The organism is Rhodococcus sp. ZPP, assembly GCF_017656075.1.
Classification (GTDB): domain Bacteria; phylum Actinomycetota; class Actinomycetes; order Mycobacteriales; family Mycobacteriaceae; genus Rhodococcus_F; species Rhodococcus_F oxybenzonivorans.
Genome location: NZ_CP058639.1, coordinates 1 through 115,343, shown reverse-complemented (window position 1 = coordinate 115,343; position 115,343 = coordinate 1). Strand labels below are relative to the sequence as shown.

Genomic DNA, 115,343 nt, shown 5'->3' with positions numbered 1-115,343 from the left:
CGACGACCGGGTCGAGGTGCCCGAGGGACTCGATGCCACGTTCGACGAGCCTGGCCACGAGATTCTCGGCGGAACCCCGGCGGAATGGCCGATGCTTCTCGGCTACAACCGAGTCATCGCCAAGCCGGATGCCACGGTGGTAACGCGCTTCGGTGACGATCCGCTGCTGGTGGTCGGCACCGCCGGTGTCGGACGCACGGTTGCCTTTGCCTCAGATCTGGCACCGCACTGGGCGCCAACGGAGTTTGTGCAGTGGCAGCACTACCGTGCGCTCTGGACCTCGATTGTGAACTGGGCGGCCGGCGCGAGTACATCCGTCGCGTCACCGGCTCGTGCAACTGCTGCGGTAGATTGAGAAGTTTATGAACAGTAGTCAGCCTCCGACGATGAAAGATGTGGCTCGGCATGCGAACGTTTCAGTCAGCACGGTCAGCTACGTCCTGAACGACAGCGGACCAGTTGCGCCCGCACGTCGCGCACGTGTGCTCGACGCTGTGCGGGTACTTAACTACGCACCCAACGAGGCTGCACGGGGGCTGAAGAGGCGCTCGGCGCCCACGATCGGGCTCGTCGTTCCCGAACTCTCGAACCAGTTCTTCGCGCTCCTGGCGGAAGGGGTGGAGCAGGTTGCCGCTGCATATGGAGTGCTTGTCGTGTTGTGTGCTCCCGAAGCCACCGATGGGGCAGAGTCGCTCAACGGCCGATTGCTCCGCAGCCAGAGACTGAATGGCATCATCTATCTGTCGGGAGCCTCGACGTCGCCGACGTCGCTTCTCGAGCTCACCCGCCTCGGGCCGATCGTGCTGGTGGACGAACAGGTGCCCGGATTTGACGTACCGGCAGTTGTGTCGAACAACCGTCGGGGTGCTCGTGAAGTTGCCCAGCACGTGCTCGAAGCCGGTCATCGGAATATTGCCGTCATAGGAGGTCCCGAGGGGCTGTGGACGGCGCAGCAGAGACTCGCCGGCTACCGGGAAGCGTTGGCAGCGGCCGGAATAGATCCCGACAGCGTTCCGGTCTTCTGCGGAAACTATCGGCAGAACTCAGGCACCGAACTTGCGGCGAAAGCGCTGTCCGGGCCGTCGGAGAAGCGCCCTACAGCGTTGTTGTGCGCGAACGACTTGATGGCGATCGGCGTGCTCGAATACTGCCGAACCGAGGGCATTCAGGTTCCTGAAGAACTCAGTGTGGTCGGCTTCGACGATCTACCACTGGTTTCGCTCCTAACGCCGAGATTGACGACAGTCCGCCAACCGGCCCGGGACATGGGGGAGCGCGCCGCACGTGTCCTATTCGACCTGATCGATGGCAAAGACGACCTAGAAACTCCACAACCCTTCCCAGCGCTGCTACAGATAAGAGACTCCGTGGCCACACCGCGAGGTAGTTCATGAGTACGCCGCCGGACGCGGGTACCGCCAGGAGGCGGGTTTTCGTTGTCGGCGCAATCAACGTCGACCTTGTCGTCGCCGCCGAGAGGTTGCCGGGTCCGGGGGAAACCGTCGTGGGGGCTCGCGTCGAACGGTACGGCGGCGGAAAGGGTGCCAACGCCGCGGTTGCAGCCGCGCGGGCAGGAGCCGAAGTGCATCTCGTCGGGGCGGTGGGTGCGGACGCGAACGGCACGGAGGCGTTGAGTGAGCTCGTCGCCGAGGGGATCAGTGTAAGCGGCGTCACCGTCCTGGAGCAGGAAGCCACCGGGGTCGCGTTGATCGTGGTAGATCCGGCCGGTGAAAACCAGATCGCCGTCGGTGCGGGAGCCAATGCAGCGTTAAGCGCCGAACACGTCACGCTGGCCCTCGAGTCCGAACTCAGACGGACGGATTACGTCTTGGTGAGCACGGAAATACCTGAGGCCGCGGTGGCTGCCGCTGTCGAGACTGCAGCCTTAGCCGGGGTACGTTGTGTCCTCAATCCGGCCCCGCCCGTACCCGGAATCGTCAGGCTGCTCGGCCTTGGGCCGATCCTGACACCTAACTCCGGCGAGTGCATCGACCTCGCCCAGACGCTCCTGGGCGATGATTCGCCGGACTACGAAACAGCTGCGAAAGCGATCATGGCTAGAACCGGCGCCTCGGTCGTCGTAACACTTGGAGGCGACGGTGCCCTGGTAGTAACGCCAGATGGGAACATCAACCGTGTGCCACCACGGCGCACGGTGGCACGAGATACAACCGGCGCGGGCGATACGTTCAACGGCGTTCTGATCAACCGGCTTGCGGCCGGCGACCCACTCGAGGATGCCGTACAGTACGCGAATGCCGCAGGCGCCCTGTCTGTTGCGCACGTCGGTGCTCGGGCAGGGATGCCTCGTGTGACGGAGATCGAAGCCGAACTCAAAACCTGACGCCAGGTGACCCGAAACAGGGCGGCTGGGCCCCTCGGTTCTGAGATTTGACTGATGCTGCGTGGAATGACAACTTCCGGCGCCTCGTCACTCTGTAGGTGCATCACTGAGCAGGTTGCCGGATAGACCTGGGTCCGACGACTATCTCCAGCCGACTGGTATCGTCCTTGTCGCTAGAAGCGCAATTCCCCGAGTTCGCACCAGATTTCGATCTCGATCGTAGGGGATGTCTTTCGGTCTGGGAACCCGTTCCTTGCCGAAGGTCAGAACACCCCGCACGACGGGCACGCCGGCGCGGTGTTCTCGTCGATGATCAACGCGACCAACCGGGCGCCGCCGATTAAGGAAACGCTGCTTACTGGTACTCCTGACAGCCCAAAACAGCACTGTCGTGCTCTCGACCGCGCTCTTCGTCCCTCCGTTGCCTGATGTTTTGCAGCATCCCGATTTCTGAAGACCGAGGGTCTGCCGGACGACCGCGCCGAACACCCTCGAGTCCCTGGTGGCCCGCGCAGATTGGAGAGCCCTGAGATGGTGAATCGATAGTTTATTGATACCGAAATATCGTGGTTCCTGCTTTACCGGCCAGACCCAAATCTCGGGCTGTCATGATTGAAAACACCAGCACTCATCGTTACTCGATAGTATTCTATTTATATGAGTATTGCCGCAATCGCCCGCATTATCGCTTGGGCCTTGACAGAGTCACGGCTGCGGAGTTCTAAAATTACGGGCGCCTCGGTCGGAGAGTAGTCCGACTTACGGCGCGCTCAGGCAGAGGTGATATGTCGGCTAGGGTACATCGGCGAACGGACGACCACGCCGACCAGTACGGGCACGGCAACAACTCCGGGATCACTCCCATTGCTTATCCGCCAATACCTGAACTGGGTCACCCGAACATCGTCCTGTAGAACGCTTTACACCCTTGTCGGACGCCGCCGTGGGCAGACGATCTGGACCCGGCGGCGGATCGCCGGTCACGGTACCTGTGATTGTGTACTCGAACGGATTCTGACCACGGCCGACGCGTCTGGGATGGTCCACTGGGTGGTGTCGGCAAATCGATGATCGCTCGCGCCCAACAGTATGCAACGAGCATCCTCCGCTACAGGGGGCTGGATCGAATAGCACGAATCCGCACCTCGGGTCGACGGGCCACGTGGTAGGCCGCTCTCGCGGTGGCCTGTCGATGGAAGATTCATCAGCCCGTCGACCGTGACGGGCGGTTACTGCTGGTGACGCAAGGGCGCCGGGTGATCTATCAGCTTTGCGATACCTGCTCGCGAACCTTCACCGGGTATGAGGTGTGCGGATAACCGGAGAGTCCCTTACTAGCAGCGCACTGTTGCCGGTCCCCGGGATAGCGGCAAATCTCCTGGCTTTCTGTCGGTATCTTGCTTCCGAGGACCAATTGCGATCAATATTCCTTGCGCGGCTCAGACATAGGCAAAGGCAGGAATTGCCAGGTTCGAGGGGAACCTGGCAATTCCTGATCTTGTGAGCTACCGGTCAGGCGTCATTGTCGCCATAGACCGACTTCAGCTCAAGGAAGTCGTGGAGTCCAAACTTAGCGAACTCTCGGCCGTTGCCTGACTGCTTGTAGCCGCCAAAAGGAACATCTGCAAGAAGGGGCGCGCCATTGATGTGGACCATTCCCGTACGCATGCGGCGGGCGACTCGTCGCGCTCGTTCGTGGGAGCCGGAGGAAACCATGCCGGCAAGCCCATAGCAGCTATCGTTCGCGATTTGAACTGCGTCATCTTCATTCTGGTACGTAATGAGCGTCATCACGGGCCCGAAGATCTCTTCCTGGGCGATGGTCATGTCGTTGGTTACGTCGGCGAAGACCGTTGGTTTCACGTAGTAACCCGTAGTCAGGTGCTCTGGGCGTCCAAGTCCACCGGTCACCAGGGTTGCGCCCTCATCGATTGCCTTCTGGATCAGTCCCTGGATTTTGTCAAATTGGGCCTGAGATACCACCGGGCCGATCGTGGTTCCGTCCGCCGTGGGCGGGCCGACGACGATACCGTCCGCCGCCGCCTTGGCAATGGCAATCGCATCGTCGATCTGTGACTCTGAAACAAGGATGCGAGAACTGGCATTGCAGGACTGGCCCGAGTTGAGAACCATGCCATTCACATCGCGCGTGATGACCTCCTCGAGGTCCGCATCGTCGAGCACGATGTTCGCAGACTTGCCGCCCAACTCTTGAGCGACGCGCTTTACCGTGGGAGCCGCGTTGCGAGCCACGTCGATCCCCGCGCGGGTAGACCCTGTGAAGGAGACCATATCGACGTCGGGGTGCGACGATAGCGCTGAACCGACCGCCGGACCCGCGCCGTTGACGAGGTTGAAGACGCCTGCTGGCACCCCCGCCGCATGGAAGACCTCGGTCAAGATTAGCGCGTTGAGCGGAGCAATCTCAGATGGTTTGAGCACCATCGTGCACCCAGCAGCCAGGGCTGGTGCGGTCTTGGCCGCAATTTGGTTCAAAGGCCAGTTCCACGGGGTGATCAATCCGCACACGCCCACGGGCTCGCGGACGACGGTGGTTGTGCCGACCTTCTCCTCGAACTCAAAGTTCTTGAGGACTTCAAGTGTGGTGATGAAGTGGCCGAGGCCGAAAGGAACCTGCGCGGCCTGAGCAAGACCACTCGGTGCGCCCATCTCATCGCTGAGCACCCCGGCAAGATCGTCGGCGCGCTTCTTGTACTCGGCGATGATATTCTCCAGCAATTCAATCCGCTCGTCACGGGTTGTAATCGAGTAGGAGTCAAACGCAGCTTTGGCCGCAGCTACGGCACGATCAACATCCTCCGCTGTACCCAGTGCGATGGTGGCAAAAGGCTTCTCCGTCGCGGGATTAATGACGTCGAGTGTTTCAGAGCTGGCAGGGTTCATCCATGCCCCATTGATATAGAATTTCTTGGAATTCTCCATGGTGCTTCCTTCGTTCGGTGCGTTGGTTGATGCTTCTTTAACTTGGCTGGCGCTGTTCGAAAAGTGAAGAGGATCCGAATCCCTATTCAACTCGAGATCTCAGGTAAACGGTCTTGCTATTAGTGAAGAAATGGCGCGCGGACTTTCCCAATTCGCGGCTCATGCTGCTGGAGGCCTTCAAACCACCAAAGGGAACATGCGGCTCAATACCGGCCGTTTCCCGGTTGACATGAACCAGACCGGATCTGCTGCGCCGGATAAAATCCATTACCGTACCGATACGGGACGTGAATATCGCAGCCGAAAGCCCGAAGACGGTGTCGTTGGCGGCTGTGAGGGCATCTTCGTAGTCATCGACTGCGGTAACGACCACCACTGGACCGAAAATCTCTTCTCGCATCAACCGGCTGTTTGAAGAGACACCGGTGAGCACGGTGGGAGTGACGAAGCAGTTCCCGTCGCCGTGCCCAACTTCGTCTTGCTCACGACCAGTGAGGAACGTGGCCCCTTCGTCGTAAGCGAGCCTGAGGTATCCGCCGACCGTGCCACATTGGTCGACAGATGCGAGCGGACCTACATCGGTAGTTTCCTGATAGGGGTCGCCCACAGTGAGACGTTCAACCTCTTCGACCAGACGATGACAGAAACTCCGAGCCACGTCCCGTTGAACATAAACCCGGCTTGTTGCGGTACACCGCTGACCAGCAGAAAGCATCGCGCCACGGGATATTTGGGTCGCAGCGTCGTCGACGTCCGCATCGGAAAGAACAATTGCAGGGTTCTTACCGCCTAGTTCGAGCTGGACCTTCACGTTGCGGTCGGCAACCGCTTGCCGTAAGCGGACTCCGACCGCATTGGAGCCAGTGAAGGTCAGGGCACACAGCCTCGGGTCGCCGGTGAGAGCGGGAGACAGGGTTCGTCCGTTTCCGGTAATCATATTCAATACACCGGGAGGGACACCGGCCTCCAGCAATACTTCGGTCAGCAGTACTGCACTGCCGGACGCGGCCTCGGCAGGCTTCCATACTACGGTGTTGCCGAATGCCAGTGCGGGAGAGAGCTTGAATGCGGGAATTGCTAAAGGGAAATTCCAGGGAGTGATTACGCACACGACTCCCGCCGGTTCCTCGACGGTCATCAGGAAGGTATCGGCGCTGGAACCGGGGTAGGTGTCTCCTATGGGTTGGGAAACCTCATTGGCAAAATAGCGAAAGACTGCGACGCTTCGCCGGACTTCACCGCGGGCGTCGCGAATGGCTTTGCCCATATCGGCAGTAAGACGTCGTGCGGCCTCTTCGGTTCGGCCTTCGAGCAAATCAGCAGCGCGAGAGAGTATTGCTCCGCGTTGACCCGCCGGCATCGCCGCCCAACCACAAGCTGCTGCTGCAGCAGCAGCGTAAGCCTCCTGAACATGATGTGCATCTGCCTCGGCGAAGGTTCCCGTCTCCTCGCTGAGGTGGGCAGGATCGAATCGTTTGAATATGGAACTGGAGCTAGTCCACATGCCGTTCACGAGGAGCGTGGCACCGCATGGCGTGGGGTAGTCGCCCGCCAAGTTCGCCATAGAAAGTCCTAACTTATGGAAAGTGGATGTTTGTTCGAGTCGCGATGAAGGTGCCGGCCGGTACGTAGGTTGTGCCTTGGAAAGAGTTCGTACTGCGTGACAGACTCACCACTGTCCATCCCGGGCCCGGCAACGGCAGAATCCGGCTTGGTTTTAGGCATCGTTCGGGGCGCCTGCGAACTTGGTGTCCGTCAACGCCCCCCAGTCGTTCGATCTTGGTACTGGTAAAATCCGAGTCGCGCGGTGAGTCGTGTAGAAACGTTTACATCATCCTAGGTCCGATGTCCGAATGCCGTCAAGTATTCGCAATCCACTGGTAAGTGCCACGCATACGCAAGTTCCGCAGGCGGAGTGCGAGAAACGGAGCCGTTACCAAGCTGCGCGCGTTAGTACTAGGTCACGAAAGAGCGCAACGTCGACATTTGTTGCGAACTGAATCCGTGGGCCCGAGGCCGGGGGATGGCCTGCGTCTATGAACTGGACTAGGGTCTGACCTCGGCGTTCTCCTGGGGCGGTGACGACTTCGATCGTCGCAGGTGTTTTGCTGATCACCGGCGGGTGGACGATGCTCGCCAGGGCCAGCGCGTCGTGCATTGGCCATCCACCTTCGTGAATGTCGCCGTATGCCTCGATCATTCGGGCGAGTAGGGCTCCTCTTCGTGACTTTCGCCGCAAACGTGCGAGATCGTCAGGATCGAGAGTCGCCCGGCGGGTTACATCCAATCCGACCACCACAATTTCTGCGACTGCCGCATTGCTGAACACTTGGGCGGCCGCTTCGGGATCATGCCAGATGTTGAACTCGGCATAGTCGGTGATGTTTCCTGGCCCCGTCCCGCCACCCATCACTGTAATCCGCGCGATTCGGTCCGTGAGATCCGGATACTGAGCGAGGAAGATCGCAATGTTGGTCAGAGGCCCGATGGCGGCGATGTCCACGGATCGAGGTTCGGCATCCCGCAATACGTTGGCGATAAGGTCGGTCGCGCTTTGCGATCGCCGTTGTGGCCCCATGCCTTCGAGCATCACTCCACCTAGCCCATTGTCGCCGTGTGGCGAATCTTTGACCCGCTCGTAGCCGCCGACAAGAGGGTGTGCTGCTCCCGCTGCGATGGGGATGTCGCCGCGGTCAAATGCGGTAAGCAACGCCGCGGCGTTCGTGGTCGCGATGTCCAGGGGGGAGTTGCCCGCCACGCTGGTCAGCGCGACCACTCTGACTTCACTGCTGGCGATCGCCAATGCTATTGCCAATGCATCGTCTATTCCCGGGTCTGTATCGATGATGATCGGTCTCGGGCTGGGCATCGATTGCCTTCTTTCGCGGAGCTTGTAGAGCTGGCCACGGCAGCGCCCGCAGTCTTGCGCGACGCAGAGTAGAAACGATACCATTCGGTTGCTGGGAGATTGTCTGCTGCGGTAACCGAGCGCAGTTGCCTCTCCGCGCCTTGGCTGGTCGATGTCAGTGCGGGACAGCTGAAAGGTCGAGATCGACAAGGGCGCAGGTCAAGGCGGGTGGTGGGAATTCTTTACTCGGGCCGAGGATGGGGATCAGACGGTCTCAAGACTAAGACCAACTACCGATGTCTGTAGGAGAAGGCTGAAACGAGTTCCGGAAATATAGAAACGGTTCCACTTTGCTCTTGCGAGTGCAAGATCGTGGATTGGGGTTGTCGAAGTCGTGTCTCCGGTACTGGGTGGGGGGTGTAGTACGGGCGGATCCTGACTGACTTATTGGGAGAGACGGCGCTTAGTGGCCGAACTGGTTCGGGTTAGCGTGGAAGGGGCTGCGGCACGGTTTCGATGTTTGTCGAACCACCGCGCTGACTCGGCTGACGGTCGGCCAGCGGAATACTGTGCAAGCTCGAGGTCGAAATGACGCCATCCAGGTAAAGGCTGATTTGTGGCCCAGCCAGCGGACTCAAGATTTACACATACGGAAAACCCCTAGACGAGTACATGACAGTGAGGCATCGAGCTGTGGACGTTCTGACTTCGAGTCCGGCGGGGGGCGCAGACAGCGCTACACCCGTGGGTGCTGCAACAAGCATGCCCATGAACTATGGCAAGCGTTTGAAACTGTTCACCGGTCGAGCGAACCCGGAGATCGCGAAGGCGATCGGTGCCGAGCTGAACGTGGGGCTGAGTCCGGTGGTACTGAAGACGTTCTCGAACGGTGAGGTGTACTGCCGGTTCGAAGAGTCGATCCGCGACGCCGACGTCTTCATCGTCCAGCCGACCTGTACCAACTCCGCTACCGGGGTCACCACCAATGACGCTCTGATGGAGCTGATGGTGATGATTGACGCCGCGGTGGGCGCCAGCGCACACCGTGTCGTCGCAGTGACGCCGTGGTATGGGTACTCGAGGCAGGACAAGCAGAGTGCGCCGCGGGAACCAATATCGGCGCGCATGGTTGCCCGGATGCTCGAATCGGCTGGAGCGGACCGTCTGCTGGCGATGGATCTGCACGCCGGACAGCTCCAGGGAATGTTCAAGATACCGGTGGACCACATGACCGCAATGAGGTTGCTCGCTCAGTACTTCATCGATCTCGAGATGGAGAATCTCGTGGTGGTGGCACCCGACGCCGGCCGGGTAAAACTGAACAAGAGCTTTGCCAAGTGTGTCGGCGCCGATCTCGCGATTCTCGACAAGGAACGCCCGAGACATCAGGTGGCCGAGATAGGTCACGTGATCGGGGATGTTCGGGGCAAGACTGCAATCATCGTCGACGACATGATCGACACCGCCGGCACGCTCCGTGCTGCGGGAGAGATGGTGATGAGGGGAGGAGCGTCGAGGGTCTTCGCCGCAGCCACCCACCCGGTGTTCAGCGGCCAGGCCTACGACAACCTCGCCGCGGCACCGTTCGAAGAGATCGTCGTGACCGACACGATCGCGCTGTCGCCCCAGGCACCGGCCAACGTGCGCGTGCTGTCCTGCGCCGGCGTTCTCGCCGACTCGATCAGCCAGGTCTTCCGCGGCGGATCCGTCAGCGAAGTGTTCGGCAGTGAGTACCAGTTGTTCTGATCGATAGAAGTGGAGCCGTCGAGCCGCGCTCGAGGGTTCTCATTACCGGTAGAGGCGTAGAGAGCATCCCACCATGAGCTTCGATACAGGTACGAAATCAACAATCCACCAGATCGGCACCACAAGGAGCGCCCTCAACGCATTCTCCGTCGATGACGCGAACGTCCTCCTTACCCTTCCGCTCTCGGAGCTGATGGAACGGGCAGCGGAACTGCGTAACGCGCTCTTCGGCACAAGGGTGACGTATTCGCCCAAAGTTTTCATCCCGTTGACCTCACTGTGCCGCGACGGGTGTGGCTACTGCACGTTCTCCCGTTCACCCGCACGCGTCGAAGCGCCTTTCCTTACGCCCGACCAGGTGCTCGCGATCGCGGTGCAGGGGGCGCAGGCCGGGTGTCACGAGGCGCTGTTCACACTGGGGGAACAGCCCGAAGACCGATACGACGTCGCGTCGGAATGGCTGGCCGATCACGGCTACGGCTCGACCGTCGAGTACCTGGCCGCGATGTGCCGCCTCGTGACCGCGGAGACGGGATTGCTGGCGCACTCCAACGCCGGCGCTCTCGCACCGGATGCTCTGTCGCTGCTGCGGACCGTCAGCCCCGGCCAGGGCATGATGATCGAGTCGTTGAACCCGACGCTGATGGCCCACCGCGGTGCGCCCGACAAGACACCGGAACGCCGGCTGGCCACGCTGGAAGCCGCGGGCGACCTCGCGATTCCCTTCACGACCGGGATCCTCGTCGGCATCGGAGAGTCTCCGCAGGACCGTGTGACGGCGCTGCGAGCCATCGCTGGCGTACACAGGCGTTACGGGCATATCCAAGAAGTGATTGTGCAGAACTTTGTGCCGAAACCGGACACTGTGATGCGCAACGAACCCGCCTGCCCGAAGGACGACTTGCTGCGCACGATCGCAATGGCGCGGTTGATCCTGCCGCCGGATGTGCACCTGCAGGCGCCCCCCAACCTGTCGGAAGACCTCGGTCCGCTGCTCGATGCGGGGATCGACGACTTCGGTGGTGTGTCCCCTGTGACGGTTGACCACGTCAACCCGGAACGACCGTGGCCCTCGCTCGACCGGCTCCGTGAGGTGACCGAACGGAACGGCAAGTTCCTCACACCCCGACTCACCGTCTACCCCGAGTTCGCGCGCCGCCCCCACCAATGGATCGACCCCGGACTGCATTTCGCGATCATGGATCGGTCGGACGCCGAGTCGCTCGGCCGCGACGACCCGGGCGCGATGTTCCCTGAGAGCCACGCCGACGCGAAGAACGTCGGCACCGGGGCGGAAGTCGTCCAGATCGGTCGACGCTCGACCGTCTGGAGTGCCGGGTCGGAGTTTGCGCCCACCGAACTTGTACCGAGCCGCCGACGAGGGTTCGGGGGGCCCGTCACGGACGTCCTCGACGGAATCGCCTCGGGGCAGCAACCTGGAGTGGACGAGATCGTCACGTTGTTCGGAGCTCGCGGGGGAGAGGTCGCTGAGGTCGCAGACTTCGCCGATCAGCTCCGCGCCAGAGCGGTCGGTGACGACGTGACATTCGTGCGGAACCGAAATATCAACTACACCAACGTCTGTACCTTCAAGTGCACCTTCTGTGGGTTCTCCAAGGGGCCGTTGTCGCTGAATCTGAGGGGTAAGCCGTACCTTCTGACGCTTCAGGAAGTCGCCGGCCGTGTCCGGGAGGCGTGGGACCTCGGGTGTACCGAGGTCTGCCTGCAAGGCGGCATCCATCCGTCCTTTAACGGCGACTACTACATCGACGTCTGCCGCGCGGCGAAGGAAGCAGCGCCCGACATCCACGTGCACGGATTCACAGCCCTCGAGGTCACGGAAGGAGCCAAGCGACTCGGGGAGCCGCTCGAGAAGTACCTACAGCGATTGGTCGACGCAGGACTGAAGTCACTACCGGGCACCGCTGCCGAGATCCTCGACGACGACGTCCGGGCAATCCTCTGCCCAGACAAGATCGACACCGAGGAGTGGCTCGAATGTCACCGCGTCGCCCACTCAATGGGCCTGACGTCGAACGTGACGATGATGTTCGGAACCGTCGAGGAACCCGTGCACTGGGCGCGGCACTTGCTCCGCACCCGAGAACTCCAGCGTGAGACGGGCGGGTTCACCGAGTTCGTTGGTCTTCCGTTCGTGCACATGGCGGCGCCGATCTACCTCAAGCGTGGTGCGCGCCGTGGTCCGACTTGGCGAGAAGTAGTGTTGATCCACGCGATTGCGCGAATCGTCTACGACGGGCTGATCGACAACGTGCAGGCGTCGTGGGTCAAGCTCGGACTAAAAGGCGTTCGTCAACTGCTCCAAGCCGGAGTGAACGACGTCGGCGGGACGTTGATGGACGAGAACATCAGCCGTGCCGCCGGCGCAGCCCACGGCCAGCAACTCGACGAGACAGACCTGGACGAGGTGGTGCAGGGAATCGGCCGCCGCTTGCGACGGCGAACGACCAACTACCTCACGCCCCCCACACACCAACTCGATCTGCACGGTGCGCCGACACACTCACCAGAGGTGATCCTCAGATGACAACAACAAGAACCGCTTCCGGTCGCTCGAAGCCGATCCCCTACATCTATGACGACGCTGAACAGCTCGCCCGCCACGTTGCGTCAAGGTTGCTTTCGGCACTTGCCCAGGCACAGAAGGAGCGCGCCTACGCGTCGTTGGTGCTCACGGGAGGGCGAACCGGGACCGCGGTGCTCGAGCGACTACCCACCGACCCGAATCGCGACATCGTCAACTGGCAGCGAGTGAACCTTTTCTGGGGCGACGAGCGTTTCGTGCCCCGACATGACCCCGACCGTAACGAAAAGCAGGCGCGTGAGGCCCTTCTGGACCACCTGCCCGTGGACCCGGGCCGTGTGCACGTCATGGCGCCCTCCGACGGCGGCTTCGGCAATGACGCCACCGCAGTGGCGAGCGCCTACCAGGCGCTGCTGTGCGCGTACGGTCGCCCGGACAGGGCGCCTCTGTTCGACATCTGCCTCCTCGGGATGGGCGAGGAAGGTCACGTCGCCTCGATCTTCCCGGATTCACCGGCCGTGCTAGACATGCAACGTGAGGTGGTGGCGGTATACAACTGCCCGAAACCACCGAGCACCCGGATCTCACTGACCCTGTCCGCGATCACGCGCTCCCGCGAAGTGTGGCTGATGACCACCGGCGAAGCCAAGGCGGCTGCCGTCTCGGTACTGATGAAGAAGGAGTTGCCCGCTCAGCAACTCCCAGCAGCCGGCGCGCAGGGATTGAGCGCAACCCGGCTGTTCCTGGACGCGGCCGCGGCCAGCTTGCTGACAAGTGCCGATGAAGTAGCAACTTGATGAGGCGGTTGACGGATGCCGACAGTTGAATCTGTGCAGGTTCACCCTCCAGAGGGTTTGCGGGTCGACATGGTGATCCCGGTAAAAGCGTTGAGTGAAGCCAAGACCCGTCTTCTGGGCGCAGCCGACGGAGGAATGGGCGACGCCACCTGGCACAAAAGCCTTGTTCTTGCCATGGTGACCGACACAGTGACCGCAGTTCTCCAAACCCGCGCAGTTCGCCAAGTCTTGGTTGTTACTCGTGATCCTGAGATAGCCGAGAGCGTTGGGCGCCGAGGCGCAACCGTCTTGCAGAGCGAGCCTGGAGGGGGCCTCAACGCTGCCCTCGATCACGGGGCGAGTGCACTCCACGCCGGCGAGTCAGGCCATATAGTAGGCGCACTGCTTGCCGATCTCCCAGCGTTGCGTCCCCGCGAACTGTCCTCCTTCATTTCAGCCGCCGGGGGGCGACGCGCGATTTGTGCCGATCGGGCGGGAACTGGCACGACGTTGCTGCTCTCCGCTCGGGGTAAGCGCCTGCAGCCTCAGTTCGGCAGTGGGTCGGCACGTGCACACCTTTCCTCCGGAGCGATTCAGTTGGCCGGCCACTGGCCTTCGCTTGAATCGGATGTGGATACGGCGGCAGATCTCCGGACGGCGCGAGATTTGGGAGTCGGTCACTGCACGGCCGCCCGGATCGCGGCGTTCCGATCAAACTACGAGTTGATGATGCTGGATAAACACGAAGTCGCAATGCTGCGCTTCGCGCAGCACTGGACTCCGTTCGGTGGTGGAAGCAACGACGAGATCTTTATCCAGTTCGGTATCACCCCGCGTACATATTTCGAGCGGCTCATCAAGTTGCTCTCACCGGATGTCACCCCCAAACTGAGTTCCATCCAGCGCGAGTCGATGCTCCAACTCGCTTATGGGCGTACTACCGAGGAAGACGAAGGTTGGCACAAGCACTGAGCGTGAGCTTTGACGCGACAATGCGTGACCACTTCGTTCCGACATACTCATGATTCATACGTGCTGAGCTTCGATCGTGAGCCTACCTGTTGGGAGACCAACCATCCCATGCGATGCCGCAGCCCTGTGGCGCCCTCTTGGTGGAGTCAGCCGGCCACAACCTGAGGTATCGGTTCCTCTGCCCACCCGAAGCGAACTCGTACGGACGAATTCGCCGAACAACGCCATCGACATAGGAAGCGCTCACAATGACCGGTGTACAGACGAATGACCACGGGGCGATGAATGGACTGCAAGTAATACCCGTGACCGGCCTACCTGAGTTCCGGCCGGGGGACAACCTTGTGGCACATATCGCTCAACGCGCGTCTTTCCTGGTCGACGACGACATCGTTGTGATCACCAGCAAGATCGTATCGAAGGCGGAGGGTCGGATAGTCGATGTGCCGGGTGACACCGACGAGCGAGAGGCCATCCGGCATCAACTCGTCGAGCAGGAGACGGTACGCGTAGTCGCCCAAAGGGGTCATACCCTCATCACAGAGAATCGGATCGGCATCGTCCAAGCCGCTTCTGGAATAGACGGATCCAATGTCTTCTCCAACGAACTGGCCCTACTTCCGAGTGACCCCGATGCCAGCGCACACTCAATTCGAGAAGGGCTGAAGGAACGGCTCGGAGTCACAGTGGCAGTAGTGATCACCGATACGATGGGCCGGGCTTGGAGAAAGGGGCAAATCGATGCGGCGATCGGCAGCGCCGGAATTGCGGTGCTGCACGGATATGCCGGCACCAAAGACTCTCAGGGCAACGAGTTGCAAGTCACCGAGGTAGCAGTCGCCGATGAAGTTGCCGCCGCGGCAGACCTCGTGAAAGGAAAGCTGTCGGGGAATCCGATCGCTGTCGTGCGCGGACTCACACTGCAGGATGACGGCACCAGCGCGGTTGATCTGCTCCGACGCGGCCCGGAAGACATGTTCTGGCTCGGCACCTCCGAGGCGCTGATCCAGGGGCGCCGAGAGGCACTTCTGCTCCGCCGGTCAATTCGTTCTTTCACCGACAAAGCTGTAGACCCCCGAGCGATCCGAACGGCAGTTGCCGATGCCCTTACGGCTCCTGCGCCGCACCACACTCGCCCCGTTCGATTTGTCTGGCTGCGTTCCAATACTATTCGCGCACGCCTACTTACCGCCATGCGTGAGCAGTGGCGCACAGATCTGGCCGGCGATGGACTACCGCGGGAGTTGGTGGACCGACGCGTTGAACGTGGCAACATCCTATTCAACGCGCCCGAAGTGATCGTTCCGTTCTGCGTACCTGACGGCGCTCACAAGTATCCTGACCTGCGCCGGCGGCAGGCAGAGGCGACGATGTTCAGCGTGTCAGTAGGCGCTGCCGTTCAGGGGCTGCTGGTCTCCTTAGCTGCCCAGGGAATCGGCAGCTGCTGGATCGGCTCAACAATTTTCGCTCCAGACGTAGTGCGCGGCCAGCTCAACCTTCCGACAGAGTGGCGCCCCTTGGGTGCCGTGGCTGTCGGCTACGCGGCTCAGCCGCCGGAGCCCCGCCCAGCAGTTGATCCCGCAGATGCACTAATCGAATTCTGAGATCTCCTCTTCCCCACGCGGCGCCCTCCGTCCAGGACACGTATCCCGCGAAAACAGTCGAGATTCGCAGCACCCATCGAAGGAGGTTCAGCCCTGATATCACCATCACACCGTTGTTCCCCCGAAAAGTATGCCGGTGAACGTACCGAATCAGCGATGCGCCCGACTTCTATCGCATACGCCCCCAGTGGAGTGGCGGTACCCGTTTCGGTTGTTGGTACGCTCCCCGAGGCGCTCGCCTCAGCTGTCACCGCGCGAACTATCAGGGTCGACGCCCATTAGCGCATCGATGAACGTGGACAGCGGGCTACGCAGCAGATCAGGGCTGGCGTCGGTGACGCGATCGGTCAGGACCTGATGCAAGTCAATCTATCGGAGGCGGTGGTGATCGCCTCACGCCGCTCAGATCCGATTCCGATCCGTACACCACATTGCTGGACGCAACCGACCCGCCCGAACTGAGGTCGTTACGGGAGGGTCGCGTGCAGAGCTTGATACGGCGAGATGTTCGCGCGGATATCTCCGCTCTAGCTGGATCGATAGCGCGGGCCACCCTTCGGTTCTTCGCTTGTGGCGATTGACGATCCGAAGGGCGGACCGCGGCGAATGCGAGTCACGGCAGGACCCGCCGAACGCCTCGATATCACGCTGCACATGCAAACTCATGTGAGGGGATACGGTGTCGCGCCGAACGGAGCACTTACCGTCCGAGGTCGGTCTCCGGGAGTAACATGCGAGAAGCAGAAGCCTGCTCGTTCACCTTCGCCACTACGAGTGCTGGCGCGGAGAGGGCTCAATGAAACGGGCGTGTTCGCGTGCGGCTGGAGCCTACCGAGCTTATGACGAATCGTTCGGTCCCATTCGGTGCTTCCTGGTCGTCAAGTAGCGCACCATAGCGCTTGCTACACATCCCGATCAGCTCTCCTGTCTCACCCATCGCTCACGAGCAGGCTGCTCGCATTGGCGACCTTCTCCATCGCTGGTAGTCAAGCTTCCGACGCCGCGGCATAGAAAACTAATCGCGCTACCGCCTTTCGAGTAGCCTGTGTCCGCAGCGCTCGAACTGATCCAGAACTGTCTTAACCTGACCCTGGCCGGAACAGTTGCCACACGGTACCCTTGGCTACCGTGAAGTGAGCGAGGCGAAAATTCTCGGTTAACGGGCAAGCGCCACACCAAGAACCAAACCTCGCAGGATGGGCGCCGATGGGTGAACCGTGGCGGTCGCCTGGATCTCGAAGAAGACTTCGATGTCCCCCTGTGCCAACCGGGTGAACTAGCCGATTTCCAGGGTCGACCTGTCCTTCGAGAGCACCTCGTCGTAGTAGTAGGCGGGAACTTCACGGTTGCTGTTCTCGAGAACTTCGCCCCAGGCCAACGTCCGCAGGATTCTTCCATCTCGGAAAACGGGTGCCAACAAATTCTCTTCGGGCGAGACCTGCCCTCTTGGAACAGTCTTGAAGTCACCGTCGACCTTGCACAGCGCCAACCGCCCAGCCTTGGAATGCTTCATCAGGTTCCCGGTCGGCCTCTTGGCGATGTCCTTCCACTTACCATCGATGCAAATGGCATTTGCCTTTTGGCCGAAATTGAACGTATCGCGATTTATTTGCTGCAGCAGCCCGCCACCCATACCGCACAGTGCATTTTCCGCCGAAAGGCCTCGGCGCTCGAGCTCATCGTAGACCTGTCGCAGACTCTCAATTGTCAAGCCGTCGCCCTGGAGCGCCCGAATATAGGGCGGGAGAACCCTGAACCCCTTGCTATTGACTTCATACCCGAACGCCTCCATCAGCCACTCGACCGTGTCGGAGGTGACCTGCACTACATCGCCCGAATCGATACGTATCCCGACGAGTCCAGGATATTCCTCTACCTGCTCCTTTAGTTTGACGCCAACGATATTCCGGACCGTGTTCTCGTGGTTGAAAGTATCAGTCAGTAAACTGACAATGGGAGATTTCCTGTCGAGCATACGTCGCATCTGCTCCGCCTCCCCGTCGGGACCCCAGGAAGAAATACTTGCATGCTCCATGTGTACACCCGAGAATGCGGGAGTCGCTGCGTCGTAGTACTTCTTTGCGGCAACTGTTGCGGGCACCGTCTCGCTCTGGTCGAAGTTCACCAGATGCGCCATCCCTCCCAATGCTGCCGACTCCAGGGAACTCACACCGCGCGCGCCGAAGTCAGCCAGATAGTGGCCCGCTAGATCGGGATTATCCGAGGTACGTTCCAGGGCGTTCCAGATAATTTTTTTCAACATCCAACTCAAGGAGGCGACTGAAGTCGGATACCATACTGCGCGCAGAAGCGCGGTTTCAAAGAAGCTGGGCACCCAGAAGTACTTGGGATCGGTGTTGATAACCTGCAGCATCACGTTCCTTGTCGGAACTACTGTCCCTTCGGGAACGGCTTCGATCTCGATCGGCAAATAGCCTCCGTGGTCCTCTAGCAGGTCCAGCCAGATTTGCCGATTGAACTCGACATTTGTACCGCGAATAATTGCTTCGGCCTCATCAATGTCTTCAACAGTGAACGGCTTGCTGAGATACTCCCGGAGGAATGCCTGTAGCCCGAAAAAAAGTGTAGCTGGGAAGGCGCCGCCTCGGGACTCGATGTAGCTCGAGACATACTCGGTGCCGGGCGGATACTGGAAAAACTGGGTGTGCTTATAGTTGTCAGTATTGGTCAACAGATTAGTGAAGCCAGTTCTGGTGGTCATGCAATGCTCCTACGGGGATGGGGAGATTGGAACTCGGTCGGATGCTGATAGCGGACTCGGACGCCCGATGAGGTGGACCAAACGTCCTCGGAGGTCACGTAGAACTAGTCCGTTGTTGAGATCCTGCGATCTTTGAGAAAATCCGGAAGTTCATGCACCTCTGTAACCTGCGGGGTTGTCGTCTCCCGTGTGTCCCAGCCGATCATCTTTTCCGGCCTCAGTTCGAAGTAGGTTCTCCCAGCAACTTTGCCGAACAGAAAATACGGCTCTGCAAAGGGATGGCCCGTGTAGAAGTACTTGTCGTACACCAGTTGCTCGAGGTGGGCCACACGCTCGGGATCATCTTCTATGGGAACTGCAGCGCCGAGGATGCGTACGCCGGCGACGGTGGCGTACTCGTCACCACTATCTACCAGCGCGGAAAGGGCGCGGCCGGCTCTCACATTCGCTGCGTGGCGCCCGGCGGCGTCAATGGGAAGGTAGATCTTTTCGTCCTCGACTACGTACCACAACGACGACAAGTAGATCGTCCCGTCGTCGTTAGAGGTAGCCAGCCGGATCATTGGCTGACGAGCTAGATAGGCCCACCTCTTCTGTCCTCGCAGTGGCGCCGCCACACTGGCGGTAACGGCTGGCACATCTTCACTCATTTTTCCATCCCCTGTCCCCGCAGGCTCCGCAACTGCTTGCTGTATGATTTTTGCTCGACAATTCCAGGCCGTGGCGATGGCCCGCTGGTGAACAAAAGGCGACTCTCCTGTCCCGTCGGCTCCATGGTGTAGGTGAATCCTGCTGGCAGGTATAGGACTTCGCCGGGTCCAATCTCCAAAATGACCTCGCGACCGCCGCGGTCCTGTGCCCGAACCCGCATCATTCCCGAGATGCAATACTGGGTTTCGTCGAAGTTCGCTTGGAACCAATGCACTTCGCCATGCTGGGGCTCTACGTACATCATTCCATGCCGGAAGTACCTCGCATCATCGCGTTCTTGCGTGAGAAAGATTTTGGTCCCAATTCCGTTGTTCCAGTTCATCTGGGGAAGGGACTCGATTTCGTCTTCGGCTATCGCTCGAGGATAACGTCGAGCATTCTGAGCCTGAGGATCAAGATCTGACATCAATATGCCTTTCCATGCACTTAAAATGGGACGTGACGTCGATATTTCCTACTTGGGAAGCAGCCTGCGTTCATTGATAGGCGGTTGTGCGAGCAGGCGTGCATCCCAGCCGCTCATTTCGTCGATGTCGATTCGGTACCAACGTCGGTTCTTCACAGCGCCGTCGCTAAAATAGAACTCAAGGTGGGGATGAGTGTGATAAAAATATTTCGCGGCGGAGAGGTCAAGCAGTGTTTCCACAATTTCGCCCTCTATGATATGTGCGGTTCCGCGGAAGTGCACTGACCTGAATTCGGTAATCTCGTCACCTTCATCGACGACGCCGGAAACTACCTTGTTTCGGCTTATATTGCTGATGTGAATATTCGCCGGTGTAGTAGTGGCTCCTGGGTCGCCAATCGCACCGTCAAGAGGAATGTAAAGCGTTTCCTCGTCGGTCACGAACCACTCGGCGCTTACGTGAATAGCACCGGCATCATCGGAGGTAGCTAGCCGAACCTTGCGAGCTCGCTGGAGGTATGCCCATCGTCCGATCCCGTCGAGTGGAACAAATTCGTTTAGTGAAACTGCCATGATCTAGTCTCCTCAAAGTTCTGGGTTGTCGCGCATCGCGATCAGTGCGTCACTGTAGGACGGATCGTCGCCTGTGAATTTCCACCCGGACTGTTGCACCGGCGCCATTGTCCAGAAGTTGATCGAGTCCACACCTGAGGCTTTGAAGGTGTATTTAAAGCCAGCTGGTGCCCAGAAGTGGTCACCTTCGTCGACGACGTAGTCGGCCTCGGCCCCTTCAGCGTCCACAGCGTGCAATCGGAGCTGACCCTTCACGCAGTAGAAGGCCTCATCCCATGCGGTCTCGTCCCAGACAAAGTCTTCCATATCCGAATCGTGGAAGCAGTATCCTTGTGTGTAGTAACGAGAATCCTCGCGTTCGCGAGAGATGAAAACTCCACTCGCACAACCCCTAGAAAAGGGCAGGCGCGGCATACTTTCGATTTCCTTGAATTTGATCACTTTCGGGAAGCGTTGAGGGCGGGACGGAAATGACGCTCGAATTTCCGCGCCCACTGATGTTGGGGTGGACGTATGCGTATTGGGCATGAGTATTCCTCTCTGGGTTGCTACCTTAATTCGCGAAACAGCGTGGCTCCGCTTGAGGCACGTGGTCATACCAGGCCGCTGGACGATTGCTGGCAGTACGTTGATAATCAATGTGGATCAACGAACGTGCAGGTAAATGGAGGGGCGGAGCTATCCGCCACTGCTTCCGGTCAGAGTGCTTGTGGTCCAGCGATGAGACGACGTCCGATGCTGTAGGCGTGTCGGAGGTCGTTGCCGTCATAGAGTTTGGCTGCGAGGCTGCGAATGGGGTCCTTCGCGTTGACGCCAACCGTGTTCGGGAGCCATTCAAAAAGAGAGATATCTGAAGTCGAATCACCGTACGCAACGCACTCGGCTGCAGTCAGTCCCCAGTCGTTAAGCATGCGCTTTGTGATGAGCACTTTATCTTCGAGGGTCAAGGTTGAGTTTTCAGTGACTTCCCCTCCTAGTTCTATTCGCGACCCAAATGTTGCATGTGCCCCCCACCGTTCCAACCTTCGAACGAAAAAATAGGGCGATTGCGAAATCACTATGCACCGCTCATCACGGGCAGCAATGTCAGCGAAGACCTCAGGTATGCCTTCGAGCCAAACGGCCGCCTCAAAGGCCCCATCAATCTGGTCTTCGCTGGCTCCTGCCCATAACTCTAAGGCCTTGTTCCAGAAGGCAACCTCGCTGATTTCCCCACGCAGCCAGGCCTCTTCAAGGGCGAATGCGGTATCAAAGCAGCCTAAGAATCGGGAAAGCTCTACCGTTGCAGCCCCCATCAGCAGCGTCCCGTCCATATCGAACACGTGGAGTCTGCTCCCACCTTTGACTGCCGGAATGCTCTGCTGCTGCATCTGCACGCCCATCCCACCTCAGATCTCGGGGACTATTGAAGTCCGTCGTGTAAAGCGTGTGGTGGGTTCGAACACGTGATGCTCCTCACCCATGTTGTGGGATAACGATAGCCGGAGACCCTCAAGACAGCAACAGTAGTAACGTTTCTATTTTCCTCCTGCCGTTAGTGGTGCTTCGAAGGATGTCGCATCGGAATCGTCGTCGACATCGCAGCAGGTGTCGAGTACTGTTGCGGTGCAGCAGTGTTCGATCTACCCGACCCCTTCGTTGCTGGAATGGATCCGAGCGAAGCCAGTGCGAGCTGACGAGAATGGTTTCTAGTTTCTGGCTTGATTCTGCTTGCGTTGGTACTTGTCCGTTACCTCGTAGTTCCCGTCGGCTCTGACTGCCGTACTCCGCCCGCGATGGCCAACACGGTGTCGTTGACAATCAGCTGGTGCATCAAGGTAGATCCGATGGTCCGTGTGTTTGATGCGCTGATCTTGCCGTGGTGATGGCGCGTTGATCGTGCTGTGCGGGACATGTCACTGCAAGTCACCGGCTGTGCCGGGATTAGACGACGGAGGTGCACATGTTGTTGCCCGGTGCAGCCTCGATTGCGCGGCGCATGCTCGAGGCCTGGGCGCGAGCCGGTGACTGACGCTCTGTCTCAATCGGCACGTTCCGTCATCGACTGCCGCTACTGCGGAAGGAACCGGCTCCCGTCGATACCCAGTGCGCGCATTTTGCGGTAAAGGGTGGAGCGAGCTACCCCCAGGCGTTGCGCAGCCAGTAGTTTGTTGCCGTCGGTCTCGACGAGTGCTTTGAGCAACGCGTCACGCTCCGCCAATTCGAGCGACGTCGACGCATTTCGGCGGCGTAGATCACCGTCGCGGTAACCGTCGGGCAGATGCTGCACCCCGATGTCGGAGCCCATCGACCGCAGGAGCGAGGACGCCAGAACCGATTCGAGTTCTCGGACATTCCCCGGCCAGTCCCGCGCGACCAGCAGTTGCAGAGCAGCGGGTTGCAGTCGCAGGCCGTTTCGGTCGGGGGAGTGCTTACGTAGTAGGGCCACACTGATGTCGGCGATATCTTCGGACCGAAGTCGCAGTGGATCGATCTCGATGCGGCGCATGAAGTGATCGCACAGTCGTCCGGCGGGACCTTGACGGATCGCTTCGCCCGCGGTGGCAATGATCTGCGCGCGATGGTCCACTGCCTCACTGAGGACCGCGCAGACGTTGGGGACCAGTTTCTCCGGCAGGAGATCGAGATGCCGGATGATAAGGGCGCCGTCGACCTTGCTCCAATTGACCAGTCCGGCAATCCACGCGTCGGGATCGACAGAGGCGGTAGCAGCGTCGAACACGGTGAAACGGCCATCGGCATCCTGCATCCGGTGGAGGGCGCTAGCGGCGAAGAACTTGCCGACGCCGGGCTCTCCGGTGACGAGGACAGGCGCGTCGATCGAGGCGAGCCGCTCGAGTTCGGTCTGCAGTCGTTTCGTCGACAAACTGCGGCCGGGAATCCTGACAGTCTCCGCGCGTTTTTCGACGGCGGAGGCTGACGCCAAATGACGGGCGGACGACTTCTTCGTATCGCGGAGATGCTGCCGCATCTCGATGACGATGCCCGCCGGCGATCGAGAGTCTCCGACTCTACGTGCAGTCGCGGATACCGTGACGTTGTCGGCGAGCCTGACTTCCCCGATGAATTCGTCGCGGCCGGCGAGCATTCGGCATGCCCAATCCCAGAGGAGCGCCTGGTCGGACGTGTCGATGATCTGCGCGGCCATCGGAGTGGTCATGATGACATCCTGGTTCAAGGACACCACTGCGGAGGAGCCGCGACGAGAGGCCTGCAGGAAGGACTGGAGAAGCCGTTGCTCGCGATCGGAGGACTCGGCATAGAGGCGCGACTGAATTTCGCGAACGGCTGATTTCGCCAGGGCGCCCATCAGCGCGTTGGAATCCGACAGGTTGGAGGTGATGTCGAGTATCCCCTCCACGGTGCGGGTGATCGGATGGATGATGGGAACACCGACGCACGCCAGGCTCTGCAGCGCCTCACGGTAGTGCTCGCCACCGCTGACCTGGAACGGTCGTCGCTCCTCCAACGCGGTGCCGATCCCGTTGGTGCCGGTGTCCTCCTCGGCATACCGGAATCCGGGTGCCACGTAGGCGCGGTCCAAACGCGCTCGCAACCCAGCGTTGCCAGCCCTGCGGTCGACGATCTGCGCGGCGGAATCTGCCAGCAGGATGGTCGCGGGGGCGTCCAGCAGATGGAGTACGAGGTTGTCGATCACGGGATCGGCGGCTCTTCTCAACCGGCTGTCGCGATCCACGTCCGGCGTGTAGGGAAGGTCGTCATCGCCGGACGAGACGCCGATAACTTCACACCGCCGCCACGACGCTTCGATCTCGGGTCGAAGATTGCTCAACTCTGGGTTCTCTCGCGATGGCGCTGATGTCCAGAATCGTCCACGTTCGTTCCATGGCCCGCGGCGCGCCTTGTCGATACTCATAACCACCTTACACAACTGGTCAGGGGATTTCCGGAGCTGATTTCCTCACGGCAAATGTAACTTGGCTCACATCGATGGCAGTGTCCTATTTTGCTACAGTCCGCAGACGAGAGCGGCCGGAAGATCATGTCCGACTTTGTCGACGGGTGACTCGACGCGAAGCGCGCCAGTGAGGCCGGTGATGCCGATGCCAGCGGGTGATGCTGCTGGCGCCGTGCGCGGATGAGTGTGTCGGAGGGTGTGGTCACGATGGCCACCATGACCGCACCCGAGTCACCAGCGACGAGCCCGCGAGTGGGGCAGGTGCCGCATGCGCTCAGTCCGCGCCAGTGGACGCAGGAGATGCTGCGGCCCGGCCGGGCGATGGTCTGCGATGTCGAATCGACCGACTTCGACGGTGCGATCGTCGAGATCGCCGTGATCGATGCCGCCACCGGGGCGGTGCTCCTCGACACCCTCGTCGATCCGGGCGCCGTGCCGATCCACCCGGCCGTCGCCGCGGTACACGGGATCAGCGCCGACGCTGATCGGCGCCCCCCGCTGGGCGGCGGTCCTTCCCGAGTTGGTGGCGGTGACGGCGGGAAAGGTGGCGCTGGCGTACAACGCCTTCATTAGGCAAGTCAGTTGTCGGACGACTGTTTGTCGGATTGCGAAGGCGGTCTTTGGGCTGATGGGCGCGACTCGGCGGAGGCGCTGAGTTCGGTGTGGTTGCTTCTCGGCCGATAGTCGCTTCAGGTCTCGGGATCGACCGTGCTCGTGGACCGCAGTCTGGCGACGTTGCTGAGGTCGTTGAGTTCCTCGCGTGTTTGTTGCAGTTCCAGGGAAAGTTCGGCGATGGCCTGTCGGAGGATCTTGGTGGTGGCTCTTTCGTTCGCCAGTTGCTGTTTCGTGTTGGTGAGGCTGTTTTTCAGGGCGGCGTGTTGGTCTGAGAGTTGTTGGAACGCTGTGGGTGTGGAGTTTTGGGCTTTGACCCGGACCTGGAAGTCGTCGACGAGATCACGGTGGTCGTAGACGACGTCGCGCCGCAACCCGGATTCGGTGATTAGTTCTGTGGCGGTGAGCTTGCCGGAGGATGAGTGCAGCGGGATTCCTTCCAGTAACCGAAGTGCCGCAGCGCGAATCGCTGACCTTTCTTCGTCACGATCGCGGAACTTGCGGTTCATCATTCGGTTTCCTTCCAGGACTACTGACTTGTTTGTTCATGTCTTTCGATGGTCGCGCTGAGTGTGGCGGCTTGGGCTGCTGCGCGGTCACGTAGCGGCTGCGGCGCGAGCGGGTCGTCGGCATGCAGGGTCAGTATGTGGAGCCGCTCACGGAGGTGCTGGATATCGCGGTCGGTGTAGACGAGGTTGACGCAGGTCGTTCGGCATTCGGTCTCGTCGGGTGCGTCGTTGTCGGGAAGCCCCATCGCCAGCTTTGCCTTTCGGCAGGCCGCGGTTTCCTTGGTCCACACGCAGGTCATGCCGTCGCTGTGGTGGACGTTCGGATTGGCGTGGGCGAGTAGGCGCTCGGAGTTGCGGACGCCGGTGACCACCCGGCCGGCGAATACCGCCGACTGCGCGATCCGTGTCTTGTATTCCTCTGCTGCGGGGCCGCTGACGTGCTCGCCCGCGGCCAGCAGCGTCCGGTCCTGGCCGATCTGTTCGAGCACGAGTTGCAGTCGTTCGATCGCTAGGTCGTCCATCCAGCCGGTGTCCGGGTCTCCGGCATACGAGAGAGTGACCTTGGTTGCGAGATGGCCGTACTGCAGCGCAGCGGCGATCATGCCGCGTGGGCGGCGGACGATGAAGTGGGCCAACGTTCGTCGGAAACGCGCGACGTGCAGGCGCTTCGTCGGATCGGCGGGAATCGGAACGCTGCCGTCGGCGGTGACGAAGTTGTAATTGATCCAGTCGATGAACCCGCCGATGTCTTTCGCGATGTAGTGGGTGGTCCGGGTGTGCGTCTGGGCGGTGCGCCGCGGAGTGCGTCCGTAGGTGGGAGGAAAGATCAGTGGGTGTGGGGTGAGTTGTTCGAGGAGCGCGATCGCATCGTGCACTGGTTGGACGACCACCCAGGGGCGCGCCCACGGGTCGTCCTCGAGGTGGGCGTTCACGAGCGGGGTGCGGCCTTGGCCCTTGCCCCGTCGGCCGACCAACAGGAGTTCGCCGGTGTCCGGGTCGGTGTCGCGGCAGCCGCGGCGCAGGTTCAGGGCTTCGCCCGGACGCAAACCGCTGAGGTAGCAGACAATGACGAAGCAGGCCGCAGTCAGAAACCCCACCAGCTCGGGCAGTTCCTGCGGCGTGATCGGAGGGTCCCGCCACGGTCGACGATCGATGGTGCCCTTGATGGCAGTGCCGTGCGCGTAGCTCTCGGTCAGCGGTAACCCGGACTCGGCCACCATCCGGCGCTGACGGGCGGAACTTAACCGGTGGTAGGAGAGACCCAAGCCCAGCAGCCTGAGCAGGGTGTGCTCATCGAGTGCCAGCACACCGTCTGGCCGGCGTTTACCCGGCAGCGCGGTGCCCTCACGTGCGGCGTCGGCAAGGAACTTCGCGAGTCGCCGTCGGATCGGCAGTCCGACGAACCGGGCTTGGGAGGGGTGGCTGCCCTGGTGGAGCTGCTGGTAGGTCCGCCACGCGTCGGCGATGTCCGGGCCGATATCCTCGAGCATTCGCAGGGACCAGGCCAGCAGCGCCTCCATGGTCTCTGCTGCGATTCGCGGCGTCCTGTTCACTCTCGGTGCCCGCGGTACTTTGACCAGGTTGTCGCCCGAGACCCCACCCCAGGGGGTCGAGGTGGCGAACTGACACGGCTGGGGCAGCAGATCGCGGTAGGCGTGGACGAGGACGACGGTGTTGAGCAGCTGGCGCTTTCGGATCACCGGGCAGTCCAGGTCGAGTACGTGGGTGCGGTAGGCGTTCAGGTGTCGATCGGTCAGCTCGCTGAGCTGAGTCAGGCCTCGGCCGGCCATCCACTCGGCCAACACCCGTAGATGGTGAGTGGTGTGTGAGATGGTCTGCACCGCGAGCAGCTTCGCGCCCGTGCGCACTCCGTGCTGCGCCGGCACAGGATGGTCCAGCAGCGCCAGGCACACCGTCTTGAGCGGCAGAACCAGTGTGTCAGGGAACTTCGTCCAGTGCACAGCCCACACCCCCTGATGGCTGTCCGGCTGGGCCGGCTGTAGAGCCCAGGTTGGGTCACCGAAGCGAGATAGCTGTTTAGCAGGGGTATCAGGCCGGATCACCCGACCCCGCAGGATCGGCACCTCCGGCGCCGGCCACGGCGAGGACGGATCCCCGGTGGGCCGGGCGGAATGGGTCGCCGCGGTCACCGTAAATCCCATTGTCCGTCGAGCATCTGCTCGACGAGGCGGCGCTGCTCACCGGTCACTTCGGTCCGTGCCCGATCCTGCTCGGCCGATGTGTAGTGACCGAGGATGTCGTTGAGTCGGTCCAGCACGGGAGCGTACTTCGCCGCCCACATTTGCGGATCCAGATGTGGCCGCAGCGCCGCGATCTGGTCGGCGGCGGCGATCTGTACCGGCAGATGGTGGGGGAGTGCGCGAGCATTGACGCAGTCAAGGCATTCCAGAAATGAAGCCGGGCAGGGTATCCCCACCTCGGTATGCGGGCTATTGGTGTGGTCGGTGCAGCCGGCAAGCAGTGTGTCGTGGTGCCCGGACACGAGCGCGGACACGGCTGGGATGGGGAGGGCGGCTTGCCGGGCCGCCGCCTGCGGGTCGGCGCGGGCCAGGGAAACGAACTCGGTGGTGAACACCGGGACCGCGTGATGGCGGCGGGCCTTGTCCACCTCCCGCCGCAGGGCCGACGCGACAACGGTGCGAGCGTCGCCGATCACGTGGTCGCTGCGCATCAGATACTGGTCGTTCATCGTCGTCCGAGTGTGTGCGACCGGTCGGCGGGTGCGGGCGATCGCCGTGTTGCGCAGCCAGCGGGTGTTGATCGGCGGGGGACCTTCCGAGGTCGCAGAAGAAGTGACCGGGAAGCCATTCGTCTTCGCCCAGGCACCGACGTGGAACGATTGCGGGCGAGAAGTCCAGTGCTCGCCTTTTCTGCTCGGGGAGACGGTGTATGCACCGAACACTCCCTGGTGACGACCGTGGCGGCGGGACAGTTCCGTCAGCTCGAGCAGCAACTCGTAGACCCGTAGCGGTGACCGGAACAGCCGGCGATCGCCGGTATCGGCGTCGAGCACCACAGCGAGGCTTGGCGGTAGATCTTCCAGTGCGGTCACCATGTGTTCTCGGTCGGGACCGCGGCGGGGTTTCGTTGCCTCCAACAGCACGACTCCCGCGGCGTCCAGTGCTCGTCCATCGGGCCGATACGAGGTGGCGGGCCACCCGCTGACCGTTCCGAAGTTCTCGCCGGTGATCGCCGTCATCAGCAACGCAAACGCGGTCATTTCGTGCGGAGTCAAGCACAGAAGTGCTGCGATGTGCCTTATCCCGCCCAGCCTCGACAGAGCCTCGCTCGGCGTGCCCCGGCGCGTGCGGAGGACCTCGCCGGTCCGGTCGAACAGATCCAGTTGCAGGGCCACGGGATAGCCGTCGTGATTCTCGGCGATCATCGCGTCCCGGTATCGGCTCAGCAAGCTCCGGCCGGCGCGGATGCGGTCCCGCGCCAACCGGATGTCCCTGCGCAGCATGCTCGTGATCTGTTGCCACTGCGCATCGGTGTACTCGGTGGGCCCTGACGGTACCGATCGGTCGCGGTTCTGTGTGGGCCGCGTGGACACCAAGTAGGCTCGAACGTCCGCCGGCAATTCCGGATCGTCGCGCAAAATTCCGCGCAACGCATCGACGTAGTACAACTGCGACCGCAGGCCGGAATATCTGTTGTGAAATGCGATGAGATGTTGCGCGGTCACCGCGGAGGCGTCTCGAACCGGGATGTCGCTGGTGGCCAGCACGGCGGCGAATCTACACACCATTTGGTAGGTCTGGGTGGCGGATCGGATCCGCTTGACCGCGGCAGGCGGCCGGATTCGTCGAGCGAACGCACGCGCCAGCCACTGCTGAACCGCGGGCTCTACAGCCAGTTTGGCGAAGTCGTAGATCTTCTCCGCTCCGCTCTGCTCCTCGATGAACCTGACCGCGGTACCACCCTCCAATACGAGTTCCGGTGCTCTCCAGCCCTTCTCGGGAAGTGACGCCGGCCGGCCGCTATGCCCCCTCATCGCGTCGACTCGATCGCGACCGTGGGGGACAGGACCCGTCCGCTGTCGGCGGCGACTGCTCGGATGAGTGTGTCGACCGCGCTGGTCTCCTCCTCGTTCAGAAGCGACATCATGTAGTCGACCTGCAGAGCGTTGAACGGTTCGAGGTACGTGTCTTTCGTCGTTGCTGGATCCCGGTGACCAAGTAAGGCTGCCATCTGATACCAGATGTCGCCGAATTGGTCCCGGAGGTCGGCGACCTCCGCGTCGGTGAACCCGTCGATGCGGTGCTGCCACACCGCCGACAGGATCGAGAACCATTTCAGCGCAAACGAGTGCCGCAGCATGTGCGGGCGACACCACAACGGACACTCGGTCTTTCGTGAGGTGCGCTGCTCACCACTTAATCCTGGCCAGGTCACTGCGACCCACACCTCAGCGACACGGGCGTTCGCGTCCTGGAAGGTGTCCTCCCACCCGTGCGACTTCTTCGGTAGCCCATCGACCCGCAACCACAACGCCACCGGTTCCAAACCGCCGGGTGAGCGGCGGAACAGCCGTCGGCGTTCGTCCGGCCCGAGTAAGTCGATCGACAGTTGGTATGTGCCATGCTCGCCCTCGATCGACAGCAGTCGGCTGCGCGGGTTGTAGCCGGTCATGATCCGCGCGCCGGGGATCCGGTCGTAGCGCCCTGCTCGCTGCGCCCGTTCGACAATCTCGGCGCGTGAGCCCGCTGCCGGGTCGGTGTAGGAGGCGATCGAACGCAATGCGCTGCGCGGAATCCGATACTCCCGTCCCTCCTTCTTGCCCTTGATGCAGGCCGCAGACAGCCACGCTTTCGGAAACCGTGTCATGTCCGCGGCGGGTAATTCGATGTCCAGCACGCTGGCCCACTCGGTGACCCGCAGCCCCGTGCCGTAGAGCCCGTCGACGAACGCCCCGTCCCGGTCTTCGCTTGCCCCACACCATCCCGGCCGCCGCAACCCGTCGAAACCGTAACCGCGCAGTCCCACGTCGCGCCATTGCTCGAACGCCGGCCGCAGCATCCACTTCACCTGCCGCCGATTGGCGCCAGTAGGGCGCAGCGGATCGCGCCGCCCCCGACCGCTATCAGGCAACGATTCGACACCGAAATTGCGCCGTCGAGCGGCCACCGTGGTGGCCGGCATCGGATTGGCGACGCCGTAGCGCGCCGAAGCCCACGCATAGAAGGACTTCAGCGCGGCCCGGTCGGTATCGAAGCTGGTCGGCGCGACCCGGCCGTCATTGGTGACATCGGTGAGCCTCCAGTGCTTGAAGGCCTCGACATCGCGGAAGGTTGCGCGATCCCACCGCTGATCGCACAGGTGCAGGAAGTTCAGCCACACCACCAACGCGAAGGCGTACCGACGCCACGTGGAGGGAGTTGCATCGGCCATCCTGCCCGTGCGGAAGAACAGATTGATCCGCGGATCAACCTCACCTGACACCGTTACGATGACCGGGGTCCCATGACGGGCACCGTTCCGCGACGCCCGTTCGTGCAGGTCGCCGAATCCAGCCAACTCCTCGACTCCAACGCCAGGTGAACCCGATACGAAGTCGTAGAACTCGACCTCCCAGCGCCCTGCACCACTCGCCACACACCCTCCAGGCTCCAACCTCGACCGACAACTCCGATGAGCCTAGAGAAAACGCCGAGTTCGATATGGGCCGAATCCTGCACGACTGCCACAGGTACGGGCTCGACCCGGCACATCTCGCGAACCCGCAGGTGTGGGGATGCATCATGCTGACCCGCTCCCAAGCGGAAGGGATCGAGAAGAGCATCCGGCTCGGCGCCGCCCACCGGGCCCGCGGCGACGCCGAAGCCGCCCGTCGTGTTTTGCAGGGCATCGCGGACGGCCGAATCAGCCCCGGCCCAGTCGAACCCCAGCCCACGCCCTCCGACCGTCCTGAGGGTGCTGTCGAGCTGGCGCAGCGGGTGGCCCCGTGAGGACGTGGGCAGCACCGGAGTGTGCGCGCCGATCCCACCGAACGCGAGCGCCGACGCCGGAGCATCCTCGCCCACCGGAATTCAGGACGCGCTTACCGCGTGGCTGTCCGCCGAGGAGGGCTTGCGGATGTGGCAGGCCGGTCGACTCGTCCCGGACCGCATCACCGCCGCCCTCGACATGAACGGGCTCGAATGACCGCAGGTCGACATCGACTGCGGAACAACAGAACCCGATGTCGATCACTGGGAGTCGGGCATCAAGTATCCGACGTGGGAGCAGTTCCTGGCGCTGGGCCGGCTCACCGCAACCCCGATCTCCTTCTTCTTCCGCGAGCCCTCGGACTTACGCGCGAGCGAGACGACCCTCGTCTATCACCTGCCCGCGAAGGTGCTGCGTGAACTCTCGCCGCGACCCTGGCCGGCCGCGACTACACCCCACCGTTCCGGTCCAAGACACCCTCTGTCGACCTCGTGTTGGCGGCCGCAACGGTGCTCATGATCCGAACAGCGCTGGGATGCCCCAATACCACCATCCGAATTCGCCTCCATACATCAACATCCACTCTGAGATCTTCATGACTAGCCTTCCGTCGGCTCAAGGCGAAGGTCCTTGAGTTCGATCATCGCTGCGTCTGCAGGGATGTAGAGGTACCCCGTCGCGCCGGCAGTGGGGATCCAGTCGTTCTCGATCATGCCGTCACCAACCGGCCAAAGTAGGGAACAGGACACCCCAGAACGGCCACAGCCAGGGCATATGGAAGGGGGAGAAGCATCCCGGATCGCAGACCATGGCACGTTCCTTCGGCAGGTTGGCCCCGACCCACCATCGAGGCTAATGCGTCCGTCGCCGCGCTCGCGTCGGTCATGGCGTGCTAGATGATTGATTCCTTGAAGGTGTGTCGCTGCGAGGCTGGTAGGCGGAGGGTTTCCAAGATCAAAGCGTGACCAAAGAACTGGAAACCCTCCTGACCGAACTCTATGTGCTCATCGACGATCATGTCGTCGAACCCCGCACCGGGCGGGGCCGGCGCCCGCTGCTCTCCGATGCCGAACTGCTCACCCTGACCGTGGCGCAGATGCTGCTCGGATTCGATTGTGAACGCCGGTGGATCCGGCACGCCCACCACAGCGCCGAGTTGCGGGCTCTGTTCCCCTACATTCCCGGACAGTCGGACTACAATAAACGCGTCAGGGCGGCACGAGGATTGCTGTGCAAGACAATTCGACTCCTCGCGGAGGTGTCCCCATCATGGTGCGACGACCTGTGGATCACCGACGCCACCCCGGTGCCGTGCGGGATGTCTCGGGAAACGGTGAAGCGGTCAGACCTGGCCGGGCACGCCGGCTACGGCTACTGCGCCTCCCATTCGCGCTTCTACTGGGGGGCTGAAGCTGTACCTGGTCTGTGCGGGCGACGGGATGCCGATCATGTGGTGCCTGGCGAATCCGAAACTCGGTGAACGTGAGGTGGTGACCGCACTGCTCGAACACGATCATCACCTGATTCGGTCGGGGCAGATCCTGCTCGCCGACAAAGGCTTCTCCGGCGCACAGTTCGCGGCCACCACCGCCGCGATGGGCCTGCGGCTGCTGCGACCGGACCGCAAGGACGAAACCTACAAGAACGGCAATCTCGGCGGGGTACGGCAGTGGATCGAATCGGTCAACCACACGTTGAAAGGGCAGCTTTGCCTGGAGGAACACGGTGGCCGTACCACGCACGGGGTGTTCGCCCGCGTCGCCCAGCGCGTGCTGGCGATGGCCGCCGGCATCTGGCACAACTGGAACATCGGCACCGCCGCGAAGCGATCATTCATCGCCTACGACCACTGATCCGTTCAAGGAATCAATCATCTAGATCGGGGCAGAAGAAGGGATGAACGTGTGCGGCCGCTACGCCACTACCACCACGGACAAGGAACTGCGCTCGACCTTCCACGCCGACGAGGTCGTCGGTGAAGAGCTGCACCCGTCCTACAACATCGCCCCGACCCAGCAGATCCGGGCGGTCCTAGAACGGGCACCCCGGGACGAGCCGGACGCGACACCGGTCACACAGCTCAAGACGCTGACCTGGGGATTGGTGCCCTCGTGGTCGAAACAAGCCAAGCTCAGCCGCCTGATCAACGCACGCTCGGAGTCGGTGACCGAACGCCCCTCGTTTCGGGCCGCGGCCTCGAAACGGCGGTGCCTATTGCCCGCCGATGGGTACTTCGAGTGGGAGAAACGCGACGGGATGAAGTCCCACATTATTTGCACGGCGACGGGGTGCTCGCGATGGCCGGCCTGTACGAGCTGTGGCGCGACCGTGCGCTGCCCGAGGACGACCCGAACGCCTGGTTGTGGACGGCGACCATCTTGACCCGGCCGGCCACGGATGCGCTCGGACGCATCCGTGACCGCTGCCCGGTGGTGTTGCCGGCCACGTTCCAGGAGCACTGGCTCGACCCGGCCCTCACCGACAAGGACGACGTCCAGGCGCTACTCGCGTCGGTACCCGATCCGGTCCTGCAGACCTACGAGGTCAGTACCGCGGTGAATTCCCCGCGCAACAACGGCCCCACCTGCTCGAACCCGTGGCCTGACTCCACGGCAGGCTCGCGTTACCCCGACCCGCCGGGACCACGCCCCGGGTTGCAACATAACAATGCCACGTTGTAAAGGATGGAGCGTGGCGGAGGGGCGCAGAGCAGCATCGACAACCAGGCCGAGCCCACAGACACCGTGGTGCCGCAGCACACCGAGAACGGCTTCGGCATCTACGAATGGGACCCTGAGCACTGGTCGTGTTCCGCATGGACCTCGACCAGTTCGGCATCATCGGCGGCGTCCCGATCAGCCAGTACACCCCGCCGCCCCCGCCCCCGTACACACCGCTCAACCTCTCCTGAATCGGTCACACGCCAGCGCCCCAGCACCCACCCGGGTGCTGGGGGCACTGCATTTCGCAGCAACCGGCTCGCCGGGGCGCAGTGACCGATTGTGGTGGCGGTGGGTGCCGTGGGGTGCGAATCGAGGTCCCCGGACGTACCGGAACAATGGCCGGTGATGAGCGAGACGAACATGGGCCGGATCAGCCCGGCCCCGCATCCGGCTGAAACACCGCCGCCTGTTGCCGAACGGGAGATGACGATGTCCAAGGACCAACCCGCGGGAGCGTTCGACAGCACGGTGTCGCATGCGGTCCCCGATGGTGATTCAGATTCCCGCATACCGCAGACTCCGGCCGAGTCCGCTACGCCGGCCGCGGGCGCTGCGAAACACCTGCAGTTCTCCGCGCGGGTGGACCCCGAACTGCTGCGGCAGGTGAAAATCGAAGTAGCCACCCGTGGAACGACTATGCAGGCAGCGACGGCCGAAGCGTTCCGGCTGTGGCTGTCCTCGAAGTAGGCCCGTATACGGGCATGGGCCACATCCAAGGTGAGTGCGAGTGTCTCACTTCATTTTGTTCGTCACTTCGCTCACTGCACTCTTGAGCCACCACCGGAGCTCCCGACTTCCGACCAATCGCGCGCCATCTCCGAACCGGCTTCGTTCCTGCGAAATGAACGGAACCGGATCGCCCTCGACCACAGGCTTTTGTGTCCAACGGTGCGGCGACCCATAGATCGCATTGAGGGCGTCGCGGTCATTTCCCAGCTCTACCAGCTCATCTTCGGAGATTTCATGGTGATGTAGCGGATCGGGAGCACCCGCAGTTCCTACTCGACGATTGAGCTCCTCGTAGGGGTAAGTCCCAGGGAGTGGTGGGAATCGGCTGAGGGCGTCCGGCCAGGTCCGGGCGTGTCGCTCCCTCGAAAAGGGTGGGCCATCGCGTAGTGATCAACGAGTTACCTCTCACAGTGACTCGTTACCAGGAGCTACGCGATGACCCACGACCATTCTGCACTGCTCGCCCAACTCGACGCACTCACCGGCGCCGACAGCGCCAGCGTGTTCGCCGAACTGATCCGCGCCGGCCTGCAGGCCTTGATCGAAGCCGAAGCCACCGACAAGCTCGGCGCCGGCCGCTACGAACGCACCGCTACCCGCACCACCCACCGCAACGGCCACCGCACCAAGACCGTCTCCACGACCAGCGGCGATGTCGAGGTCAAGATCCCCAAGCTACGGTCCGGGTCGTTCTTCCCATCCTTGCTGGAACGGCGCCGGCGGATCGACAAAGCCCTGTACGCGGTCGTGATGGAGGCGTATGTGCACGGGGTCTCGACTCGCAGCGTCGATGACCTGGTCGGTGCATTGGGGGTCGAATCCGGAATCTCGAAGTCGGAGGTCTCGCGGATCTGCGCCGGTCTCGATACCGAGATCGCCCGGTTCCGGGAGCGCACCCTGACGCACACGAGCTTTCCGTACGTGTTCCTCGATGCCACTTTTTGTAAGGTCCGGGTCGGTGCGCACGTGGTGTCCCAGGCGTTGGTGGTCGCGACCGGGGTGTCGATCGACGGCACCCGCGAGGTCCTCGGTACCGCGGTCGGCGACAGTGAATCCTACGAGTTCTGGCGTGAGTTCCTCACCAGCCTCAAAGACCGTGGTCTGTCGGGGGTGCATCTGGTGATCTCCGATGCGCACAGCGGTCTCAAAGCTGCTGTGATGCAGCAGTTCGCGGGATCATCGTGGCAGAGGTGTCGGGTTCATTTCATGCGTAACATCCGATCGGCAGTGGCGGCCAAGCATGTGCCGCCGGTGATGGCGGCGGTCAAGACGATCTTCGCGCACACCGATCCGGTCGACGTGGCCGCGCAGTGGGACCAGGTCACCGATACCTTCACCGGTTCGTTCCCGAAGGTTGCGGCGTTGATGGAAGCCGCCAAACACGATGTGCTCGCCTTCACCGCGTTTGAAGAAGGCGCATTGGCAAAAAATCTGGTCCAACAATCCAATTGAGCGGTTGAACAAGGAAATCAAGCGTCGAGCCGATGTCGTGGAGATCTTCCCGAACCCGGCCGCGTTCTTGCGGTTGGCGACCGCGGTGGTGATCGAGCAGCACGACGAATGGCAGGTCACCCGCCGCTACGTCTCCGACGTGAGCATGGACGAGCTCCGTGCGGTGATCGCCGCGAAGGGACACGCTACCGAGCCGGCGTTGTCGTTGACCGGCTCGAGCGGAACAGCATAGTATTCACCGCGACTCGTTGATCGCTATGCGTACCGCGTGCCGATCCGAAGTCCACCACTCCACGGGGCACTATCCCTCGTAGAGCCTGACCAGCTCGCCAGCAGCCTCTCCCACCTCGGAATGTCCGCGCAGACGTTCGATGAGGAAGGGCAGTACAGGGATGAGGGCCCTTCCTTCTGCGCGGTCGATCCAGTCATCTTCCCAACCGAGGGTTCCGTCGGGGCTTGTCTTTGGCTCCCCGAAGAGCTGACGTGCTCCATCGACCGTATATCCCTGGTCGTACAGATCTTGGGCAGCGATCCACGACTGCTCGGGCATTTCACTCCTGTTCACTCTTGTTACGAGCTTCTCAGTCGGACAGTTGCGCGGTGTTTGGCGCGAAGCCAGTGAATCCGCTAGGTGACGGTTTCTCCAAGGACCCCCGCACGCGCTCGGGCGTGTCGCTCAGCCGGACAGTAGTCGCGCCAGCTGGAAATCCGGTCCTCAATGGTCCGATCCGCCGCTGGGTCAGCGGATCCAGGTCAGAGGTTCCAGAGTCGGAGTAGCGCGGCACGCAGGCTGGCGGAGATGATCCGGTGATCTGTGGTCAGCCGGGGATTGGGGTGCCCGAGATTAGCGAGCTGCTGTTCGGCGTCCGCAACCGAGACCGGCTGCAGGTCCGCTCGGACGAGCAGGAGATGGCCGAAGGCTCTGTGGGTGTGCGGGATCGCGATGGCGTCTGAGTTCACGACCGCCGGGGGGTAGATCCATTCGTTGTCGTCGGTGAAGATGAGGACATCGCCACGCTCGAGGCGGGCACGTCGGTCGTCGAGGCGGAACCATTCGAGTTGATATGTCGCTGCCGGCCCGCCGGTGGAGGCTGAGGATCGGCCCGCCTGGGTGGCCCATGTTTGTTGCTCGGTGGCGCTGGGTTCGTACTCGACGATGTGCCGCAGGAACATCCGGGTCACCCGCGCAGGAAGGAAATCCAGTTCGGCGCGCACCCGGCCACCGACTCCGGGGATCGGCACCGACCGACCGATCTGCCATTCGGTGGTGGCGTTGTCGAGAAACACCTGATCGACCTCGGTGATCTCGTCGATACCGTCGATGAACGTGCGGGCGGCGGCGACGACCTCCGGGTCGTCGGTGATGACTACGGCCTCATCGGCGATCGTCGAGCTGTGGGAGGCATTCGCGGAGCCGATGACCGCCCGCCGACTGGTGGCGATCACGTTGGCGTGCAGGTTCGGCGACGACAGGACCCTCACACCGGCCTCGACGTAGTACGCAAGCGCAATCGGAGAGGTCACATGCGCGCGTACCGCCGCCCGGGAGGCGTTCACGACGAGGAGATCACCGGCCCGCAGCGGCAGCAGAGTGGGCGCGTCCTCGCCCAGGTAGGCGATCGCGGCGTGGCGCGGCCCCCTCACGCGAATGGCGCGGGTGATGTGCGGCCAGGGACTCGGCCCGTGAAATGTCGTCCCCATAGGTAGAACGGTAGCGCGGGCGTGATGCGCTGTACCGCTATTGGCTCGGGCCCGGAGCCTATGGTGCAGCCCATGAGGCCAATTGCATCGCCGTGCTCGCGAAAAGTGGTGATGAACTGCGGATATGACACGTCCCCATCTGAGACATCGAACCGGCGCATCGTCGACCTCCCGACCGCGTACTGGTTCAAGGCCACGCCGTAAGGGCACACACAACGAACTCCCCCACTCTCATTCGAGGGTGGGGGCTTTCGTCGTTCTACGGGACGGTTAGGTCATCATCTTCTGCACGAGAGCGGCCAACCCTCCTCCGCTGACGAGAACGATCAGGACGTTCACTCCTACCTCTGGGGCGGGAGAGTAGAGAACCACAGCGGTGATGGCGCACAACACAACTGCGATGCACAGAAGCATCAGGCAGCGGTGCCACAGTGCGGCAGAGTTGACGTGCACCTGAGGGCGCGCGGTGCTGGACTGTCGGGTAGCGCGTATTGTCGGAATGGAGGACCTCCGGATGTCTAAGCCGCGGATGGATGGTTTTCGAGAAGGTGCCCCGCCCTGCAAGGCGGGGCTTTTCTTGTGTCAGGACCGATCTCGGCGGAGCAGGTCTTCGTACGGGGTCGGCACAGTCACGGTGTTTAGTTTAGGTGCTTCGCGCCCGTGCGCCTTTTCGGTAGCTGGAACAACCGGAAGGGTGCACGAGCGATAGCCAGCCCACATGCGTGAATTCTTCGTGATCGGCATCGGTGCGCGCGACCCCGACCAGGTGACGGTCCAGGCGATCAAGGCGGCAACCAGGGACGACTCGGCGAACTACGTCACGTCCGCCACAACGAGGGGTCGAACTTTTTCGTCCTTGGAGTGGACGATGTCGTCAGGGGCGCGATCTCGTAGGGGGTGTTCCTGAGATTCGGTTGTTGCCGAGGAGTAGGCGCCCCCAGCGCGGAGCTTCCCTCTCCGGCCGGGGCGACCACACCGTGTCGCCTTACAGCGGCGGCGGCGGTTCGTCGCCGTGGACGAGCTTCCACCACAGGGTCGCGCGCTGACGAGGGATCGGGTCGACGATGATCACGTCGGCCCGATCGGCGGCGGCGAGCATGTAGGGCCGGCGGCGCTCGCGCCATTGCGCGGCGACATCCTCGAGACCGTCGATGCTCATGGGACTGTCGAGGGTCTCGGACGCCAGTTTCAGCCACGGGACGAGGTGGCGTTCGGCTTCCCGGGTGATTCCGTTGCCCGCTATGGCGTTCTCGACGAGAAGACTTGTCAGATCGCGGCGGATCCGCCACCGGAGTTCAGCTTGATCGACCATGCAGGACCGTTCGATGGCCCGATCGTGGTCGGCGTCGGCCGAGTCGGCGGGGGCGGTGCGAAGCCGTCGGGTGGCACTGCGCGGTATCGCCCCGAACATCTCGGGCCGTTGGTGCTGGTCGAGGGTGCGGGCATGGGTACAGGCGTCACACAGTTCGGTGAGTGCGGGCAACGACGGCCGCCGGTGGGTGGCGAGTTGGGCGAGCATGTCGGCGCCGAGGTCTTCGGCGCGCGCGAAGACCTCCAGCCCGTACCGGTAGCGCATGACCGCCGCGTTCTCCCAGTGACCGGCGAGTGTGCGCTCGCGGCGGGGGAGACTAGCGACAGCTGCTAAGAATCGTTCCTCAGCTACGAGTGCTCTGTCCCTTGCCGCGGTGGCTGCGGCATCGCAGCGGTCGGGGGTGATGCCCTGCAGCGGAATCAGCGCTTCCCGGAACTCGTACGCAGCGTAAGCGAGGTTTGAGGGGTTCGACGGGGTGGGCGCGCGTGCGTCGCATGAGTCCAAGCGCCATGCCGCGACGCTTAACGGGACCGGTAGGACGGCGATTGTGATGCCGGCCGGCCGCGACCGAGCTTGCCGGCCGGGGGAGAACTCGCACCGCCGGCACCGGCTCGACATCAGTGCTGGTGGTGTCGTATCCGCCGCTGGATTGTTCTTTGACCAGCAGAAATGACACGTCCCCTGACCCGGGCTTCGGTGCGCTGGTAGTCTTGTCGCCGCGCTCCCACCCGGGAGATTCCTGAGGTCTGTCGTGGTCGGCCTCAGAAGTGGCAATGAGCTTGTGGCACAAGTGTATCCACGTGCCAAGCCCTCCCCGGGTGGATCAACCGTCTCGATTCCGCCCCAGGGCGCCGTCCTCGATGTGTAGGGCATCGGCGACCAGCTGCCACTGGCAGGGGATCGGATCGAGACGGACGGAGGAACCGAATGAGCAGGCAACAGCGACGTGACTTCAAGGTCGCACCCTTCGGAGGGCGTGCAGATCGGACACCCGAGGAAGCGGCGCTGGCAGACCGTGGTCCGGCAACCGGCCGGCCTGCCGGGTCAGGCCGTCGTGGGAATGGTGATCTCGGCTCTGCCGTCGATGGCCGATAGCAGGTAATGCGGACAGGTGCCCACCTGACGAGGAACGGGAATCGCCTGACGGTCGGTGTCGACGTAGAGGCGGTATGCGAGCTGTCCGCGTCGATGGCCGCCGGTGCCTGGGTCGACGGCGCCGAGGAAGTACCCGTGCGCGGAGTCGACGGTCGAGAAGATCGCCCGCGCCCACTCGGCGGGCTCCGCCGGCGGCAGATACCGTGGCGCGCCCGTCTGCGCGTCGACGGTGTGCACGATGACCGTGACGGCGAACCCGGTCGCCGCGGGGAACCACTCCTCGGCCGCGACGTCGAACGGTGCGATGGACGTGTGAATCTGCAGCTCGATGTCCGTTCCGGTGCGCGCCGCGGCTGTGATGATGTGGGGATCCGCCGAAGCATCCTGTACGGCGAGGTTCGGCAGCGCCTGGTGGCTGTCGGCGCGGATGCTGCCGGGATCAGCGGACATGGGGCAAGGGTACGGGCCGCCGATACACCGCCCTGCGGGGTGACGGCGATTAGTCCGACCGGCGCCCGATCCTGCAGAACGGGGTTTGAACTGCAGTGATGACAGGTCCCCTCTAACGGAAGGACTGGGCCGGTGAATGTGGGTGACCGCGTCAAGGTGCATACCGACGTCACCTCGGAGTTCGTCATCGTGAGCATCGACGGCGGGGACGCGGTGATCGAGTCGGTGCGCGATGACGTCCCCGGCCGTTTTCCCCTTTCCATGCCGCCTCGACCGGGCGGTAATCATCGCCGCCGACGCTGCGTTGGTTGCGGCTCGCCCGCTACCGGAGATGAGGTTTTCCGACGCGGAGTTGCTCGCCCTGCTCGAGCGGTACTCGCACGTCCGGGCTCGGGTCCTGCGGTACTGACCAGACGGCGACGACCTGCGCCAACTATTCGCTCGCCACGACAGACGCGACGGCCGACAGTTGCGGGCGCATCCAGCCTCTACGTGTCGCGGCCGCCACCCCTCCTGTCGACCGATGCTGCACAGATTCTGTGTGGCAGCAGGTTTCACGCGCCAGTTGCGGCGATGTTGAGAGTCACGTCATTGCTGTGACTCAGAACATATCTCGAACGGGGTACAGAGATAACCCTGAGGGGGACTGTCACACGCGTTCAGCAGTGGTTTGCTTCAAGTTCTCCGCAGTCCACCTGATTCTCGAAATGTGAGTGACCATGACTCAAGATGAAGTCGCCATGCTTACCTTTGCCCTGCGCTGGGCGCCCTACGGAGGCGGAGACGAGCACATCCTTCCCGAGTTCGGACTCCTCCCTGCAGTGTTCTACCGGCGTCTCCAGACCATACTGATGGCGCGCGCGCTCGACGGAGTCGAATTCGCAACAAGGCGTGGTCTGCTCGAACTGTGCGCGGTCAAGATTTCGGGGTCGAGTTCATCGGCATCGAGTGCCGGACGGCGAGAGATAACACAGAGCGCTTAGGCGGCTCTCCGGCACAATTCTCTGCGGTCGATCGGTTCGTCGTTTCCTGGCGTTGAGAACGACCTCAGCGGTCGGTGTTGATACACCCTGTCCACGACGCGAACCATTGATGCAGTGAGTATGTCGTTTCGAAGCCGCCGGGATGTGTCAGGGACAAGTCGCGGGACTCGCTGACGATGTCGGCGGTCGGCTCACCGCCGAATCAGGCTCGGGACAGCGAGGTGCATGTGGGGCAGCACGGTCCGGCCGTCGGCCCCGCCGCGGCATGTCCCGTTGCCGGGCTCCGTTCTACGCCGTCGGGGCGGGCCGTGAGGCGCGTAAGGACACGAAACGACGGAGGTCGTCGCGGAAGATGGGATCGAGTTGGTTGGATGTCGGTCCTGCCAGGATGCTGTTCAGTCTCGCAATGTAGCAGGCTGGAGTCATGCCGAACTCGACCAGAAGGTCGCCGGTTGTGCCACCGCCGTAGGGAAGCCATCGGCGCGCGAACTCGATGATCCTCATGTCTTCGATGGCAGAGTCGTCGATCACGGTGCTACCTCCAACCGTCATACCTGGACAAACGTGGAGAGATTCTTCCCGACCGAGGTGTTTCGGGAGGGTGCCCGGAACCGGTCAGACTGTCGCCAGAAAGGGAGTGCTGTGTGAAATTCCTACCGAGTGCGCGAGACCATTCGATCTGTCTAGTGCACCAGCGCGCGGAATGGACTGCAACTCCTTGCAGGAAGGATCCCCCTGTTGGGGAGTGTTTTTCCCCCTCAGGGGGAGTCCGGTCGGGTGACGTGAGCCATATCTTGAGAGATGTCTTGGTACGGCGTTTGGGTCTATGTGCCTCGAATCCCGGCATGTTCATCCCTGGAAGTTTGGAGTTCCGATGTCAGCCGTCAGCTCGGTGGAACAGCCCGGGGAGGGGGTTGGCGTTGTGGGAGGGAACCACTCACGGAGGGTGGGGACCGAATCGGATTTCTTGACACGTTCGAGCTTCTTTCCTGGCAACAGCATTCAGTCAAAGCTCCTGACACACGCGTTGCGTGTGACCGTCAAGCCGGCGCTCGGTGTGTGGGCGCATATTCCGAGCGCACGTTGGGCCGCGCGGGTGGTTGACCAGGCCGCACGTGTGCTACCCGCGCTCGATGGGGTCGGGCATCGTCGTGTGCGTTTGACGGATTGTGACGCGGATTGGATCCAGGCGCACAACGCCGACCTGCACAGTGTGGTCCTCTACCTTCACGGCGGGGGGTTCCTGACCGGTGGCCTCAATACGCATCGTCGTCTCGCTTCTCGGATATCGCAGTCAGCCGATGCCAGCGTGCTCAGTGTCAATTACCGACTGATGCCCACGCATGCAATAGGGGACGCCGTCGCCGACGGGCTCGCCGGCTATCGCTGGTTGCTTGCACGTGGATTCTCCCCGAGCCAGATCGTCATCGCCGGCGATTCCGCTGGCGGATATCTCGCGTTCATGGTGGCACTGGCACTCTCCGACCTGGATCTGCCGAGGCCGGCCGGTCTGGTCGCATTATCACCGCTCACCGACTTGGACCCGACCGTCAAGTTGCAGCATCCCGCGTCTGCACGATGTCCGATCCTTCCCAGTTCTGCGCTGATGGCGCTGACCGCCCTCACCGAGCGCGTGGAGCGCCGTACTCGTGGCGTTTCGGGACTGCCGTTGTCTCCCGTCAATGCAGACCTGCGCGGGCTCCCGCCGGTACTACTTCAGGTCGGATCCAGAGACATGCTGTATCCCGATGCGCGGTTGATGTTCGAGTGCCTCACCGATGCCGGGGTTCCCGTCGCCCTTGAGATCTGGGACGGCCAGTTCCACGTCTTTCATGTGGCTGCGGATCTTCTGCCCGAGGCGCGCAGGGCAATTGAGCACGTAGCGGAGTTCATTCGCGCGGTGACCACCGTTCGAAGCGGCGATTCCGCACCTGACCCTCTCGATTCGGACCGCGAGATCGCTTGACACAAGTCGGTACGGGCGTGCTCTGGGATTGAGTCCTGTAGGGCAGATCGCTAGCGCGATGTGAACAGCAGATCTGTGTGAGCAACATTTTCGGCACGAGTCGCACAGGGCGATTTGCGTGGAAGGGTCGCCAAATCCTCACGACGGATGGGAATCGATTTCAATGGCGTGGCTGTTGCTTGTTATAGCGATTGTTCTCGAGGTTGCGGCTACGAGTATGTTGCCGCTCACGCATGAGTTCACCCGATTTCGGGTATCTGCGGCGGTGCTGGTGCTCTATGGGGGAGCGTTCTTTCTGTTGGCGAATGCGGTCAGGCAGATCGACATCGGCGTTGTGTACGCGCTGTGGTCGGCGCTGGGGACGGCGGCGGTGGTTGCACTCGGCGTCCTTTTCCATGGAGAACGCCTCTCACGGGGCAAGGTTGCCGGTCTGGCTCTTACTATCGTCGGTATCGTCGCGATGAATTTTGGAGGGTAGTTGCCATGGGTTGGTTCTACCTCATGGGTGCGGTTGTCGTGGAAATCTTTGCCACAACCGGTCTTCACTTAACTGACGGGTTCACGCGGCCGCTTCCGACGGTCGGGGTTCTCGCTGGATACCTCCTTTCATTTTTCTGCTTGTCGAAGGCGCTCAGATCGCTCTCTCTCGGTGTCTCGTACGCGTTGTGGTCGGCAATTGGCACCGCCTCTATTGCGGTGGTGGGAGTGCTGCTGTTCGGTGATGCTGTGTCGGTCGCACGAGTGGCTGGATTGATATGCATCATGGCCGGTGTGGTCATTTTGAACATGGAGGCGGATCGTGGTTCCAGGCCTACCGTGTCCGCGGTCGCCCCGCAATCGGTGGAGTGCGACTGAATTCAATCTCGCACGGCGTGGGCCTTGTGATGGTGCGCGAGCGATCCCGCGCGGAGGGAAGCCGATCGTGGGCGGTCTTCTCGCCGATTGTTCCGGTTGGACGATTACGTGTGTGCTGTCAGGTCGAGGCCAGTAGGTTGGCGATGCGTGCGTCCTCGTCCAACAGTATTTGGGTAAGTCCGAGCTCCGTGCATTTCGCCGCGACCGGAGCCAGCGCGGTGCGCGCTTCCGCGAACCGCTCGGCGACCGACAAGCACATCGCCAACAGCAGTTTCGCGCGGATGAGCGCCCGGGGCCTGGCCTGACTTTCGATGCTGAGTACGAGTTCCTTCGCCCGCCCGCAGGCATGCTCGATCTCCTCGGGGGAACCCCCGCGGAGTAGCAGTCTTATCGACGAATCTTCGTCGAGTTCGGATGTGATGGTGGCGATCCCGTCTGCTTGCGGGCGATACGCCTTCAACGCCATCAACCGCGTGCGGATCTCGTCGCCGACGGGAAGCCCTGCGCGGATCCGCTCGTTGACCATCCGTGCGGCCAGACGTGGCAGCCGCAGCGATTCGGCAATTCTGGCGCCCTCGTCGAGCCGATTTTCTGCCTCCGCATGATGACGGAGTGAGGCTTTGACCCGTGATCCGGTGCCGTAGGTGGCGAGCATGAACTCCACCAGGCCGCCGCCCTCGGAACCGAGTTTGTAGCTTTCGTCCAGCAGTTGTTCGGCCTCTGCGATCTTGCCCATCTCGTAGAGGAGCGCTCCGAGCAGGGCCCCGGCGAGTCGAGCCGCATGGGCGTGAACCCCAGATTTCCCGGTCATCGCTACGGCGGAGCGGAAGTAGTTTTCTGCCGCAGGAATGTCGAGTTGTTCGTATGCCGCTGCGCCGGCCAGACAGTATCCGTACATCACACTGAACGGCCCGCTGGTTTGCGCATGATATGCGGCGGCCCAGTCCTGCCAACGGCGCGCTGCATCGAAGTCGAATGTGTAGAGGGCCACGAAGGAAGCGATGCTGCCGGCGCCCGACGCGAGGAAGGGCCGCACCGTCTCAGGGTGGTGCAAGCAATCGGTGACGAGTTCCTGTACCCCTGCAATCTCATCGGCGAAGAGTTTGCCGGATGCTTGGACGACGGCAGCTTCGACGCGAAGGGCGTGGATTGCGGCATCGTCTACGTCGGTGTTCGTGAGTGCGGCATCGAAGAGATCGAGTGCAGCTCTCGTCTGTCGTGGTCGCTGCATCAGTATGTTCGCCCAGGCGATGTTCAGTTGGAGTCGGGCACTTGTCACAGCGAGGTTCGGGGGAAGTTTGGCGACCAGGCCGAGGAGGGTTGTCATCCGCGAGTCCTCGATGAGTGTCATGCCGCCGTCCTCGACCAGTCGAAGGGCGTGGGCGGTGTCGCCGGCGGCAAGCGCGTTGTCGACAGCCTCGCTGAGCATGTTGTGGTCGGCAAACCAGTGCGCGGCGATCCGGTGGAGTTCTTCGCGACGGCCCGGATGGAGGCGTTCGAGGCGGCGATGAAGGAGATCGGCAAAGAGGTGGTGATACCTGAACCACTCCCTGTCGTCATCGATGCTTTGCAGAAACAGGTCTCGACGTTCGACTTCCTCGAGCATCTCTTGGCCGGATGGAACGTGTGTCAGCATGCCGGCGAGGTCACCGCACGTCTTCTCCGTGACGGCGGTGGACAGGAGGAACTCGAGGATCGTCGGTTCGAGCGTGCTCAGGACGTTCTCCACCAAATATTCGTGGATGGCATGGTGGCCTCCGGAAAGATGCGCGATGAAGTCCATGCGATCGCTGCGCCCGCGTAGTGACAGGGACGCCAGTTGCAGCGCCGCGACCCACCCGTCGGTCGAGCTTCGAAGGCTGCTCACTTCCTGGTCGTCGAGTGAGAGTCCGTTGACGTCGACGAGGAATGCCCTGGATTCGGCGGTGTCGAATCGCATTGCTGTCGGCCCGATCTCGACGAGTTCATCGCGTACTCGCATGAGGCTCAGCGGGAGCCCGGATTGGGATCGTGTTGCGACGATCACCTGGACGTGATGGCATCCGTTCTCGAGCAGGAAGTCCATTGCCGCCACAGTGTCGGAAGAGGTCACTCGGTGCCAGTCGTCGATCACAATGGAGATCGCGGTGCCGCCGTCGTGGATGTCGTTGATCAACGTGGGCAGCACATAGCGCGCGGCATCTTCGTAGTGATCTTCGAGGATGCGCTCCAGGTCGGGCGCGATCGTGGGCAGCGCGGTGTGGATCGCCTTCACCAGGTGCGACAGAAACCAGGCGACGTTGTTGTCATCGCGGTCGATGGTGAGCCAGGCGACGGGCATTCCTTCGGCTATGAGAGCGTGCCGCCATTGGGAGGCCAGGGTGCTCTTACCGAAACCTGCGGGCGCGTGGATCACTGTCAGGCGCCGCCCAGCGCCGGCGCGGAGGGTCTCGAGGAGTCGTCGGCGCTCGACCAACGGCCGAGCCGAGGTCGGGGGACGAAATTTTGTGGCGGCGGTGGGCGGGGTGTTCGGGATTGCTGCCGGGGTCGTCTCCGAGTGTGCCCCGCCGGTTCCGGGCGGGGGCGAGGTGGCTCGGAACGGATCGGCGGGCATCGCCATCGCATCCATCTTCAGCCCGTGCAAGAGTTGGACCGTTCGAAGCTCGTTTCCGAATGCGTCGGCCGATGCCGGTCGATCGGCGGGGTCGCCCGCCATGGCGTGTTCGATGGCGGTGCATACGTCGTCGGGAGTACCGTGCTCACGCAGGTCGGGGACCGGTTGGTTGGTGACCCGCACGAACTGGGCAACCACCCCTTCCCGGGTGCGCCGCTCGAAGGCGGCGTGTCCAGTCATCAGGCAGAACAGCGTCGCACCGAGACCGTATACATCGGACGCGGGACTCGGAGGTTGGCCCTTGAGCACCTCAGGGGCGGTGAAGGCGGGGGTACCGACGATGCTGCCCGCGGATGTTTCGAAATCGCCCCCGATCCGGGCGATGCCGAAGTCGGTCAGTTGCGGCTCGCCGTATCCCGTGATCAGGATGTTGGCGGGTTTGATGTCACGGTGGAGGATGCCCTCGCGGTGAGCGGCCGCCAGAGCCCCGGCCAGTTTCACTCCGATCCCGAGCACTGTGGGCAACGGGAAGGGGCCTTTCTGCCGAAGCAGGGTTTGGAGAGAACCGTGTTCGTGGTAGGGCATCACGAGAAAGAGGGAGCCGTTCGTGGTGACGCCGACGTGGAGAATTTGGACGATGTGGGGATGGCTGGAGAGTTTGCCCATGGCGCGTTGTTCTCGTACGAAGCGGGTGCGGTCGTCGGGTCCGACATCGGAGGTCAGCACTTTGACGGCGACCGTTCGATCGAGGGAACGCTCGGTGCAGCGATAGACCACCCCGAATCCTCCGCGTCCGACCTCCTCCGCATTCTCGAGTCCGGCCATCTCCAATTCGGTGGCGATATCGCGGCTCACATCGCGCTGAGTATTCGGCAGGTCGACTTCGTCGAACTCGTCCATCGGTGGCTCGATCCTCTATGTACTTCTACCCTATTGCAGCAGGTCAGAGGATGTTCCGCGACTGTGGGCCTCGGCATTCGGGGCGAAGTCCGCCCGCGAGCGGTTCATGCGCACCTCCAACCAGTGTGATTTAACTCACATGCTAACCCAGTGCGATTCGGTGCTGTTCCCAAATCCGAGTGGACAGCAGGGGGGTGGCGGCAGATCCCATCTTGTCAGCCGCTACCGACGGCGCATTCCCTCGAAGGTCAGGCGTAGGACTGCCTCGGCGAGATCCTCGGCTGATCCTCCAGCTCGCGGCCGGTGCCACTCGATGAGCGAGTTGATCATGCCGAACACAAGGCGGCCGGTGAGCGCGGGATCCATGCCTGGCCGGAGGTCTCCCTCCTCCGCGGCCCCGACGACGAGGTCGCGTACAAAGAGATCGAATTCCCGTCGACGGGCGATGGCGCGGCGTTCCACGGGAGTGTTCCCACGAACGCGCAGCAGGAGGGTGACGTAGGGCAGTTCTGCGACCAGGATCTCGGCGGTGCGCCGGACGAGGTACTCGAGGCGGTCGATGTGTCGGCCGCTGGTGGCCTGCTGTTCGGTGGTGAGGGCGAAGAGCGCGTTGAGTGCTCGCGCCAACGCTCTCTCGAGCAGTTCGGTCTTGCCTGACACGTGATGGTAGATCGACGACTTCGTGATTCCCAGCCGCTCGGCCAAGGCCTCCATGCTGGTGCCCTCGTAACCCCTGTCGTTGAAGACCTTCACGGTGACGGCGAGGAGGGAATCGAGGTCGTAACCGGGTCGGCCGGGGCCCTGAGCGGGACGTACGGTCGTCATGAATCCGCTCCTTCCCGGTGCGACCGTGCGAGGCCGCAGGGATCGTCGAACTCGTCTGCCACACCCGCATTCCCCGAGTCGATGATCGCGCTGTCTCCGCGGTGCGGCAGATGCGTGCTCCGCGGTGTGGTCGAATCCGCGGCGGATGCAGATCCCGGGTGCGGCAATGTCGGTTTTGCTGTACCGGATGAAGTGGCGACTCCGAACAGCAGCGCTGGTCGACGCAGACTCACACCACTCGCCGAGCCTTCATCTCGTCGAACACGGGCGCGATACGAACGACGTCGCCTGTGGTGGGAGCGTGCACCATTTTGCCGTTGCCGAGGTAGATTGCCACGTGCCCGGGGCCGGCCGGGCCCCAGTTGCCGAACAGCAGGTCGCCTGGTCTGGCGTCGGCAACGGGAATCTCGGTGCCGATGTTCCATTGGGTTTCGGAGGTGCGAGGTAGCGATACACCTTCTGAGGTTGCGGCGTGTACGGCGTAGGAGGTGAGTCCGGAACAGTCGAAACCGCCACCGGAGGGCCCGTTCACGTTGCCGCCGCCCCAGACGTAGGGGAGACCGAGATAACGCAGTGCGGCCTCGACGATCCTGCCGCCGACCCCTCCCCAGTCTCCGGACCCGGGAGCGAGGATCGACGCGAACCTGGATTCGGCTGCCCGGATCTTCGCCACGTAGGGCTTTGTCTGATTCTCGTAATCAGGAAGCCCCGAGGGCATTCCGCCCGATCGGCGGACCGCTCCCACGCCGGCGTTGTATCCGGCGAGCGTCAGGTCCAGCACGTCACCTGAGACGATGCCGGCCTGCTTCCAAGAATCGATCTCCTCGTACATGTCGCAGAGCAGATGCCCGGACGCCATGACCGAGTCGCCGACAGCAAGCACGTCCGCCTTTCCGTCGCCGTCGGCGTCCCGCCCGTACTTTGCCCAGGTGCCGGGCATGAACTGGCCGGGACCACGGGCGCCATCCGGAGACACGGGCGCCGAGGCGCCGTATCGGAAGTTGTTTTCCGCCGAGTACAAGGCCGCCAGGACAGGAGCCTTGATGCCGTCGCAGATACTTCCTGCCTTCTGAAACCAGGGGACGAATACTGCAATCGCCCCCAGCTGTGAGGCCGTCCGGGTGGAGGCGTCGGACACGGTGGGGAGGTGGGAGATCTCCGAGACGGCAAGCGGCGTCGAGTCGAATCGTTCAACGGTGTCCCCGTATTCGGGGATTGTCCCATCGGGTTCGGGTTCGGTGACAGGAATCTCGCCGGTGGTGTTGCCGGTGGTCTCCGGTGGGGGAGAGGCGCTCTCGGGTGGTGGCGTGTAGGTTTCTATCGCTTCCTGGACTGCATCCGCGGTATCGGTAATTACTTGTTGTGCTGCGCCTTGCGCCTCGGGCGGTAGCTGCTCGACGGCGTCGTTGACCTGTTGCCCGATCGCGGGTGCGGCATCGGTGATCTGTTGTACTTGTTGGGTGCCATAGTCTTTCAAGGCGGGAGGGGCCTCCGATCCGTGTATCGCGCCGCCGAATGCTGTGGCGACTGCGACGATGATCGCCGAAGGATCAACCGACATCTACTTCCTCCCGTACTGTGACCCAACCGTGTGAAGACCTCTGATGTGATTCAAGTCTCGCCGACCGGGCGATCATGTTCCTCACACCATTTGGGGATAAGGGTCCACCTTTAGGGAGATTCCCACGGTGTCGTACCGGTACTTCGCCTGCAGCCGAGCCGCGCTTGTCGAATCGACCTCGACCGCTCAACGGCCAGGACGCCGAAGAAGTCGCGATGGCCTCGCCGACCTCACCGGCGCGATCGCCACGGACGAGCTCCACCGTCGCGGATCAGGGAGTGGTATGCCGATTGTGCACTCCGGAGACCACAGCGCCCCGTGTCGCCGCGTCGAGGCCGTAGGGGGTGTACAGGGTGAATCGGTCGATGATGTCGCCGAAGCGGCGTGATATCTCGGCCGCGGCCGCCTCGGGCTCGCCGACGACCGCGAAGGTGCGCAGGACGGTGTCGTCGATCAGCCGTGTCATCGACTCCCAGTCGTCGAGCTTGGACAGCCGGTGGAGCTCGGTCTGCAGGTCACCCCAACCGTGGAGGTCGAGGACCGCCCGGTACGCCGGCGTGGACCCGTAGAACGCGATCTGTTTGCGCACCGCGGTTGCCGCTTCCTCGAACTGCCGTTCATCAGATCCGGTGACGACGAGTCCGGGATAGGACAATGTGAAATCCTCGAAGGTCTTTCCGGCCTTGGCGAGCGCCGATTCGATCTGCGGCACGGTCACTTCCCGCAAATATCGTTCCGTGGTGAAGCCGTGCACGAGCATCCCGTCCGCGGCCTCGGCGGCGACGGACGTCATCTGCGGGCCCACCGCGGCGACTATCACCTGGGGAGGGCCGAATTCGTTACGCGGAGGTCGGAACATCGGTGTCATCAGGGTGTGGCTGTAGAAATCGCCTCGGAAGTCGAGGGGTGTGTCGTTCTGCCAGCTGTCCCAGATGGCGCGGAGCGCATTGACGAATTCCCGCATCCGCGGCGCCGGCGCGGACCAGGGCATGCTGAACCGACGCTCGATGTGCGGCTTGATCTGTGAGCCCAGTCCGAGTGTGAATCTCCCCGAGCTGAAGGATTGCATGTCGTTGGCGACCGTGGCCAGCGTCATGGGGCTGCGTGCGAATGCTACTGCGATCGCGGTGCCCACGTGGAGTCGGGGCGCGTTCTCTGCGGCGAGGAGGAGCGGCAGGAAGGGGTCGCGGCTGACCTCCGTCGACCACACCCCGTCGAAGCCGGCCTGCTCGGCCAGTTCCACCTGCTCGCGTATGTCGTCGAGGTTCGCACCTCCCGTCCCGTCGATGGACCCGCCGATATTGCCGTCGATCAGCATTCGAACTCCTACGCTCCAATATCCAGTCAGGGTTGACCGGATGTTGGTTGGACGATACCGTGAGCGAACGGTCGGCGACAGTAGCCGATCGCAGGTTCTTCACTTCCGTCCTCTGTGGCTCCGCGCATCTCAAAAATTGCCTCCCCAGGGGATTCGTTCACGATTCGAGGAGAGTTGCCTTGTCTGAAGAGGCATATGTATACGAGGCGATTCGCACGCCTCGCGGTAAGGGCAAGAACGGGAGTCTGCACTCGGTGAAACCGATCGACCTCGTGGTGGGCCTGATCGACGAACTGCGCGCACGGTTTCCGGACCTGGATTTGGGGTACATCGACGACATTGTGCTCGGTGTGGTCTCCCCGGTCGGCGAGCAGGGCGGCGATATCGCCCGGGCCGCCGCCCTGGTAGCCGGCCTGCCTCTGACCGTGGCCGGCCTGCAGATCAACCGATTCTGCGCATCAGGCCTCGAGGCAACGAATATCGCTGCACAGAAGGTGCGGTCGGGATTCGAAAATCTCGTCATCGCCGGCGGTGTCGAGTCCATGTCGCGGGTACCGCTGGGCAGTGACGGCGGTGCCCTCTTCAACGACCCGACGACCGCATACGATCTCCACTTCGCTCCGCAGGGCATCGGCGCGGATCTGATCGCCACGATCGAGGGATTCAGTCGCGAGGACGTCGACACCTACGCGGCCCGCTCGCAGGCCCGCGCCGAGACCGCCTGGACCGGTGGCTACTTCGCCAAGTCGGTCGTTCCGGTGAAAGACTTCAACGGTGTCCCCCTGCTCGATCACGACGAACACCGCCGCCCCGGTACCACCGCCGAGTCACTGGCCTCACTGAAGCCCTCCTTCGCCGCACTCGGCCAGCAGGGCGGATTCGATGCTGTTGCACTGCAGAAGTATACGTCGGTGGAGCGGATCAACCACGTCCATCACGGCGGCAACAGCTCCGGCATCGTGGACGGCGCCGCCCTGGTGCTGATCGGCAACGAGAAGGCCGGCAAACGGTTCGGCCTCACACCCCGAGCCCGGATCGTCGCGACGGCTGTCACCGGGGCCGACCCCACGATCATGCTCACCGCCCCCACCCCGGCGGCGCTGAAGGCCCTCGATGTCGCCGGACTCACCGTCGACGACATCGACCTGTTCGAATTGAACGAGGCGTTTGCGTCGGTGGTCCTGAAATTCCAGAAGGATCTGGCGATTCCGGACGAGAAGCTCAACGTGAACGGCGGTGCGATCGCCATGGGACACCCGTTGGGGGCGACCGGCGCGATGCTCGTCGGAACTGTTGTCGACGAGTTGGAGCGGCGCGGCGACCGGCGCGCGCTGATCAACCTGTGTGTCGGTGGCGGAATGGGTATCGCAGCCATCATCGAGCGAGTCTGAAAGGCAACGGCAACAACATGAGCGCAACATCAACCATTACCTGGTCGCAGGATTCGGACGGAATCGTGCTGCTGACCCTCGATGACCCGAGCCAGTCCGCGAACACCATGAACTCCCAGTACGTCGAGTCCATGGGCACGATCCTCGACCGCCTCGAGACGGAGCGGGAATCCGTCACCGGCGTCGTGATCACGTCGGCGAAGAAGACCTTCTTCGCCGGCGGCGACCTCAACGACCTGGTCCGGGCCACCGCACAGGACGCGGTCAGGTTCACGGACTTCGCCAACGGGATCAAGGCCCAGTTCCGCCGACTCGAGACCCTGGGCCGTCCGGTCGTGGCAGCAGTCAACGGCGCAGCCCTCGGCGGTGGCCTCGAGATCACGCTGGCCACCCACCACCGCATCGCGGTCGATTCGAAATCGGTGATCTTCGGACTGCCCGAAGTCACGCTCGGTCTGCTACCCGGTGTCGGCGGAATCACCCGGACCGTTCGCATGCTGGGACTCGAGAAGGCACTGACGAGCCTGCTATTGACCGGGAAGACGTTCAGTCCCGCGGCAGCAAAGACGCTCGGCCTCGTCGACGACCTGGTGGCCAGCGCCGACGCACTCATTCCCGCCGCCAAGAAGTGGATCCAGGACAACCCGGATGGCGGTGTACAGCCGTGGGACCGGAAGGGGTTCCGGATCCCCGGCGGTACCGCACTCAACCCGGCGGTGACGGCGAATCTGCGCCGTACCGTGGCCGGAGCACCCCTCGAGGCGCCACGGGCGATCGTCGCCGCCGCCGCCGAGGGCGCACTGGTCGACCTCGACACGGCGGCACAGATCGAGACACGCTACTTCGTCGGCCTCGTCACCGGTCAGGTGTCGACGAACATGATCAAGGCCCAGTTCTTCGACCTGCAGAGGATCAAAGCCGGCGGAAGCCGGCCGGAGGGGCATCCCAAGTTCGCGGCGCGGAAGGTCGGCGTGATCGGCGCCGGGATGATGGGCGCTGCGGTGGCCTACGTCTCGGCGAAGGCAGGAATCGACGTCGTGCTCCAGGACGTCTCGATCGAGTCGGCTCGAAAAGGAAAGGCCTACGCCGAAAAGCTGGAGTCCAAGGCCCTCGCTCGTGGAACAACGACCGAGCAGAAGTCCACCGCGCTGCTCACCCGCATCACCCCGACCGACAATCCGGCCGACTTCGCGAATGTCGACTTCGTCGTCGAAGCGGTCTTCGAGAGCGTGGAAGTCAAACAGGCGGTCTTCAAGTCGATCCAGGACGTCGTCGCCCCCGACGCGGTGCTGGGCTCGAATACGTCGACGCTGCCGATCACCACGCTGGCCGAAGGCGTCGACCGTACGGAAGACTTCATCGGTGTGCACTTCTTCTCCCCGGTCGAACGGATGCCGTTGGTCGAGATCATCGTTGGCGCACACACAGCACCGGCAACGTTGGCGAAGGCTTTCGATTTCGCGCAGCAGATCAAGAAGACCCCGATCGTGGTCAACGACAGCCGCGGCTTCTTCACCAGCCGCGTGATCACCAAGTTCCTCGACGAGGCGGCCGCCGCGGTCGGGGAGGGAATCGAACCGGTGATCATCGAGCAAGCGGGGGCACAGGCCGGCTATCCCGCACCCCCGCTGCAACTGCTCGACGAGCTGACATTGACCCTGCCACGCAAGATTCGGCAGGAAGCCCGTGCGGCGGTCGAGGCGGACGGCGGCGTCTGGGTCGAGCACGGATCGGAGGCCGTCCTCGACCGGCTGGTCGAGGAACTCGATCGTCGCGGTCGGTCGACCGGTGGCGGCTTCTACGAGTACGACGAGTCGGGCAGCCGCGTCGGCCTCTGGCCGGGGCTGCGCGACGCATTCCAGTCGGGGAACACCGAGATCCCGTTCGACGATCTCAAGGAACGGATGCTTTTCGTCGAGTCCCTCGAATCGGTTCGCTGCCTCGACGAAGGGGTACTGACCTCGGTTGCCGACGCCAACGTCGGATCCCTGCTCGGTATCGGGTTCCCGGCGTGGACCGGAGGCGTCCTCCAGTACATCAACGGCTACCCGGGTGGGATCGCGGCGTTCGTCGAGCGAGCACGCGTACTCGCGTCCCGGTACGGCACTCGTTTCGAGCCGCCCGCCTCACTGGTGGCCAAGGCCGAACGTGGAGAGACCTACGAGTAACGGCGTCATTTACGATCGGGGTTGGCACCACTGTGGGCAGTGGTGCCAACCCCGTTGAGGCCCGTTGAGGGCCCTTTTCTCCGAACGGATGGAGCTGATGTCGGTGTCGATCAGTGACGCCTCGGTCAAGCGCACCCAGCAAGAACGGACGGCGATCACGCGCAGGCAGATACTCGACGCCGCCGTGGCGGTGTTGTTCCGGGACGGCTACTCCGCCGCCACCACGTTGCGGATCCAACAGGAGGCCGGAGTCTCCCGTGGCCGACTCCTACACCAATTTCCCTCACGCGAAGCACTGCTCGTGGCCGCCGTCCAACATCTCGCGACGGCGCGGATGGAGGACATGCGGCACCGCGAGGATTGGCCGCAAGATCCCGCGGAGCGCATCGACTGGGCAGTCGAGATCATGTGGCCCACCTTCCACCAGCCGTACTTCTGGGCAGCGACCGAGTTGTGGCTGGCCTCCCGCGCCAACGATAAGTTGCGTGAAGCGCTGCTGCCGCAGGAACGCCGTCTGGGTCATCTTGTGAGAGAGACGACCGACGCGTTCTTCGGACGCGAGTTGTGCGCACGCCCCCGCTACGAGTTGGTGCGCGAACAACTCAACACCTCGATGCGGGGTACCGCGCTGACCTACGCGCTCGATCCACGCGATCCTGCCACCGACCCGCACCTGCAGGAGTGGAAACTGGTGGCGCGAGAACTGCTTACGTGACGGCCCGCACTCCGGAGTCATCCCGCGCCATCGACCTGGCGCGGGACTCGTGGTATTCCCGGGCGGTCTTCTCGATGAGCCTGGCGACCGGAAGGACTGCGTCCACGCCCGAGACGCTGTGCCCACCGCTCCACGCCGTGCGGTTACTGAGGAGCCGGTCTTGGCGGAAGCCGTCCGGTTCGGGAGGCCCGGCCGTGGTGCCCCCGGCCTGCAGATCGACCCAGCACTTGAGCAAGCTCGCCGGAATGCCACCTACCTGCGTCGAGAGCACGATGTCATCGAGGCTCGCCTCGACCAGCGCACGCCGGTAGTCGTTGTCGGCCTGACTTTCTTCGGTGGCGATGAACTTCGTTCCCATGTATCCGAGGTCGGCGCCGAGTACCTGGGCTGCATGCAAGGCCACGCCGTCACTGATACCGCCGGCCAGAACGATGGTGCCGTCGAATCGCGCGCGGACGGCGCGGACGAAGGAGAACGGGTTCGCCCAGCCCGTCTGGCCTCCGGCACCCGCGGTCAGGAGCACCAACCCGTCCACGCCCAAGGCGATGGCCCGCTCCGCATGCTGCAACGTCGCGACGTCGGCGTAGACCTGGCACCCGATCGCGCGCAGCGGGGCAATAACGGGCTCGGGGGACCCGACACTGGTGATGACGAGTTCTACGCCGTGGTCCACCAGGCACGCTAGGTCTTCCCGCAGTCGCCGATTCGATCGGTGCACCACGAGGTTCGGCGCAAAGGGCGCAGCCCTCGGAACCTCGCTCAGGGCCGTCTCGATGCGGGTGAGCCAGTGGTCGAGTTCGCCGGTGGTGGCCGCATTGTGGGCGGGCACGGATCCCACGACGCCTTCGCGGCACGCCGCGATGACCAGGTCGGGGCCGGAGACCTCCGTCATCGGGGCGGCGATCAACGGAACGGTCAATCGATTCGCCAACGCTTCGGAAATGGACACGTCAGTCTCCTTGCGAGAAGCACGAGAGGCAGGATGGGCGCCTAAGTAAATGCGGAGAGAGCGTCGATCGCGCATGCTAGGTTGAAAATCAAGCTACAACCCCCGTAAGTAAATCTCAAGCCACATTAAATGCGTCGAAGGGAGCGGGGAGCATCGACGAACTAATGCGCCCGAGGCGGGCTCGGCTCACGAGCACTCCGCGTCCCCGTAACCGCAGGGCTCAGATCCTGGCCGCCGCGAGCGTCCTGTTCTCCGAACGCGGCTACCACAATGTGGGCACCGAGGACATCGCCTCGTCCGTCGGGATCACCGCCGGGGCCCTGTACCGGCACTTTCGGAGTAAACAGGATTTGCTCGCCTGCACGGTGGCCGAGAGCTTCGATCAGGCGGGTGAGCTGCTGATCTCGCACGGAATCGATGACCTCACGGCACTGCTGCACGGGCTGGCGGAAACGGCCGGCACTCGACGTGACCTCGGAGTTCTGTGGAATCGCGAGATTCGACACCTGCCACCGGAGCAACAGGCGGGCCTGCGCGACCGATTGCATGATGTGGTGTCGCGTCTATCCGCAGTGCTCGGCCATTCCGTGCCGGGGGTGAGCGGCGCTGATGCGGAACTGCTGGCGTGGTGCATTCTTGCGGTTCTGACCAGCCCGGGCTATCACCGCACCGAGATCCTGCCGGGCCGTTTGATCGAACTGCTCGCCACCATGGCCATGGCCGTAGGCGCCGCTCCATTGGACAGTGCAGCTGAACCGGCCGCCGATCTTCCCGGACGGGCCGGCATGGCGCCGGCATCCCGCCGCGAGGCACTCCTGGGCACGGCCACCAGACTGTTCGGCGCGAAGGGATACCAGGCAGTCACGATGGACGAGATCGCAGCCTCGGTGCAGGTCCACAGCGCCAGCGTCTACCGACACTTCGATACGAAGGCCGATCTCCTGGCCGCGGTGATCGACCGGGGCGCGGAACCGCTCCAGTTGGGGCTGTCGCAGGCACTGTTCTCCGCGGACACCTCCCAGGAGGCTCTGGACGCCGCGGTCGATGCGTACATTGCGTTCGCAATGATCCACTACGACCTGCTGGCCGTGCTGACCTCCGAAGTACTCAGCCTTCCACCCGCCCGAAGACACGCTGTGCGCAGCGCGCAGCACGACTACGTCGGGCAGTGGTTCCAACTGCTGGAAGAATCCCGGCCCGAACTCGACGACACCGAGGTGCGATTTCGTGTTCACGCTGCTCTGACAATCGTCAACGACGTATCCAGGACGGTACGGTTGCGCTGCATGCCCAACGTGCAGGAAGGTGTGCGCCTGGCCGCCCGCCGCGCATTGTATGGCTGACCCTCCCGGCTCCATAGTTAAGGGCAATTCACTACCGCCCGCGAGTCAATCCCGCGCGATTCCGGTACTTACCCACTGACAAGGGAGTATTCAAACTCGCCGCGTTGACAATAGTGATGCGGGTCACCACAATGGCAGACGTAAGTAAATCGCGAGCCACGACATGGTGAATTGAAGGCAGGTGCAGTGCCGCAGCATCCCGAGGATGGACGTCGCCGATATGGCGGCAATGGATGCCTCGCACCTCGATATGGAGGAACAGTGAATACTTCCGCCGCCCAGCCTTCCCCCGCCCACCGGCTGAGCGAGATGGCGGTCGCGATGCGAGAAATGGCGGGGGTGGAAACCCAGATCCGGAACATGGGTGACACGATCGATGAGGCCAGCGCACTGGCCTCCATTCTCGAAGAGCTACACCAAGCGCAGGACGTCCTCTACGAGCAGGCCTGCCTGACTCCCCAGCAAGGTCTGGAACGAGTGCTCGGTTCGCTGGCCCGCCTACGCTCGGCGGCCGCCGAGCCCGGCCAGTTCTTCAGCAGCTCGGCCGAAGAACTCTGTACCGCAGGAGGATTCGACCGGGTTCTGGTCTCTCGTATCCAGGGTTCGATGTGGATTCCGCACACCCTGCACCTGGTCTCCGAGGCCATCTCCGCCGCGCTGCGCAACTATCTGAGCGACCTCGAGATCCCCTTGAGTGCGTCGCAGCTCGAAGCCGATGTTGTACGGCGCCGGATCCCGATGCTGGTAAGCGATGCCGGTACAGAAACCCGGACGTATCGTCCGCTCATCAGGTTGTCGAGAACCGCAAGCTATGTCGTTGCGCCAGTAGTGGTCGACGGAACAGTCGTCGCCCTGCTTCATGCCGACACGAATATCTCAGGTCGAGTGCTGACGTCCGCCGACCGTGACATCGTTCGGCTCTTCGCCGACGGACTGGGACCGATCTACGAACGGATGGTGCTCACCGCGCGACTGCGTGAACAGCGTGATCGTCTCGGTATGGTCTTCAGCGCCACGGAAGCGATGATCGACGACGTTCACGGTGGCCCGCTGACCCTCGACGCCCCCATCGGGATGTTGCCTCCGGCAGCTGTCGATCCTTCTCGGCCAGAGCGCGGAGCGTCGGAGGTGCCAGTCGCAGGGCGGCCCGAACGGCAACTGACCGCACGGGAAGTCGATGTGGTGGAACTGTTGTCGAAAGGCGCGTCGAACGCGGAGATCGCTGCCCAGCTCACCGTGTCCGAGAGCACGGTGAAATCCCACGTGAAACACATCTTCCGCAAGCTGGGAGCCACCAACAGGGCCAGCGCCATCGCGCGCTACGGGAAGATGAAACGCTCGATGGGACGGACGCTATGACACAGGCATTGATCGCAACGACGCAGCACCAGACGGCGCGGGGATCCTTGCAGGGATGGCGGCGCAAAGACTTCGAGCTGATCACTCGGCTGGAGGCCATCCGGGACGAGATCTTCGCTGATGTCGGTTCGACCACTCTTCCCTGGATCCGGCACGAGCGTCCCGCCCATTCCGCAGAGGCGATTTCGGTCCTGACGCACCACTGTATCGACGAGCTGCGACGAGCGGCGGGAGCCGACACGGCCAAGGTGGAGCGACTGACCACGACAGTGCTCGACCTGCAGCAGTTGGCGATGGATCTGTACCTGAACGAAATGGGCCGCAGGACCGAGCGTCTGGCCGAGTGTTCGGCGGGACTCCACCGCTTGCGGACGGTCCCGAGTACCTCGGACCTTCTCGACCGCCTCTGTGAGGACGTGGCCGTTCGTTGCGGATTCCGGCGGGTGGTGTTGTCACGAGTCGAGGCGGGAACGTGGAAGCCGTGGAAGGCGTACCTGGGCGAGGGCGATGAATCGGACTCATGGTTCACCGACTGGATCGATCGCGGGATACCGTTCGATGAGCGGGCACCTGAGGCGCGGCTGCTGACCGATCATCGGCCGGCGATCGTCTACGACACCGAAAACGCGCCGGTATACCGGCCGATCATCGTCGAGTCGGGTCGCTCACGGTCGTACGTTGTGTCGGCCCTGGTCCTCGACAACAACGTTGTCGGTCTGCTGCATGCCGACCACTTCCCGGTTCCCAGTCGGATCGACGAGATCGACCGCGACGTTTTGTGGGCCTTCACCGAGGGGGTCGGCTACATCTACGAGCGGACGTCACTGATGGAGCGGTTGCGAAGCCAACGCGACCAGATCAGGGAAATCCTCTCCTCGACGGTGGCCACGATGGACGAGCTATGCGAATCAGGGATGGCCTCGGCCGGCCGGGCCGACTCCGATCCTGCTGGAGTCGACTCGTCGGCGGAATTCGCCTCACGTCCCAGCTTGGTCCCTCTCGCCGAATTCACCTCCCGGGAACAAGAGGTGTTCACATTGATGGCGGCGGGGGCAACCAACAACGACATCGCCGAGTCCCTCGTCATCACCGAGGGGACGGTGAAATCGCATGTCAAGCACATCCTGCGGAAACTCGGTGCGACCAACCGTTCACAGGCCATCGCCTGGTCGATCGGCAACCGCATCGCGTAACCGATTCGGCACCCTCTGATCAGCATCCCGCCGCCCGGCCCTCTGCCGGGCGGCGGTCGTATTCCGATGCCAAACTTAGTTCCCCGGGTACGCCGGTTCGGAACTGACGACCCTCGCCGCCGCGTCGGCATTCCGGACCGGACCTGCCGGCTCGGTGATCGACGCCCCCAATCGCCCGGCGCCGCGTCCTCCGAGTATCCCCCTGTTGAGGGGTGGGTTTCCTCCCCAAGTAAGTCGCCGCCGGTGTGACCCACGCAATACCTTGAAGGTGTTCCTGAAGTGAGCGGAGCACATCGATATTCGAGTATCCGCGGGGACCATGACAACCACCGAGGAGAGCGATATTCATGAGTCATTCCTTTGCTGTCAAGTGGCTGAAGGCCTTCCGTGAGAGCCCCGAAGCGGTCGTCGCGTTGTACGCCGACGACTTCCTCTTCGAGGATCCCATCCTCGGCCAGAAGATCACCGACAGGGACGAGCTCCTCCGTGTCTTCGGGCCGTACGCCAACAAGGACACCGAAAACGGCATCGGCATCAACAACTTTCGGATCGATGAGGTTGTCGGAGACGAGAAGTCGGCGATCTACCGGTGGACCTGGAAGGCGCCCACGGCGACCGCTTTCGTCGGCGTCCCGGCCAACGGGAAGGTGCCCGGAGCGCGGGGACTGACGTTCCACATCTACAACGAAGCCGGCCTCATCACCCGGGAAGCGAGCCTGTGGGACATCGCGACGGCAGCGGCGGACCTGGGACAGCCCATCGACCCGTCCAGCGTGACCAAGTCCGCTGTTCTCGTCTGACACCGAACCCTGCGAAAGGAAACTACGAGCACCATGAGTAAGCACGAAGAGCACGCCCGGCGCTGGATCACCGCGTTGACCACCGACACCGCGGCGACGGTCGCCCTGTACGCCGACGACCTGGTCTACGACGACCACGCCGATTCCGACCACGTCACCGACACCGCCATCACCAAAGATGAGCTGGCGCCGAAGCTCGCCCCGTACGCGAACACCGACACGGCCAACGGTGTCGGCCTGCACTCCTTCGAGATCACCGACTCGTTCCCGGTGGCCGGCGTGGCCGGAAACCCGGCCGTGGTGATCCTGTGGAACTGGACGGGCACCGGTCTCGAGACCTACAAGGGAGTTCCGACCCAGGGCAAGACGCTGTCCACCCGCGGAATCACCTGGCACCAGCTCGACAGCGACGGACAGATCGTCCGCGAAACCACGTACTGGAACGACACCCCGGTGCTGCAGGAACTCGGAATCCCGATCGTGACGCCGGAGTACTGGGTCGAAGGATTCGACCCGTCCGTTCTCGTTGGATCCTGACCATGTGGGGGCCGTTGCCGGACGTGCTCGATCGGGCATGTACCTACTACAAGGACAACGTCGCGATCGTCGATGGTGATCGTCGGGTGACCTATCGCGAGCTTCTCGACTGGCGCAACCAGGTAGCGAACGGACTCGTCTCTCTGGGGCTGCAGAAGGGCGAGCGCGTCGGCCTGCTGATGCCGAACTGCTTGGAATTCATCCCCACGCAGCACGGAATCTGGGCTGCCGGCGGAGTGCTGGTGCAGATGCCTACGCGTAACGCTGCCAACGCATTCCGGTCGAGTCTCTCCCAGACCGATGCCACCACGCTGATCTATCACGCCCAGTTCGACGCAGTCGTCGCCGAGATCAGAGGTGACCTGCCGAAGCTGCAGACGGTGATCCGGATCGGGAGCAGTCCGGCTTCGGCGCCCCCTGAGATCGGCGAAGTGTTCGGCTACGACGGACTCTTCCGCTCGCAGCCGACGGTTCGCCCCGAGGTGGAGATCGACGTCCACGACGAGGCGTACGTCCTGTTCACCTCCGGGAGCACCGGGGACCCCAAGGGTGTGGTCAACTCGCACTTCACCTGGGGCCACTACAGCATCACCGCGGGTCTCGAGATCGGCGACATCGCCTGGGGTGAGGTCTTCGCGCACGGTGCGCCACTGACGCACTACACGCAGATCTTCGTCATGCCGACATTCCTGCGGGGCGGCACCAACGTGATGCTGCCCGGGTTGGACGTGGACAAACTGCTCAGCACCATCGAGCAGGAGAAGGTGACCGCGACCGCCGTCGTTCCCACCATCATCTACCTGCTGCTCGACCATCCGCGCCGCGAAGCGCATGACCTGTCTTCGCTGCGGACGATGGTCTACGCGGGATCTCCCATCGCACCCGACCGGCTGCGTCAGGCGTTGGATGTGTTCGGCCCGATCTTCATCCAGGCCTACGCCGGGACCGAACCCGGGTACGTCTCCTGTCTGCGCAAGAACGAGCACCGGGTGGACAGCGAGGTGTGGATTAAGCGGCTCGCTTCGGCCGGTCGGCCCCTGTTCCACGTCGACGTGACGATCCAGGACGAAACAGATCAGGTGTTGCCGCTGGGCGAACCCGGTGAGATCGTGTCCCGGCAGCTCGGGCAGATGCTCAGCTACGTCGACGTCTCCCGCAACGCCGAGGCGCTGCGGGACGGCTGGGTGCACACCGGCGATATCGGTCGCCTCGACGAGGACGGGTTCCTCTACATCGTCGACCGCAAGAAGGACCTGGTGGTCACCGGCGGATTCAACGTGTTTCCGCGACAGGTTGAGGATGCCCTGGCCGGCCATGCCGCAGTTGCGCAGGCAGCAGTGATCGGAGTCCCCCACGAGAAGTGGGGCGAAGCGGTACACGCGGTCATCGCTCTCAAGAGCGGTGTCACGGCAACCGAGCAGGAACTGATCGATCACGTCAAAAGGGAGATGGGCAGCGTCCATGCTCCCAAAACGGTGGCATTCGTCGATACCCTTCCGGTCAATCCGGCCGGAAAGATCGACAAGAAATCGATCCGTGCCCCGTTCTGGGAAGGGCGGGACCGCCAGATCAGCTGACCATCGAACCTTCGACACAGCACTGCTGTCGCTAGTCACATCAGAGAAAGAGGAGCACGCCGATGAGCGTCCCGCACTACTCGCTCTATATCAACGGCGAATGGGTTGATACCGGCGAGAACTACGAAATCCGTAGCCCTGCAACCGAAGAGCTTGTCGCTACCGTCGCCAAGGGTGGCGTGGCGCAGGTCGACCAGGCCGTCGCCGCGGCCAAGGCGGCGCATGAAGAGGGCACCTGGCGGCGTACCCCGCCCGCGCAACGCGCAGCCCTGCTCAACGATGTCGCCACGCGCCTCGGCGGCCGTATCGACGAGCTCGCCGCGCTCCAGACACGGGAGAACGGCGCCACCATCCGGATCACCGGGGCCCTGCATATCGGGTTGTCGATCGCTCAGATGCAGTATCTGGCTGACCAGGCCGCCACCTACGAGTTCGAGACGGCGGGTCCCGAGATCGGGCCGGTGCCGGCCGAAGGTCTCGTCCGGCGCGAGCCGCTGGGTGTGGTTGCGGCGATCGTGCCGTGGAACATTCCGCTGCTGGTCATCGTGTGGAAGATTGCCCCGGCCCTCGCAGCGGGTAACACGGTCGTCCTCAAGCCTGACGAGCACGCCCCCCTGGTCGCGCTCGAGCTGGCGAAGGAGTTCGAGGCGGTTGGCCTGCCGCCCGGCGTGCTCAACGTGGTGACCGGCGACGGCGAACCCACCGGCGCGCACCTCAGCGGTCACCCCGATGTCCGCAAGGTGGCCTTCACCGGTTCCACCGCGGTCGGCAAGAGCATCCTGCGTCAGTCGGCCGACACCGTGAAGCGAGTGACCCTCGAACTCGGTGGCAAGGGACCGAACATCATTCTCGACAGCGCCGACCTCGACACCGCGATCGACGGTGCGCTGTTCGCGGCCCTGGCCAACAACGGCCAGGCCTGTGAAGCCGGTACCCGACTGCTGATTCCGTCGAGCAACCGCGACGAGATCATCTCGCGTCTGGTCGAGCGTGCCCGCACGCTGAAGGTCGGTGATCCGCTCGACCCCGCGACCGGAGTCGGGCCGATCATCTCCAAGGTCCAGCACCAGCGGATCCTCGACTACTTCGCTATCGCCGAAACCGAGGGCGCCAAGGCCGTGATCGGCGGCGGTGTTCCCACCGGTCCCGGGTTCGACAAGGGCTACTGGATCGAACCGACAATCTTCGTCGGTGTGACCAACGACGCCAGGATCGCACGCGAAGAGGTGTTCGGACCGGTCCTGGTCGTGCTCACCTACGACTCGGTCGAGGAGGCGATCAAGATCGCCAACGACACCGATTACGGACTGTCCGCCGGGGTATGGGGCGACGAGGACCAGGCGATCGAGATCGCCCGCGAACTCGATGCAGGCATGGTGTGGATCAATGACTGGCACGTCATTCATCCCGCCTACCCGTTCGGTGGATTCAAGCAGAGTGGTCTGGGCCGTGAAGGCGGTCCCCACGCTCTCGACGAGTACACCGAGGCGAAGTTCATCTCGTTGAATCGCTCTCCGGGTCCGGAGGCGCGTGCCTTCGCGATCGTCATCGACCCGGCCTGATAAATGTCGTGATCGACCCGATCTGATAGATACGGCCCCTGCACGATTCATCCATCGGAATCGTGCAGGGGCCGATATCTGTTCCGCCTCATTACTGCTGCCGAGCGGATGCGGCATTGCTGCTGTGCCGGATAGTGAACTGCGGAAGCGCTACGCACGTGTTCCGGGCCTCCGCCAACCCGCCCTCGATCGGAGTTCTCGAGGCAGCACAGGTAGTGGTGTCCGCGGTCGGCGCCACCGTGCTCTGCGTCAGCGCATGTCACCCGGCCGGACTGCCCGGCAACTTCGTCCTCTTCCCGTCCACGTTCTTCGGAGTGAAAGTCGGGCGGGTGGGCCGGTGATTGGTGCGCTACAAGACGAACCCGTCGACCTGGCTCGTGGCGACGGGTTCGATTGCCGCTATCGTGGTCTTTTGCGTCCCCGCGGTGCGGCGCGCTTCGTTCCGAAGCGCAGGCGGTAGACGATGTCGAGTCGGAGGCAGCGGCGGCGGTCTGATCGCAAGGAATCCTGCATGGTCATCCCCATGCCCGCCGCAGGGCTCGCTGCGGTGTTAGGTCGTCGTCGAATTCACTCCGAGGACGGCGAGTGCCGAATCGGCAAGGATCTGCCGGAGGCGGTCGATCGGTAGCCCGACACTGTGGAACAAGCTCGATTGAATTGCCCCGATCGCGGCGTGCACGACCGCTCGGGCTTCTCCGTCGTCGAGGTCCGAGCGTAGCTCGTCGACCAGGTGTACCCACTCCTCGATGTAGAGCCGCTGCTTTCGGCGCAGGCGCCGGCGGTCGTCTTCGGGGAGGTTGTGGATTTCGTTGTGGTAGACCTGCGCGACCTCGCGTTTTCCGACGACGAATTCGATTTGTCCTTCGACCAGCTCACGCAGTGCCTGCTCGAGTTCGATGCCGCTGTCGAGGGTGCGCTCCGCGTCTTCGAGGAGGCGGTCTATCGCGCTGTCGAAGAGTTCGACGAGGACGGCGGACTTGCTGTCGAAGTGCCGGTAGATCGCGGAGCCGGTGATCCCGGACGCGGCACCGATGTCGGCCATCGACACGGAATTGAAGCCATTGCGCGCCACCAGGTCAGCCGCGGCGGCCAAGATCCGGTAGCGGCGCGCCGGGTCCCGTGTTCGTACCGGCTCGATTCTGTCGTCGATCATCCCACTACTCTCCACCATCGTCGTCTCACCTTCTTTCATAGTGCTCGGCAAACGTGTCCCGAACCACGTTCTTCTGGATCTTGCCAGTCGTGGTTCGGGGGAGCGCATCGACCACGATGATCGACTTGGGGGTCTTGTACGGATCGATCAACTGTTTGATCTTGCTGATCAGTGTCGCGGGATCGACTGTTGCCCCCGAGGCCGGCACCACGACCGCGGTGATCGCCTCGCTCCATCGGTGGTGGGGGAGCCCGACGACAGTGGCCTCCGCGATGAGCGGATCGGCCTGATAGATCGCTCGCTCCACTTCGAGGGAGGAGACGTTCTCGCCGCCGGTCTTGATGACGTCCTTGAACCGGTCGGTGAACCAGAGGATGCCGTCGTCGTCGAATCGTCCGATGTCGCCGGAATGGAACCATCCGTGGGCGAAGGCCTCGGCGGTGGCCTCGGGGTTGTCCAGGTATTCGGTCATGGTGTGCGGGCTTCGGTAGACGATCTCGCCCTCGCCCCCCGCCGGCAGGAGTCCGCCGTCCTGTCCCATGATGGCCGCTTGCACCCCGATCACCGGCGTTCCGACAGCGCCGGTGTGGGTCAGCTGGTGTTCGGGACGGAACAGCGTGGTCGTCGGACTCATCTCCGTCTGGCCGAACAATAGGTAGAAGTCGCAGGCAAAGACGTCGATGCAGCGTTCGATCAGGTGCCGCGGCATGGGGGCCATGGCGTATAGAGCGCGGCGAAGCGAGGAGAGATCGCGGGCACCGATGTCCGCATGCTCGAGCATTTCGCTGTACATCATCGGGAGGGCGAAGATCTGGGTGATTCGTTCGGATTCGATCAGGGCCAACAGGCGGCCAGCGTCGAAGCGGCGTTCGATGAATATCGTGGCCCCGACCATGATCGCCGCGGTGCAGTGGGTGTTGAGTTGCGCGGTGTGAAACATCGGCATCATTGCGACGAACCGGTCGTCCTCACGGAACTGGGCCTCGAGCGCCATGGTCATCGACTCGAGGTAGATCGCGGCGTGGTTTCCCACCACTCCTTTCGGGAAGGAGGTGGTGCCACTGGTGTACAGGTATGACAGCGGGGCGCGGTCGGCGATGACATGCTCAGGTTCGGAATCCGGCGAACCGCTGGACAGGTCCGCGAAGGCGGTCACGGTGGGATCCCCTGTGGTGCCGTCGCCGTCGATCAGAAAGATGTCAACGAGGCCGAATGGAGCGGCGAGAGCGTCTTGGACTCGCGACAGGGATTCGGTCTCGACGACGACCGCTGTGGCCGCCGAATGGTCGAGGACATAGGAGATTTCGCTTGTGCCCCAACCGAGATTGATCGGCACGCATACCAGCCCCAGTTTCGCGCAGGCGTAGTAGGTGACGAGGAACTCCGCGCAATTGCCGGACGCGAGCGCGAGCGCGTCGCCGCTGCGGAGGCCGTGGCGGTGCAGGCCGTGGGAGACGCGGTTGACCCAGCTGTTGAACTCGCGGTAGGTGAATCGACGGTCCCCGTCGATCAGGGCCAGTGCCTCGGGTCTGCGCCAGGCCGCCCGGGTGAGGCTGTCACCGACGTTGATCCGGTGGATCAGGTTGCGACCGATTTCGGTGGTGGACATCGTGTTCCTCAGTTCGGGGGAGGCGCTTTCAGTAGGACCGGGGCAGTTGCAGGCTGTGTTGGGCTACGTAGTTGAGGATCATCTCGCGGCTCACCGGGGCGATCCGCAGAAGCCGGGCAAGCCCCCACTGCGGGAGGAGTCCGTAGTCGTTGCTCAGTCCGTTGCCGCCGTGCGTCTGGATGGCGGCATCTGCCGCCGCGACCGCGGCCTCGGCGGCGGCGTACTTCGCCACGTTCGATGCCTCGGCCGCGGGTTTACCGTGCTCGTACAACCATGCGGCCTTCGCAGTGGCCAGGGCGGCCAGCTGCACCTCGATCTGCGCCTTTGCCAGCGGGTGGGACAGTCCCTGATGCATGCCGATCGGCTGGCCCCAGACCGTGCGTGTTCGCGCGTACTCGGCCGCGCGGGCCAGGGTGAACCGGCCGACTCCGACACAGATTGCGGCGCCGGTGATTCGCTCGGGGTTGAGTCCGTCGAAGACCTGGGAGAAGCCCTGGTGCTCGACTCCCAGCAGGCTGTCGGCCGGAACCCGTACGTTGTCGAAGTGCAGGGTGAACTGCTTTTCGGGGAGGGCGACCCCGACCGGGAGCGCGTGTTTGACCAACCCCGGGGCATCGGTGGGGATCAGGAACAATGACAGTTGTGCCCGGCCGGTCAACTCGTCGTGTCCGGTACGGGCGACGACCACGAGCGCCTCCGCCTCATCGACACCCGAGATGTAGTATTTCGTGCCATTCAGAAGGTAGTCGTCGCCGTCGCGAACGGCGTGCGTGGACAGTTGGTGCGTGTTCGAACCCGCGTCGGGCTCGGTGATCGCGAAGACCACCTTGGTCTCGCCCGACGCCATGCCCGGGAGCCATCGTTGACGCTGGTCGTCGCTGCCGTACTTGGCAATCAATTCCCCGGAGATGGCGCTGGAGACGAGCAGGAGCAGCAGTGGACAGCCGTGCGCGGCGGTTTCCTCGCAGACCAGGGCGAGCTCCGTCATCCCGGCGCCGCCCCCGCCGTACTCCTCCGGGAGGTTGATCCCGATGAAACCGCTGTGACCCAGCGCCTTCCACAGTTCCGTGGTCGGTTCATGTGCCAACGCGTTGCGGGTGTAGTAGTCGGGACCGAACTTGGTGGTGATGGCGGCGACCGCCTCGCGGATCGCGACGTGCTCGTCGGATTCGGTGAAGTCCATGGTGGTTCCTCCAGTGGGGGGCGGGCGTCGCCGCCGGTGGCGTCAGTTGGTCTCGGGGAGCAATGTCGTCGGGATGTCGGTGTGCCGGGCGCGAAGGTACTCACCGAGACCCTTGGCTTGCGCGTCCGTGCGGGTCGAGGACGCCACTCCGTCGCCCAGGAATCCGACGATGACGAAGTTCAGTGCCCGGAGGTTCGGGAGCTCGTAGCGGTGCACGGGCAGGGACACCGCCTCGGGAACCAGCTCGATGAACTTGTCGACGGTCAGGTGCCGGCGCAGCCAGTCCCACCGTTCCGGGGTGTCGGTCCACACACCGACGTTCGCCTTGCCGCCCTTGTCGCCGGAGCGGGCGGCCACTACGGACCCCAACGCCAGACGCGCGGTCGGTACCGTGTCGGCTGCTTCGTCGTGCGGTGCCGGCGTCAGTGCCGGTGCCGGTGTCTGGGTTCGCGGGCAGTGGTCGATGAGTTCCGTGGTGCCGTCGGCGTGGAAGACCACATGTTCGATTTCGCGTGCCGGGATGAGCGTGGGCCAGTAGACACCGAATTCCGATGCCGAAGACGGCGGGGTGGTGGTGTGGAAACCCGCATAGCCGGCGACGGCGATCTCGGTGACCGCGTTGGAGAAGGCGCGGTCGACCTTGGCGCGATCGGCGTCCTTGACGGTCACCCGCAGGTGCGCTGTCGATTGGGCGGCGGTGGGCGGGTCGGGAATGTCGTAGCGGAGCAGTTGGACGTCGACGTCGTCGAACTTTTCTTTCCCACCGAGTATCTCGAACAGCTCGTCGACCGCCCAGGCGGCCTTTTCTTCGATGTCGAGTCCGGTGAGAACCAGGGTCATCGTGTTGCGGAAGCCGCCGATGTAGTTCATCGCGACCTTCAGGTCGGGCGGCGGGGGGCTGCCCGTGGTTCCGGCCACCCGGACCCGGTCGGGACCCTCTTGGGTGATCTCGATCGTCTCGAAATGCGCGGCCACGTCCGGGTTCAGGTAGAGCGGGCCGTCGATCTCGTACAACAACTGGGCCGTGACGGTTCCCACGGACACCAGGCCTCCGGTTCCGGGGTCCTTGGTGATGACAAAGCTGCCGTCGTGCGCGATTTCGGCGATCGGGGAGCCGGGGTAACGGCGATCGTGCACTTCCCGAATTTGGGAATAGTTGCCGCCGGTCGCTTGCGGGCCGCACTCGATGATGTGTCCGGCGGCCACCGCCCCGGCAAGGGCGTCGAAGTCGGTGCGCGCCCAGGCGTGCCACCAGGCGCTGGTGCCGACGACGAGCGCTGCGTCGGTGACGCGTGGGCAGATCACCACGTCGGCACCCTTCCTCAATGCTGCGGCGATACCCCAGCCACCGAGGTAGGCGTTCGCCGACACGGGGCTCACACCGGCCTCCGCCAACGTGCTGCCTTTGTCGAGGTGGCGGAACTCGTGTCCTTCGGCTTGGAGTGATTTGAGCCGGGGCCGGATGTCGTCGCCCTCGAGATGCGCGACGGTCAGGTCGAGCCCCTGGTCGGCGATGAGTGTGCGGACCTCGTCGGCGAGACCGGCGGGATTGAGACCTCCGGCGTTCACGACGATCTTGATTCCCTTGGCGGCGCAGTCGGCGAGTGATTGACGGGCCTGGGTGAGGAAGGTTTTCGCGTAGCCGGTGGTGGGGTCCTTCTTGCGGGCCTTCCAGAGGATGAGCATGGTCAGTTCGGCCAGGTAGTCGCCGGTGATCACGTCGACCGGGCTGCCGTCGACCATGTCGCGGAAGGCGGAGAGCCGGTCGCCGTAGAACCCCGATGCGTTGCCGATACGGATCGGCCGGCGCGGGGTGTCGGACTCGCTCATCGGGTTCCTCCAGTGGTTGACGGGGCGGCGAGGCTGGGCCGGCCGCTGCCGGGGGCACCGGCGAAGGCCTGGGCTATGCCCATCCAGGTTCGGGCGACGGGGCCGGTGACGACGAGGCGGGTGTCGGCCACGTTGCGCCGTTGAGTGACGACGAGGACGAAGTCCTCGGCCGGACCTACGACGGAGTTCTCGGCGTCAGCGGATCCCCACGTCCACGCATTGGCGTCGGGGTGCGGGGCCTGCAAGACCACTCGGACAGGGTGGTCGGGCACGGGCAGCCCATTGAGCTGATGGGCGAAGGCGAAGGTACTCACCCCCAGGTGCGCGATGCTGCGCAGACCCGGACTGGCCTGGTGTCGTAGGCCGAGGGCATCGTAGATATCCCGGCCGTGCGCCCACGTTTCCATCAACCGTGCGGTGGCCGACGAGGCGACACTCATGTCGGGTCCGTACCAGGGCATCCGTGCCTTGGGGTCGGTCCGTCGCAGCGTCTTGAGCAACTCGCTTCGAGAGTGGACGAACCACTCTTCCAGGTCTCGGTGGGACATCGTCCGTAGGTCACGAGCGATCCGGTCCGGAAAATCCATGCCACCGGCGATCAGGGCAGCGGATTCTTCCCGGAACCGGTCCGGATCCTCGATCGCGGTTCTCGCAGCGTCGTCGAAGAAGGCCAGATGTGAGACCTGATCGCGCACACCCCAGCCGTCGGCTGGGGTGTCGATCTCCCATTGATCCGGGGTGAGATCGCGAAGAACGAGGATCAGGCGCACGGTTTCGACGTCGACGTCGTCGAGGAGCCCCGCATAGTCCAGTGCCATCAGTGCCCCTTCCAGTGCGGGCGCCGCTTCTCGCTGAAGGCGAGCATTCCCTCTTGGGCATCGTCGCTGAGGTACACGGGTTCCCAGATCTTTTCGGCCATCTCGAACGCCCCGGACAGGGGATGCTCGGCGGTCAGTCTGGCGGTCTTCTTGCCGGCACTCACCGACAGCGGCGCATTGGCAGCGATCAACTCGGCGAACCTTTGTGTGGCTTCGGTCAATTCGTCGGGCTCGACGACCTGGTTGACGAAGCCGATCTCGTAGGCACGCTGGGCGGTCAGGGCCGCGCCGGTGAGCACGATTTCCATGGCAATCCGCGGCGGGACCATCAATGGCAGCGGAGCCGCCCAGGGTGAGCCGCGGCCGATCTTCACCTCGGAAATGGCGAAGGTCGCCGTACTCGAGGCGATACAGAGGTCGCAGGTTTGTGCCAGCAGGAAGCCACCGGCGAAGGCGGCACCGTTGACGGCCGCGATGGTCGGCTTGTCGACTTCGATGTTGCGGCCGAACTGGGGAACGAAGTCCACGGGCGGGACGGTGAGTTGTTCCTGACTCATTTCCTTGAGATCACCGCCTGCGCAGAACGCCTTGTCGCCACTGCCGGTGAGAACGAGCACCTTCGCGGACTCGTCGTCGTTGAAGCGCCGGACGCCGGCGAACAGGCCCTCCCGCACCGCGCGGTTGAGGCTGTTGCGGGCATCGGGCCGGTTGATCGTGAGCCATGCGACGGAATTGCGCACCTCGTAGGTGACCGCCGCGGTGGAGGTGTCGTGTGTCATCTATGCGTCCTCCTGCCCGTCGTGCACCACGGCGAGCACAGTTCCGGAGTCGACCTGCTGGCCGACGGTGACGGGAATCTTCGTCACCACTCCATCGATGGGGGCCTTGACCGTGTGCTCCATCTTCATGGCCTCGAGCACGACGACGGCGGCGCCGGCTGTGATTTCGTCTCCCTCGGAGACCTCGATCCGCACGACCGAGCCGGGCATCGGCGCGAGCAGGGAACCGGATTCCTGCACATCGCTCGGGTCGGGGAATCGTTCCACCTCGTGCAATTCGGTGGCACCCAGGGCGCTGTTGACGAAATGCGCGGCACCGTCACGGACGATCGAATAGCGGCGGCGCACACCCTCGATGACCGCATCGACCAGGGTAGGGGAGGTCTCGATGAGCTCGATGCCGTCGATGTCGCGGCCGTCGACGGCCGCGTTGACCCGGTCGCGGAGAAACTCGTATGTGGCCTCGATCTCGTTGTCGCCGTGGCGGAACAGCACTGCCTGGGGTGCACTGCGGACAGTGCGGAAGCCGGAGGGAAGTCCCGGCAGCGTCGCCGTCGTTGCTCGGCGCTCGGACTGAACGGCGACCGCGGCGACGAGCGCGTGAGTCGCGGTGGTGGCGTCGTCGTTGACGCGGCCGGCGGTCAGATCGGCGACCGAGTGCCGGTCGAGGTAGCCGGTGTCGGTCTGCCCGTTGCGGAACTCGGGTTCTCGGAGAATTCCGATCAGCAGATCGCGGTTGGTGGTCACGCCGTGGATGAGTGATTCGTCCAGTGCCCGAGCCACCCGGTCACAGGCCTCTTCCCGGGTACGGCCGAATCCGATCACCTTCGCCAGCATCGGATCGTAGAAGGTACTGACGGTGGACCCCGATGCAAATCCCGCGTCGACGCGGATGCCGGGGAGGTCGGCGATCTCGAAGGTGGTCAGCTTCCCGGATACCGGCACGAATCCGGCCGGCACGTCCTCGGCGTAGAGACGAACCTCGACAGCGTGTCCGTTGAACTCCGGTGATTCGATCTCGGGGGGCAGCTTCTGGCCGGCGGCAACGAGGAGCTGTCCTCGCACCAGGTCTGTTCCGGTGACGAGCTCGGTGACCGGGTGCTCCACCTGAAGTCGGGTGTTGACCTCGAGGAAATAGAAGGCGCCGTCGGGTGCCATCACGAATTCGACGGTGCCGGCACCCTCGTAATTGAGCGCCTTACCCGCCGAGACCGCGGCGGCGCCGAGTTCTTCGCGCAACTCCCGGTCGACTGCCGTCGAAGGGGATTCCTCGACAATCTTCTGGTAGCGACGCTGGATGGAGCACTCTCGTTCGCCCAGATGAACGACGTTGCCGAAGCTGTCACCGAAGATCTGCACCTCGATGTGCCGTGGCGACTGAACGAACTTCTCCAGGAAGACGGTGCCGTTGCCGAACGCCGACTGTGCCTCGCGGCGGGCGCTGCGGACTGCTTCGACGATCTCGTCGCGGTCGTTGACGATCCGCATCCCGCGGCCGCCGCCGCCGAACGCTGCCTTGACCAGGACCGGCAACCCGATGTCGTCTGTAGCCGACCGCAGCCGCTCCGGATCTTCGTCGGATTCGCTCTCGATCACCATCCCCGGCAGCACCGGGACCCCCGCATCCGCCATGATGCGCTTGGCCTCGATCTTCGATCCCATCGCCGCGATCGCCTCGGGCGAGGGACCGACAAAGATGATGCCCTCGTCCTTGCATCGTCGTGCGAAGTCCTCGTTCTCCGAGAGGAACCCGTAGCCGGGGTGGATGGCGTCCGCGCCGGTACGGTGTGCGGCCGCGACAACCAGATCGACCCGAAGGTAGGTGTCGGTGGGGGTGGTGCCGGGAAGGTGGATGGACTCGTCGGCCTCAAGCACGTACGGAGAATCGCGATCGGCGTCGGAATAGAGCGCCACCGTCGAGATGTCCATTTCGCGCGCCGTCCTGATGATGCGCGACGCGATTTCGCCTCGGTTGGCGATCAGCAGCTTGGTGATCGTTGACACTGCGGTACTCACATTCTGAAGACGCCGTAGCCACGCTGGCCGGCAATGTGGTTGGAATGGGCGGCGGACAACGCGATCGCGAGGATCGCGCGGGTGTCACGTGGATCGATGACGCCGTCGTCGTAGAGGCGTCCCGAGATGAAGAAGGGATGTGACTCGGACTCGATCTGTTGCTCGATCGCGGCGGTGCGCGCGGCATCGGCCTCCGCGTCGAATTCACGACCCGCGGCCTCTGCGGCGGTCTTGCCGACAATCGACATCACACCGGCGAGTTGCTGCGCACCCATCACCGCGAGCTTGGCATTTGCCCACGTGAACATGAAGCGGGGATCGTATGCGCGACCGGACATTCCGTAGTTTCCGGCACCGAAGGAACCGCCGACGTTGATCGTGATGTGCGGAACCTTGCTGTTGGTGACCGCATTGATCATCTTGGAACCGTCCTTGATGATGCCACCCTGCTCGTATTCGGTGCCGACCATGTAGCCGGTGGTGTTGTGCAGGAAAATCAGCGGGGTGTCGGTCTGGTTCGCCAACAGAATGAACTCGGTGGCCTTCTTGGCCTCTTCGCTGAAGAGGACCCCGCGGTGGTTGGCGAGGATTCCGACCGGGAATCCGTGGATCGATGCCCAACCGGTCACCAGACTCGACCCGTAGCGTGGTTTGTACTCGGAGAACCTCGAGCCGTCGGCGACACGCGCGATGACATCCCGGGGATCGAACGGGACCCGAGGGTCCCCGGAGGCGATGCCGAGAAGTTCCTCGGCGTCGTACAGCGGGTCGTCGGCGGCCGCCGACGGGGCCGGCCCGAACTTGCGCCAATTGAGGTGGCTGACGATGTCGCGGCCGATTCTGATGCAGTCGTTCTCGTCGACGGCGAACTGGTCGGCCACACCGGAAACACGCGAGTGCATGTCCGCACCCCCGAGGTCCTCGTCATTGGCGTCCTCTCCGGTGGCCATCTTCACCAGCGGGGGGCCACCCAGGAACACCTTGGCCTGTTTGTCGACCAACACCGCGTAGTCACACATGCCAGGGACGTATGCGCCACCGGCGGTGGCGTTGCCGAAGACCAGCGCGATGGTCGGAATCCCCATCGACGACAGTTCGCTCAGATCGTGGAAGATCTTGCCGGCGAACACGAAGAGTTCCGACTGCGTCGGCAGGTCGGCGCCGCCGGACTCCACCAGGTAGACCACCGGCAGCCGGTTCACGCGAGCGATCTCCAACGCACGCAGATTCTTCTTCAACGTGAAGGGGTTCATCGTTCCGCCCCGCACCGTGGGGTCGTGGGCGATGATCATGGTTTCGACACCGGAAACCACGCCGACGCCAGTGACGATGGCCGCCCCGACGTTGAACTGAGTTCCCCACGCCGCCAAGGGTGACAACTCCATGAACGGAGCATCGCGGTCGATGAGGAGTTCGATCCGTTCGCGGACCAGTAGGCGTCCGCGATCGTGGTGGCGTTGGGTGTACCGCTGGCCACCACCCGCGATGACGAGGTCGAGTTGCTCATTCAGCGCGGCGACCGCGGCGAGCTGAACACTGCGGTTCTCCTGATAGGTATCCGATGACGTGTCGATCACCGAGTCGAGTACGGGCATCCGTACGCCTTTCTTTCAGATCTGGGGACTCTCACCGACGAGGGCGAGCATCGAAGCTGTGACCAGAGTAACCCAAAAGTGAATCGCCGTACACTTACATCTTGAGATCGCTCCGACTCGGCGCTATCGTAGGAGGTAACGCAGCGGCAATCTCAGCTCATGTACATCAGGCTTCACTAAATGCCGAGGAAGATCGCCGTCGGCTGCAGAGAACCTTTCCGCTTGAATGGAGAATCCGTTGTCCCAGTCCCTCGACAACTCCGCCCAACGGGCGGGAGCGTCCACCGCTATCGATGCCGATCTCTACCGGACGGCACTTCGTCGTCATCCCGCCGGCGTCACGATCATCACCCTCGACTCCGCGAACGGACCGGTCGGGTTCACCGCGACCTCGTTCTCGTCTCTGTCACTGGACCCGCCACTGGTGTCGTTCAATATCGCACACACCTCGTCGAGCATCAGTGCCCTACACCAGGCGCAATCGTTGATCGTCCATCTGGTCGGAGATCACCAACTCCCACTCGCGCAACGCTTTTCCGCGAGTGCCGATCAGCGTTTCGCTGACGAATCGGCCTGGGTGACATTGTCCACCGGAGAGCCCCTCCTGCGCGACACGCACTGCTGGTTGCGGACCGGCGTGCATCAGCTGATCGAGGCCGGTGATCACACCTTGGTCATCGGGGCGGTCGAGGAGATCCACATCGATGACGCCGACCAAACCTCGGACGCGGCCCCTCTGCTGTATCACGAGGGCCGCTACCACCGGGCCGTACCGTTCGGGTCGTAGACCGCCACGGCCACTGCCTCCCCCGCACCCCAACTGGAGAAATGTGCCATGACAAGCCTGAACGCAACGTCCCGACCCGCCCTGAGGGTCGCCGCGGAACTCAACGGCTACGGCCACCACCCCGCGCTCAGCATCGGCCCTCGGTCCGGGCGTCCAGAGTCTCGCTGGGTGGACCTGCGCGGAGCCGACGACGACGGCGGTCTCCCGCACGATCACGCGACGATCGTGCGGATACAGGCCGCGGACATGGCCCAAGCTCATCGAGAGCGCGCGACGCTGCGATCGGAGATTCAGGCCAAGGGAGGTCATCCCGACGATATCGCGGTGCTCGTCGACATTGCGGTGCTCATCGCGCCGGAGGCCAGGGTCCGCGCGCAAGGAGCTGATGACGCTCGACAGCATGCTGCCGGGCCCACGACCGAGCGAGTCCTTGGAATACATCGGCACACCCATCGGACTCGCCAGCCTGATCGCGGATCTGTACGTCGTCGGTGTCGTCGACGGTGTCACCCTTCTGCCAATGTCGGAACCTGCAGTGCTCGACCACGTTGTGAACGAGTCGCTGCCGTGGTTAACGCTCCGGGGCGTCTACCCGCCCCCCGAAGGGGCGGTCCTGGCACGCCCTCTCCGGTAGATCGTGCTGTACCTCGCTCACGAAGGCCGCGTCGATGACGACGCGGCCTTCCGTGTTTCCACCAGGCGGGCGCTGCCATCCGCCCGACCCGAAGAACGGAAGCGGGGGAGGTGCGCGCCCCCAACCCCGCCCTTCCCCCCCCGCCTGCCGCCCCTCAAAAACGCATTCGGCGCACCGTTCGATCCCGTCCTGCTCGTTCGACGCCGCCGACGATCTCTGCCGTTCCGCTCGAAACTGTTGCGAAATAACCTCTCTCGAGAACTTTCTACCGACGGCGAGCTCGTGGCCGGCGCGCACACGCACCTCCGGGACCCGTGCGGGCATCTGGAATTGCGCCGCCGACTTATCTCCCCAACGTGGGGGGTGAAATCCCTCTTCAGAGGGGTGTGGACACGGAGTGACCGCTGCCACACTTGGTTCATCCAGCACCGGAACCGAAGGGTCGACATGAGTACATTCGCCAACGCCGACGAGGTCTACACCTATATCGGTGGAATTTTCGACAGAGCCACGAAGGAAAAGACTTTCATCGACGCAACCGCGGGGACCGGTCTGGTGATCAAGCTGATCCAGACAGATCCGGACGCGGTGATGATCATCGACTTCCCGGGGCAGAAGGTCACCACGGGCGATGCGACCGAGGGAATGGCATCCACGGTGCAGTTGCGGATGTCGTCGGACAACAGCAACAAGTTCTGGCAGGGCAAGCTCAACTTCACCCTGGCGATGGCACAGCGGAAGGTCAAACTCGACGGCAAACGCTCGGTGGCGCTCAAGCTTCTCCCACTCACCGGCGGCCTGTTCGACGTCTACAAGCAGCTTCTGAAGGAAAACGGCCGCGAAGACCTCTTGATCGGCTGACACCACGCTTGAACAACTCATAAACGACACAGCAATTGGAGTGCACATGCTAGAGCAGGACATGACCGACGAAGAGTTCCAGCCCTACTTCGAGAAGGCGGAAGAGCTTTCCAAGTTCTTCCGCGAGATCGGCCCCAAGTACGACGCGGAAAACACGTTCGCATACCCGTCCATCAAGGCGTTCAAGGAATCCGGACTCGGATCCCTTCCGGTGCCGAAGGCGTTCGGCGGACCCGGCGGCAACCTGCTGCAGGCATCGAAGGTCATCAGCGAGTTGTCCAAAGGCGACTCCGCAATCACGTTGGCCTACAACATGCACTACATCATGGTCGGCATCGCCGGCAACCTGATGAGTGAAGAGCAGAACAAGTACTGGCTCGGACGCGTCGCCGACGGCGAGATCATGTTCGGTCCGTTCTCCGAGCAGCGAGCCGGATTCAGCGGCCTCGCCGACATGAAGGCCATTCCCCAGCCCAACGGCGGATGGAAGCTCTACGGCAAGAAGACCTGGGGAACACTGTGTGAGGCCGCGGATATCATCACCACCAACGCGACGATCACCGACGCCGAGGGGAATCTCCCGGAGGACTTCCAGGAGCGCGTCAACGCGGAGAGCTTCTTCATCGGCGACTTCAACGTCGACGAGAACGGCCAGGGTGACGGCATCCGCATCGAAAAGACCTGGAACGCTCTCGGTATGCATGCCACCGGTACGCAGACCATCCACTTCGAGGGCTACTACGTTCCAGAAGACGGGTTCATCTGTGAGTGGCGCTCCGGCGCATTCGGTGTCCTCGAGTGGGCATCACTGATGTTCGCGAGCATCTACCTGGGTATGCAGTACCGCGTTCTCGAGGAATCTCGCGCCACCCTGTCGAAGAAGACCCTCGGCGCCACCTTCGGTGCCATCGTCGCAGAGGACACCAAGGTCTCCGGCGTCGGCCACATCATCGACGGTATCGGCGACATGGCCTCGCGCGTGGAGATCTCGCGCCGGGTCCTCTACCAGACCTGCCAAGAACTCCTCGACGGCAAGGACGACGAATGGCCCTTGGAGCTCCGCTTCCCGTACATCGGCCTAGCCAAGACCTTCGTCGCCGAGAACGTCATGCACATGACCAGGCACGCCATGAGCATGGCCGGCGGGTCGTCGTTCCGTAAGGGCGCGATCTTCGAGCGTCTGTACCGAGATTCGGCGGCTTCGATGTTCCAGCCGCTCAACTCCGACCAGTCTCGCACGTACATCGGCGAGTATCTTCTGCAGCCCGAGCAGCTCAACGACTGATCGGCTTCCACGAAAGCCCTCCGGTTCCCGCCCCGAGCGGGACGCCGGAGGGCTTTCGCGTAGGCGCCGCGAACCTCCATCCGCGCGCGGCGACAGGGGGGCGACAGGGGCCTGTAGAGGCGTTGCCGGCGGTTGCCTCCTTGCTGTGTGGGCGGGTCGGCCGTTCCATACGCCGCTACGGGAGGTCCCCAAATGGGGGCAAAAGTACATTGCGGATCACTTTCTCCTCCCCTCATCCCCCTCGGGGGGGAACTCCGACGCGGTTTCCTGCCACTTCGGGGTGAGATTGCTCCCCCAAACGGAGGAAGTGAATCGCAATTTACTTGTGTTGTGATCTAGCGTAGCCCTACCATTCAAATGTGATGCGGCGCACAACATATCTGGTTGTGGATGGGCCCGAGTAGCCCGATCAGTCGCTCGACACACTTCATTTTCCATTTGACGAGGAGGAAACCGGTGACCGGTTCCCCACCGCTCGCTGTAGATCCGCGTGCACCGGGCCGCGACGCGCCTGTCCGCAAGCCCGGGAAGGCTCGGAGCTGGGCCGAATCGGCGCTGCGGCCCCTGGGCGCATTCTTCGAGATGTGCGCGGCGACATTCCGGGCGCTGTTCCGCCCCCCGTTCCAATGGCGAGAGTTCGTTCTGCAGTCCTGGTTCATCGTTCGCGTCGCGTTGCTGCCCACCCTGCTTGTCGCGGTGCCGTTCACCGTTCTGGTGGTCTTCACACTCAACATCCTCCTGGTCGAGTTCGGCGCTGCCGACCTGTCCGGTGCCGGGGCGGCGCTCGGCGCGGTCACCCAGATCGGCCCGCTCGTCACCGTTCTGGTCGTGGCCGGCGCCGGAGCCACCGCGATCTGCGCCGACCTCGGAGCCCGGACGATCCGCGAGGAGATCGACGCCATGAAAGTACTGGGCATCGACCCGATCCAGCGTCTGGTGGTCCCGCGCGTGCTCGGCTCCACCCTGGTGGCGCTGCTGCTCAACGGGCTGGTGATCACGATCGGCATCGTCGGAGGCTTCTTCTTCTCCGTCGTGTTCCAGAACGTCACCCCGGGCGCATACGTGTCGTCGCTGACCTTCGTCACCGGGTTGCCGGAGGTCATCATCTCCGAGGTCAAGGCATGCTTGTTCGGCCTCATCGCGGGTCTGGTGGCGTGCCACCGTGGGCTCACGGTGAAGGGCGGCCCCAAGAGCGTCGGTGACGCCGTCAACGAGACGGTCGTATACGCCTTCATGGCCTTGTTCGCAGTGAATGTGATTGTCACCGCCATCGGCGTGAAATACGGAACGGGGCGATGACCGTGACCAACAGTCTGACCGGAAAACGACGAGCATCGAAGGTCGCAGCGGCACCGCTGCGGTTTCTCGAATCCCTCGGTGAACAGGCAGTCTTCTTCTGGCGAACCATCCGGTTCACTCCGCACGCCCTGAAGACATACTCGCGCGAAACCCTCCGGCTGATCGCCGAAATCGGCATGGGATCCGGGGCCTTGGCGGTGATCGGCGGCACCGTGGCGATCGTGGGATTCATGACCTTCGCCGGCGGAACCCTCGCCGCTATCCAAGGGTTCAACTCGCTGGGCAACATCGGCGTGGAGGCGCTGACCGGGTTCTTCGCAGCGTTCTGCAACGTCCGGATCATGGCACCCGTGGTCGCCGGTATCGCGCTGGCAGCGACCATCGGTGCGGGTGCCACCGCCCAGCTGGGGGCGATGCGGATCAGCGAGGAAATCGACGCACTCGAAGTGACCGGCATCCGGTCGATGTCCTACCTGGTGTCGACCAGGGCCATCGCCGGCATCGTCGCCATCATCCCGCTGTATTCCATGGCCGTCATCATGTCGTTCCTCGCGGCCCAGGTGACGACCACCGGGATCTACGGCCAGTCCGCCGGCGTCTACAACCACTACTTCTTCACCTTCTTGCGGACGAGCGACCTGTTCTGGTCCTTCCTGGAGGCCCTACTGATGGCCACCGTGGTCATGCTGATCCACTGCTACTACGGCTACAACGCCGCCGGTGGCCCCGCCGGTGTAGGCGAGGCGGTCGGACGGGCCGTACGCACGTCACTGATCGCGGTGGTGATGGTGGTTCTGTTTGCCTCACTTGCCATTTACGGAACATCCGGCAATTTCAACCTGGCCGGTTAGACGGGGGAACGCGCTGATGGGAACACGCAACAAATCACACTACAAACAGCCACCGCTCCGGGTCGCCGGCGCCGCGATGCTGGTCGGCGTCGTCACGGCCCTGGTGCTGTGCATGCAGACATTCCGCGGGGCCTTCGGGGAAACCGTTCCGTTGACCGTCGTCGCCGAAAGGTCCGGCCTGGTGATGGAACCCGGGGCCAAGGTCCAACTCAATGGTGTCGAGATCGGCAGGGTCAAGGAAGTCCAGCAGGTGGCCGGTACCTCGCGGCTGAGCCTCGATATCGATTCGGCACGCTTCGACCTGCTCTCGGCCGACACCACCGCCGAGATCAAAGCGACGACGGCGTTCGGCGCCAAGTATGTCGCGCTGACCAGCGCCTCACGGCAGGGTCAGCTCGCCGCGGGAAGTGAAGTCCGGTCGGGCAACGTCACGACGGAGATCAACACCGTATTCGAGAACTTGACGTCGGTGATGCACCACGTCGACCCGGCGAAGCTGAACTCGGCACTCGGCGCGGTCGCCGAGGGTCTGCGCGGCCGGGGGGAGCAGCTGGGCGACACCATGGTCAAGGCCGATTCCGTCCTCGTCCGACTCAACCCGGTCCTGCCGCAACTGCAGAGCGATCTCCGTGACACGTCCACCGTCGTCAACACCTACGCCGATGTCGCGCCCACCCTGATGGACTTACTGAAATTCGCTTCCACGACGTCGGATTCGGTCGTCGAGCGCGAGGAACAGCTCGATTCGACGCTGACCGCAGCGGTGAACTTCGGCAACGACGGCGCGGCGCTGACCAATGACCTCGAGCGCGGGCTGGTCGATTCCATGCGGCTACTGCTGCCGACATCAGGCCTTCTGTCCAAGTACAGCCCCGAAATCACCTGTCTACTCCAGCAATCGGTCGACACCCGCGACGTCTTGTCGAACTCGTTCGGTGACAATACCGGCTACTCTCTCGACCTCGATGTCGGGTTCCTTCCCGGCGACGACCCGTATCGCTACCCAGAGAACCTGCCGAAGGTCGAGGCATCCGGCGGTCCGGGCGGGCAACCGGGGTGCTATCCGATGATCACCAAAGACATGTACCCGTCGCCCGTGCTGGTCACCGACACCGGCGCATCGATCGCCGATGCGACCAGCCCCCGTCTGGGTTCTCCATTCTTCGTCGACTATCTGTTCGGGAATATCGTGGGAGGGCCTGCACGCTAATGAAAATCACTGGAACCATTGCACGTTTGGCCCTCTTCGCGGTGATCATGGTGCTCTTCACCGCCGCGGTCGTCGTGGTCTTCTCCCAGGTGCGGTTCGGCAGCGAACGCACCTACAAGGCCGCCTTCGCTGACGCATCCGGTTTGAAGTCGGACGAGTTCGTGCGGGTCGCCGGCGTCGAAGTCGGGAAGGTGAAGTCCGTCGAGATCGTCGACGAGGCCACCGCCCTGGTCGAGTTCTCGCTCACCAAGGCCGTGCCGTTCACCGAATCCACCAAGCTCGCCGTGCGGTACGAGAACCTCATCGGAGCCCACTACCTCGAACTGCTCGACAGCCCCGGGTCCAACACCACACAGCCCGAGGACTCGACCATCCCGGCAGATCGCACGATGGCCGCGCTGGATCTCGATGCCCTGATCAACGGCTTCCGGCCACTGTTCAAAGCACTGGACCCCGATCAGGTCAACAAGCTCTCGACCTCACTGGTGAATGTTCTGCAAGGACAGGGCGGAACGGTATCGGACTTCCTGAAACAATCCGGCGAACTGACCTCCGCACTGGCCGACCGTGATCAGCTGATCGGCTCGGTGATCGACAACCTCAACCGGGTCCTCGGCACGGTCGACGAACACAACAAACAGTTCGACGAAGGTATCGACAAACTGCAGCAAGTCATCAGTGGACTCTCCGAGCAGTCCGACCCGATCGGCGACGCCCTCGTCCGCGTCAACGACGCGTCCGCCTCCGTCGCCGACCTCCTGGTGAACGCCCGCCCGGCGATCAGGAACGACGTCACCGAGATCGGACGAGTCGCCAGCAACATCAATGCAGACAAGGACTACGTCAACTGGGCGCTCAGTACGCTCCCCGATGCGTACGGTCGCCTCGCCCGACTCGGACTCTACGGCGACTTCTTCACGTTCTACCTCTGCGATGTCACATTGAAAGTCAATGGCCCTGACGGTAATCCCGCCCTCATCCCGATCATCGGACAGCGGGCAGGAAGGTGTACAGCACAGTGAGCCGAACACAGAAAACGAACACGGTACGCACCGGTCTGATCGGCGTCCTGGTGGTCGCGGCCCTGGTGCTGATCTCGGTCAACTTCGACCGCATCGCCTCCACGCTGAGCTCGTCGGTGACCTACACCGCATACGTCGGTGACACAGGCGGGCTCGAGACCGGCGACAAGGTGTTCCTCTCCGGCGTCCACGTCGGCGATGTAGAGGACATCGACCTCGACGGCGACAAGGTTCGGATCGCATTCAGTGTGGACGCCCCACGTCTGGGCGTGGACTCCGAGGTATCGATCAAGACACTGACCGTGCTGGGACGAAAGTTCCTGCAGGTCACGCCGAAGGGGGACAAGGCGCTCTCACCCGATCAGCCGATCCCGCTCGAGCACACCTCCACCCCCTATCTCCTGACCGATGCGCTCGGCGACCTGTCCACCACCGTGAGCAACTTGGACACCGACCAGGTCACCAACGCACTGGACACCCTCAGCCAAACCCTTGATCAGACCGCACCGAACCTCAGTGCCGCGCTCGACGGGGTCTCCCGGCTCTCGGACACCGTGGGCACCCGCGATCAGATGGTCAAGGACCTGTTCCACAACGCGGAATCACTGACCAAGGTCCTCGGCGGCCGCAGCGAACAGATCAACAAGCTGCTCCTCGACAGCAACACACTCTTCACCGCGCTCGATCAGCGCCGACAGGCGATCGACACGCTCCTGGTGAACCTGTCCGCCGTCACCGCTCAGGTGGCGTCGCTGGTCGATGACAACGAAGCCCAACTCCGGCCGGTACTCGATCAACTCAACGGTGTGACAGCACTTTTGAACGAACGTAAGGACGATGTGAAGAAGGCGATCCTGCCGGCAAGCCAATACATCACCTCGCTCGGTGAATCGGTGGCCTCCGGCCCGTTCTTCAAGGCGTACATCATGAATCTGCTTCCCGGCCAGTTCCTGCAGCCCTTCATCGACGCCGCATTCCGGGAGCAAGGCGTCAACCCCGGCACGCTCAACGGGCAAAACCAGTTCCCGGTGACATGTGGACACAACGCGGCCCCGGGGCTGACCCCGCCCGGCCACACCTCGCCGCTTCCCGATCCGAGCACCTGCCCCGTCCAACCCGGCGACCCCGCCGCTCCCGCTCCCGCAGCCGCTCCGGCCCAGCCCGGACCACCCGCACTGCCCGGCCTGCCTCAGCTGCCGCCACTACCGCAGCTACCTGGACTTCCGCCGCTACCCGGATTGGGAGGATGACCATGTTCGCGTCTTTGATGACACGCGGATCGACCCGACGGCGAACCATAATCCTGACCGTCGTCGTCCTACTCGTGGCCGGAACACTCGGCCTCGCATGGCGCGCGTATGACCGAGTCACCACGAGGTCCGCGGTCGCGTACTTCGAGAACACCAACGGCCTGTACGTCGGGGACAAGGTCAAGATCCTCGGCGTCGACGTCGGGGTGATCGATTCCATAGATCCCGACGGCGAGCGGATGCGGGTGGGGTTCCACTACGACGCCGACTACAAGGTCCCTCAGCAGGCCAAAGCGGCGGTACTGTCACAGAGTCTGATCTCCTCACGTGCGATCCAACTGACACCCGCGTACACCGGCGGCCCCGAACTGAGTGACGGCGGACAGATCCCGATCGAACGCACCGCTGTGCCAGTGGAATGGGACGACCTTCGGGAACAGCTGCAGCATCTCGCCGAATCGATCGGCCCGACCGAGGCCAACAAGGCCGGCTCTCTCGGCGACTTCGTCGACACGGCAGCCGAGTCGTTGGCCGGCAAGGGTGACGACATCAATTCGACCTTGACCAAGCTCTCCGATGCCATGTCGACGATGTCGGACGGCCGCGACGATCTCTTCGCCACCGTGCGCAACCTGCAGGCATTCATGACCGCACTCGCCGCCAGCGACGATCAAATCGTCGAGCTGAATCAGAACGTCGCCTCGGTGTCGTCGGTGCTCGACAACTCCGATCAGGAACTGGCGACCGCATTGCAGAACATCGATGCGATGACCAGCCGGCTGGGGCAGTTTGTGAAAGACAACCGCGACGGGCTCAGCAAATCGGTGAGCGACCTCGCCACCGTGACAACGTCGTTGAACGAGATTCGGCCCGACATCGAGCAACTTCTGCACGTCGGTCCGACGGCAATCCAGAACTTCTACAACATCTACGAACCCGCACACGGGTCCTTCACCGGCGCGCTGGCTGTCACCCAGCTTCAGAACCCGGTGCAGTTCATCTGTGGCGCAATCCAGGCGGCAAGCCAGCTGGGTGCGGCCGAGGCGGCGAAACTGTGTGTCCAACAGCTCGCACCGGTATTGCAGCTCGTGCAGATGAACTACCCACCGGTCGGAATCAACCCGGTGGCCGGCAAACAGGTCAGACCCGAGCAGATCGACTACAGCGAAGAATGGCTGCGCGGTACGGTGCCTGCTCCCGCAGCTGTCGAGCCCGTCGGCGCACCCGCCGGACTGGCAGGGCTGCTCGGAATCCCGGCACCCGCGAACGCTGGAGGTGGGCGATAATGGCCAACAACAAATTCACCCGAGGTGCCATCGTGGCACTCGTCGGCGGATTCACCCTCACGGTGTCGGGTTGTGACTGGCAAGGCGCCAATTCCCTGCCACTGCCAGGAACCGCCGGTTCCGAAGACGGCTCGTACACCGTCAAGATCGAGATGCCGAACGTGACGTCGATCCAGCGCAACAGTCGGGTACGCGTCGGCGATGTCACGGTAGGCAACGTCGACGACGTGCAGCTCGCCGGATGGCACGCCGTCGTTACGGTCTCACTCGAGTCCGACGTCCACCTCCCTGGCAACGCGACAGCGAAGGTGGGGCAGACCAGTTTGCTCGGTTCGCTGCACATCGAACTGGCACCACCATTGACGGAACCACCCGCGGGCGAACTCCGCGACGGCGACACGATCCCGATCGACAACGCCAGCACCTATCCGACCACGGAACAGACACTCGCGTCGGTGTCGACCGTGCTGAACGGCGGAGGCCTCGCACAGATCCAGGAAATCAGTGGTGAACTCAACGCTGGGCTGTCCGGGCACGAGGGAGAAGTCCGTGACCTTCTCAATCAAGCCGATACGTTCAGCGGCAGTCTCAACGAACAGCGCGATGACATCATCACCGCCGCCGAAGGCCTCGATCGCCTTGCCTCGACCGTCGACCAGCAGAACGCCGTACTGGCCGGCGCGCTCGAACGCATCCCGCCCGCGCTGGCCATCCTTGACGAACAGCAGAGGAAGCTCACCGACACGGTGACCTCCGTCGGAAACTTCGCCGACTCGGCGAACCGGGTTGTCACGGCGAGCTCGGAAGACGTACAGGGCAACGTCCGTGAGCTCGAGCCGGTATTGCGCGAACTCGGCAACTCCGGTTCCGACCTCACCCAGGCACTGGGTCTGCTTCCCACGTATCCGTGGCCGCTGGAGAATATTCCGAAGTTCTTCAAGGGCGACGCCGGTAACCTCTCCGCCACCGTCGATCTCACCATGGGTCGCCTCGACCGAGGACTACTGCAGGGGACACCCCTCGAGGGGTCGCTCACCAATGCCGAAACCGCCCTTGGTCGTACGGAGGGTCGAATTCCGGCGGTCTCGACGAAGAACCCGCTGACGGCGGGACTCGACAACGTTGCGATGAGGGGTACCCGATGATTCTGTCGAAATTCGTCAAGATTCAGCTGATCATCTTCGCCGTCCTCACCGTGATTGCCCTGACCACGATGAGTGTCGTGTACATGCGGTTGCCCGCGCTGGCGGGCATCGGGCGCTACTCGGTCGCTGTCGAACTTCCGACGAGTGGTGGGCTGTACAGCAGCGCGAACGTCACCTATCGCGGGTCGACCATCGGTACCGTCACCGATGTCACCCCCACCGCCGGCGGGGCACGTGCAACGCTGAATCTCGATAGCTCGGTCCGCATTCCGGTCTCAGCCGAAGCCCAGGTGCACAGCAGGTCCGCGATCGGCGAACAGTACCTCGACTTCGTTCCCAGCTCGCTCGAGGGACCGTTCCTCGAGGATGGGGCGGTCGTACCAGCGAGCCAAGCGAGTGTGCCGCAAGACATCGGACCGATGATCGACACCCTCAACGCCAGCCTCACCTCGATCCCGCAGCAACAGCTGAGCGCACTGATCGACGAGACACACACCGCCTTCGAGGGGTCCGGCCCCTCACTGCAACGGATCCTCAACGGATCCGACCGGGTACTGGACCAGGCCTACACCGACGCCGACGCCACCACCACGTTGATCAACGACGCGGCACCATTTCTGGACTCCCAAAAAGTCAGCAGCCCCGCCATCCGCGAGTGGGCGGCGAACCTGGCGGGCACCGTCCAACAGGCCGACGCGAACGACCAGCACGTCCGACACATCCTGGAAACCAGCCCCGCAGCGGCCAGTGAGGCCAGTGCACTCTTCCAGCAACTGCACCCCACCGCCCCACTGCTGGCGGCCAACCTGACCAGTCTCGGTCAGGTCGCGGTCACCTACAATCAATCGCTGGAACAGCTGCTGGTCCTGCTGCCCGCCAGCGTCAGCGCCCTCAAGACGATCAACGTCCCCGACCAGGGAACGTCCAACGGCGCATTCCTCGACTTCAACCTGAATCTGAACGCACCCCCGCCCTGCACAACCGGGTTCCTTCCCGCCTCGGAACGGCGCGACGGCTCTGCCGTCGACGCACCGACGCGCACATCCGACCCGATCTTCTGCGCGGTGCCGCAGGACTCGTCGGTCGCCGTGCGCGGCGCACGGAACCTGCCGTGCATGGACAACCCCGGCAAACGCGCCCCCACCGTCGAGATCTGCAAGAGCGACGAGCCGTACACCTCGTCGGGAACCAACCCCTGGGTAGGGGACCCGACACCGACCACCGGCAACTCCGCCGCCCCCGCGTCCCACACACAAGAACCGGCCGCCCCCCAAATCGGGACGGCAAGCTACAACCCACGGTCCGGCCAGTATCAGGGCAGCGACGGCAGAACATACACGCAAACAGAGCTCAGCCGCACCGGATCTGCGCACGGTGACACATCGCCCGTCCAGGCGATTCTGACAGGAGGCCACTGATGCTCCGACGTAAATCCGACACCGTATCGGATGTCGCCGCCGTCCGCGCCGCACTCGACGCACGGCAGGCTGCCGAGGCGGCCGTCGAGGCAGCCGAGGCAGCAGAAGCCGCGGCCGCCGCACAGGAAGAAGGCGACACCGGCGACGTACCAGCCGTCCGCCACGATCCGCGGCGCCGCAGACCAGGCTCACGCCGATGGAACACCCTCGCGACGGCGCTGTTCGCGGTCGCCCTGGTGGGCTTGTTGGTGGCCGCGGGGGCCCTCGCACACGCGCACCAGGACAGCCAGGACGCGAGCGATCAGGATCTGGCCATGCTCGGCGCTGCCCGGCAGTCAGTCCTCAACCTGATCTCCCCGAGCTCGCAGGATCCCGCGGCCGGCGCGGACCGCATCATCAACGACGCGACCGGATCGTGGCTCACCGAATTCGAAGGCACAAAAGATCAGTTCGTCTCCGCCATCGCCGAGTCGAAGACCGAGTCGAGCGGCGAAATTCTCGGTGCCGGCATCGAGGGCCGAAACGACGACGGCAGCACGACCGTCCTGGTATCGGCGGTGTCGAAGGTAAGCAACGCCGCCGGCGCCAAGGACGAGCCACGAACCTGGCGTCTACGCGTCGGCATCGTCGATGTCGACGGGTCCTACAAACTGTCAAAAGTGGAGGTCGTGCCATGACCTGTGAACTCGAGAACAAACATGCCGCAGCGGAACCGACACAGGAACCGCGCGCCGCGGCCGCACCGAATCCGGCCACCGCCAGGCAAGCCGTATTCCTCAGATGCGGACTCACCGCGGTCGCACTCGGCGCCGTCGTGGCCACCGGCGCAGTTCTCGAGTTCCCCCTCTGGTTCATCGTTGCGGGCACACTCGTTGTCCTCGTCACCGGCGCTCTGACCTACCGCAGTGAGGCCGCGTTCGCCCACTCCCTGACCATCCGAGGGCGGCGCACGCGCACACTGGTTGCGGTGGCGCTCCTGGCCTCTTCGACGGCAACCTTCGCCGCCGTGGCACACCTGCACCTCACCGTCTCCGACGAACACACCGAACGGACACGGGCCGCTGTTGCCGAGAAGGCCGGTGAACTGACCGCAGGGGTGCTGACCTACAAGGCGCCCACCGTCGAGGACGACGTCGCCCAGGCCAAAAGTCATCTGACCGGCGAATTCTTGGAGTCGTACACAAAGCTGACCACCGAGACCATAATCCCGCAGGCGAAGCAAGGTCAGGTCGAGACGCATTGGGAAGCGAGCGGAACGTCGGTGGTTTCAGCAGACTCCGACTCCGCGGTGGTACTCGTCTTCCTCCGCGGCACCACGGCCAGCGCCGCGAAACCGGATCCGACGTACCTCTTCAGCAGTGTACGAGTCCGGCTGGAGGCATCCGGCGATCAGTGGCTCATCTCCCGACTCGAGCCCCTGTGAGATACCCGTGCTGAAACGTCCAAGGAGGCTGGGATGACGAAAACATCCACCAACACGTCACGATCGCGGATCGACGACGACACCACGACCCTGCGCGCCCGCGCAATCGAAGCCCGCGCGGCCGCGGAGGCCGCACTCGCTGCCGCCGAGCGCGCCGCGAAAGCGGCAGAACCACGTCCGCCGGACGATTCCCCAGACCCGGCTGCCGACGAGCAGCCGCAGCGTCCGGCAAGACGGCGTGGTGCATTGCGCGGGCGCCGGGGTACAACGATCTACCGCGCCGCGGTCGCGTTCCTCATTGTGACCTCCCTCGCCGGATCCGCCTCCGGTATCAAGGCATGGTGGGATCACCGCGAGGTCGAACAACGCGATTCGGCGGACCAGGCCCTGATGCATTTCGCCGAAGACGCAGTTGTGCAGCTTATCTCGACGAGCAAAGACGATCCCGACGCCTACGTCCAACGCATCCTCGACAACGCAGCCGGCCAGTGGCACGACGACTTCGACGCCCGCAAACAGACCGTCCTCGACACCATGAAAGCAGCGGGCAACGTCACCGTCGGCCATGCCGTCGAATCCGGCATCGAGCGACGAAATGACGACGGCAGCACCACTGTTCTGGTGGCCGCGTCGGCGGACGGCAACGTACCGCTCGCCGGACCCGGTTCCGCTGACCCCGCCACTGGAGCGGCGGGAGATCAGGCCCAGCCGTCGGGCGGTGATCCCGGTATGACGGCGACGATCGAGCCACAGGAGTACCAGCTGCGCGTGGACGTTGTCGACGTCGACGGGCAACTCAAATTGTCGAAGGTGGGATTCGTCCAATGACGACACTGAACATCGATACCCAGGTGAAAGAAGAGAACGCAGAACCCGAGCGCGACAGCGCGGGGGAGCAGGGAGCATCTCTTGTGCGCCGCGCCCGGGCACTGGCAGTCGACATGTGCCCACCCCTCGCCGCGGCGGCATCTGCAGGGGTGCTGTCCCAAATTCTGGCGGGGCAGGTATGGGCCGTCCTGTGTTGGGGCATCGTGGCCGTGTCCGGGCTCTTCATCGTCGCCAACAGCATCAACTGCCAGGGCCGCACCGGGCGAACCGCCGGCAAGTACCTCGAGGGCCTCCGCACTGTATCCACCACCGCGGGAGCTCCGATCGGCATCGTCCGTGCAACGATCCGGGTAGGGTGCCTGCCCGTCGACGGGATCTTGTTCCTCATCGGGCGGTTCTGGCCCCTCCATCGGGGACAGCGACGCACATACGCCGACAACATCGCCGGATCAGTGGTCAGGACCTCCGATACGGAGGGGCCGACCCATGGTCGGCGCCGACTCGGCATGACCGCCGCAGCGATGATCCCGCTCGGTGCAATCCTCGTCCTCGTCCTCGTCCAATTCTTCGTCCAACGCGCCGGCGACCAGGACGTCGTGGCAGCGCACGGGTCCGTGACGCAGGTCGCTTCCGACGGCGCCGTAGCGCTGTTGTCGTACAAGCCCGACACCGTCGATCAGGATCTGGATGCCGCACGCGGCGTGCTGACCGGCGATTTCCTCGAAACATACACAAAGCTGGCGAAAGATGTGGTCGCGCCGACGGCAAAAGACAAGCAGGTAACGATGCAGGCGTCCGCAGCAGGCTCTGCGGTCGAATCGGTGTCCGCAGACCAAGCATCGGTTCTCGTCTACATCAATCAGAGCACCACGACGGCAAGCAGTCCCGAAACGACGCAGTCACAGAATGCAATTCGGGTCGGACTCACCCGCGTCGACGAGACCTGGTTGATCAGCCGATTCGAGCCGTTGTTCTGACCAATACTGCAGCGGATAGTGGCCACCGCTGCGTAGCACCAACTCCCTAGGCCGTGAGAGTGAGGAAAACAATGGGTGTCGAGGTAGCGGTCACCAATCTGACGAAGTCTTTCGGATCGCAGAAGATTTGGCAGGACGTGTCGCTGACGCTTCCGCCCGGCGAGGTCAGCGCGCTGCTGGGCCCGTCGGGTACCGGTAAGTCGGTGTTCCTGAAGTCGCTGATCGGTCTGCTCCGCCCGGAGCAAGGATCGATCGTGATCGACGGTACCGACATCCTGGAGTGTTCGACCAAGGAGCTCTACGAGATCCGCAAGCTGTTCGGCGTGCTGTTCCAGGACGGTGCCCTGTTCGGGTCGATGAACCTCTACGACAACGTGGCGTTCCCGCTGCGCGAGCACACCAAGAAGAGCGAGTCCGAGATCCGCAAGATCGTCATGGAAAAGCTCGAACTGACCGGACTGATCGGCGCCGAAACGAAACTGCCCGGCGAAATCTCCGGAGGCATGCGCAAGCGCGCCGGCCTGGCACGGGCCCTCGTACTGGACCCGCAGATCATCCTGGTCGACGAGCCGGACTCCGGCCTGGACCCGGTCCGCACCACCTACATCTCGCAGACCTTGATCGACATCAACGCCGAGATCGATGCGACGATCCTGATCGTCTCGCACAACATCAACCTCGCCCGCACAGTGCCGGACAACATCGGTATGCTCTTCCGCCGCCAACTGGTGATGTTCGGGCCCCGTGAGGTGCTGCTCACCAGCGAGGAGCCGGTGGTCAAGCAGTTCCTCAACGGCACCATGATCGGCCCGATCGGCATGTCCGAGGAGAAGGACGACGCGCAGATGGCCGCAGAGCAGGCCATGGTCGACGCCGGTCACCACGCCGGTGGTGTCGACGACGTCGAGGGCATCGTCCCGCAGATGAAGGCCACCCCCGGCATGCCATTCCGCCAAGCCGTCGCCCGCAGGCAAGAAAGGGTGCGCGAGATCATGGACACCTTGCCCTTCAGTGCCCAGCTCGCGATCCAGGAGAGCTTCGAATCAACGGCACTGACCGAAGAATTTCCGGCCGTCATCACGGACGAGATGTACGCGGTCGACTAGCGCGGCCGACCCCGACCAACCCACGAAAGAAGAGAGATCAGATGATCATCGACCTGGTTGACCCGATCCAGAACCTCGTCACCGCGATTGCATGGTTACTCGTTCGAGGTCACCTCCCTCCATTGTAAAAACGGCGACAGCCCAGATCGACGGACGAGCGACACAGGCAGGACCGATGGCTTCACGGCGACGAGTACCGTCAGCAATAGTCGACGAGGCAACAGCGGTACTCGACGAACCGGATTGGCGATATGTGGCGCAACCAGCATTGTCACCCATTCTCCGCGGAGCCCTGGACGCCTTCCACGAAAACGGGTTTCGCGGAACGACGGTGCGAGAGATATCTCAACGCGCAGGCGTGACGATGCCCACGCTGTACTACTATCACGGGAACAAGGAAGGCATCTTCACAGCTCTGCTCGAGTGTGCGACCAAGGACGTCCTCTCCCGCGCGTACGCCGCGCGGGACGAGGGCGGGGACAAGCCGGAGGTCCGACTGCCCTATGTGGTCGAATCGATACTCCTCGGAACCCTCGTCGACCCCCGGATGATGGCGTTGGAGCCGGATATTCGGTTCCTCAGCGCACCGAATCGCGACCGCTTCGAGCGTGTGCGAACGGGGATCGAACATCTGCTCCTCGGGATCGTGCGAGAGGGCGCAGGCGCGGGCTATTCACCGTCGCGGATCCCGTGCTCACCACAAGGGCATTGCTCGACATGTGTGATGCCATTCCCGGCTGGTATGTCGAGTGTCCGCCCAAACCCCATGCCGTCGCGCAGAAATATGGTGCCATTGCATTGAACGCGGTGGGCTATCGGGCGGACACCTAGATCGGGGCTCCTCCAGTACGTCCGAAGCGCCGATCACACTTCAATAGAACGTGATTCATGCCGGGTCGGTGAACGTGGGGGCGCGCCCTGAGACGCCCGCAGCGACAGCGGCGACCTGGTTTGGTGTACCCAACAGTCCCAATTGAAGCCTGGACTCCAGGGCCAGCGCATCCGCTGTGTCCCCGCCACTCCAGGTCTCATCGTAAAGCCGCTTGGCCGCCCGGATCGCGTCCGGCGACTTCGCGGCGATCTCATCAGCCAATTCGAGTGCTGCGCTGAGCGGGTCCTCCGCCGTGCGAGTGACCAACCCCAACGAACTCGCCTCCAAGCCCGAGACGATACGTCCGGTGAAAGTGAGTTCCTTCGCCACGTCGATGCGCATGACACGTGGTAGGGACTGAGTGATAGCCATGTCCGGCACCAGTCCCCACTTGACCTCCATGAGGGACAACCGGGCGTCGGGCGCAGCGATGCGAATGTCGGCGCCGAGCGCGATCTGCATACCGCCACCGAAGCAGCTTCCCGTGATCGCGGCAATCACGGGCACAGGAACTCCCGACCAGTCATACGCCGCGCGCTGGGCGAAATTAGCAAGTCGCCCATCCTCCCGGACGAACAAGGCATCGATACCTCCCGCTGAATCAGCAAGAAAACTCGAAATATCCAAACCCGAACAAAAACTGCGCCCCTCGCCGTGAAGCACAACCGCTCTCACCGTGCGCTCCGTCGCGAGGCGATCCGCGGCCTCGAGCAACCCCTCGAACATAGCCTTGTCCAACGCATTGTGCTTGTCGGCACGGACCATCGTGACAATCGCTACACCGCTGTCGCTCACACTGAGACGAATTCGTTTATCACTCATGGTGGTTGACTCTAACTCCAGGACTGCTCTACCCGAAAGCCGCCGGCGAGTGACGCATTCCTCGATCCTCAATTCTCGTCCCTCCCGATCGCCGGCATTGGGCCTTCCCCCGGTGACCGACGCCTACCCCCAAAGTGTGATTCCCGTACCCCCCTGGGGAGATGTGCGACATCGCCTGGCGGACCTAGCCTCAAAGGACCGTTGGCCAACACCGGCCAGGCGGTGACGGTTCGTACAAAGATGTTGGACTAGGAGCAGCTATGGGGCGCATGCCACCCGAGGTCATGCAGCATGAACTCGACATGATCTGGCAGAGTATCTTCACCTGGCTGAGTTGGGCCATAGTCGCCATTATGCTGGCCATTGCCTTCCGAATGTGCGTCCGGCAGCGGACTCCCTTCTATCTGCTGGCCTGTCTGGCGGCCGGTATCGCGGCCTTCGCCGAACCGCTCTACGATGTAGCTTTTGACCTCTGGTTTTACGATGTCCACAACGGCGAGCCGGGAGCGATGTACTCCCACTTCACTGCATTCGGGGTCGTTCAGCCGAACTGGTCGCATAGCGGCTACATCATCCTGTACGCGAGCGCCTGCCTCTATGCGGGCCGCCGCATGTACGAGGGGAGCCTGCGGCGTAAGCATCTGTTCCTGATCTGGATTGCCGAGATCATCACCTCATGCGTATTCGAGGTCATCGGCACTGGTACGAATGTCTATACCTACTACGGGCCGTACGAATTGCGGATCTGGAACTATCCGTTGGTCATCGGCGTACTCGAGGGAACCCAGGTGGTGCTGTTTACTGTACTGGCGGTGCAGCTCTGGCGGCGGGTGTCCACCGCGTGGGGCCTCATCGGTCTCTTAGCGGTCTTCCCCGTCACAATGTTCGGTGCGAACTTCGGCCTCGGTGCACCAATCATCATCGCGCTACATCTCGACGAGTCCGAATTCTCTAGCGGAATAGTCTGGGCAGCAACCTTACTTACTATGACGCTGTGCACTTTGGCGGTGAACGGCGCGAGCAAGTTTCTTCCTCGGCCGTTTGCTACGCCCGAGCCGGACGGCGCGCCGGCTCCGAAGGCAGACGCGGTCGCGGCCGCCTGAATGCGGGGAAGGGGAACCACATCGACCCAGGACAGCGTCTGCGAAGCCGTCCTCCTCGAACGTCGGCCGTAGCGTCGCCAGGGTCTCCAAGATAGTGCCGGACTGGGAGTGCTCGTCGACCTCGATCTTCTTCCGAGCGGTGCCCCCGTGCCTGATCTCCTCGAAGAACGCGGGCCCGCGGCGCTGGGACTCGTCCTGCTGCTGGCCTCGCGCCGTACTTGCGGGATCGCGGCGCTCGGTCCGCACACCGGGTTGGATTGGCCGGGTTCAACGGGCCCATCCTCTCCTGCGGGGCGATGGGTGCGGGTCCACTCGGTGGCGCGGAGGATTGTGCGCGATGCCGCCGCCCGCCTCGGTCACGTTACCTGCTTGGGTGCGCCGTTATCCGGCGCCGGACTGGCCGGCGACCGCTCAGATTGTCGCCAGTTCGCGGCTCACCGGAGTAGCAGTTTGGCGATACTGTTAGCGGCGTACGTTGTGGCGGAGGCTATTTCATTCACTCGGCTTTCGATGCGTCGGCTGGGCCCGCCGATGGCCAGGCATGCCGCGAGACTGTCACCTACTACGATGCGTGCGGCGACGGCGCTGAGGTCGGGGAAGGTGTCGCCGTGGTTGAAGGCCACGCCGGTGGCCCGGGCTTCGAGGATTTCGGCGCGCAGAACCTCTCGCTTCGCAGGGTGAATGTGCTCGTCGATGTAGCGGTCGATTTGCTCGTCGTCGAGCTCGGCGAGGTAGAGCTTCTCGGTGGACGACGGGTGGTCGCTGGGAGGGCGAACCCGTGGCGGTGAATATCTCACAACTTGATTGGACTCCACATTGTGCAGGTAGATGAGGGTACCTCCGACCACGCGGCCCAACATGACCGTTTCGTCGAACTGTCGCAGAAGGTCCTCCATGAAGGGCTGCGCGATCGGCACGATCGACGGCCTGTCGACAGCGGCGAGGGCGCCGATGGACGGGCCGGTGCGGTAGCGCGACCCGTCGTATGTGAGATAGCCGCGGAAGACCAGTGCCTTGAGCAGTGGGTGGAGCGATGACTTGGCGGCCCCCATTTGGTGTGCCAGCTCGCCCAGAGTAATTCCGTCCTTGGACCCGGCCGCGAGTTCCAGCGCATGCAGCGCTCGGGAGACTGCTCGGTGTCCCTCGCTGTCAGCCATGTCCGACCCTTCCGCGCCATCCTTTTCCGCCAGTGGTGACGGCGAGTTTATCGTCCCCCGGCGGCCGCGATCTCCCCGGCACCGCGGCTGGCGTCGGAGGTCGCCACGATTCCGCGGCGGAGGAGATCGTCGATCCTATCGTCGTCGTGGCCGAGCTCGGCGAGCAACTGTCGCGAATGTTCCCCGAGGGCGGGTACCGGGCGCGCCGGGTACTCCTTGCCGCGCTCGGTGATCACCTGGCGCAGGGTCGGCACAGGCCCGACGGGCGTGGGTGTTTCGATCCATCGGCCCCGCTCCATCAACTGCGGGTGTTTGGCCACCACCGCGAGATCGTTGACGCGGGCGCAGGCGATCCCGATCCGGTCGAGCAGCTCGGTGAGTCCGGCGGCGGTGAATCCGCGGCACGTGTCGGCGACGAGTGCGTCGACCTCGTCGCGGCGCCCTGCCCGGGCCACGTTGGTGGCGTACCGCGGGTCGGAGACCAGCTCCAGGCGACCGATCACGTGTTCGGCGAAGCGCGCCCACTCGCGGTCGTTCTGGATGCCGATGACCACCGGGGTGTCTTGTGTGGCGTACTCGCCGTAGGGCACGAGGGAGGGATGGCCGAGGCTGATCCGCTCGGCCGGCCTGCCGTGGTGCTGGGCGTAGTAGATGTGGTTGGCGATGAAGTCGGTCATCGCGTCGATCATCGCGACGTCGACCACGGTTCCTTGCCCGGTCCGCTCGCGTTGGAACAGGCCCATCATCGCCGCCGAGGTCATGTACATACCGCTGGCGACGTCGGCGGCCGAGAAGCCGGGTTTGACCATCAGGTCCTTGGTGCCGGTGACGGCTACGGCTCCGGACTCCGCCTGCACCAGTGCGTCGTAGGCACGCTTGCCTGCGTAGGGTCCTGGTGTGCCGTACCCGGAGTTGGACACGACGATCAGGCGTGGGTTGCGGCGGGTCAGCTCGTCGGCGCCCAGCCCGAGCCGCTCGACGGCCCCGGGACTCATGTTTTGCATGAACAGGTCGGCGGACTCGAGCAACTCCAGCATGATCTGGCGGCCCTCGGGCGATTTGAGGTCGAGGGCCAGTGATTCCTTGCCGCGGCCCGTCCACAGGAACACACTGGACATCTCGCCGGCCACGGCGGCGTCATATCCGCGGGCGAAGTCGCCACCGTCGATTCGCTCGACCTTGATCACCCGCGCCCCGAGATCGGCGAGCTGCCGGGTGGCGATGGGCACGGCGACGGCATGCTCGAGTGCGACGACGGTGACGCCCGCCAGCGGTAGATTCTCGTGCGTCGCCTGTGTGGTGGGCATGGTTGCAGTGGAATCAGTCTGTGTCATTGGGTTGCCTTCTCGGGTTGGCGGTCGGTTTCGTGTCGGGTACGGCGACCGCGCACGGAACGCACGGCCATGATCGCCATGAACGCGACGGCGAGGGCCAGCATGGTGCCGGAGATCGGTCGGGTGACGAAGACGGTGACGTCGCCGCCGCTGATGAGCAGCGTCTGGCGAATGGCGGGCTCGAGCAGCACTCCGAGAACGAAGGCGAGCACCAGCGGGCCGGGCTCGAAGCCGAGCTTGCGCATGGCGTACCCGAGGACACCGAAGACGAGCACCACCCACAGGTCGAAGATGCTGTTGTTGATGCTGAAGACCCCGAGCATGGTGACCACGACGGCGAGGGCGACGAGGATCGCGACGCGCACGTCGAGAATGCGGATGAATACCCGCACCAGTGGCAGATTCAGCACCAGCAGAATCACGTTGCCGACGACCATCGAGGCGATGACTCCCCAGAAGATGTCGGGGTGCTCGTTCATCAGCTGAGGCCCGGGGGGTGACGCCCTGAATGAGCAACGCGCCCAGGATCAGTGCGAGCACCGGGTTCGGTGGCAGGCCCAGGGTGAGCAGCGGGATGAAGGACGACTGCGAACCCGCGTTGTTGGCGGTCTCCGGGCCGGCGACGCCCTCGATGGCGCCGCGGCCGAAGCGTTCCGGATTCTTCGACCGCCGCTTCTCCGTCGCGTACGAGGCGAGCGAGGCCACCATGCCACCGCCACCGGGCACCAGCCCGAGAACGAACCCGATCAGGCTGCCGCGGGCGATCGGTCCGCGGGACTGACGGAGCTCGGCTCGCGACGGGAGCACATGTCCGACACGGGCGACGGTGCCGGCTGGCTGACGCGAGTGCTCGAGGGTGTACAACAGCTCGCCGAGCCCGAAGAGTCCCATGGCGACCGCGACGAAGTCCAGTCCGTTGAGCAACTCGAGGCTGCCGAACGTGAAGCGCGCACTGCCCTCGATCGAATCCTGCCCTACGGTGGCCAGCAGCAGCCCGCAGAAGGCCATCAACAGGGCCGCCGCGAATCGCCGTGACGCGAGATACGCCGCCAACACAATGCCCAAAAGCGCCACGACGGCGAACTCGGGCGGCCCGAACTTCAGCGCGAAGGAGGCCAGGACCGGCGCCAGCAGGACCAGGCCGACGACGGCGACCAGGCCGCCGACGAAGGACCCGATTGCGGCGATGCCGAGGGCTGGCCCGGCCCGCCCTTGGCGGGCCATCTGGTAGCCGTCGAATGTCGTCACCACGGACGCCGCCTCACCGGGGAGGCGGAGCAGCACGGAGGTGATCGTGCCGCCGTACATCGAACCGTAATAGATACCCGCTAGCAGGATTACGGCCGTCGCGGGTTCGAGGCTGTAGGTGAGTGGCAGCAGGAGCGCGATCGTTGCCGTGGGACCGAGGCCCGGGATCACGCCGATGACCATGCCCGCCAGTACGCCCAGCAGCACAAAAAGTAGATTCGTTGGTGTCAGCGTCGTCTCGACGCCGGTGATAATGCCGGAGAAATCCACGAGTCTTACCTTCCGGGGGCCAGCGGCCCGATTGGGAACGGTACGCCGAGCAATTCGACGAAGACGATCTGCAGTGCGACTACCCCCAGTGCCGCGGTGACCAGCGTGAGGCGCCAGGACTCACCGAAGAGACGGAGCCACACCACGAGTAGCACGAAAGCCGGCACGGGCATGCCCACCAGCGGGAGCATCACTACGAAGAATGCGACGGAGGCGATGGCGGTAGCCACCCGAGCGAGGTCGCTGAGCATGGCTTTCTCGCAGCGCTCGACCCCGGTAATGCACAACCAGGCGCTCGTCACGAGCACGCCCACCGAGGTGAGCAGGGGCCAAGCTCCGGGGCCCGGCTCGGTCAGGTCACCGAGCCCGAGACGCACCGATTCGATTGTCGCCAATATGCCGAGAACGGTCAGGACCGCGGGGGTGAGGCGTCTATTCTCCACAGCCCTCACGTTCTTCTCGGCGGACTCCTCGACAACTAGCATGTCGCTCATTTCTGGATCGCCTCTCGCCATTGGATTTCGGCCGAGTTGATCTCTGCGCGAACCTTTTCGGGTCCTGGGTCGTCGTCACGCACGAATTCCTCTCCCAGCACGTCGGCGGTCTTCGGGTCTTTCAGGCACGATCCCATGGCCTGCGCCAAGGTCGTTTTCACCTCACCGTCGATTCCGGCTGGAGCGAGCAGGGTGACGTTGACTGTCGAGTCGGGTAGGTCGCCGTATCCCAACTCGGTGAATGTCGGGACTTCGGGCAGGAATTCGAGTCGCTCTTCGGCCCCCGTGACCAGGGCTCGCAGATTTCCCGATTCGATCTGCTTGAGCAGTGTCGGCGACGTACTCAGGTAGGCGCTGTCGACGTTTCCGCCCAGCACCGCGGCCGCGGACTGGTCGTTGCTGACGAAGGGGACGTTGGTAAAACGAGGCCCCCCGGCCTCGGTGACACCGTTGATAGCGAGCGCAAAGATGCCCATCGAGCCTGGCATGGCGACCGAGAATTTACCGTCCTTCCGCTGGGCTGCTTCCAGCACCTCCTGCCCGTTGCGATACGGGCTGTCGCCCTTCACCACAAGAACCGAGGGTGCAAGAGTGATACCGGAAATCGGGTCGAAGCTGGATCCGTCGTACTGAGCGCCATCGGTAACCAGCGGTACCAGTGCTGCGGTCGACAACGACACCACCGAGAGTGTGTATCCGTCCGGCTCCGCTCGGGCGACCCTCGTCATCCCGATCGCTCCGCCACCACCGTCCTGGTTCTCGACGATGAAAGTTCCACCCAGCTCGTTCTCCATGCATTTCGCCGCGACACGGGCGGTGGTGTCAGAGATTCCGCCGGCGGCGAACGGCGTGATGATCCGCACTGTCCCGGACGGGTAGTAGCCAGCGGTGGACTTCGGCATCTCGGCGCATCCGACGGTCGCCATTCCGGCAGCGACAAGGAGTGCGGTTATTCGGGGAATCCGAGCCATCAGCATCACGTTCCTATATACGAATGCTGCATACCCATATTAGAATGGACGATAGGCGCCGACGGGGGTGATGTCAATCACAATCGTTGCGCTGTGCGATTCTTCGAGCCGCCATCGAGTGACCTAGACGGCATTCGCACTGTTCGACAGCGGTGCCGCACACGACCTGGGCGAGTGGAGGATTCTCAGCGGCCAGGCGTCAACCGGGCGATCGCGTCGAACACTCTCTTGTGGCGCCACGGGGTCCCGCGCGGCCGCGCAGGCCCAGCTCGAGGCCGTATGCAGCGTCGACGCGCCGGGGCGAGCAAATCTGATCCGGGAGTATGCGGCGTGCGCTTGCGCTCGGATCGGCCGAGTGCCACGAACGTCCTGGTTAGTGAAACGCGGACCATCGAGACGGTTGCGACCACGGCGCACGACGTTGGTTTCCGCCGGTATTAGCTCTAGCTCGGAGTCGGCAAGGAGAGATGCTCTTACTTCCTCGGCTGCCTTGCCGGATCACGATCGTCCGCGAAGTTCACCTCACGTGCGTGTGGCGAAATACCTTCCAGATCCGCCGTACGTCGACTTCGATAGGGCGGTACTGGGCCACGTCGGCGTCCATGAACAGTGGGAGGCGTTGCGCGGCTACTAATCCGGGGTTGCTGAGGTCATCTGTTCGTCAGTGTTGCGAGCCGGGACGGATCCGGGGCGGTTGAATGGCTAATCCTTTCGGTCGTACCATTTGAGCAGTAATATGATTTCCATGCGTATAGCGGCGTGGCTCGTCTGTCTTGCCATGGTGACGTTCTTGAGCGCTGGCTGGGTTGCGGTCGCTCCTGCGGTGGCCGACATCCCGGCACCATCCGAGGATCCGTTCTACCAAGCTCCGGCCGGCTACGAGTCGCAGCCTGACGGGACGATTCTGCGGTCGCGCCCGGTGACCGCGGCGGCGCTGAGTGTGCCGCTCCCGGTCGATTCGTGGCAGCTGCTGTACAAGTCGCTCGACTCCCACCGAGAACCTGCGTCCGACGTCGCCACGGTGCTGGTCCCGAGAACACCGTGGACGGGCGAGGGCCCCAGACCCCTCGTTTCCTATCAGACGGCGGAGGACAGTCTCGGATCTCGGTGCGCCCCGTCGTATGCGCTCACGGCGGGCCTGGGGGCCGTGACGTCGAACGCGGCGTCCGAGACGCTGATGATCGCCACCCTACTGTCCCGGGGGTGGGCGGTCGTCACCGCGGACTACGAGGGCCCGGAGTCCGAGTTCCTGGCCGGACCGCAGTCGGGCTACGCGGTTCTCGACGGGGTCCGCGCCGCTCGGCATTTCGAGCCGGCCGGACTCGACGTGAACGCGCCTACGGGTGTGTGGGGATACTCCGGTGGCGCCTTCGCCACGGCGTGGGCCGCCGGACTTCAGCAGTCCCACGCTCCCGAGCTGGGCCTGAGCGGAATTGCACTGGGCGGGTTACCTGCCGACCTCGAGGCGACCATGCGGAACGTCGACGGCGGGTACGGTTTCGGACTCACCTTCGGCGGAGTCACCGGGATCGATCGCGCGTACCCCGAGAAGGGGCTGAGCGAGCTCTTCACCACTGAGGGCCGAGCGGCCATGCACGCGAGCAGCGCCGCGTGCACCGTCGATCTGATCGCGACCTACGCGTTTCGGTCGTTACACGACTACACGATCGACCCTCGGCCGTTCGATCTTCCCCCGCTGCGCGAGGCTCTCGCCGAGAACAGCCCGACCGCAACAGGAACCAGCGCACCGGTCTACAGCTATCACGCGGAAGCAGACGAACTGGTGCCCGTCGCGGTCCACGACGAGTTCGTCCGTCAGTCCTGTGCCGCGGGCAATACGTTACAGGTGGTGCGACCTCCCGGCGGAAGTCACAACACTACGTTGATCTCCGGCGCGCAGGGCGCGATCGACTTCCTCGCAGCACGATTCACCGATGCGCCTGCCGTCGACGACTGCCGATGAGGGCAGTCAGCGGAGCTAGGACACAGACGGGCGGCGGAACTCGACGGACTCACGGACTTTCTTACTTGCTGATCGCGACGAGGTGGGGGGGTTCACCAGGTTGTCAGCGTGGTGACTAGGTCCAAACGGCTTCTGTCACCCATGCTGGTGGGCAACCCATCTCGGATTCGGACCGGTTCATCGCGGCGAGCCCGGTCTGGATGTGCTGAGTGATCGCCGTCGTCCAGTTTGAGCGGGGATCGACGTGGTCGAGCAGATAGGCGAGCACTGCCAGCGAGGCGTACACACGCTTCGTGGTCGCTGGTGACGCCGCATGCTGCAGATCAGGGATCGCGGACAGGTGCCGGCCGGAGACCTGGACGTCGATGTTCCGGTTCCATAGCCGTGAATGGTGTGCACAGGTATTGCGGATGTAGTTGAGGTTCTTCATCCAGCTCACCAGGGCTGCACCGTGGCCGGCGCCGGAGTTGTCTCTCAGGTCGAAGCTCGCGGCGATGTCGTCGCGATCCTTTTGCATGAGTCCTTCGTAGAGGCGCGAGAGACCGCCGAAGTCGAGGATCTCGGTGACCACCCACACCGGGAGCGGGCCGCCGTACTTGCGTTTGAAGTGCGTGACGAACTCTTCCTTCGATCGCCCCTGGTCCTGCCCGACCTTGCGCAGCCACTTCGCGTGCGGACCGTCGAGCCACTCGGCATGGGCTGGCGGGCGCGACGGATCCGCAACACCGACAAACTCGGGGCCCAGGACGGTGGGGTCGGTGTGCGCGAACGCACCATGCCGACCGAGGGTGTGACCGACCCGCACCCTCATCACGACCTCTATACGCTCGATCGCGTCGAGAACCAACAGCTTCAGTACTCGATCGAACTCGTACAGATCGAGAACCTGCTGAAACGACGTCCCGGCCTGGAATCGGTCCTCGATCACCGGGGCACCGGCGGTCGATCGACTACGAACACGAAATGGGTACCAGTAGCCGCTGAGCCGGTAGTACCCGACCGTGTCCAACCACTGCTCCGCGGCCGCGGGGTCGACGATCGTCATTCCCCGCGATTCCAGCAGCTGCCGCTGCTGGGGAATGGTCTTGAACGGTTTGCCGTAGGCGGGCTGGCTCATGAGGATAAAGAAAACCAGCCTCCCCCTCGAATGAGCGGAAGGCTGGCCGTGTTGGCATCAACTGTACCGGAACCGGTCGACAAACTGTGTAAACGGCGCCACACCGGCCATGCTGCCCGCCATGCAGGGCCCTACGACTTCGTCTGACGGGTCTAGAACGGTGTCGATAACGACGCAGATTGTCGTCGCAGGCCAGCGCTGCGACCACCGTGGTGTGTCGGAACCACATCCTGAGGGGTGGCGTGGTTGCGCAACGACAGCTTGAAGCCGGTGGCGCCCGGCACGCCTATGATCGGGTGGAAACCGCAGACAGTGCCGATGGGGACACCGTGACCTTCGCCACTCGTCCGGTAACACTGACTTCGTTCCCTCCTTCGTGTGCGGTTCCGGCACGTGTGCACCACGCGATCAACGCCTTAGCAGGTCGCGGATCGTCGGCGTCGACGACTAAGCCATTGCCCCTTACCGCCACTCCAACGTCAGTCCCGATGGTCGTCGAGTCCCTAGTAGTACGCGCAGTTGTGACGCTTGTCGACCCCCGAGCATCAGTTACTGGACCTGGTCGGCCGGGAGCATGGTCGGGATCTTCGACGATGTCTCCGGCACTGCTGGGGACTGCACAGTCGCCGGAATCAGTGTCACGATCAAGTTCGTCACCGCGGTCCGCTCACAGGGTGCGGTGTTCGCCACACCGGCGGTCTCCCGCGGCTACGCGTCGTTGACATTCGTTGTGGCGCCGAGTGTCTAGGCGGACGCAACCAGCCGACTGGGGGCGCGTCGGCCGGTAGTCGCCCGCATGATCTTGGCATTGGTCGTGTCTGGATGGCGTGATATCAGCTTTCACCCAAATACTTTTCGGGTCTTCGTTTTCGTGATCTGGCATTGCGCAGCGGTAGGGTTGCTGCATGCGTGATATGGACGTTCGAGTTGCATTGCACAATCGACTCGCTTCTGTGCATGGTGAGGAACTCAATGACACGCTAATCCTGGACGAACTCGGGCTTTGCGGTGAAGTTCGTGTCGATGTGGCGGTTGTCAACGGTGCCCTCTCTGGTTTCGAGCTGAAAAGCGCTCGGGATAATCTGCGCCGACTGCATCATCAGGTTGAAATCTATTCGCAGGTATTGGATTACGCAGTCCTGGTTGTCGCGGACAACCACTTGAATGCAGCGAAAGGCATCGTTCCGCGTTGGTGGGGCCTGACCGTGGCCACATCACGGAAGGGCGAAGTTGAGTTAGACGAGATTGTCGAGCCGCGAATGAATCGGGGCGTGGACCCGATGTCGCTTGCTCAGCTACTTTGGCGCGAGGAGGCGCTCGAAGAGTTGACTATTCGTGGCTGTGACCGCGGTGTCAGGTCGAAGCCTCGGTGGGCCGTATGGACGCGACTCACCGAGGTAACCGACGTTGATGAACTGAGAGCGGTGGTGCGGAGTCGACTTAAGGCGCGCCCGTCCTGGCGAGACGATCGATAACAACCGAAATGTGGTGCGACGTCGACCAAGCCTTCCACTCGGTCCCGCCGCCAGGTCCACCTCGCTCACTAGCAAGCCGGTGATATTCGCGGTCACCCCAGCTGAAGGTCTCCTTTGACAGAATTCCTGGTTTTTGATTGCGCAACATCGTTGCGATCGGGAAGATAGTCCGATTTCCCAACTTGGGGTCGACCTTCGACTTGATGACGAACCACTGGTCATCGCTTGTGTACCGGATGTTCGGGGCGGACTGATGCTTCACCGGGGGGCCCGGCACCGGGTATGACGTGACGTAGTCGCCGTAGGTTGGAAGCCGCGGTGGTTCGGAAGCGATAACCCGACTCCAGAGCTCGGCGTCGTACCGGGGGAACGAGGCGGGTTCGTTTGGCTTCGCACTCGCCAACGATTGGGGGAATGCACCAGCAAGCATCACCAGAGAGCGCCAATCGTGCACGTGTGGCAATGCGCCGATCACGGCGGGGACGAAGCCCGCGAACGCGATGAGAGAATTTCCATCGACGAACCCGAGATCCAGGATGAGATCGACCTGGCCGGGCGACAAGTCGAGTGCTTCCAGAGCGTTCGTCAGGTCGGACGCCAGGAAGCCAGTGTTGCCGAAGTCGTCCCCGTGGAGGCGAATGCAGACCCCGTTCCCGTCAAGAGCTGCAATTTTGCGGACCGATGCGATGAAGTCTGCTGAAGAACCGGTCCGAAGGGTCGGAACGGCGGCCGCATCGGCGCGCAGGCGGTCGTGCAGATTCTCGACTGCTTGAGTTCCACTCAGCTCGATGCCGTCTGTCATCGTCGCGTCGACAATGACGAAGTTCGTCGCGTCGTAGTCCTTGCACAGCCGAGGTACGAGTTTGTTGAATTCTGCGCCGACTGTGGAAGGCGTCGCACCCTCCTGAATCGCGAGTTCAAGGATGGGGACCATGCGTCTTCGCTCGGCGGTCCGAGTGTTCTCGAGCGCGTCGAGCTCCCCCCTCTTGGCCTTCAGGGCTGGGAAATAGATGACATCAGCGGGCAACGGCGACACATTTTCCTCCTGGGTGTGGTCATCCATGTTGATGGCCACGAGCGCTCGACCGATCCGAGCAGCTGCCAAAAACCGGGTGTACGGTCTAGTTGTCAAACGAATCAATACCAGATAGACGGCAAGTTACAGATAACTCGCCCATTGCTGGGACCGTGCAGCGCATCGATGCCCCGGCTCGTTCAGTAGCCCGTCTAGGGTGGTGATCCCTAACACAAGTTATGGAGAGTTATGTGTCGCAACCCGATAAGTGTCAATAAATCTCTATAGTCGCCGCATGCTGCCCGAACTCAACCCGTTCACCCCCGGGTCAGGTCTGAAACCTCCAGCCCTCAAGGGACGCGAAGCGGAGATCGAGATCTTCGATCGCATCGTCGCGCGAAGCAAGACCCGAAAGTATGACCGCGGCATGGTGTTGTCAGGTCTACGAGGTGTCGGGAAGACGGCGCTGCTCAACCACCTCGCGGAGAACGCCGAACGGCATGGCTGGCTCGTTATCCGAATCGAGGGTAGACCGGACAACTCCGGGGTTGCCACAGTCCGAAAGAAACTGGGAAGGGAGCTGGCGCAGGGATTACGTCGATTCAGCCGTCGACACCATACCCAGCATGCAATCGACACGCTCGTCACACTTGCCAGTCGATTTACCCTGTCGGTAGGAATTGCCGGTGCGAAAGTCGACCTCAGTATGGATGACGACCGGGCAGCGAGCGGCGACATCGAGGTCGACCTTGAAGAACTTGTAGAGGACGTTTGTGAGGCAGTGCGCAAAAAGAATTCCGCATTCGGTCTGTTCATCGATGAGATGCAAGACCTTGACGCGGAACTCTTGGCCGCCCTTCTCGCGGTTCAGCATCGCGCGGGTCAGCACGGATGGCCCTTCTTCGTGATCGGAGCAGGACTGCCGAACCTGTCCGCCAAACTTGCGGGTACGCGCTCATATTCCGAAAGGTTATTCGACTACCGTGTGATCGGCCCGCTTGCGGAAGACGCTGCACGGGAAGCGCTGGACGTCCCGGTCACGAGGCACGGATGTGCGTTCGAAGTGGACGCGTTGGACATCCTCGTTGCGGCTAGCGCTGGATATCCCTATTTCATCCAGGTATTCGGCAAAGAGATCTGGAATCTCGCCGAGGAGACAAAGTTTACCGAGACAGACGCCCATGAGGCTGTCGAGCTTGGCAGGCTCGCGTTAGATAGCGGGTTCTTTCCATCGCGGTGGGAACGAGCGAGTCCGGGTGAGCGCGACTATCTCCGAGCGATCGCCGCGACCGGAGAAGACAATCCTCGCACCGGAGAACTTGCCGGCCGACTCGGAGTCCAGGTCAATGCTCTGAGCGGGGTGCGCGACACCGCCATCAAGAAGGGGCTCATCTGGTCTCCCGAATACGGTCGAGTTGCTTTTACGGTGCCGGGCATGGCGGACTTCATTCGGCGCCAGCCTATTTGATGATCCGATCCGGAAGCCGCGTTCGGGTGCTCCTCAGGTACTCGTAGAGAGTGGATGGCAGTTCGAAGTGAAGAACCGTCAGCACTCGACTGAAGCTGGGGGACTTCTGGCTTTCGAAAGTAGGGCTGTCGCGCATACTCTCCACGCGAGCCTGGGCAGGCCGGCGGATGAGAATGTTGACGGAACCCTCGGGCACGCGCTGTGCGGGTGGGGATCATGCACTCGTCGAAATAGAAACTTACGCTCGAGACGTAAGTTTCGTCGATTCTGAAGCACGAGGAGCCGGACACGGTGATGGATCGAGTTCCTGAACCGTGCGTGGCCCAGGCGGCGTCAGCGTTGCTCGGTCTCCACATCGCGGTCACCGCGGGAAGGAGACCCACGGGAAAAGTCGAGATCAAGTGCTGGCGTTAGTGCATCTGCAATTGCCACACCGGCGATGTCCTGGATGCAACGTCGGGCGACGTTAAGCATGTACCGATGTTCCTCGGTGAATAGGTGATCGAATGCCTGGGCTTGATGGGCCGTCCCGCCAACCAGTGCCTCAAATACCGCCAACTCGGTGGTCTGCAGCATGTGCCGGGCAACGGCGGGGTTCGCGCGGAACTTCTCAACCAGGTCGATGTATCGAGGCGCCCAGTCCGGCGGAGTGGTGACACTGTCCGTGAGCGAGGGGAAGTCGATACTCAGACGCTTTGCTCCGACCTCCTGGTACGCGGCGTGAATCTTCTCAAGGTTGTAGCGGACCAGTTCATCGGCACTGGCAAGAATGGACAAGACTTGATCGTCGTCAGGGTTTCCGGTGACCAGCGCACGTCTTGTCCGTTCAAGCAGTTCTGCTGCCGACATCTCGTCGAGCTTGCCGGCATCTGCAAGTGCCGCCGCGGTCAGCGCGATGAGTGCGTGACCGGCCAGAATCACGCGCGTTGGGTTCGGCAGCGCGCCTCCTTTGTCGACTGCGCGACCCAGAGACGCGATGGCTTGCAGGATCAGGTGGGGTGTAGAGCGCAACGCATCGAACCGGAGGAATGCGACCAGGTGAGACGGGATGTAGCCCAAGCCTTTCAATTGTGTGTCGGTGCGTAGCTCAGCGGCGGCGCACTCTGCGCCATCGATGTGACCGAATCGCTCGGGCAGCCAGGCGTGAGCTGCCTCGCGACCGGCAAGGGTGGGGACGTCTAGGGTTCGCAGACCGAGTGTCCGGGCGAGGCCGCGGCCGCGGCGAGAGACTGTTTGACGGACGAGAACAGCTCGCTCGAAACCGAGAAACCGTTGGAGTCCTGCGAGCCAAAGGAGCCGGTCAGGCTCGCCAGATTGACCCTTGCCGCTCTTGCACTCGAGTATCGAGCGGGAGATCCGCAGACGCCCGTCGACGTCGACCGCGAGGACGTCGATGTCGGTGAGAACTTCACGTCCGGAGTCCGCCTCAACGCGGATTGGCGTGCGTAACCTGACCAGAGCACCGTCGTTGAACTCGGTACGGCCGACTCGCCGCTCGAGGTCCGCGCCCGAGTCCGTACTTCGACCGACCTTTTGCATTCTAGCCTGTTTGCTGGACTGGTTGTGGCCGCGGCTGCGTCCGGTTTCGTGAGCCGTCGACGCCGGGGCGGCAAGGCGTTCAGCTGGCTGGGGGGGGGCCTAGCTGAATCGGGCGGACCGTCCGTACGCGCCGCGTTTGCGTCGCGCGTACCGACATTGGCAGCTTCGGCGCCCTCGGATTCGGGGGTGGTCTGTGCCGTTGAGTCCAGGTCCTGCTCGCCGGTCTGGTTGGATTTCTGTTCGGGCACTTGGCCTGTCTGGGCCGACTGGGTAGGGGTGATCGTACTTTCGGCGGCGGCCTGGTTGCTGTCGTTGAAAGGCAGCTCGTCCTCAGACACCGAAGGCACCGCCTGAAGTTACGTCGCGCAGCGCAGCAATGAGTCGCGCTGACTCGCGGTCGTCAGTTTCTGCCGCGGAAGCCACCTTGGCCCGTTCTCGCTCGACGTGACTGTAGGTCCTCTGGTTGCCTAAGCTCTGGAGACTGCCGGCTTCGCCGCGGTGCTGGGACCCACGGTCGTCGATGATCGACAGTGCGGACTCGGCGATGTCGGATTGGAGCAGGACCATCCTGTAGTTGCCGCGGCCGCCGGGCACGACTTGGATTGTGCCTGCGGTCTCGAGCATCGGATAGTCGGTCCCGATGTTCGGTACGTTTCCGGCTTCGCCGTCGCGAATGAGCGAGTACAAGAAACCTCCTGGGTTACGCAGTTTCCAAGAGGCGAACGTGGAGGCGTAGATCATGCTGCCGACCAACTGTCGCACGTGCCCCGACGGATCTGCGGGTGTAGTGCCGAACGCGTCCCGCTTGAGATGTGGGCTGAAAAGGAAAGCCTCCTCGGACCCGTCCGAGGTCTGCACAATCGACCTCTCGACTAGACCCTGGGAAACGGCGAAGTCGATCCACTTCTGCTCGGTGGAGGTCACATGCTTCTGAGGAATACCTGGGCTGACGGCGACCTCTTCCAACAGTGCCCCAACCTCGGTGCTCGCACGGGCATCCTGTGCGCGAAGCGCGGCCGTGGTCGCCTGCTGGTCGTTGGTCCAGATATTCGGGTTAAAGACGACGGGTCGGTCGACCTCACGCTCGCTGCGGCGGACGAGGTTGACAGCCTCCAGATAACCCAGGGCTTTGGTGGCGCTCTCCTCATCCTGATTGACGGCCTCGATGGCGGACTCCACCGGGAGTGGCTGGCGACTTGTAACTCGAATGAGCTCAAGGGCCGCACGCTGGACAGGTGAGACGATCAGAATGTCTAGGAGCTTGGGAGCGTCGGCGATGAGGACCTCGTTCGGCGGGATCAGAGCCTCGACGCCGACTAGCTGGTGGTCGGCGTTGCGGCGACACTCGACCCAGCCCATTTGCTCCATCGTGGGAAGGACTTCGCGGTGAAGCTGGCGTGTCCCGATATGAGCCTCGATGGCGATTGCTTCGATGCGCCCGGAAGTGGAGACCTGCGAGTTTCGCAGTCGCCAGGCCAGCTCGTAGACCTGCCCGGCGAACTGCAACGAATCCAAGGCCGCGTGAGCAGACGAGACCCCATATACAGATAGGTGGCGGCCCAAGCCCAACAGAAGCTCAGCGTCGGAGAGCATCGAGAACCACCTTCTGGAGACGAGACAAGACGAGCTTGCCAGGATAGTCGAACGCATCTTGTACCACTGCGAATCCATATCCTCGCGAAGAGGGCGGCTCGGTTCCTGGGACGTACCCGCGGGCGTTGTACCGAGATATTGTCAATACCTGTGGATGAGTGAGTTTCAGGCGACCTCCGATCCGGCGTTGGCGGGCTCGGCAGGTGAGGTGTCGGGGGTGATGTCGGTGGGACGCTCGAGCAGCTTGCCCTTGTGGAACACGGCGCCGGCTCGGACGAGCGCGACCAGATGCGGAGCGTTGACCGCACGCCAGCGAGCCTGTGCGGCGTCGATCAGCTTGTAGGCCATGGCAAGTCCCGCCGCACGGGATCCGGGGCCCTTGGTGACTTTCGTCCTCAAACGCACCGTGGCGAAGGTAGATTCGATGGGATTTGTGGTGCGTAGATGCACCCAGTGCTCGGCCGGGTACTTGTAGAATTCGAGCAGCACATCCGTGTCGTCGGTGATCTTCTTCACCGCCTTCGGATACTTCGCGCCGTAGTCGAGTTCGAAGGCTTTGATCGCCACTTGCGCCTTGTCGATGTCCTCGGCGTTGTAGATTTCCTTCATCGCCGCGAGCGCCCCGGGATGTGCCGTCTTCGGTAGCGCAGCAAGTACATTGGCCTGCTTGTGGAACCAGCACCGCTGCTCCCGGGTTTCGGGGAACACCACCCGCAGCGCCCTCCAGAACCCAAGGGCACCGTCACCGACCGCGAGGACCGGGGCGGTCATGCCGCGGCGGCGGCAGTCCCGCAGCAGGTCAGCCCACGACTCGGTGGACTCGCGGTACCCGTCGGTGAGGGCGACGAGCTCCTTGCGTCCGTCCGCACGGACGCCGATCATCACCAGCAGGCACAGTTTGTCCTGCTCGAGGCCGCACCTTGAGGTGGATGCCGTCGACCCACACATAGACAAAGTCGGTGCCGGAGAGGTCCCGATCCTGGAAGGCCTTCGCCTCGTCCTGCCACTGCGTCGTCAACCGGGTAATCGAGGCCGCCGAGAGCCCGGCACCCGATCCGAGGAACTGCTCAGTGCCGGGCCGAAGTCGCTGGTGGAGAGCCCGTGCAGATACAGCAGCAGCAGCACCTCGTTCATCTGCGGGGACTTGCGCACCCAGGCCGGCAGGATCGCGGACGAAAATCGCTGTCGCTCGCCGGTGTCCGGGTCGACGCGCTTGTCGTTGACCCGCGGGGCCTTCACGTTGACCGCACCAGCGGCGGTCAGGACGTCGCGTTCGTGGTGGTAGCCGTTGCGCACCACCAGGCGGCGACCGTTCTCGTCGACCTGGTCAGCGAACTGTTCGATATAGGCGGCGACCTCCGCCTGCAGCGCGGCCGCGAGCATCTGCCGGGCACCGTCACGGACGATCTCGTCGAGCAACGACCGCCCGTCGTCGTCGTCGGAGCGGTCGTTGTCGTGTACTACCGTAAGCACGGGCGTACCTTCCCAACCAGCGTTGCAGCGCTGGCCTTGATCGAATACCTGTTTTCTTGCAGATCATCATCCGGGAAGGTGCGCCCTCCCCGATCCACAGGTATTGATCATTTCTCGTTGTACCCGCTGGGGGTGCTGAGAACCACCGATTTCGAGGGGCCTCACCGACTCCACCTCCCGGCCGCTGGAGGCTGCCGATGGTCTCTGTATGACCCGTCAGGGCGTGCTTAAGTTAAGGCCATCACGGGCGAGGTGCTGCCCTACCCGTCTCGCGGAGCCCGGGCCCCCCGGGGATCTCGGCGCTGCGGTGTTCAATGCGATCGAGTGGATGGACGGGGTAGAACCGCGGCCTGGGTGAGCGCTCTGACCTGGGGGAGGTGGTCACGTCCGCGGGATTGCACCGCGTTGAGTGGTGTGGATGAGGTGACATCGGCTGGGTTTGCGGATCTCGTTGGGCGTCATCACGGTTCTGCTGTTGGGGTTGTTCTGTTATCTGCCGGCGTTGGTGGCGTGGTTCATGATCGGGATGGAGCTGTTCTTCACCCCGGTTGAACCTGCTATTCAGGTTGTTCGGTGTCGAGGGCGTCGGTGATGCGGTGGTGGATCCAGGTTTCGAGGTTCTGGCCGGCGGTGCGGGCGGCGGCGTGGGCGCGGGTGTATTCGTCGTCGCTGAGTCGGATGGGGATGCGGTGTGCGGGGCCTGGGGTGGGCCTGTGGGCGAGTTCGCGTCTGAGGTGCTCACGCATCTTGCTGATGGGCAGGGATGCGAGGTCGGTGAGGATTTGAGCGCCAGTGGAGGCGGGGTCGTCGAGCAGGGCCAGGAGGAGGTGGTCGGTGCCGATTTCCTCGTGCCCGAGCAGGGCGGTCTGGCGCAGGCTGGCTTCGAGGACCTTCTTCGTCTTCGGGGTGAACGGGATGTGCCCCGCGGCCGGGGCGGAGCCCGCCGGTGCGCTGACGCCCCCGAGCTTGCTCTCGAGTGCCGGGGCGGTGACGCCCCATGAGGTCAGTGCTGCCGTTCCGGGGCCGCCGGCGTCGAAGATCTTGGGCGGGCAGGTGTTCGGTGCCGACGGAGTTCTGGTGGTGGGTGCGGGCGGCGCCGGCGGCGGGACGACCACTTGGCGGGCTTGTTCGGAGAATTTCTCGAACACCATGACGCGCTCCCTCCCCCTGCGTCGCCGCGGGCGACGCGATTCACTGCTGAATTCCCTGCTGCCCATTCTGGGTGGTGTGCAGCGGGTTGGGTGGGATCGACGCGACCTCGGCACTCGCGGCCGTAATTGTGCTGTGACCTGGTGTGATGACATGTCCCCGGTTTGTGATGTGGGGGCGCCGGTGACGTGTTCGGGGGAGTGCCGGCGCCGGGGGTGTCGGCAGGCGCGCGGGTGTCTGTTTCGTCCGGTTTTAAGCTGTTTTTGAAAGTTGTTGATTTACAATTTATTTGGGTAATCGATTGGTAAATAAGTATTTACGTGTGTTGTGCACAAAGGTCAGATTGTAATGTTCGAAATCTGTTGTCGATCAACGATTTTGGATGTTTTGGGATTTTCTACTGGTTTTGGGTTGTATGGGGGTGGGTGGTATGCTGTGGGTATGGCATGGAGGGGTGCGGGAAGGCGAGTGTGCGGCGGGTCGGGCGCATCCTCCCGCCCCCCAGCCTCGACCGAGGTGTGGGGGACCGGATCGAGCGGGACGCGTAAAAGTGCAGTTGAGAACCTAATCTCGGAAACTCAGAGGAGCGAAGCGACTCGATCGACAGCAACGGGAATCGACCCACTGCGAGCCGCGCAGCCTCCTGGTGGGGAGCAAACGACTCGCCCCCGTCTCCCGGC

94 protein-coding genes and 5 pseudogenes (1 of these 99 running past the window's edge) are annotated in these 115,343 nt (G+C 63.2%); 55 read left to right on the top strand and 44 right to left on the bottom strand.

All coding sequences use genetic code 11. From position 1 onward, the window contains the following. The 3 genes in view from HYG77_RS31800 to HYG77_RS31790 are tightly spaced (at most 31 nt apart) and all read left to right on the top strand, a layout consistent with a single transcriptional unit that may run on beyond the window. Positions 1-355, top strand: partial view of a glutamine amidotransferase gene (locus HYG77_RS31800; RefSeq protein WP_208964225.1) — the 3' end only. Its footprint begins 458 nt before the window's first position; 355 of the gene's 813 nt are visible here — the last part of the coding sequence; its start codon lies off the left edge, out of view; the stop codon is at positions 353-355. Between the two features lie 31 nt (positions 356-386). Next, positions 387-1,394, top strand: coding sequence for a LacI family DNA-binding transcriptional regulator (locus HYG77_RS31795; RefSeq protein ID WP_236603583.1), 1,008 nt, complete (start codon positions 387-389; stop codon positions 1,392-1,394). After that, positions 1,391-2,344 carry a ribokinase gene (locus HYG77_RS31790; protein WP_208963655.1) on the top strand — a complete coding sequence of 318 codons (954 nt, stop codon included), beginning with the start codon at positions 1,391-1,393 and terminating at the stop codon, positions 2,342-2,344. The genes HYG77_RS31795 and HYG77_RS31790 overlap by 4 nt, the downstream gene beginning before the upstream one ends. A gap of 1,512 nt (positions 2,345-3,856) precedes the next feature. On the opposite strand, the gene HYG77_RS31785 is transcribed toward HYG77_RS31790, so the two are convergent. From HYG77_RS31785 to HYG77_RS31775, 3 genes are all read right to left on the bottom strand, one after another. Then, positions 3,857-5,287 (bottom strand): aldehyde dehydrogenase family protein, encoded by a 1,431-nt coding sequence (locus HYG77_RS31785; protein ID WP_208963654.1) that lies wholly within the window; start codon positions 5,285-5,287, stop codon positions 3,857-3,859. 82 nt (positions 5,288-5,369) lie between these two features. After that, positions 5,370-6,851: an aldehyde dehydrogenase family protein gene (locus HYG77_RS31780; protein WP_236603582.1), complete on the bottom strand. Its 1,482-nt coding sequence runs from the start codon at positions 6,849-6,851 to the stop codon at positions 5,370-5,372. Between the two features lie 369 nt (positions 6,852-7,220). Next, on the bottom strand, positions 7,221-8,156 hold the full coding sequence (locus tag HYG77_RS31775) for a nucleoside hydrolase (protein ID WP_208963653.1): 936 nt from the start codon (positions 8,154-8,156) through the stop codon (positions 7,221-7,223). Positions 8,157-8,903: 747 nt separating this feature from the next. Here HYG77_RS31775 and HYG77_RS31770 point away from each other — a divergent pair. The 5 genes from HYG77_RS31770 to HYG77_RS31750 all read left to right on the top strand — a co-directional run bounded on the left by HYG77_RS31770 (position 8,904) and on the right by HYG77_RS31750 (position 15,778). Then, a complete protein-coding gene (locus HYG77_RS31770) occupies positions 8,904-9,881 on the top strand; it encodes a ribose-phosphate pyrophosphokinase (protein WP_208964224.1) in 978 nt (325 codons plus the stop codon). Between the two features lie 73 nt (positions 9,882-9,954). Then, positions 9,955-12,429: a 5-amino-6-(D-ribitylamino)uracil--L-tyrosine 4-hydroxyphenyl transferase CofH gene (gene cofH / locus HYG77_RS31765; RefSeq protein WP_208963652.1), complete on the top strand. Its 2,475-nt coding sequence runs from the start codon at positions 9,955-9,957 to the stop codon at positions 12,427-12,429. Next, positions 12,426-13,223 carry a 6-phosphogluconolactonase gene (gene pgl, locus HYG77_RS31760; protein WP_208963651.1) on the top strand — a complete coding sequence of 266 codons (798 nt, stop codon included), beginning with the start codon at positions 12,426-12,428 and terminating at the stop codon, positions 13,221-13,223. Before cofH ends, pgl begins: the two co-directional genes overlap by 4 nt. Positions 13,224-13,238: 15 nt before the next feature. Then, positions 13,239-14,174, top strand: a complete 936-nt coding sequence (gene cofC, locus HYG77_RS31755; RefSeq protein WP_208963650.1) for a 2-phospho-L-lactate guanylyltransferase — start codon at positions 13,239-13,241, stop codon at positions 14,172-14,174. Positions 14,175-14,422: 248 nt separating this feature from the next. Next, a complete protein-coding gene (locus HYG77_RS31750) occupies positions 14,423-15,778 on the top strand; it encodes a coenzyme F420-0:L-glutamate ligase (protein ID WP_208963649.1) in 1,356 nt (451 codons plus the stop codon). Positions 15,779-17,054: 1,276 nt separating this feature from the next. Here HYG77_RS31750 and HYG77_RS31745 read toward each other — a convergent pair. The 7 genes from HYG77_RS31745 to HYG77_RS31715 form a co-directional block, all read right to left on the bottom strand. Next, positions 17,055-18,500, bottom strand: a complete 1,446-nt coding sequence (locus HYG77_RS31745; RefSeq protein WP_208963648.1) for a nicotinate phosphoribosyltransferase — start codon at positions 18,498-18,500, stop codon at positions 17,055-17,057. Positions 18,501-18,604: 104 nt separating this feature from the next. Then, positions 18,605-19,150, bottom strand: a complete 546-nt coding sequence (locus tag HYG77_RS31740; RefSeq protein WP_208963647.1) for a pyridoxamine 5'-phosphate oxidase family protein — start codon at positions 19,148-19,150, stop codon at positions 18,605-18,607. Then, complete coding sequence (locus HYG77_RS31735) at positions 19,147-19,617, bottom strand: cupin domain-containing protein (protein WP_236603581.1); 471 nt, start codon at positions 19,615-19,617, stop codon at positions 19,147-19,149. Before HYG77_RS31735 ends, HYG77_RS31740 begins: the two co-directional genes overlap by 4 nt. 48 nt (positions 19,618-19,665) lie before the next feature. Next, entirely contained in the window at positions 19,666-20,190 is a 525-nt protein-coding gene (locus HYG77_RS31730) for a pyridoxamine 5'-phosphate oxidase family protein (protein ID WP_159928041.1), read from the bottom strand. 12 nt (positions 20,191-20,202) lie between these two features. Then, complete coding sequence (locus tag HYG77_RS40045; protein ID WP_244461434.1) at positions 20,203-20,718, bottom strand: hypothetical protein; 516 nt, start codon at positions 20,716-20,718, stop codon at positions 20,203-20,205. A gap of 170 nt (positions 20,719-20,888) precedes the next feature. Continuing rightward, positions 20,889-21,560, bottom strand: coding sequence for an HAD-IB family phosphatase (locus HYG77_RS31720; RefSeq protein WP_236603660.1), 672 nt, complete (start codon positions 21,558-21,560; stop codon positions 20,889-20,891). 680 nt (positions 21,561-22,240) lie between these two features. Then, a complete protein-coding gene (locus HYG77_RS31715; RefSeq protein WP_244461433.1) occupies positions 22,241-23,983 on the bottom strand; it encodes a helix-turn-helix domain-containing protein in 1,743 nt (580 codons plus the stop codon). A gap of 306 nt (positions 23,984-24,289) precedes the next feature. Here HYG77_RS31715 and HYG77_RS31710 point away from each other — a divergent pair, with 306 nt between their 5' ends. Further along, positions 24,290-24,682 carry a hypothetical protein gene (locus HYG77_RS31710; RefSeq protein ID WP_208963646.1) on the top strand — a complete coding sequence of 131 codons (393 nt, stop codon included), beginning with the start codon at positions 24,290-24,292 and terminating at the stop codon, positions 24,680-24,682. 116 nt (positions 24,683-24,798) lie between these two features. Here HYG77_RS31710 and HYG77_RS31705 read toward each other — a convergent pair whose 3' ends face one another. The 4 genes from HYG77_RS31705 to HYG77_RS31690 all read right to left on the bottom strand — a co-directional run bounded on the left by HYG77_RS31705 (position 24,799) and on the right by HYG77_RS31690 (position 30,846). Next, positions 24,799-25,233, bottom strand: coding sequence for a hypothetical protein (locus tag HYG77_RS31705; RefSeq protein ID WP_208963645.1), 435 nt, complete (start codon positions 25,231-25,233; stop codon positions 24,799-24,801). 17 nt (positions 25,234-25,250) lie between these two features. After that, positions 25,251-27,191, bottom strand: coding sequence for an integrase SAM domain protein (locus tag HYG77_RS31700; RefSeq protein ID WP_244461432.1), 1,941 nt, complete (start codon positions 27,189-27,191; stop codon positions 25,251-25,253). A gap of 185 nt (positions 27,192-27,376) precedes the next feature. Continuing rightward, the gene (locus HYG77_RS31695) at positions 27,377-29,245 is read right to left on the bottom strand and encodes a hypothetical protein (protein ID WP_208963643.1); all 1,869 of its coding nucleotides are present in this window, start codon (positions 29,243-29,245) and stop codon (positions 27,377-27,379) included. Continuing rightward, on the bottom strand, positions 29,242-30,846 hold the full coding sequence (locus HYG77_RS31690; protein ID WP_208963642.1) for an integrase: 1,605 nt from the start codon (positions 30,844-30,846) through the stop codon (positions 29,242-29,244). The genes HYG77_RS31695 and HYG77_RS31690 overlap by 4 nt, the downstream gene beginning before the upstream one ends. Positions 30,847-30,911: 65 nt before the next feature. Here HYG77_RS31690 and HYG77_RS31685 point away from each other — a divergent pair, with 65 nt between their 5' ends. The 6 genes and pseudogenes from HYG77_RS31685 (at position 30,912) to HYG77_RS31655 (ending at position 36,315) form a co-directional block, all read left to right on the top strand. Next, positions 30,912-31,199, top strand: a complete 288-nt coding sequence (locus tag HYG77_RS31685; protein WP_348273595.1) for a hypothetical protein — start codon at positions 30,912-30,914, stop codon at positions 31,197-31,199. A 4-nt stretch (positions 31,200-31,203) separates the two neighbouring features. Then, positions 31,204-31,395 carry a hypothetical protein gene (locus tag HYG77_RS31680; RefSeq protein WP_208963641.1) on the top strand — a complete coding sequence of 64 codons (192 nt, stop codon included), beginning with the start codon at positions 31,204-31,206 and terminating at the stop codon, positions 31,393-31,395. A 745-nt stretch (positions 31,396-32,140) separates the two neighbouring features. Next, a pseudogene (locus HYG77_RS31675) lies at positions 32,141-33,032 on the top strand (IS982 family transposase). Positions 33,033-33,081: 49 nt separating this feature from the next. Beyond that, positions 33,082-33,761: pseudogene (locus tag HYG77_RS31670) on the top strand (SOS response-associated peptidase); the annotation flags it as partial. A gap of 486 nt (positions 33,762-34,247) precedes the next feature. Next, positions 34,248-34,589, top strand: coding sequence for a hypothetical protein (locus tag HYG77_RS31660; protein ID WP_244461431.1), 342 nt, complete (start codon positions 34,248-34,250; stop codon positions 34,587-34,589). A gap of 477 nt (positions 34,590-35,066) precedes the next feature. Continuing rightward, a pseudogene (locus tag HYG77_RS31655) lies at positions 35,067-36,315 on the top strand (IS256 family transposase). Between the two features lie 69 nt (positions 36,316-36,384). Here the strand turns inward: HYG77_RS31655 and HYG77_RS31650 are convergent. The 4 genes from HYG77_RS31650 to HYG77_RS31635 form a co-directional block, all read right to left on the bottom strand. After that, the gene (locus tag HYG77_RS31650) at positions 36,385-36,633 is read right to left on the bottom strand and encodes a hypothetical protein (RefSeq protein WP_244461430.1); all 249 of its coding nucleotides are present in this window, start codon (positions 36,631-36,633) and stop codon (positions 36,385-36,387) included. A 203-nt stretch (positions 36,634-36,836) separates the two neighbouring features. After that, positions 36,837-37,784: a phosphatidylserine/phosphatidylglycerophosphate/cardiolipin synthase family protein gene (locus tag HYG77_RS31645; RefSeq protein ID WP_208963640.1), complete on the bottom strand. Its 948-nt coding sequence runs from the start codon at positions 37,782-37,784 to the stop codon at positions 36,837-36,839. Between the two features lie 985 nt (positions 37,785-38,769). Then, a complete protein-coding gene (locus tag HYG77_RS40040; RefSeq protein ID WP_244461429.1) occupies positions 38,770-39,600 on the bottom strand; it encodes a hypothetical protein in 831 nt (276 codons plus the stop codon). A gap of 540 nt (positions 39,601-40,140) precedes the next feature. After that, a complete protein-coding gene (locus HYG77_RS31635; protein ID WP_208963639.1) occupies positions 40,141-40,641 on the bottom strand; it encodes an N-formylglutamate amidohydrolase in 501 nt (166 codons plus the stop codon). A gap of 232 nt (positions 40,642-40,873) precedes the next feature. Between HYG77_RS31635 and HYG77_RS31630 the strand changes: the two genes are divergently transcribed. Both HYG77_RS31630 and HYG77_RS31625 read left to right on the top strand, forming a co-directional pair. Further along, positions 40,874-41,050 carry a hypothetical protein gene (locus HYG77_RS31630; protein ID WP_208963638.1) on the top strand — a complete coding sequence of 59 codons (177 nt, stop codon included), beginning with the start codon at positions 40,874-40,876 and terminating at the stop codon, positions 41,048-41,050. A 310-nt stretch (positions 41,051-41,360) separates the two neighbouring features. Beyond that, complete coding sequence (locus HYG77_RS31625; protein WP_208963637.1) at positions 41,361-41,624, top strand: hypothetical protein; 264 nt, start codon at positions 41,361-41,363, stop codon at positions 41,622-41,624. A gap of 288 nt (positions 41,625-41,912) precedes the next feature. On the opposite strand, the gene HYG77_RS31620 is transcribed toward HYG77_RS31625, so the two are convergent. Beyond that, positions 41,913-42,155: a DUF3263 domain-containing protein gene (locus HYG77_RS31620; protein ID WP_208963636.1), complete on the bottom strand. Its 243-nt coding sequence runs from the start codon at positions 42,153-42,155 to the stop codon at positions 41,913-41,915. 502 nt (positions 42,156-42,657) lie between these two features. Here HYG77_RS31620 and HYG77_RS31615 point away from each other — a divergent pair. The 3 genes from HYG77_RS31615 to HYG77_RS31605 all read left to right on the top strand — a co-directional run bounded on the left by HYG77_RS31615 (position 42,658) and on the right by HYG77_RS31605 (position 44,445). Beyond that, a complete protein-coding gene (locus HYG77_RS31615) occupies positions 42,658-43,590 on the top strand; it encodes an alpha/beta hydrolase (RefSeq protein WP_236603653.1) in 933 nt (310 codons plus the stop codon). A 163-nt stretch (positions 43,591-43,753) separates the two neighbouring features. Then, positions 43,754-44,068: an SMR family transporter gene (locus HYG77_RS31610; protein WP_159928930.1), complete on the top strand. Its 315-nt coding sequence runs from the start codon at positions 43,754-43,756 to the stop codon at positions 44,066-44,068. Between the two features lie 5 nt (positions 44,069-44,073). Continuing rightward, entirely contained in the window at positions 44,074-44,445 is a 372-nt protein-coding gene (locus HYG77_RS31605; protein ID WP_208963635.1) for a multidrug efflux SMR transporter, read from the top strand. 118 nt (positions 44,446-44,563) lie between these two features. Here HYG77_RS31605 and HYG77_RS31600 read toward each other — a convergent pair whose 3' ends face one another. The 4 genes from HYG77_RS31600 to HYG77_RS31585 form a co-directional block, all read right to left on the bottom strand. After that, positions 44,564-47,938, bottom strand: coding sequence for a serine/threonine-protein kinase (locus HYG77_RS31600; protein ID WP_208963634.1), 3,375 nt, complete (start codon positions 47,936-47,938; stop codon positions 44,564-44,566). A gap of 222 nt (positions 47,939-48,160) precedes the next feature. After that, positions 48,161-48,763 carry a TetR/AcrR family transcriptional regulator gene (locus HYG77_RS31595; protein ID WP_159928936.1) on the bottom strand — a complete coding sequence of 201 codons (603 nt, stop codon included), beginning with the start codon at positions 48,761-48,763 and terminating at the stop codon, positions 48,161-48,163. Between the two features lie 229 nt (positions 48,764-48,992). Then, a complete protein-coding gene (locus HYG77_RS31590) occupies positions 48,993-50,324 on the bottom strand; it encodes a bifunctional lytic transglycosylase/C40 family peptidase (protein WP_208963633.1) in 1,332 nt (443 codons plus the stop codon). A gap of 271 nt (positions 50,325-50,595) precedes the next feature. Further along, the gene (locus HYG77_RS31585; protein ID WP_208963632.1) at positions 50,596-51,642 is read right to left on the bottom strand and encodes an LLM class F420-dependent oxidoreductase; all 1,047 of its coding nucleotides are present in this window, start codon (positions 51,640-51,642) and stop codon (positions 50,596-50,598) included. A 179-nt stretch (positions 51,643-51,821) separates the two neighbouring features. Between HYG77_RS31585 and HYG77_RS31580 the strand changes: the two genes are divergently transcribed. The 3 genes from HYG77_RS31580 to HYG77_RS31570 all read left to right on the top strand — a co-directional run bounded on the left by HYG77_RS31580 (position 51,822) and on the right by HYG77_RS31570 (position 55,916). Then, positions 51,822-53,033 carry an acetyl-CoA C-acetyltransferase gene (locus HYG77_RS31580; protein WP_208963631.1) on the top strand — a complete coding sequence of 404 codons (1,212 nt, stop codon included), beginning with the start codon at positions 51,822-51,824 and terminating at the stop codon, positions 53,031-53,033. Positions 53,034-53,050: 17 nt separating this feature from the next. Then, positions 53,051-55,201, top strand: coding sequence for a 3-hydroxyacyl-CoA dehydrogenase NAD-binding domain-containing protein (locus tag HYG77_RS31575; RefSeq protein WP_208963630.1), 2,151 nt, complete (start codon positions 53,051-53,053; stop codon positions 55,199-55,201). Between the two features lie 88 nt (positions 55,202-55,289). Beyond that, entirely contained in the window at positions 55,290-55,916 is a 627-nt protein-coding gene (locus tag HYG77_RS31570; RefSeq protein WP_208964220.1) for a TetR/AcrR family transcriptional regulator, read from the top strand. Here HYG77_RS31570 and HYG77_RS31565 read toward each other — a convergent pair. Further along, on the bottom strand, positions 55,909-56,865 hold the full coding sequence (locus HYG77_RS31565; protein WP_208963629.1) for a nitronate monooxygenase: 957 nt from the start codon (positions 56,863-56,865) through the stop codon (positions 55,909-55,911). The two genes, HYG77_RS31570 and HYG77_RS31565, sit on opposite strands and share 8 nt — an antisense overlap. Positions 56,866-57,029: 164 nt before the next feature. Between HYG77_RS31565 and HYG77_RS31560 the strand changes: the two genes are divergently transcribed. The 8 genes from HYG77_RS31560 to HYG77_RS31525 all read left to right on the top strand — a co-directional run bounded on the left by HYG77_RS31560 (position 57,030) and on the right by HYG77_RS31525 (position 65,577). Continuing rightward, positions 57,030-58,208, top strand: a complete 1,179-nt coding sequence (locus HYG77_RS31560) for a TetR/AcrR family transcriptional regulator (RefSeq protein WP_208963628.1) — start codon at positions 57,030-57,032, stop codon at positions 58,206-58,208. Between the two features lie 261 nt (positions 58,209-58,469). Then, positions 58,470-59,567 carry a LuxR C-terminal-related transcriptional regulator gene (locus HYG77_RS31555; RefSeq protein ID WP_208963627.1) on the top strand — a complete coding sequence of 366 codons (1,098 nt, stop codon included), beginning with the start codon at positions 58,470-58,472 and terminating at the stop codon, positions 59,565-59,567. After that, positions 59,564-60,760, top strand: a complete 1,197-nt coding sequence (locus tag HYG77_RS31550; RefSeq protein ID WP_208963626.1) for a helix-turn-helix transcriptional regulator — start codon at positions 59,564-59,566, stop codon at positions 60,758-60,760. The genes HYG77_RS31555 and HYG77_RS31550 overlap by 4 nt, the downstream gene beginning before the upstream one ends. 347 nt (positions 60,761-61,107) lie before the next feature. After that, on the top strand, positions 61,108-61,560 hold the full coding sequence (locus HYG77_RS31545) for a ketosteroid isomerase-related protein (protein ID WP_005563703.1): 453 nt from the start codon (positions 61,108-61,110) through the stop codon (positions 61,558-61,560). Between the two features lie 33 nt (positions 61,561-61,593). Then, the gene (locus HYG77_RS31540) at positions 61,594-62,097 is read left to right on the top strand and encodes a ketosteroid isomerase-related protein (protein ID WP_159928953.1); all 504 of its coding nucleotides are present in this window, start codon (positions 61,594-61,596) and stop codon (positions 62,095-62,097) included. 2 nt (positions 62,098-62,099) lie between these two features. Further along, positions 62,100-63,674 (top strand): AMP-binding protein, encoded by a 1,575-nt coding sequence (locus HYG77_RS31535; protein WP_169693097.1) that lies wholly within the window; start codon positions 62,100-62,102, stop codon positions 63,672-63,674. A gap of 62 nt (positions 63,675-63,736) precedes the next feature. Then, a complete protein-coding gene (locus tag HYG77_RS31530) occupies positions 63,737-65,236 on the top strand; it encodes an aldehyde dehydrogenase family protein (RefSeq protein ID WP_208963625.1) in 1,500 nt (499 codons plus the stop codon). 158 nt (positions 65,237-65,394) lie between these two features. Next, entirely contained in the window at positions 65,395-65,577 is a 183-nt protein-coding gene (locus HYG77_RS31525; protein ID WP_208963624.1) for a hypothetical protein, read from the top strand. Between the two features lie 209 nt (positions 65,578-65,786). Here the strand turns inward: HYG77_RS31525 and HYG77_RS31520 are convergent, their stop codons facing one another. The 8 genes from HYG77_RS31520 to HYG77_RS31485 are packed head-to-tail and all read right to left on the bottom strand — an operon-like array spanning position 65,787 to position 76,219. Next, positions 65,787-66,389, bottom strand: a complete 603-nt coding sequence (locus HYG77_RS31520; RefSeq protein WP_159929166.1) for a TetR/AcrR family transcriptional regulator — start codon at positions 66,387-66,389, stop codon at positions 65,787-65,789. A gap of 25 nt (positions 66,390-66,414) precedes the next feature. After that, positions 66,415-67,998: an AMP-binding protein gene (locus HYG77_RS31515; protein WP_208963623.1), complete on the bottom strand. Its 1,584-nt coding sequence runs from the start codon at positions 67,996-67,998 to the stop codon at positions 66,415-66,417. Between the two features lie 28 nt (positions 67,999-68,026). Then, positions 68,027-69,181, bottom strand: coding sequence for an acyl-CoA dehydrogenase family protein (locus tag HYG77_RS31510; RefSeq protein ID WP_005563695.1), 1,155 nt, complete (start codon positions 69,179-69,181; stop codon positions 68,027-68,029). 42 nt (positions 69,182-69,223) lie between these two features. Next, on the bottom strand, positions 69,224-71,011 hold the full coding sequence (locus HYG77_RS31505) for an acyclic terpene utilization AtuA family protein (RefSeq protein ID WP_208963622.1): 1,788 nt from the start codon (positions 71,009-71,011) through the stop codon (positions 69,224-69,226). Continuing rightward, positions 71,008-71,829, bottom strand: coding sequence for a TIGR03084 family metal-binding protein (locus tag HYG77_RS31500; protein ID WP_208963621.1), 822 nt, complete (start codon positions 71,827-71,829; stop codon positions 71,008-71,010). Before HYG77_RS31500 ends, HYG77_RS31505 begins: the two co-directional genes overlap by 4 nt. After that, positions 71,829-72,608, bottom strand: coding sequence for an enoyl-CoA hydratase-related protein (locus HYG77_RS31495; protein ID WP_159928967.1), 780 nt, complete (start codon positions 72,606-72,608; stop codon positions 71,829-71,831). The genes HYG77_RS31500 and HYG77_RS31495 overlap by 1 nt, the downstream gene beginning before the upstream one ends. After that, a complete protein-coding gene (locus HYG77_RS31490; RefSeq protein ID WP_208963620.1) occupies positions 72,609-74,612 on the bottom strand; it encodes a biotin carboxylase N-terminal domain-containing protein in 2,004 nt (667 codons plus the stop codon). It abuts the gene before it with no gap. An 8-nt stretch (positions 74,613-74,620) separates the two neighbouring features. Further along, positions 74,621-76,219, bottom strand: coding sequence for a carboxyl transferase domain-containing protein (locus tag HYG77_RS31485; protein ID WP_208963619.1), 1,599 nt, complete (start codon positions 76,217-76,219; stop codon positions 74,621-74,623). Between the two features lie 226 nt (positions 76,220-76,445). Here HYG77_RS31485 and HYG77_RS31480 point away from each other — a divergent pair, with 226 nt between their 5' ends. The 18 genes from HYG77_RS31480 (at position 76,446) to HYG77_RS31395 (ending at position 94,403) form a co-directional block, all read left to right on the top strand. Next, positions 76,446-77,006, top strand: a complete 561-nt coding sequence (locus HYG77_RS31480) for a flavin reductase family protein (RefSeq protein ID WP_005563686.1) — start codon at positions 76,446-76,448, stop codon at positions 77,004-77,006. Between the two features lie 385 nt (positions 77,007-77,391). Beyond that, a complete protein-coding gene (locus HYG77_RS40035; RefSeq protein ID WP_244461428.1) occupies positions 77,392-77,640 on the top strand; it encodes a hypothetical protein in 249 nt (82 codons plus the stop codon). Positions 77,641-78,087: 447 nt separating this feature from the next. Continuing rightward, positions 78,088-78,501, top strand: coding sequence for an SCP2 sterol-binding domain-containing protein (locus tag HYG77_RS31470; protein WP_159928975.1), 414 nt, complete (start codon positions 78,088-78,090; stop codon positions 78,499-78,501). Positions 78,502-78,547: 46 nt separating this feature from the next. Beyond that, the gene (locus tag HYG77_RS31465; RefSeq protein WP_043788312.1) at positions 78,548-79,786 is read left to right on the top strand and encodes an acyl-CoA dehydrogenase family protein; all 1,239 of its coding nucleotides are present in this window, start codon (positions 78,548-78,550) and stop codon (positions 79,784-79,786) included. A 582-nt stretch (positions 79,787-80,368) separates the two neighbouring features. After that, complete coding sequence (locus HYG77_RS31460) at positions 80,369-81,085, top strand: ABC transporter permease (RefSeq protein ID WP_230990442.1); 717 nt, start codon at positions 80,369-80,371, stop codon at positions 81,083-81,085. Continuing rightward, complete coding sequence (locus tag HYG77_RS31455) at positions 81,082-81,936, top strand: ABC transporter permease (protein WP_005566170.1); 855 nt, start codon at positions 81,082-81,084, stop codon at positions 81,934-81,936. The genes HYG77_RS31460 and HYG77_RS31455 overlap by 4 nt, the downstream gene beginning before the upstream one ends. A gap of 16 nt (positions 81,937-81,952) precedes the next feature. Next, on the top strand, positions 81,953-83,146 hold the full coding sequence (locus HYG77_RS31450) for an MCE family protein (protein ID WP_208963618.1): 1,194 nt from the start codon (positions 81,953-81,955) through the stop codon (positions 83,144-83,146). Then, the gene (locus HYG77_RS31445; protein WP_208963617.1) at positions 83,146-84,168 is read left to right on the top strand and encodes an MCE family protein; all 1,023 of its coding nucleotides are present in this window, start codon (positions 83,146-83,148) and stop codon (positions 84,166-84,168) included. Before HYG77_RS31450 ends, HYG77_RS31445 begins: the two co-directional genes overlap by 1 nt. Then, the gene (locus HYG77_RS31440; protein WP_208963616.1) at positions 84,165-85,418 is read left to right on the top strand and encodes an MCE family protein; all 1,254 of its coding nucleotides are present in this window, start codon (positions 84,165-84,167) and stop codon (positions 85,416-85,418) included. The genes HYG77_RS31445 and HYG77_RS31440 overlap by 4 nt, the downstream gene beginning before the upstream one ends. 2 nt (positions 85,419-85,420) lie before the next feature. Beyond that, positions 85,421-86,704 (top strand): MCE family protein, encoded by a 1,284-nt coding sequence (locus HYG77_RS31435; RefSeq protein ID WP_244461427.1) that lies wholly within the window; start codon positions 85,421-85,423, stop codon positions 86,702-86,704. Further along, positions 86,704-87,849, top strand: coding sequence for an MCE family protein (locus tag HYG77_RS31430; RefSeq protein WP_159928985.1), 1,146 nt, complete (start codon positions 86,704-86,706; stop codon positions 87,847-87,849). The genes HYG77_RS31435 and HYG77_RS31430 overlap by 1 nt, the downstream gene beginning before the upstream one ends. Beyond that, positions 87,846-89,267, top strand: a complete 1,422-nt coding sequence (locus HYG77_RS31425; RefSeq protein WP_208963614.1) for an MlaD family protein — start codon at positions 87,846-87,848, stop codon at positions 89,265-89,267. Before HYG77_RS31430 ends, HYG77_RS31425 begins: the two co-directional genes overlap by 4 nt. Then, a complete protein-coding gene (locus tag HYG77_RS31420) occupies positions 89,267-89,944 on the top strand; it encodes a hypothetical protein (RefSeq protein ID WP_208963613.1) in 678 nt (225 codons plus the stop codon). The genes HYG77_RS31425 and HYG77_RS31420 overlap by 1 nt, the downstream gene beginning before the upstream one ends. Further along, entirely contained in the window at positions 89,941-90,690 is a 750-nt protein-coding gene (locus HYG77_RS31415) for a hypothetical protein (protein ID WP_208963612.1), read from the top strand. Before HYG77_RS31420 ends, HYG77_RS31415 begins: the two co-directional genes overlap by 4 nt. Before the next feature lie 33 nt (positions 90,691-90,723). Beyond that, positions 90,724-91,518 carry a hypothetical protein gene (locus HYG77_RS31410; protein WP_208963611.1) on the top strand — a complete coding sequence of 265 codons (795 nt, stop codon included), beginning with the start codon at positions 90,724-90,726 and terminating at the stop codon, positions 91,516-91,518. After that, a complete protein-coding gene (locus HYG77_RS31405; RefSeq protein WP_208963610.1) occupies positions 91,515-92,495 on the top strand; it encodes an RDD family protein in 981 nt (326 codons plus the stop codon). Before HYG77_RS31410 ends, HYG77_RS31405 begins: the two co-directional genes overlap by 4 nt. Before the next feature lie 71 nt (positions 92,496-92,566). After that, positions 92,567-93,601: an ABC transporter ATP-binding protein gene (locus HYG77_RS31400; protein ID WP_005573104.1), complete on the top strand. Its 1,035-nt coding sequence runs from the start codon at positions 92,567-92,569 to the stop codon at positions 93,599-93,601. A 175-nt stretch (positions 93,602-93,776) separates the two neighbouring features. Continuing rightward, the gene (locus tag HYG77_RS31395) at positions 93,777-94,403 is read left to right on the top strand and encodes a TetR/AcrR family transcriptional regulator (RefSeq protein ID WP_244461426.1); all 627 of its coding nucleotides are present in this window, start codon (positions 93,777-93,779) and stop codon (positions 94,401-94,403) included. 84 nt (positions 94,404-94,487) lie between these two features. On the opposite strand, the gene HYG77_RS31390 is transcribed toward HYG77_RS31395, so the two are convergent. Further along, positions 94,488-95,294, bottom strand: coding sequence for a crotonase/enoyl-CoA hydratase family protein (locus HYG77_RS31390; RefSeq protein ID WP_208964219.1), 807 nt, complete (start codon positions 95,292-95,294; stop codon positions 94,488-94,490). Between the two features lie 260 nt (positions 95,295-95,554). Between HYG77_RS31390 and HYG77_RS31385 the strand changes: the two genes are divergently transcribed. Further along, the gene (locus tag HYG77_RS31385; protein WP_208963609.1) at positions 95,555-96,397 is read left to right on the top strand and encodes a hypothetical protein; all 843 of its coding nucleotides are present in this window, start codon (positions 95,555-95,557) and stop codon (positions 96,395-96,397) included. 434 nt (positions 96,398-96,831) lie between these two features. Here the strand turns inward: HYG77_RS31385 and HYG77_RS31380 are convergent, their stop codons facing one another. The 5 genes and pseudogenes from HYG77_RS31380 to HYG77_RS31360 form a co-directional block, all read right to left on the bottom strand. Continuing rightward, positions 96,832-97,554 carry a helix-turn-helix domain-containing protein gene (locus tag HYG77_RS31380; RefSeq protein WP_208963608.1) on the bottom strand — a complete coding sequence of 241 codons (723 nt, stop codon included), beginning with the start codon at positions 97,552-97,554 and terminating at the stop codon, positions 96,832-96,834. 47 nt (positions 97,555-97,601) lie between these two features. Continuing rightward, complete coding sequence (locus HYG77_RS31375; protein WP_244461425.1) at positions 97,602-98,861, bottom strand: CaiB/BaiF CoA-transferase family protein; 1,260 nt, start codon at positions 98,859-98,861, stop codon at positions 97,602-97,604. A 23-nt stretch (positions 98,862-98,884) separates the two neighbouring features. Further along, positions 98,885-100,406 (bottom strand): annotated as a pseudogene (locus HYG77_RS31370) (tripartite tricarboxylate transporter permease). Between the two features lie 5 nt (positions 100,407-100,411). Beyond that, the gene (locus tag HYG77_RS31365) at positions 100,412-100,900 is read right to left on the bottom strand and encodes a tripartite tricarboxylate transporter TctB family protein (RefSeq protein ID WP_208963606.1); all 489 of its coding nucleotides are present in this window, start codon (positions 100,898-100,900) and stop codon (positions 100,412-100,414) included. Beyond that, the gene (locus HYG77_RS31360) at positions 100,897-101,871 is read right to left on the bottom strand and encodes a tripartite tricarboxylate transporter substrate binding protein (protein ID WP_244461424.1); all 975 of its coding nucleotides are present in this window, start codon (positions 101,869-101,871) and stop codon (positions 100,897-100,899) included. The genes HYG77_RS31365 and HYG77_RS31360 overlap by 4 nt, the downstream gene beginning before the upstream one ends. A 745-nt stretch (positions 101,872-102,616) precedes the next feature. On the opposite strand from HYG77_RS31360, the gene HYG77_RS31355 reads away from it, so the two are divergent. Then, complete coding sequence (locus HYG77_RS31355; protein WP_244461423.1) at positions 102,617-103,834, top strand: lipase family protein; 1,218 nt, start codon at positions 102,617-102,619, stop codon at positions 103,832-103,834. A 115-nt stretch (positions 103,835-103,949) separates the two neighbouring features. On the opposite strand, the gene HYG77_RS31350 is transcribed toward HYG77_RS31355, so the two are convergent. Then, on the bottom strand, positions 103,950-104,951 hold the full coding sequence (locus HYG77_RS31350; protein ID WP_169695300.1) for an Abi family protein: 1,002 nt from the start codon (positions 104,949-104,951) through the stop codon (positions 103,950-103,952). Positions 104,952-105,525: 574 nt separating this feature from the next. Between HYG77_RS31350 and HYG77_RS31345 the strand changes: the two genes are divergently transcribed. Then, positions 105,526-105,699: a hypothetical protein gene (locus tag HYG77_RS31345; protein ID WP_208963604.1), complete on the top strand. Its 174-nt coding sequence runs from the start codon at positions 105,526-105,528 to the stop codon at positions 105,697-105,699. Between the two features lie 157 nt (positions 105,700-105,856). Next, positions 105,857-106,426: a sce7726 family protein gene (locus HYG77_RS31340; RefSeq protein WP_208963603.1), complete on the top strand. Its 570-nt coding sequence runs from the start codon at positions 105,857-105,859 to the stop codon at positions 106,424-106,426. Here HYG77_RS31340 and HYG77_RS31335 read toward each other — a convergent pair. Then, positions 106,392-107,501: a beta family protein gene (locus tag HYG77_RS31335; protein WP_169695841.1), complete on the bottom strand. Its 1,110-nt coding sequence runs from the start codon at positions 107,499-107,501 to the stop codon at positions 106,392-106,394. The genes HYG77_RS31340 and HYG77_RS31335 overlap by 35 nt on opposite strands. A gap of 235 nt (positions 107,502-107,736) precedes the next feature. Here HYG77_RS31335 and HYG77_RS31330 point away from each other — a divergent pair, with 235 nt between their 5' ends. After that, positions 107,737-108,909, top strand: coding sequence for an ATP-binding protein (locus tag HYG77_RS31330; protein ID WP_169695842.1), 1,173 nt, complete (start codon positions 107,737-107,739; stop codon positions 108,907-108,909). 333 nt (positions 108,910-109,242) lie between these two features. Here the strand turns inward: HYG77_RS31330 and HYG77_RS31325 are convergent, their stop codons facing one another. Beyond that, positions 109,243-109,968: a hypothetical protein gene (locus HYG77_RS31325; protein WP_208963602.1), complete on the bottom strand. Its 726-nt coding sequence runs from the start codon at positions 109,966-109,968 to the stop codon at positions 109,243-109,245. A 255-nt stretch (positions 109,969-110,223) separates the two neighbouring features. Between HYG77_RS31325 and HYG77_RS40760 the strand changes: the two genes are divergently transcribed. Further along, positions 110,224-110,358 (top strand): hypothetical protein, encoded by a 135-nt coding sequence (locus HYG77_RS40760; RefSeq protein ID WP_280123326.1) that lies wholly within the window; start codon positions 110,224-110,226, stop codon positions 110,356-110,358. A 420-nt stretch (positions 110,359-110,778) separates the two neighbouring features. Here the strand turns inward: HYG77_RS40760 and HYG77_RS40030 are convergent, their stop codons facing one another. From HYG77_RS40030 to HYG77_RS31310, 3 genes and pseudogenes are all read right to left on the bottom strand, one after another. Then, the gene (locus tag HYG77_RS40030; RefSeq protein ID WP_244461422.1) at positions 110,779-112,041 is read right to left on the bottom strand and encodes a hypothetical protein; all 1,263 of its coding nucleotides are present in this window, start codon (positions 112,039-112,041) and stop codon (positions 110,779-110,781) included. Between the two features lie 165 nt (positions 112,042-112,206). Further along, positions 112,207-113,514 (bottom strand): annotated as a pseudogene (locus HYG77_RS31315) (IS256 family transposase). Positions 113,515-114,071: 557 nt separating this feature from the next. Beyond that, the gene (locus HYG77_RS31310; protein ID WP_244461421.1) at positions 114,072-114,665 is read right to left on the bottom strand and encodes a Clp protease N-terminal domain-containing protein; all 594 of its coding nucleotides are present in this window, start codon (positions 114,663-114,665) and stop codon (positions 114,072-114,074) included. Positions 114,666-115,343: the final 678 nt, after the last annotated feature.

Coding starts and splice junctions, on each gene's coding strand:
- HYG77_RS31400 (WP_005573104.1), top strand. CDS start 92,567: ATGGGTGTCGAGGTAGCGGTCACCAATCTGACGAAGTCTTTCGGATCG.
- HYG77_RS40035 (WP_244461428.1), top strand. CDS start 77,392: ATGACGCTCGACAGCATGCTGCCGGGCCCACGACCGAGCGAGTCCTTG.
- HYG77_RS31575 (WP_208963630.1), top strand. CDS start 53,051: ATGAGCGCAACATCAACCATTACCTGGTCGCAGGATTCGGACGGAATC.
- HYG77_RS31625 (WP_208963637.1), top strand. CDS start 41,361: ATGACTCAAGATGAAGTCGCCATGCTTACCTTTGCCCTGCGCTGGGCG.
- HYG77_RS31340 (WP_208963603.1), top strand. CDS start 105,857: ATGCGTGATATGGACGTTCGAGTTGCATTGCACAATCGACTCGCTTCT.
- HYG77_RS31720 (WP_236603660.1), bottom strand. CDS start 21,560: ATGCAGCAGCAGAGCATTCCGGCAGTCAAAGGTGGGAGCAGACTCCAC.
- HYG77_RS31795 (WP_236603583.1), top strand. CDS start 387: ATGAAAGATGTGGCTCGGCATGCGAACGTTTCAGTCAGCACGGTCAGC.
- HYG77_RS31595 (WP_159928936.1), bottom strand. CDS start 48,763: ATGACGACCGTACGTCCCGCTCAGGGCCCCGGCCGACCCGGTTACGAC.
- HYG77_RS31610 (WP_159928930.1), top strand. CDS start 43,754: ATGGCGTGGCTGTTGCTTGTTATAGCGATTGTTCTCGAGGTTGCGGCT.
- HYG77_RS31650 (WP_244461430.1), bottom strand. CDS start 36,633: ATGCCCGAGCAGTCGTGGATCGCTGCCCAAGATCTGTACGACCAGGGA.
- HYG77_RS31330 (WP_169695842.1), top strand. CDS start 107,737: ATGCTGCCCGAACTCAACCCGTTCACCCCCGGGTCAGGTCTGAAACCT.
- HYG77_RS31705 (WP_208963645.1), bottom strand. CDS start 25,233: ATGATGAACCGCAAGTTCCGCGATCGTGACGAAGAAAGGTCAGCGATT.
- HYG77_RS31430 (WP_159928985.1), top strand. CDS start 86,704: ATGGCCAACAACAAATTCACCCGAGGTGCCATCGTGGCACTCGTCGGC.
- HYG77_RS31630 (WP_208963638.1), top strand. CDS start 40,874: ATGACGTCCCCGGCCGTTTTCCCCTTTCCATGCCGCCTCGACCGGGCG.
- HYG77_RS31410 (WP_208963611.1), top strand. CDS start 90,724: ATGACGAAAACATCCACCAACACGTCACGATCGCGGATCGACGACGAC.
- HYG77_RS31495 (WP_159928967.1), bottom strand. CDS start 72,608: ATGACACACGACACCTCCACCGCGGCGGTCACCTACGAGGTGCGCAAT.
- HYG77_RS31310 (WP_244461421.1), bottom strand. CDS start 114,665: ATGGTGTTCGAGAAATTCTCCGAACAAGCCCGCCAAGTGGTCGTCCCG.
- HYG77_RS31685 (WP_348273595.1), top strand. CDS start 30,912: ATGGGCCGAATCCTGCACGACTGCCACAGGTACGGGCTCGACCCGGCA.
- HYG77_RS31420 (WP_208963613.1), top strand. CDS start 89,267: ATGCTCCGACGTAAATCCGACACCGTATCGGATGTCGCCGCCGTCCGC.
- HYG77_RS31415 (WP_208963612.1), top strand. CDS start 89,941: ATGACCTGTGAACTCGAGAACAAACATGCCGCAGCGGAACCGACACAG.
- HYG77_RS31545 (WP_005563703.1), top strand. CDS start 61,108: ATGAGTCATTCCTTTGCTGTCAAGTGGCTGAAGGCCTTCCGTGAGAGC.
- HYG77_RS31405 (WP_208963610.1), top strand. CDS start 91,515: ATGACGACACTGAACATCGATACCCAGGTGAAAGAAGAGAACGCAGAA.
- HYG77_RS31740 (WP_208963647.1), bottom strand. CDS start 19,150: ATGAGTGAAGATGTGCCAGCCGTTACCGCCAGTGTGGCGGCGCCACTG.
- HYG77_RS31515 (WP_208963623.1), bottom strand. CDS start 67,998: ATGTCCACCACCGAAATCGGTCGCAACCTGATCCACCGGATCAACGTC.
- HYG77_RS31455 (WP_005566170.1), top strand. CDS start 81,082: ATGACCGTGACCAACAGTCTGACCGGAAAACGACGAGCATCGAAGGTC.
- HYG77_RS31750 (WP_208963649.1), top strand. CDS start 14,423: ATGACCGGTGTACAGACGAATGACCACGGGGCGATGAATGGACTGCAA.
- HYG77_RS31520 (WP_159929166.1), bottom strand. CDS start 66,389: ATGATCGACGACAGAATCGAGCCGGTACGAACACGGGACCCGGCGCGC.
- HYG77_RS31535 (WP_169693097.1), top strand. CDS start 62,100: ATGTGGGGGCCGTTGCCGGACGTGCTCGATCGGGCATGTACCTACTAC.
- HYG77_RS31380 (WP_208963608.1), bottom strand. CDS start 97,554: ATGGCTGACAGCGAGGGACACCGAGCAGTCTCCCGAGCGCTGCATGCG.
- HYG77_RS31450 (WP_208963618.1), top strand. CDS start 81,953: ATGGGAACACGCAACAAATCACACTACAAACAGCCACCGCTCCGGGTC.
- HYG77_RS31570 (WP_208964220.1), top strand. CDS start 55,290: ATGGAGCTGATGTCGGTGTCGATCAGTGACGCCTCGGTCAAGCGCACC.
- HYG77_RS31390 (WP_208964219.1), bottom strand. CDS start 95,294: ATGAGTGATAAACGAATTCGTCTCAGTGTGAGCGACAGCGGTGTAGCG.
- HYG77_RS31355 (WP_244461423.1), top strand. CDS start 102,617: ATGCGTATAGCGGCGTGGCTCGTCTGTCTTGCCATGGTGACGTTCTTG.
- HYG77_RS31485 (WP_208963619.1), bottom strand. CDS start 76,219: ATGCCCGTACTCGACTCGGTGATCGACACGTCATCGGATACCTATCAG.
- HYG77_RS31385 (WP_208963609.1), top strand. CDS start 95,555: ATGGGGCGCATGCCACCCGAGGTCATGCAGCATGAACTCGACATGATC.
- HYG77_RS31780 (WP_236603582.1), bottom strand. CDS start 6,851: ATGGCGAACTTGGCGGGCGACTACCCCACGCCATGCGGTGCCACGCTC.
- HYG77_RS31660 (WP_244461431.1), top strand. CDS start 34,248: ATGAGCGAGACGAACATGGGCCGGATCAGCCCGGCCCCGCATCCGGCT.
- HYG77_RS31500 (WP_208963621.1), bottom strand. CDS start 71,829: ATGGCACTGGACTATGCGGGGCTCCTCGACGACGTCGACGTCGAAACC.
- HYG77_RS31600 (WP_208963634.1), bottom strand. CDS start 47,938: ATGGACGAGTTCGACGAAGTCGACCTGCCGAATACTCAGCGCGATGTG.
- HYG77_RS31480 (WP_005563686.1), top strand. CDS start 76,446: ATGGAGAATCCGTTGTCCCAGTCCCTCGACAACTCCGCCCAACGGGCG.
- HYG77_RS31775 (WP_208963653.1), bottom strand. CDS start 8,156: ATGCCCAGCCCGAGACCGATCATCATCGATACAGACCCGGGAATAGAC.
- HYG77_RS31560 (WP_208963628.1), top strand. CDS start 57,030: ATGCGCCCGAGGCGGGCTCGGCTCACGAGCACTCCGCGTCCCCGTAAC.
- HYG77_RS31790 (WP_208963655.1), top strand. CDS start 1,391: ATGAGTACGCCGCCGGACGCGGGTACCGCCAGGAGGCGGGTTTTCGTT.
- cofC (WP_208963650.1), top strand. CDS start 13,239: ATGCCGACAGTTGAATCTGTGCAGGTTCACCCTCCAGAGGGTTTGCGG.
- HYG77_RS31360 (WP_244461424.1), bottom strand. CDS start 101,871: ATGGCTCGGATTCCCCGAATAACCGCACTCCTTGTCGCTGCCGGAATG.
- HYG77_RS31445 (WP_208963617.1), top strand. CDS start 83,146: ATGAAAATCACTGGAACCATTGCACGTTTGGCCCTCTTCGCGGTGATC.
- HYG77_RS31460 (WP_230990442.1), top strand. CDS start 80,369: ATGTGCGCGGCGACATTCCGGGCGCTGTTCCGCCCCCCGTTCCAATGG.
- HYG77_RS31695 (WP_208963643.1), bottom strand. CDS start 29,245: ATGAGGGGGCATAGCGGCCGGCCGGCGTCACTTCCCGAGAAGGGCTGG.
- HYG77_RS31375 (WP_244461425.1), bottom strand. CDS start 98,861: ATGCCCACCACACAGGCGACGCACGAGAATCTACCGCTGGCGGGCGTC.
- HYG77_RS31395 (WP_244461426.1), top strand. CDS start 93,777: ATGGCTTCACGGCGACGAGTACCGTCAGCAATAGTCGACGAGGCAACA.
- HYG77_RS31345 (WP_208963604.1), top strand. CDS start 105,526: ATGGTCGGGATCTTCGACGATGTCTCCGGCACTGCTGGGGACTGCACA.
- HYG77_RS31425 (WP_208963614.1), top strand. CDS start 87,846: ATGATTCTGTCGAAATTCGTCAAGATTCAGCTGATCATCTTCGCCGTC.
- HYG77_RS31550 (WP_208963626.1), top strand. CDS start 59,564: ATGACACAGGCATTGATCGCAACGACGCAGCACCAGACGGCGCGGGGA.
- HYG77_RS31530 (WP_208963625.1), top strand. CDS start 63,737: ATGAGCGTCCCGCACTACTCGCTCTATATCAACGGCGAATGGGTTGAT.
- pgl (WP_208963651.1), top strand. CDS start 12,426: ATGACAACAACAAGAACCGCTTCCGGTCGCTCGAAGCCGATCCCCTAC.
- HYG77_RS31465 (WP_043788312.1), top strand. CDS start 78,548: ATGCTAGAGCAGGACATGACCGACGAAGAGTTCCAGCCCTACTTCGAG.
- HYG77_RS40045 (WP_244461434.1), bottom strand. CDS start 20,718: ATGCCCAATACGCATACGTCCACCCCAACATCAGTGGGCGCGGAAATT.
- HYG77_RS31365 (WP_208963606.1), bottom strand. CDS start 100,900: ATGAGCGACATGCTAGTTGTCGAGGAGTCCGCCGAGAAGAACGTGAGG.
- HYG77_RS31785 (WP_208963654.1), bottom strand. CDS start 5,287: ATGGAGAATTCCAAGAAATTCTATATCAATGGGGCATGGATGAACCCT.
- HYG77_RS31590 (WP_208963633.1), bottom strand. CDS start 50,324: ATGTCGGTTGATCCTTCGGCGATCATCGTCGCAGTCGCCACAGCATTC.
- HYG77_RS31605 (WP_208963635.1), top strand. CDS start 44,074: ATGGGTTGGTTCTACCTCATGGGTGCGGTTGTCGTGGAAATCTTTGCC.
- HYG77_RS31735 (WP_236603581.1), bottom strand. CDS start 19,617: ATGTCAGATCTTGATCCTCAGGCTCAGAATGCTCGACGTTATCCTCGA.
- HYG77_RS31350 (WP_169695300.1), bottom strand. CDS start 104,951: ATGAGCCAGCCCGCCTACGGCAAACCGTTCAAGACCATTCCCCAGCAG.
- HYG77_RS31745 (WP_208963648.1), bottom strand. CDS start 18,500: ATGACCACCAGAACTGGCTTCACTAATCTGTTGACCAATACTGACAAC.
- HYG77_RS31585 (WP_208963632.1), bottom strand. CDS start 51,642: ATGCTGATCGACGGCAATATCGGCGGGTCCATCGACGGGACGGGAGGT.
- HYG77_RS31470 (WP_159928975.1), top strand. CDS start 78,088: ATGAGTACATTCGCCAACGCCGACGAGGTCTACACCTATATCGGTGGA.
- cofH (WP_208963652.1), top strand. CDS start 9,955: ATGAGCTTCGATACAGGTACGAAATCAACAATCCACCAGATCGGCACC.
- HYG77_RS31435 (WP_244461427.1), top strand. CDS start 85,421: ATGTTCGCGTCTTTGATGACACGCGGATCGACCCGACGGCGAACCATA.
- HYG77_RS31510 (WP_005563695.1), bottom strand. CDS start 69,181: ATGGACTTCACCGAATCCGACGAGCACGTCGCGATCCGCGAGGCGGTC.
- HYG77_RS31770 (WP_208964224.1), top strand. CDS start 8,904: ATGAACTATGGCAAGCGTTTGAAACTGTTCACCGGTCGAGCGAACCCG.
- HYG77_RS31710 (WP_208963646.1), top strand. CDS start 24,290: ATGAGTGTGTCGGAGGGTGTGGTCACGATGGCCACCATGACCGCACCC.
- HYG77_RS31505 (WP_208963622.1), bottom strand. CDS start 71,011: ATGAGCGAGTCCGACACCCCGCGCCGGCCGATCCGTATCGGCAACGCA.
- HYG77_RS40030 (WP_244461422.1), bottom strand. CDS start 112,041: ATGCTCTCCGACGCTGAGCTTCTGTTGGGCTTGGGCCGCCACCTATCT.
- HYG77_RS31730 (WP_159928041.1), bottom strand. CDS start 20,190: ATGGCAGTTTCACTAAACGAATTTGTTCCACTCGACGGGATCGGACGA.
- HYG77_RS31540 (WP_159928953.1), top strand. CDS start 61,594: ATGAGTAAGCACGAAGAGCACGCCCGGCGCTGGATCACCGCGTTGACC.
- HYG77_RS31645 (WP_208963640.1), bottom strand. CDS start 37,784: ATGGGGACGACATTTCACGGGCCGAGTCCCTGGCCGCACATCACCCGC.
- HYG77_RS31635 (WP_208963639.1), bottom strand. CDS start 40,641: ATGTCCGCTGATCCCGGCAGCATCCGCGCCGACAGCCACCAGGCGCTG.